This is a genomic window from Nocardia sp. NBC_01009 (genome assembly GCF_045208035.1).
Lineage (GTDB): Bacteria > Actinomycetota > Actinomycetes > Mycobacteriales > Mycobacteriaceae > Nocardia.
The window spans coordinates 5,748,850-5,864,192 of the sequence record NZ_CP108695.1 but is presented as its reverse complement, the minus strand read 5'-3'; the positions used below and the strand labels follow the sequence as shown (position 1 = coordinate 5,864,192).

Sequence of the window (115,343 nt, the reverse complement as noted above, 5' to 3'; positions counted from 1 at the left end):
AGCCGTCGGCCGACTCGAAGTAGTAGGGGCGCCCGAGAACCGGATTGAAGCGTCCCGCGGCAGTAACGCCGCCGATGGTGGGTGCGAGGGCACGCTCGAAAAGTGCCTGCGACTTCGGAGCGTGAATTAAAGACTTCACTCGGTCGGTCACGGTATTCCTCCTGAAACGTTGTGGGTTCCTGCCATAGCGATGGGGTAACGGCTCACCCATCAGGCGCGGGCGATTACTTCGGCTCTAGCGGCTGGTGCGGGGGTGAGGGCCCGTGCCGCGATGTCGAGTCGCTGAAGGGCGCGACCGAATGCGGCGGTGCGCAGATTGACGTTGCGATGTTCTGCGGCGTCCGCGACCGCAACGGCGGCCGCGGTCATCCTGGCGGTGAGTTCGGAGGTGACTCGCTCGAGACTCCAGGCTTCACCGGTCCGCCCGCTGACCCATTCGAAGTAACTGACCGTGACCCCTCCCGCGTTGGCCAGGACATCAGGGATGACCGTGATGTTGCGGTTAGCGAGTTCGAGTTCGGCAGTCGGGGTGACGGGGCCGTTGGCCAGTTCGAGGATCACGCTGGCTCGCACGTCGGCGGCGTTGCTGTCATCGATGAGGTTCTCCAGCGATGCGGGAATCAGGACATCGACATCGAGTTCGAGGAGATCTTCCTGGCCGATATCGCGAGCGCCGTCGATGCCGTCCAGACGGCCGGTAGCGTTCTTGACTCGCAGTACGTCGGCAACGTCGAGGCCCGCGCTGTTGTACACAGCGTTGCGTGAATCCGCCACGGCCACCACGAGATAACCGGCTTCGTCGAGAAGTCGGGCCGCCGTGGCGCCGGCGTTGCCGAATCCATGAATGGCAACCCTCGGCCGAGTCGGCAGCGAGAGGCGCTCTCGCATGGTTTCGAGGACGATGACGCCACCGGCTGCGGTGGCGGTGTCACGGCCGGGGATGCCTCCGAGATGAATCGGCTTGCCGGTGACCACTGCGGGAACGGAACGGCCTCGGCTGCGGCCGTACTCGTCGGCGATCCACGCCATGGTCATCGGGTCGGTGTTGACGTCGGGTGCCGGGATGTCTCGATCCGGTCCGATCGCCTCGCCGAGTTCACGGGTGAAGCTGCGGGTCAGGCGTTCACGCTCGGACGTCGAGAGCTGAATCGGGTCGACGGTGATTCCTCCCTTACCCCCGCCGAAGGGCAAATCGAGCAGCGCGCACTTGATCGTCATCCAAAAGCTGAGCGCCTCGACTTCGTCGAGGGTCACGCTGGGGTGGAATCGCAGACCCCCTTTGGTCGGCCCCAACAGATCGTTGTACCGAACCCTGTGCCCTCGGTAGATGCTCAGACTGCCGTCGTCGCGTCGCACAGGGATACTCACACTGACTGTGGTCCGCGGACGACGCAGGATCTCGAGAAGTTCTGCGCCGATGTCGAATTCGGTGGCGGCCTTCGATAAAACACTCTGCGCTTGCTCGAGCAGCGATTGCACGATGTCACTCCGATGAGTTGATGGTTGACCAGTTTGGGCACTGTCAAGAACCTGACGGGACTTGTGGCGGCAGTCGATTCGGCACGGGCAAGGTCGGGAATCAGGCGTGAACATTTCTCCCGATATGCCCCGCAGGAACCTGCGGGCCCTGACTGTCAGGTGGCTTGTGCGGCTTCTATCCGGTTGTGTCCGAGCCGGATTCACCGCGGCGACGACTGGGACCCTTGCATGAGGGCGGCGCTGAACCGACCCGGTAGGTCTCAAGGTCCATAATATGAAATTGCTCTATCAATTCTATAACTCTAGCAGTGCCGCGGGTGTCCCGTAAACCCCATTGGCGTCCGAATAGTCCGAGAACCCAGCCGGGCAACTGTCCGCCGCGTCCTGCTTTCAGCACGCGGTATCCCGCGGATTTATCACTCGAATTTCGTGCGCGGAGGCTCCTGCGCATTCACGCCGAAGAAGCTCTTCTTCGTGCAGTTGTCGCGAATGCGATGACAAACAGTCGGCGCGGTATCTAATTAGCCAAGTACTGGAGATACCTGACGGCAGGGAATCGTCGTGTCAGATTTGACGTCGAGTCATCCCTGCCTGCACCTCCAGGCGCTGGGTTGCGGAGAATCAGCAGTCGGTCTTGTAGACGAAATTCTGCGCCTCCGGCGATTCCAGATTCTTCACGTCGATAACCATCACCGGGGTCAGTGAAGACTTCGGAACCTCTTTTCCGGCAACTGCGTCTACGACATATTGGACGCCGTCTCGCCCGATCTGATACGGGCTCTGGGCGACGAGCGCGGCCACCGAGCCTTGCTTGAGCTGTTCGATCTGCTGGGGGCCGGCATCGAATCCGATCAATTTCACCCTATTGGCCACGCCAGCGTTTCTGAGGGAGGTGGCCGCTCCCTGTGTCGAGGGACTGTTTACCGAGAAGATGCCCGTGATGCCGGGCTCCGCAGTGAGGGCAGCCGACACGACCGAGGCGGCAATTGTCGCATCTTCTTTCGTGTACTGCACACCGGCGAACTCCAAGCCCGGATAGTTCGTCAGTGCCTTCTTCAGTTCGGCGACCCGCTCGTCATTGGTGCTGATCCCAGGCGCCGAGCTCAGGGCCAGTATCTTTCCCTTTCCGCCGAGAATTTCATTGAATTTCGCTGCGGCCGCTTTGCCGGCTGCCTGGTTATCGGTCGTAAGGTGTGCGGTGCTCACCGTCGTGTCCTCGAGAGCGGTATCCACCTCGACGACTTTCGCGCCGCTGGAGATCAGGTTCTTGATGGGCGGGCGCATGGCGACCGCATCCGTCGGAGCGATGAGGACGCCGTCGGGGCGCTTCGCGGTGACGGCGTTGACGACCGGGGTCTGCAGGCTGGCGTCGAACTGATCGGGTGCCGTCACGTCGAGGCGGACGCCGAGCTGTGCGGCGGCTTCTTGTGCCCCGCACGCCATCGCGGTGTAAAAGGGGTTTCCTTTGACTCCTTGGATCAACGTCACATGCGTGACGCCCGGATCGCCCGATCCTGATGAGCAACCAGTCACTGCGATGGCGAAGGCGGCGGACATCAGGGCTGCGGCGCGGGCGCTTCGATGGAATGTGGTCATGGGTTTCTCTCCTACTTTGATGTGCGCGCGCGGCGCTTGATGTCGAAATACACGGCGACGATCAGAACCACTCCGACCGCCACGGTTTGCCAGAACGGCTGAACCCCGGACACGACGAATCCGTTTTGCAGGACTGCCGGGATGAATACACCGATAACGGTGCCGACGATGGTTCCCACACCACCGAAGGGGCTGGTGCCGCCGATGACGACACCGGCTATCGCGTTCAAGTTGTCAGTGGTATGCCCGGCGATAGTTGTCGTCGCGAACCGCGCCACGTTCAAGAATCCTGCGAGTCCGCCAAGAGCACCTGTCAGGGCGTACACCTTCAGCAGGTGCGCACGCACGTCGATGCCCGAGCGCCGAGACGCCTCGATGTTGGAACCGATGGCAAAGGTGTAACGACCGAACCGCGTGTAGGACAGAACAAGTCCGGCGATCGTCACCACTACCGCCGCCACGATGACGATCCACGGTATGCCCGCCACGGTGCCGTTTCCGAGGGTGTCGTTGAGTACGGTGGGCACCTCTCGAACATCGACGCCATTGGTCAGCAGTTGTGCGCAGCCGAGCGCCATACCCAGCGTTCCCAGGGTCGCGATCAGCGGGGGGACCTTGCCGAAGGAGATAATTGCGCCGTTGACCAGCCCCCATACCAGCCCCCCGGCAACGGCAACGATGAAGCCGGCGATGATGGCCGACAGTCCCGCGTTGCTGCCTCCCATGGCCAACATGACTTTGGCGCTCACGACGCTTGCGAAGATCAAGACTGATCCGACCGAGAGGTCGATTCCCGCGGTGATCATCACGAAGGTTTGGCCACAGGCGAGGATCAGCAGGCTCGCGGCGTCCAATGCGATGTTGCGGGCATTGGCCGGGCTGGCAAAGCTGTCCGGCCTTACCAGCGAGAACATGATGATGATGGCGATGAGCGCGGTCAGGATCCACACCGTGTTGGCCGACCTCAGCGCGGTCAAGGAATAGGCAACGCGGGTCCCGATGGCGCCTCGGCGTTGTTCGTGTGTGACGGTTGCGGGTTCTCGGCTGTCTGAGCGCTCCACCGTCGACTGCTGATCAGTTGTCATCGGGTCTCTTTCTTGCTGGGTTCGCCGTCGACGGCGCCTGTCATTGCGCCGACCAACATTTCGGTCGTCGCCCCCGCTGCGGCGTAGGTCGCGACGTTTCGCCCGAGCCGCAGAACGTGGATTCGGTCGGCCACCGCGAGGACGTCGGGCATGCTGTGGCTGATGAGCACAACGCCCAATCCCTGGTCTCGGATGCGACGTAACAGATCGAGCACACGGGCGGTCTGAACGACCCCGAGTGCCGCGGTCGGCTCGTCGAAGAACACGACCTTGCGGCCCCACAGCGATGCCCTCGCAGCGGCCACGCTCTGGCGTTGTCCGCCAGAGAGAGCCGAAACCGGAGCAGCGCTGTCTTTTAGCGTGACGCCGAGACGCTGTAACTCCTCCTCGGCGCTGCGGCGCATTGCCCTTTTGTCCAATACCCCCAGACGCCCGAGCAGGCCGCCTCGAAGGATCTCTTTTCCGAGGTACAAACACGCCGCGGGATCCAGGTCCAACGGCAAGGCGAGGTCTTGGTACACCGTGCAGACGCCATTGCTTTGGGCCGACTGGGGCGAATCGAATGACACCTCTTGCCCGTCGATGTGGATAGTGCCGGAATCGGGCGGGTGCACACCCGAGAGAACTTTGATCAGAGTGCTTTTGCCGGCACCGTTGTCGCCGATCAGCGCGACGATCTCGCCAGGCCGAACATCGAATTCGACCCCGCGGAGGGCCTCGACGTGCCCGAAGCGTTTGACGATGGAACGCGCCTCCAGGGCTGCGTGTGATGACATGGAACCGTCCGTTGGCTTGGTCCGATATTTGAAATGCAAGTCTCGGAATTGAGTGTGACGCGCAGCACTCCTGCAGGTCAAGGGTTGGTGAGATATTCGGTAGTAACGTTTTACATAGTGGACTTTGACCCGTCTGTAGAGGCTGCCGCGCTGGCCGCCATCGCGCGAGCCCAACCGTTGTTCCAGCTCGTCGGCACTCGAGTTCGATCGAGAGTGCCCCTACCCGCGTGCGTGCACATGCAGACGAGACCGCGCTGACACGCGAGGTTGTGCGCGGGAGTCGGATTCGACATTCATCGGTGCCGTGGCGCAGGAGCGTCGGTGCCCACGAAGCGCTGCCTCAGATCGGCATCGCAGTCGCTTTCCTCGAGGATCTGCCACAGCTTCTCCATGAAGCGGGCTTTGGTCATTCCGAATCTGATGAATGTTTCATCGTGCGGCACACCGCCGAAGGGCGCCCACATCTGTGCGAACTTGAGCATGTGCTGTTGCTCTATGCGGTTCTTATCCGGCGGCGCAGGACGTATCCGGCTTTGCAGTTTGCGGTGGTGCTGAGCCCGATAACGTTGGATCTGTGCCTCCACAGTCATTCGGTCCGGCGCGGTCGATGAGCCTGCTTGTTCGGATTTCTCCCGAGGAGGCTTTGCGGCGTGGTTGGTCATTTGAGAAACTTCGTTTTCGAAAGGGACAACGGGACCAGCCGTGGCGGGCGTTCGAAGCGCACGCCCAGCCTCGGCACGTTCTCCGGTCAAAGCGGTGGTCGTTGGTCAGGAAAGTCGACAGGATTCGCGGTGGAATAAATGCACATCGAGACCTCTTACTTCCGAGACTAATTCGGATGTGTCGTCGACGGTTTCGGAGGCGTCGAGATCATGGTCGGCGACAGTGTTTCCCTTCTTTGTGATTGCCTGGGGGGGGGGGGCGTCGAGGCTGCGTCGTTGCGACCTGTCCGGAAGGCTGCGTCGTTGCAGCGGTCCGGACAATTCGGCGTCCTAGGTGCACTCGTCGTTGAGTGGCGCTAGTCACAGTCTGTTACGCGGATGCGCGGGGAGTAATAGGCAAGGTGAGCAGGCCGAGCGACGCCTCATGCATATGTTGCGCAGAGGGGTATCTGTCGAAGCTCTTCACTCGAATTGATGCGGCACCGGGTAACTGCCGCGCCGACTGAGAACATGACCCTAGTAAGACAGATCCCGTGATCCCCCGACTCGGGAAAACCGGACGACCATCGCCCATCGTCGTCGCGATAGACGGCGCGCGGAGAAGTAGTTTCCGACGACTGGGTCTCTGTAGCGAATGGTGTCGGCCGCAAGGAATCTTCACGATGAATACTGACCGCGCGGCCGTCGACGAAGAGTTGTGTCATCGAACACGCGGTCTGTCACTGCACAACGGTTGTGCAGTGACAGACCGGCTGGGTCAGGTCAGAGGTGCTGTTCGTTCGCGCGGTTCTGGCGGTATTCGTCGCGGCGTTCGTCCGTGATGCGGGCGATCGGGGGGAAGTCCATCCAACCCGCGACGAAGGGGCTGGCGAGGTCGCGGTCGGTCGGGATCTCGACAACCGCCGGCGCGTGGGAGTCGAAGGCGTTCTTCAGCGTGGATTCGAGGTCGGCCGGCGAGTCGACGCGGAAGGATTCCAGGCCGAACGACTTTCCCAGGTCCTTGAAGCTCGGGCTGTAGGCCGACCCGTCGGGCCGGTTGAACTCGGTGCCGATGTGCCGGTCGGTGGCGTTCTTCTGGCCGCCGCGGATGGAAATGTAGCCAGAGTTGTCCTGCACGAGGAAGACCACGGGGATGTCGTGCTGAACGGCGATGCCGATCTCTTGTGCGGTCATCAAGAAGTCACCGTCGCCGACGATGCAGGCGACCTGGCGGTCGGGGGCGGCGAGTTTGGCACCCAGCGCAGCCGGTACCGGCCACCCCATGGAGGAGAACCCGCCGGTCGTAAGGTGGGTGCGCGGCTCGTAGACAGGGAAGGTCTGCTTGACCGCACCCTGGGTGTTGCCGGATCCGACGAGGACAATTCCGTTGCGGTCCATCACCTTCCGCAGCGCACCCAGCGGTCGCTGCAACGTGAAGGGAAACCGGTCGGTGTCTCGCCTGGTGGAAAGTTGCTCTTCCCAGTGCGCTTTGCGCTCTGCAACCTCGGCCAGATACGTCTGCCGGTCGGGCACCGTCGCTGGCAGCGAGTCCACAATCGCGGCGATCGTGGGCTTGGCGTCGGCGACGATGCCGACATCGGCGGGGTAGTTCTTACCGATCTCGTGCGGATCTATGTCGATGTGAATCAACTTGGCGGGCGGGAAGGAAAACGACTTGCCTTGGGAGTAGCTCGAGGCCGACCAATCGGTGAATCGACAGCCGACGGCCACGACGACATCGGCGTTGGCCGCCAGGTAGTTGCCGTGGATCGTTCCGGTCTGCCCGACGCTGCCGATGAACAGGTCGTGATCTTCTGGGAAAGCGCTCTTGCCGTTCCAGGTGGTGACCACAGGAATGCTCCATGCTTCGGCGAGAGCGCGCACCTCGTCGGTTGCTTCCGCGCTGATCACGCCGCCACCGACCACGATGACAGGCCGCCGGGCGCCGGCCAACAGGCCCACCGCACGGTCTATTGCCTCGGGGTCGGGATATTGCCTGCCCACCGGCAAGCGCCGCTCGAGATCGTGCAGTGAGACTTCGGCTTCTTCGGCCTGCAGATCGTAGGGGATCTCGATGTGAGCAGGACCCCGGCGCCCGGTGAGCATCGTGTTGAACGCGCGATGCAGGATGAAGGGCAGCTCGTCGATCCTGTTGGCGACCCAGCTGCGTTTGGATACCGCTTCGGCGACGCGGGGGAATCCATTGTCGGTGTGGCGGTCGAGTTCCTGCAGCACTCCGTGCCCACGCATGTAGGTAGGAGGCCCGCCGGTGATGACCAGCACGCTGGTGGAGTCGCTGTAGGCCGTGGCGAGTCCGAGCACGGTGTTGGAGGCGCCGGCGCCGATCGAGGTGACCGCGACCATCGGTTTCCCCGAGACCCGGTAGTAGCCGTCGGCCAAATGCACGGCGCTCTGCTCATGATAGGTCTGAATGAAAGGAATCCTGGACTCCTCGTCGAGGAAGGCATCGGTCAAGCCCCAGATGCCGTGGCCGGGGATACCGGCCACATACGGAACCCCGTATTGCTTTAGTACTCGGGCGACTACTTGCCCACCGGTGAGCTTAGGCATTGGTGAGATTCCTTTCGAACGACGCATCTGCCGGTTGATCTGTCAGGACTGGACACCGGGGGCCTGGCAAGGGCGCTGGAGGCCCTCGAGTTGGCCTGACTCGTAAGTGTGCGCAGGATAAACGACCGCCGCTAGGATCAAGTTGTGCATGACGAACAAGTTCTGGTGCACAGTGTGGCCGATACGCTGGATGTCGGTCCCGGGATTGGGTGGAAGCACGATGATTAGTGTCGAAGCAGCGCTGCAGCTGGAAGTGTTCAGCCGGACTGCACTGAAGGTGTACGCCGGGGAACGCAATCTGTCCAGACCCATTCGGTGGGTTCACCCGACCGAGATTGCCGATATCGCCAGGTTCTTATCCGGCGGTGAGATGCTGCTGACCGCGGGCTTGGGGATAGGTCACGATCCCGATCGGCACCGGCGCTACATCGAGGAGATCGCAGCCGCTGGTGCCGCGGTCCTGGTGATCGAACTCAGCGGCCGGGTGTTCGACACCATGCCACAGAGTCTGATCGACGCCGCGAATACGCACCAGCTGCCCCTGGTCGGGTTGAACGGGGAGGTCCCGTTCGTCGAAGTGTCGGCCCAGGTGCACGAATCACTCACCGACCAGCGGGTACTCGAGTTGACCAATTACGAGCGCCTGAACGCAAGGTTCATGCATTTGCTGCTCGAGGGCCGCGACCACATACCCTTCACTGACGCGCTGGCCGAAGAGGTCAACAGCCCCGTGGTCCTCGAGGACACCACACGACAGGTCGTCGCTTACTCCGGTGCTACACCCTCCTCGGATAAAACGCTCTCGGAATGGGAGCACCATTCACGCATCGAGCACGACCAGGCCACCAATCGTTCCGGGAAGGCCGACGAGTCGACGAGTTGCACACGCCGGGCCGTTGTATTGCGCGGTGAACGGTGGGGATGGCTGCATGTCCTGCACGACGGCGGGCCGCTGATCGGCACGCACGCCTACGCGATGGACCGCGCGACCGACGTGATCGCCATTGCGCTGCTGGGTGCCCGCGAGAGCGGGGCACGCGCGGCGCAACGGCAGAACGCCCTGGTCAGTCGCCTGCTACTCGGCGACATTTCCGGGGAGATGTTCGTGACCCGTGCGCTGCGGATCGGACGAGATCTGCGGGACCGATCACTGATTGCCGTGATGGTGTGCAGAGAGTCTCCGGCGGGGGCGAGCAGCGAGGATGCCTTGGACGAACTATGCCGGACGATGCACATCCCGGCTGTCGTCGCCGATCTCGGTGAGCACACTCTCGCGATCATGGGCCTGTCTCGTCAGAGCACCGAAAAGCAGGTCATCGAGCGACTGGCCGGGCAGGGTGTCAGGGCGGGCATCAGTCGGCCGGTGATCGCGGAACAGCTGCCCTCCGCTATCGACCAAGCCCGCAGCGCCGCATCAGTTGCTGCGGCGCGACCGGAGAAAGCGGTTCATCGTTTCGACGATCTCGGGGTGCTGCGCCTGCTGGCTTCCTTGGCGCAAGGCCCTGAGCTGGCTCGCTACATCGAGGACGAGATCGGCCCGGTACTCAAGCACGACGCGAAGTCGACCAGCCCGCTTCTGCCGACCCTGCGCGCCTATCTGACATGCGACGGCAACAAATCGCTGACGGCACAGGCACTATTCGTTCAACGACGAACCTTGTACTACCGGCTCGATCGCATTGCGTCGCTGCTGGGACGCTCACTCGACGAGCCTGATGCACGACAGGCTCTCGTTTTCGCCGTCCGCGGTCACGACTTGCTACATCGACAGTGATCGCCGGCCCGGATGTGCTCGTCGCGGAAATAGGGTGAGGATCGGCTCCCTCCCCTCGATATTCGGTGTCGTAACGACGGCGTGAACTCTGTTGCACGCTGTGTGAGAATATTCGCTGAAGGCTTGCGCATTTTGCTTCTCTGGCCGGGCTGGATCGGTCAGTAGGTTCGGGTGTATTCATGTCATGGGCGATTTCATCAGCCCGGTCTGCTCTTCAGGGAGTTCACCCGTGTCCGACATTTTTGCCATCGGCCAGCCTCAGGTGGTCACCGATCCGCCCGAAACGCTGGAATGCGACATCGCGATCATCGGATCGGGGATGGGGGGCGGCAGCCTGGCCTACGCTCTGCGGGATTCCGGGGCCCGGGTACTGATCATCGAGCAGGGTGACTTCCTTCCGGTGGAGCGCGAGAACTGGTCGCCCGAAGCGGTCCACATCGAGGGCCGGTACAAGAATTCCGCCGCCTGGCACGACGCGCGCGCCGGTAAAGACTTCATACCGGGCAACTACCACTACGTCGGCGGTAGCACGAAGTTGTACGGCGCCACACTGCCGCGGTTCCGCGAGTGCGACTTCGCCGACATCGAGCACCCCGACGGTATCTCTCCTGCCTGGCCGATCACCTATGCCGATCTCGAACCGCACTACACCGAAGCCGAGCAGATGTTCTGGGTTCACGCGAACAAAGATGAAGACCCGACAGACCCGTGGCGTTCCACCGACTACCCCTTCCCCGGAATCACGCACGAAGGCGCTATGGCCCGGTTCGCCTCCAGCGCCAAGGAGCAAGGGTTACATCCCTTCGCCGCGCCGCAGGCACTCGATCGGCGACCGGGCGGAGCCTGTGTACTGTGCGCGCACTGCGATTCGTTTCCCTGTCTGGTCAGCGCCAAGGGGGACGCGGAGGTATCCGCGGTGCGACCGGCCCTGCAGTCGCCGACCGTCCGGCTGCTCACCAATGCGGAAGTGACCCGGCTGGATACCGATCCCAATGGCCGCACGGTCACCGCGGCCCGCATCAGCACCGAAGGGCGCCAGATCTCGGTTCGGGCAAAGCGATTCGTGATCAGCTGCGGCGCCGCCAACACGGCCGCGCTGTTGTTGCGTTCGGCCTCGGAATCGCACCCGGACGGCTTGGCCAACTCCTCGGATCAAGTGGGCCGCAACTACATGGCCCATGTGACCACCTTCTTCATCGCCATCGATCCACGCCAACGCAACGACGCGGTGTACCAGAAGACAATCGGCATCAACGACTGGTACTCCGCCGGGCCCGACAACCGCTATCCGCTCGGCAATGTCCAGGGTCTGGGCAAGCTGCGCGGGCCGATGATCAAACGTGCACGGCCCCTGGTCCCGCTGCCGATTCTGGACGAGATCACCCGATACACCCTGGATCTGTTCATCCAGTCCGAGGACCTTCCGCTGCCGCAGAATCGGATCACTCTCGACCGGCGAGGCGCGATCGTGGTCGATCGGCGCGAGACGAATCTGTCGTCGCACCGTGAGTTGATCAAGCGAACCAAGAAGGTCGTCCGCAAGGCCGGTTTCCCGATCGTGTTGACCCAGAGCCTCGGCGTGGAGGCGACCTCACACCAGTGCGGCACCGCCCGGATGGGTGATGACCCGTTGACCAGCGTGGTCGATGCTGATCTCAAGGCCCATGACCTGGACAACCTGTGGATCGTCGACAGTTCGCCGTTCCCGTCGTCTGCCGCGGTCAACCCGGCCCTCACCGTGGCCGCGCTCGCATTGCGGCTGGGGCATTCAAGCCAGCTCACGGCCTGACTTCGACGCCCGATGCGGTCGGCGCAGTTGTGCGCGTTCTTCGTTCGGGTTCCGGCCCGGGGTGATCCGGACCCTGTCCGCCTCGGCCGTCGAATGATCTAAGGAGAATGCGCCGCCCGGCATATCCCGACAGCACGCTCGTAGCAATCCCGACCCACTTCACGCGGGAGCCTGTGGCGCGTCCAGCCAGGATGCGCCCGCCTGCGGCATACCAGTAGGAACCCTGCGTGACCTCGCGAATCACCTGAGAAATCGGAATCCTTCTTGTGACAACATGTTTGGACGAACGATGGTCGTTGCGGCATACCCGTCTGGCGGTATTCGGAATCTTCGGCCTGCATGGATTCGCGTTCTCCACGTGGGCGGTGCAGATCCCTTCGGCGCAGGCCAGCACCGGGATGTCGACCGCGCAACTGGGCACCCTGCTGGTGGTACTGGGGGCTGCGGCGCGGGTAGGTATGCAGCTCAGCGGTCCGCTCGTCGGTAGGTACGGCTCCGCGCGCACGGCAGTTGTCGGCAATGCGGGAATCGCGGGCTCGATCAGCGTCCCGCTGCTGGCGACCAATGCCGTCACGCTGGCGGCAGGACTGGCACTGCTGGGGTTCACCTTGGGGATCAACGAGGTAGCCATGAATGCTCAGGCGGTGATCGTCGAGCAACGATATGGCCGCCCGATCATGTCGGCGTTCCACGCGGTGTATTCGGTCGGCAACGTGGTCGGCGCCGCCGCGGGCGCGACCACGTTGGCGCTCGAATGGAGCCCTGGCGCGATTGCGGTTGGAGCCAGCGGCATCTGTCTGATGACAGCCGGATCCGCGGCGAGGGTGTTATGGACCCGCCAAACCCGGGCCGAGGAATCTGCGACGACTTCTCCTCGACGATCTCGATCCGAGACGCCGTCGAGCGCGCAAAGACATCGCCGCATAGTGACCTTGGGTGTTCTCGCGTTCCTGTTTCTGCTGGCCGAAGGAGTCGCGGCGGACTGGAGCATCGTGCATTCCGCTGAACATCTCGGTATCTCGGGATGGTATGCCGCGCTGACCTATGCATCCTTCGTCGTGTCGATGACCTTCGGCAGGTTTGTTGCGGATCGTGCGACTGCCCGACACGGTCCGGTGCGGGTTGTTCGAATGGGATGTGTGGTGGCTGCGGTCGGGATCGCTGTTGTCATCGGGTCACCGATGCTTGTGCTGACCATCATCGGATGGGGTCTGTTCGGCCTCGGGCTGGCCGGCACTGTCCCCCAAGTCTTTTCGGCGGCGGGCAATACTGCCGGCTCGACGGCGACAGATCTGTCGAGAGTGGTCGGGATGGGATACACAGGCATACTCGCCGGGCCGACGATCATCGGGTGGTTGACCGAGTTCGTCCCCCTCAACGCCACCCTTCTCGTTCCACTGGCGGCCGTCGCGGTGTGCCTACTGGCCGCTGGCAATGTCGGCCGATAACAGCGCCCGTCATTGACCGCCGACGTCTCCACCAGGTTGTCCTCCTTGCGACACGCGCTGTGACTGCGAAGGGTTCTCCCGACATGTTGCACATCGTGGGTCTGTGAGACGGGGCGCCCGCCATCGAGACTGAATTTACGTCACGTGGCAGCTCCGTTTCGCCACCGTCGGGCAATCACCAGTGCACCAATGAGAGAGGTATTCCGTGTCGGTCATCTTGAAGGCGCCAACAACCGAGGCCGGGACACCCAGCAAGAGCAATCCCCAGGTGGTCGAGACAGTCGCGAGCGTCATCGAGGACGTCCGCGCCGACGGCGACGACGCTGTCCGCCGATACTCCGAGAAATTCGATTCCTGGACCCCGGATTCCTTCCGGCTCGGTGAAGCGGAGATCGCACGGATTGTCGCCGACTTACCGACAACCGTCATCGATGACCTCACCTTCGTCCAGCGACAGGTCCGCACCTTCGCCCAGGCGCAGCGCGAGTCGCTAACTGACATCGAAGTCGAGACGTTGCCCGGTGTTCTGCTGGGGCACCGCAATGTACCCATCGCCGCCTCCGGCGCGTATGTTCCGGGAGGCCGTTACCCGCTGACAGCCTCCGCCCACATGACAATAGTGACCGCCAAGGTTGCCGGTGTGGGGCGCGTCGCGGCAACCACCCCACCGAACCAGGGAACACCCCCTCCGGTCAGCATCGCGGCTATGAATCTCGCTGGGGCCGATGAGATCTACGTGCTCGGCGGGGTGCAGGCCATCGCGGCACTGGCACTGGGAACCGAAACGATCTCCCCGGTCAACCTGCTCACCGGGCCTGGCAACGCCTATGTTGCCGAGGCCAAACGGCAGCTATTCGGTGAGGTGGGCATTGATTTGTTCGCGGGTCCCACCGAGGTCCTCATCGTCGCTGACGAGACCGCCGACCCGTTCGTCGTCGCGGCTGATCTACTCAGCCAGGCCGAGCACGGCCCCGATTCCCCGGTCGTGCTCATCACCACCTCCGAGGACGTCGGTCGCCGAACGATCGCTGAGGTCGAACGCCAGCTCGAATCACTGCCCACACGGGCAGTTGCCGAGGTGTCCTGGCGCAATCACGGCGAAGTGCACCTGGTGAACACCCTCGAGGACGCCTACCGTCTGGCGGACGCATTCGCCAGCGAGCATGTCCAAGTCCTTACTTCCGAACCCCGGCGGGCACTCGAGTCGATGCGTGACTACGGCGCATTGTTCCTGGGCGAGAAGACTTGTGTTTCCTACGGTGACAAAGCGATCGGGACCAATCATGTGCTGCCGACGTTGGGCGCGGCTCGCTACACCGGCGGCCTTTGGGTCGGGAAGTTCCTCAAGACCGTCACCTACCAAGAGATCGTCGACCCCGTAGCCAGCGCCGAACTCGGGCGCGTCACCGGGCGGGCCGCGCGGCTGGAAAACTTCGAAGGCCATGCTCGGTCGGCCGACGTGCGTGCCGCCAAGTACGGTGGCGACCGCCTCCCTTGGACCGATCACGACTTCGGCTAGGGCTCGCGCGTACACCTCCGCTACCTGCTGAAGGCCGGCCGGTCACAACGCAGGGGCCCGGCGAGCAGCCCACGCTCGGCCTCACGGGCGAATGGTCGGGAAACCGGAATCCTGTTCGTCGACCACCCTCGGTCACGAACCGGCACAGCCACAGATCCACACGAATCGAGGACACAGGGTGGCACGCAGTGGTCGTTCTTCCGGTCACTACCTGGCGTTGGGCGCGCTGGTGCTCAGCGGCATCTCTTTTCAGGTCGGCGCCGCGGTCGGTGTCCTGCTGTTTCCCGCGATCGGCTTTCTGGCAGTGGTTGGCCTGCGCTTGGTGTTCGGAGCTCCGATTCTGTGGATGGTTGGGCGACCACAACTGGGGTCGCTGACCCGATCAGATCTGATGACCGCGGCAACATTCGGAATCGTATCCGGTGCAATGAGTTTGAGCCTGTTCGCCGCGGTCGAACGGATCGGACTCGGCGTGGCCGTCACGATCGAGTTCACCGGGCCCCTCGCTGTGTCCCTGCTGACATCACGACGATGGCTGAACGGCTGCTGCGCGGTCATCGCGGCCGCAGCTGTCTGTGCACTCACCGGTCTGAGCGGGAAGGCGGATCCAATGGGTTGCGCACTAGGAGTCGTGGCCGCGGGTCTGTGGGCTTCGTCGATCCTGCTCAGCTCGCGGATGGGCTCGACCATCCCCGGCCGGCAAGGACCTGCCGTCGCTGTCGCTGCGGCAGCAGTCTGCTTCGCGCCAGTAGCACTGATTCATGCCGGTCGCGGCCTCGCGGACCCCGGAATTCTACTGCTCGGCTTCTGCGTGGCGATACTTGCCACTGTCGTTCCACAGATGCTCGAACTATTCGCGATTCGTCGGCTCAGCCGGGGTGAATACGGAAACCTGATGGCCCTCTACCCAGCGATCGCCGGCATCGTCGGTGTCCTAGTTCTGCGGGAAGGTCTGAGCCCGTTGCAATGGACAGCGATCGCAACGATCAGTGCGGTCAGCTGCATCGTGACTATCTCCGCAGACCGGCGAGCACGCATGCCGCGCCGCATGGAGTCGGCCGACAGCCGAACCGCACCGTTGGCAGCTGTTTCGGAATAGACGGACACGAGAGGCATCCAGGTGCAACGCGCTGCGTGCAGAACCAGCCGACAAGACTGCACGTATTGGGTCTGGGGCCGGTTGGCGATCCGGTCATATCGTCACTATTGCCAGTTGCTGCTCGCTGGCGGATCGCCTGTTCGGTGCGCCCCGCCGTTTGGCGAGGGAATAATCGCACATTCTTGGTTTCGAGCATCATTCGACGGGACTTGGTCCCGGCCGTCGAACCGATCTCGGGCCAGCCTTTTGATTGGAGTTCGTCAGTTGTGAATCATCTGAACCGGCCGCGAGTTCCCACGCTGAGGTCCGTGGATCACATCGCGTTAACCGTCCCCGATCTGGAGCATGCGGTGGCGTTCTTTGTCGATCATTTCGGCGGCGAGTGCGTGTTCAGCGATATCGGCGGGCATCATCTGGCGTTCTATGTCGATCACATCGACGCCGCTTTCGACTGTGTCACCGCTATTCCGGATGTGGTTGTTATGGAGGGCCCCAACGGCGTCGCGGCCGACGTCCTGGTGGCAGGGCAACGATGGTTCTACTTCCCCACGCCGCGGGGCATGCAATTGGAATTGACCAGCTGTACCGGTGACGGGTTCTATCAGGGCCTTCCAGCGGCTCAGGTGGCAGCGTCCAGCGATGAATGGAGGTAGTGCCGTGCTACCGCGAACCCCTTACGTTTCGATCGTTTCGAACGGTGTTCCGACCCGTTGTGAATACGATTCGCTGGGTACCCGGGAGATACCTGCGACCGCCTACTACGGAATCCACACCGTGCGTGCGGTGAAGAATTTCCCGATCAGTGGTATCCCGTTGTCGGCCTACCCGGACCTTATCGCCGCGCTCGCGGTGGTGAAACAAGCCGCCGCAGAAGCGAACCATCGGCTCGGGTTGCTGGATACGCAACGCTGCCAGGCGATCGTGGATGCTTGCAAGGAGATCCGCAAAGGGCAACTGCACGACAACTTCCTCGTGGATGTCATCCAGGGAGGCGCGGGCACGTCCACGAATATGAACGCCAACGAGGTTATCGCGAACCGGGCGTTGGAAATGTTGGGTCGCCACCCCGGCGACTACGACCACCTGGATCCCCTCGAGCATGTCAATCTCGGTCAGAGCACTAACGACGCTTATCCGACGGCAATCAAAATCGCTCTGCAGGTGCAGATCTCACGCTTGTATGGAACATTGCTGGACCTCGAAAAGGCATTCAGCAAGAAGTCCGAGGAGTTCAAGGGCCTCCTGAAGATGGGGCGGACCCAACTGCAGGACGCCGTACCGATGACCCTCGGCCAAGAGTTCGGAACATACGCGGTGATGGTCTCCGAGGATGCTGAACGGTTGATCGAGGCATCGGCGCTGGTCGCCGAGATCAATCTGGGTGGCACCGCGATCGGCACCGGGCTCAACAGTCATCCGCTCTATGCGCCGATGGTCTGCGAGGTTCTGGCCGAACTCACGAGACTGCCCTTGACCAGCGCCGACGATCTGGTGGAAGCGACTCAGGACGTGGGAGCGTTCGTCCAGTTGTCGGGAGTGCTCAAACGAACAGCGCTCAAGCTCTCCAAGATCTGCAACGATCTGCGATTGCTGTCCTCGGGCCCGCGGTCGGGATTCAACGAGATCAATCTTCCCCCTGTGCAGGCGGGCTCGAGCATTATGCCCGGCAAGGTCAATCCCGTCATCCCCGAGGTGGTCAACCAGGTCGCGTTCGAAGTCGTCGGCAATGATATGACCATCTCGATGGCCGCCGAAGGTGGGCAGCTTCAATTGAATGCTTTCGAACCGGTCATTGCCTACAGTCTCTTCAACTCGTTGACGCATCTGGATGCCGCATGCCGAACCTTGATCGACAACTGCATTGTCGGGATCACTGCTAACCCGGAGCAACTCTCGAGATCCGTGACGAACTCGATCGGGGTGATCACTGCCCTGAGTCCCTATCTTGGCTACACCACCTCGGCCAGAATCGCGAAGCGGGCGCTTCAGACCGGGCGTAGCATCCTTGACCTGATCGTGGAGGAGGGACTGCTGTCCGCTGCGCAGGTGTCGGAGCTATTGCGGCCCGAACGACTGATCACCCCGACAGACCGCGCCGATATTGTCCCGCGATTCGACGTCGCACCAGTGAAGGAGACCGAACGTTGACGAAAGTGCTCTACCTCTACGGCGGCTGGCCGGGCCATCTTCCGTACGACATTGCCGAGTGGACCAGGGATCTGCTCGCAGAACTCGGCTATGACGTGGAGGAAACGCAGGATATCTTCAGCCTCGACCAGGATCTCACTGGCTACGACCTGATCATCCTCGGTTGGAACAATGCGTTGACCACCGAGGACCTGTCGGATTCCCAGGAATCGCACCTGCTGGACGCGGTTGCCGCGGGCACCGGGGTTGCCGCCTGGCATGGCGCCGCCGCGGCGTTCCGTTCCAGCCTCCGCTACCACCTGCTGCTCGGCGGAGACTTTATCGACCATCCCGCTGGCGAGGGCTATCCGCAGCACTACCTGGTCACGGTCACCGACACCGATCACGAGGTCACCCGTGGGGTGCGTGACTTCCGGGTGGCCTCGGAGCAGTACTACATGCATGTCGACCCGAACAACATCGTTCTGGCCGAAACAACGTTCTCCGGTGAGCATTTCGCATGGCTGGAGGGACTGAGAAGCCCAGTGGCGTGGGTACGGCAATGGGGTGAGGGGCGAGTCTTCTACCACTCGATCGGTCACACCCCGCTGGATTTGGCCGGCGACGACGTCCGCCGTCTCACCAAGCAGGGCATCGTCTGGGCAACCCGGAAGCAGTAGCGGGCTTGCTCAACCTTGCGGGCGAGGATGCCTGAGCCCAAAAGCGTTTAGGGATGCGACCAGCTTGACGGGCCAGGTATCCGGCGCGCACCGCGTTGGCCATGGCGGCAGCCATGAGTTCGGGGTGACGGGCCCGTGTCACCGCGGTGGCGAGCAGGACGGCCGAGCAGCCGAGTTCCATGGCGAGGGCGGCGTCGCTCGCGGTGCCGATGCCCGCGTCGAGGATGACGGGAACCCCAGCCCCGGCCACGATCATTTCGATGTTGTGCGGGTTGCCGATGCCGAGGCCGGTGCCGATCGGGGCGCCGAGCGGCATGACCGCGGCGCAGCCCGCGTCTTCCAGCCTGCGGGCCAGGATGGGGTCGTCGGTGGTGTAGGGCAGCACCACGAAACCCGCATCGACCAGTTGTTCTGCGGCGGTGAGCAATTCGATGGGGTCGGGAAGCAGGGTTCGCTCGTCGGCGATCACCTCCAGCTTGACCCAGTTGGTGTCGAGCGCCTCGGCGGCCAGCTGTGCGGTGAGCACTGCTTCGGCGGCGGTGCGACAGCCCGCCGTATTGGGCAGCGCCGTAATGTCCAGGCGCTTCAGCAAATCGAGCACCCCCGTGCCGCCGACGGCGTCCACGCGGCGCATCGCGACCGTGGTGAGTTCGGTACCAGAGGCGAGCAATGCCTCCTCGAGCACGGCGAGGTTGTCCGCGCCGCCGGTGCCCATGATCAGCCGGGAGCCGAACTGCTTGCCCGCGATCTCCAATGCGTGATCGGTCATCGGGGTGTCGGCGCGTCTTTGCGTAGCAGCCCGGCCCCGCGCAAGTCTGCCCACAACTGCGGGTCGATACTGGCTTCGAACAGATCGGCGTTCTTCTGCTGCTGACCTCGGTTGCGGGCGCCGATGCAAATGCTAGAAACGGCGGGGTGGGCGAAGGCGAACTGCAGCGCCGCCGCCGGCAGCGCGACGTTGTGCCGATCGCAGATACGTTGAATCTCCGCAGTTTTCGCCTTCACCGACTCGGGGGCGGACGCGTAGTTGAACCTTGCCGTCTCGATAGGTCCGGTTGCCAGGATCCCGCTGTTGTAGACGCCCCCGAGCACGATGCCGACGCCTCTGTCCTGACACGCTGGGAGAAGGTCGTCGAGAGGGTCCTGCTCGAGCAGAGTGTAGCGGCCTGCCAGCAGGAAGCAGTCGGCGTCGGTGTTCTGCAGAGCGCGGTAGCAGATATCGGCTTCGTTGACACCGAATCCGATCGCTTTGACCACACCTTGATCACGCAACGTCTCGAGGGCTGGATAGGCAGAGTTCAACGCTTGCTTGAAAACCTCCGGCTGATCCTCACCATGGGTGCGGCGGTCGCAGTCGTGGATGAGCAGGATGTCGAAGTTGTCGGTGAGCATCCGCTGCATGCTCTGCTCGACGCTGCGCATCACACCGTCGTAGCTGTAGTCGTACTCGGCTTCGAACGGTGGTGTGTCGACGTAAGAATCGTTGGAGGCCGTGCCATTGGCGCTGCGGCCCACGACCCGGCCCACCTTGGTTGCGATCGCGTAGTCGGTGCGCGGATACGCACGCAGCGCATACCCGAGCCGGTATTCGCTCAGTCCGTGCCCGTATAGGGGTGCCGTATCGAAGAAGCGCGCACCCAATTCCCATGCCTGCGATACCATCTCGGCGGAATCACCGTCGCTGGAGGGCTCGCGATAGTTCCCGATCGGTGCTCCGCCGAATCCCATGGCAGTCAACTGCACGCCCGAGCGGCCCAACTGCGTCGTTTTGCTGATCTTCATGACGCATTCCCCTTTTGTCAATGTGGCACCAGCCGGCGCGCAGCACGGTTACACACCGACCGTTCCGTGATCTCGGCCCCGCTGTTCACGGACACCAGCCCATGGACCTGCATTTCGCCGCCTGGTCGACACCACGTTAAGTGCTCGGAATCCCTCTGCCACCGCCCAGAGTGAGCATCACATCCGAATTTGGATGCACATATCGCACGAGAGCAGGAATGCGGTTCGGGGAGCGTGGGATTCACGATGCCGCACCGGATTCCGCACCGCCTGACAAACCTAGGATTCCGGTAACTGATCAGGTGGTTGCGTCCGGTTGACTGGCGTGTCGTCTTGGCTGCCGGTTGATTGGCGAATGATGTCGGGTGCATGGTGATTCGCGTCCGTAGTATGAGGAGCTCGCTGCTCTGGTGGAGCGGCAGGCGGATCGGCTCGGGAGGCAGGCTGGTCTGCTGAAGCGTCAGGCTGCGTTATCGAGCGGCAGGCGGGTGTGATCGAGGGGCTCAGGGCCGAGTTGGCGGAGCTGTAACGACAGGTGGGGCGAAACTGGTCGCCTCGGCCGAGGCCGGCAGGATTGACGCCGACGCGCTGGCTGCGCAGATCCACCTCTATCGCAGCGCCACGCACCTCGGCATGGTCGAAACCGTCACCTGTGCAACCGCGGTGATGAAGTCACCGAACCGTTGGCGCGCAGGCTGCTCGACCGCCAAGACGACTACCTGCGGTTCGCCACGAACCTGGCGGTCCCGCCGGACAACAACGGCTCTGAACGTGACATCCGCATGATCAAACTTCGCCAATCGGCACACTCCCGGTGCACGACAGTTCTGCACGATACGAAGCTAGTTATCCACCACGGCCAAGCACGGCCAGCGAACCTTCGAAAACCCTCGTCATGTTCGCCGAGGGGCGACCAGGGCTGCCCGCATAACCTGACCAGTTACGAATTCCGATTGTGTTCGATGGTTCACAAGCACATACTTCACCGGCCGACTACGGTCGATAACATGGCCGAAACCTTCTGGCCAGACGGTGAAATTGACTCCGGCAATCCTGCACACGATGTGTCTTCGCTCGGGTTTGCCGGAAGATCACACTCATCCTGTGGCAACAGTCACAGTAGGGCAGTCGGTGGCGGGACAGTACCCGGTTCCAGCCTCCGACGGCTTCGGATTCCAAGGCTCGTGAATGATCTACTCCTTCTCTTCAACGGGTGGGACACGTAGCGCATCGAGGTCACCGAGGCGTGTGAGGACATCACGCGCGGTCGGTAGTCGGGCGTTCGCTCATGGTCTTGCAACTCGATCTGCGATCCACTGTTGAAAGAGAAGGATGTCAATTATGAATGACGACCCGGGCAAACAGCTTTCCGCTGACGATGCTCATCTGCGTGTGCTCGGCTACGAGGAGAGCTTCGATCGCAAGATCAATATGTGGGCGAATTTCGCGCTGGGCTTTTTGTACCTGTCGCCCATGGTGGGGATCTTGTCGATGTTCGCCCAGGCGCTGACGACGGCTGGCCCCCCGTCGATCCTGTGGCTGGTCATCGCCGCGTTCGGGCAGCTGCTGGTGGCGATGGTATTCGGTGAGATCGTGTCGCAGTTCCCGATCGCGGGTGGCCTGTATCAATGGGCGCGCCGATTGTGGAATGGCCGCTACGCGTGGATCATGTCCTGGATCTACATTGTGGGAGTGTTTGTTGGCGTGACGACCACCGCGATGTTCTCCGCCGACTTCGTGCTCGGCCTGTTTCGCTCCGACGCCAACCTTGCCTCCACCCCTGGCGAGAAGCTGGTCGTGGCCATCGTGGTCACGGTGCTGTCGCTGCTATTGAACATTACCGGTAGTAAGACCCTTGCCACTATTGCCCGGATCGGCCTGGCCGCCGAACTCGCCGGCATCATCGCGGTCGGACTGTATCTGCTGGTCTTTCACCGCAAGAACTCCATCTCGGTGCTGTTCGACACCATGGGTACCGGGCATGGGGACTACCTGAGTGCTTTCGTCACCGCGGCGGTCATCGGCCTGGTTCTGTTCTACGGATTCGAAGCATGCGGAGAAGTCGCTGAAGAAACACCCGACCCCAGCCGCACGATCCCGCGATCGATGATGCTGACCGTAATTCTCGGCGGCGCCGCTGCACTGTTCGGCTTCGTCGGATACATCCTCGCCGCCCCGAACCTGCAGGAAATCGTCGACGGTGAAGTGGCCAACCCCGTGATGGCCATCCTGACCGACACCTTCGGGACTGTCGGCACCAAGATCTTCCTGCTGATCGCCTTGACGTCCTTCCTGGCCTGCGTCATGGGTCAGCAGGCAGCAGGCAGCCGGTTGGTCTTCTCCTTCGCCCGCGACGACATGTTCCCCGGAAGCCACATCTTCAAGCAGATTTCCGCACGCAAGGTCCCAGTCAACGCGCTGATCGCCTTCACCGTGCTGCCGATCGCACTGTTCGTGTTGCTGTACTTCCTGCCCGATGCACTGTTTCGGGTCGCCTCCTTCCAGATCCTCGCGGGCTACTTCGCCTTCCAGATGGTCGTGTTCGCTTCCCTGCGTGCGCGATTCAAGGGCTGGAAACCAGCGGGCCGGTGGTCGCTGGGCAGGTGGGGCTGGCCGGTCGGAATCGGCGCCCTGATCTACGGCGTGGCGTCGATGATTGTGCTGGCACGCCCCAACGGAGACACCAGCCTGGCGTTCTACGACAGATGGATCGCGCTCATCGGATTCCTCATCGTGGCCGCGGTTGGGTTGATCTACATGGTCGTCGCCAAGCCCTACACGAAGTCCATCGCACCCGAAGGCGATGCCATCGAAATCGCCGAGGTGCTGCGGGCCCACCACAGCCAGCGCGACCTCCAGGACATCGCTGACCGCACTCCAGCAGCCTCCTCCGACTAGTCCTTTGGAAAACCCGCCTGTCCGGCACGAAGGTCGCCTCGGACGCCGGACCGGCGGGGTATCCGCCACGGTCAGCAACTCTCAGGAGACAGCAATGGGAACACTGGACGGCAAGGTCGCGTTACTCACCGGAATCGCGCGTGGGGCAGGGCCGCAACCACGCCCTGACTCTGGCCCGTGAAGGCGCCGCCGTCATCGGCTTGGATCTCGACGATTCTCCCGCATGACTGTCGTGGTCAGTCCACGCGACAGGACGGAGAAATGGCTTGCTGTTCATCGGCGACGACTGGGCGGAAGACCACCGCGACATCGCGGTGATGGACCCTGACGGGCGGACCAGGACACGGGCCAAGCTGCCAGAAGGCGCGGCTGGAATCGCCAAGTTCCACAAGATCGTTGCCGATTTTCATGGCGAGGGCGCCGAGCCGTCGGAGGTGCCGATCGGGATCGAGACCGACCGAGGGCCGGCGCAGCTGCTCGACGCGGATCTCGCCGGCGGCGAGACCGTGGTAGGGCCCACCATGCTCCGGCGTCAGTGACAGCCCGACCAGCGTGGTCACCGGCCTCTCAGCGCATAACACCGCATCGGTCAGCTCGACCAGCGCATCCGGACGCACCGCGAGGCTGTCGTAGAACGAACAACGAAACCCCGCAAGGCAATCCGGCACCGACGACTGTGTTCGCTCGCCCGAACCAGCCGCCTCGGGCTCAATCTGAGTCACGGCCACCGTCTTCATCTTCAGGATCTGTGGTAGGAACCCGAGGATCATGGAACGGTGGCCATCCCATGTCACGACGACACGCCAGTCACCATCACCGGAATATGCGCAGCAGCAACAATTTTGACGATCGCAGAGGGTTAGAGGTTAACGACAAGCTCAGTCGGTGCGCGGCAGTTACCCGGTGCCGCATCAATTCGACTGAAGAGCTTCGACAGATACCCCTCTGCGCAACATATGCATGAGGCGTCGCTTGGCCTGCTCACCTTGCCTATTACTCCCCGCGCATCCGCGTAACAGACTGTGACTAGCGCCACTCAACGACGAGTGCACCTAGGACGCCGAATTGTCCGGACCGCTGCAACGACGCGGCCTTCCGGACAGGTCGCAACGACGCGGCTTCGACGCCCCCCAACGCAATGACAGCCTGGCGATGAGGTCACGAACCGCAACTGCGGGCCTCGATAGAGATCCCAGTGTTCCACGGCGATCGGAATGATCGCAGAACGCGTCGCCGTCAAGGAGACGACCTGTTTAGGCGGTGAGTGATGTATCTGAACGGATACACATCAACAAGAGAGCAGTCGGTCGGCGAATCCTCGTCGACGAGGGCGATGCCGTTATTGGAGCCCGCACACCTACTTCAAGCGATCTCGGGTCGCTGTACCAGTACCGTACCCCTCGTTCGGTGGGCGCGAGAACTCAGCGATATGCACGCGGAGTTAATTCCGTTCCGGATCGACCAGGCGCCGCAGCTCGCCTGCGAGCCGGTTCGTGCAGAAATTGATCGAGTTGTGGGTGAGATCGATGCGTGGGCGGCCCGCCATGTGCCGCGCACGAAAGGCGCGCGCAAACACACGCACTCGCTAGGGGAGGTGATCAGCCACATCGCTAAAACCTACGCCGAGGCGTGGTGGATAGTGCTGCACTCGGCAGACACCGAAACGCGGCATCATGCCTGGTTCCACCTGGCTGAGGCACGTGAAGGTTACGCAGAAATGGTGAACGAAATACGGACTCGGCACCTCCAACTGCCGTTGGGATCGAGCGGAATTTGGAGCGCAGCTGGTGACATCGGGTATGAACGGAAGCGGAACGTCATGTCGAATACGTGACTGAGTTACAAGCGGTCGCCGACGTGATAGACCGATCGGCGCGATATGCAACACGCCGAGCCGGCCATCTGAAGAACACATCAAGAGGTTCGAATAGATAGATAGATATCAAGGAGATAGAAATGTATCGGAAAGTCGACTACGAGCTGCATCAGGATTTCAAGCGCTGGACTGAACTGATCGACCGCGCCGCACACGCCGAAAACGAAGTCGAAAGGGAGAAACCCGCATTGCAAGCGGCAGCGCTGGAAGAGAAGTGGAGCTGTACTGCCGCCGAATTCTGGAGAATAATGCGCGACCTGCATGAGCGACGGTACGAGAACATAGCTTTGGTGCGGGCGAGAGCAAGGGCTGAAATGCGCACCGATATTGATGATCCCAGGAGCCGGCCGTGCGCATGAACTGTCAGATGCAAACCGGCGCACTACGGCACCGTAGCCCTCGAGTTGGCGCGCATCAGCGGGCGCCACACCGACTCCGGCCGTCACGGCAGCCGTTCGACACCAGCCACCTAGAGCCCGTATGCGAGCATCTCGCAAGCATCTAGGCGGCCACCAGCAACCGCCGAGCACGGAGTGTCACTGGTGGCCGAAGGCAAGCTCACATGCTCATGATGCCAGCGGGCTGGCGTACCACTGGGCGAGGCGTTCTCTCAGCCGAGCGGGGGTGGTGAAGAGGTGGCCGTGCATACCGATTGCCTCGGCGCCGCGAATGTTATCTTGACGGTCGTCGACGAACAGGATGCGAGCGGGGTCGTCGCGCAGGGCGTTCTGGCACCACAGGTAGGCGTCCGGCTCGGGTTTAGCGTGGCCGATGCGGCAGGAGAAGGCGTGTAAGTGGAAGTGCCGGAACCAGCTGTGATTTTCCTCGTAATGGGCAGCCAATTCCTCGGGGATGTTGGATAGCAGCGCGATCCGGCGATCGGCTACCGCGAGTTCGCCGAGCAAGGCGATCATGGTGTCGTCGACTCCGCTCCAGCTGGCAACGTCTGCCGCGATGAGTTCCGCGATCCGACGGTCATCGAAACGGGTGCCGAGATGGTCGGCCACCTGACGCCAGTAGCCGGGGCCGGTCACCTCTCCCCGGTCATACGGCGGGCGCAGCGTCCAGTAGGCGTCCCAGAAGGCCGGGCCGGTCGCGCCGGCCGTATGGGCCAATCGGTTCTTCCCTTCGAGAGACTGGTGGTGTGCAATGACACCGAATAGGTCGAAGAGCACGGTGCCGGTCATAGAGTCACCTTCCGTACGACGACGCCGGCTTCCGCCAGTGCGTCGATGTGATCGTCCTCGGCGGTCTCGTCGGTGACCACGGCATGTATAGCGGATGCGGGCGCGACGAAGGCCAGGGCGGTGCGAGAGAGCTTGGCGGCCTCCGTGACAGCGATGACACGGCGGGCCGAGGCGATCGCGGCGCGCTTGACCGCGGCATCGTCCAGGTCGTAGGCGGTCAGGCCGTCTGCCGCGGTCAGCCCACAGCATCCGATAACCGCGGTGTCGAACCGTAGCGCCGCCAGTGACGCGACGGTCAGCGGGCCGGTCAGGGCCAGCTCGCCTGGCCGCGGCTTACCTCCAGGTACCAGCAGCGTTAACAGAGGTAACCCGGTCAGCGCGTTCACCGCGTGCAACGACAGCGGCATCACGGTCAGGCGACGGTGCTCGAGCGCGCGGGCCACCTCCAGACAGGTGGTGCCGCTGTCGAGGACGACGGACTCGCCCTCGGCGATCAGCCCGGCGACCTCGGCGGCGATGCGCTGCTTAACGTTCAGCCCTTCCTGTGCACGCAGGGCGAAAGGGGGTTCGTCGCCGTGTAACAGCAGGCTTTTCGCCCCACCGCGATAGCGCTCGAGGACACCTTGACCGGCCAAAGTCTCGAGGTCGCGGCGGATGGTCATCTCTGACGCGCCGGTGAGTCCGGCCAGCTCCGCGACCCCGATTTGGCCTGCCGTGCGCACGGCTTCAGTGATCTGCCTCAGTCGATTGGTACTCGCCACACCTTCGATAGAACATCAATTGTGTTCGAAAATCAATCTTACGAAAGTAGAGTCTGTTCGATAGGATCGGTCACATCGAGATACCGCAGCGGGCTGGGTGGCAACTGTCGCCCCGCTTCGCGTTGAATGGGAAGAGGTCGATCGTGACTGAGTTCGAGCGTGACGCGCACGCTGTCCTGCTACCGGTAGTGTCAGATTTCGAGGTTGATCCCTGGCTGCGGCGCCTGTTGGAGCAGGGGACGCGTTCGGTTCTGGTGGGCGAGAGTCGCGATGAGTATGTGGCCCGCGCGATGTCAGCCGATCGGCACGACGGCGAATCGGTCGAAACCTTCACTGCATTCGCCGCGGACGTCGAACGTAGCACTGACGGACTGCCGCTTCTCGCGGTCGATCAGGAGCCGTGGGGGATCGCACGACTGCACGGTCTAGTACCTGTGTTCCCGGACAAGGACGAGCTCGCGAACCTCTCGGATGAGGAGATCTCCGCAGCGGCGGCGGCCGTGGGCGCCGCCGCGCGTCGGCTGGGCGTGAACGTGTTCCTTTCGCCGGTCCTCGATGTGCTCAGCGGTGCCAATCCGTGGCTGCAAGGGCGAACCCTTGACTACGGGCACGAACAGGTGGGGCGTATCGCCGCCGCGTTCGTCACCGGTGTGCAGGGCGCGGGCGTCATGGCGGTCGCGAAACACTTTCCCGGCCACCCCGAACTCGCCGACGACCCCGCCCTGCGCGATACAGTGCTGGACAACCAGCACACGGTCGATGCCGACCTACTGCCATTCGGCAAGGTCATCGCGGCCGGAGTTCGTGCAATTATGACTGGGCCGGTCGTCGTGAACGCGATCGATCCGGATGAACCTGCGTCGACGTCCGCCAAGACCGTCGGAATACTTCGCCGCGACCTTGGTTTCCAAGGTCTCATCGTGACCGACGACCTCGACACTCCCAGCACAACCCGCGGGCGCTCGCTTCGCGACACAGTGCTGGCAAGCCTCGAAGCTGGGGCAGACCTACTACTTCTGCCCGGCGGACCCGAACTCATCGAGATCGCTCACGACATTGCTCGGCAAGCCCAACTCGATCCGGCGTTCGGCATCCGGTTGGCCGAGGCGGCCGAACGCGTACGGCACACCGCCGACTTGGCCGGCTCCGGCCGAAACTGATGCGCCACACACCGTCTGTAAGGGGACACGGTGCTCGCGGCGCCAGCCCTGCCGCGAGCTGCGCGCCCCTTTGGATGGTGCTTGGCGCCTCCCGTGAGGACCAGCACCTCCCGGCACGGGGTCTTCGCCTGATGAGCGATTGCTCCTCGACAACCAGCCGAAGGATGTCAGGGTGTGGTGATCGGACCGAGCCGGACGCGGCTGATCACAATGTCGAGCCAGATGGCTTGGTTTCTCGAAAACTGCTACTCTGCAGCCAGATCCGGCGCTGGGCATGTTGAGTTCCCCAGTTGTGGCCGACCGATCCCAGCCATCCGGCCAGGTCCACCGAGAACTCGCCGGTGGAGAATGAGCCGCTCAGCCGTAGCGCGGGGATCGCGCTGGTGGATTTGGGTGCGCGGCAACCTCGTGGTGTGCATCCAGTCCGAAGGGAAGTGGTGCATCGTCGGCTCGTGGTCGTGGAAGCGCAGATCCCATGTGGTCGTGATGGTGTCGACGTCGAAGCCACCGGAGGTGCCATCTATGCCGATCCGCCCGGCGGTGCTCATAACCAGCGATCCGGTGTGGTACACGGACACGTCATCGGTCGTGTCAGATAATGGCGTATTAACAGGCGATCCGATGAATTGGGCAGTGGCCCAGCTCTATTTGGTGCAGTCAGTGACATCGGTCAGCGTTCGTGCACGGATGGCGGTTCGTATCGGCGGCTTGCCGAGGGTGTTCCAGGACGCGCCTCCTTCACGTAATTCCGGCACAACGGTGTGGTGTTGGCGTGGGAGACCACTCGACGCCTGCAACAAGCCGGTTTCATCGATGCCTACCGATCGATGTATCCGGACCCGGCCACCCATCCCGGACTCACCTGGCCCTCGGACAACGTCGATGTGGAGGTCTCCGAGCTCGCCTGGGCTCCTGAGGCCGACGAACGCGACCGCGTTGACTACATCTTCGCTCATGGTGCCGCGCTGTGCCTGTCTGCCGTGGGCATGATCGGCCCGCGCGGGTCCATCGTGCGTGGTACCCGACCGCAAGAACCAACCCAGGACAATTTCCTCGCCTCGCCAGCGCAGTGGGGCAGCGACCACAAAGGCATCTTCGCGACATACCAACTCACCGACTGACAGAGGATGGGGTGCGCGCCTCTGCTGAGAGGTCGTGGCGCGTTAAGTGGGCTATATGTCAAACTTCGGAGTGAAATGACGCGGAAACTTCGCCTGAACTGCGTCTTTGTGCTTCTGGGGCGACGTTGCTCATTGCACTCCTTTCCGGGGTTCTCCTGGCTGGAACAGGGACGCCAAATCAATGTCAGTGTGCAGGTGTTGAATGCGGTGGCTCGTACGCTGTCGCTGGATGCCGCGGAGAAGGCGCATCTGTACCGGCTCGCTGATGTGCCGACGGTGCCGACCGCGCATGCGGGAACCGCTCTGCCGGAAGAGCTTCAGGTGATTTTGGATCATTTGGAGCCGTTGCCCGGTGTGGTGCTGAGCCCGCGCTATGACGTGCTGGCTCACAATAGGTCCTATGAGGTGTTGTGCCCGGGTTTCCTTCTGGGAGAGCGGAATGTGGCGCGTCGGGTGTTTCTGACTCCGGAGTGCTGCAATACGCATCATCATAATTGGGGTGATTTGCGGCGCATGGGACTGCTGCACGATCAGGTGACAGTTTGACCTGCCCCACCCCTTGGGTTCCAGTTCCAGTGGCTAACTGACAGCCTTTACGAAAGGCTGAACGCCGTGCCCCGCTCCTACCCTCCCGAGTTCCGTGCGCGAGCAGTCGCGCTGGTACGCGCAGGCAGACAAGCCAAGCAGACAGCCGTCGAGCTAGGCATTCATCCAGTGACGCTGTCGAAATGGGTCCGTCAAGACGAGATCGACCGCGGACTGCGACCCGGTACTGACCGGTCCCCGATGATGCGACCACCCGGGAATAGAGTCCGGGGTGTTCGATCCGTTTCAGTTGATGTCGCAGGCCAGTGGGTGGTGGATGTGGCCGCAGCGGGCAGCGTACTCGGCCGGGGTCAGATAACCCAGCGCCGAATGCCGGTGCCTCCGGTTGTGGTCGGTTTTGAAATCACCGATCACGACGCGGGCTTCGAGCAGGCTGTTCCAGTGGTTTCGGTTGAGGCATTCATGGCGCAGCCGCCGGTTGAACGACTCGATATAGCCGTTGTTCCACGGTGTTCCGGGAGGGATGTAGACGATCCCGACCCGGTCAGCGCAGAACTGTTGCAGCGCATGGGAAATCATCTCCGGTCCGTTGTCCATCCGCAGCACCTTCGGTGGCGCGGCCGGTGGTGGCGAACACCCGCTCCAGTTCGGCGACCAGGCGCTGCGCGGTGATCGAGCGTTCGGTCAGGTGCAGCAAGGATTCGCGGGTGTGTTCATCGACCATCGATGCGATCTTCACCGCCCGTCCGTCGACTGTGGAGTCGAACTGGAAATCCAATGCCCACACCACTTTTGGTGCGTCCGCGCCGATCAGCGGCACCGACGATTGCCCGGCCCGCTTCCGTGGCGAGTGGGCGCGGACCTGTGACCCTTCTTCGCGCCAGAGCCGATGGACCCGTTTCTTGTTCACGTCGCTGCCCTCGTCGAACCGCAACGCCGCCCACGCCCGCCGGAATCCGTGACACGGGTGCTTCGTGGCATAGGAACGCAGCCAGGCCCGCAAACCGGCATCCGGATCGTCTGGGGTCTGCGCGGCCGGCAGCCGCCGATAGGTGGATCTATTGAGCCCAACTACCTTGCAGGCGAACCGTTCCGACATGCACTTCACCTGCTGGAGCATGTCGACGGCCTGTCGCTTGGCCGCTGGGCTCAGAATTTTCCCCGAGCGATTTCCCGCAGCGCGTCTTTCTCCAACTCCGCATCGGCCTAGAGCCGCTTCAACCGGGCGTTCTGCTCCCGCAGCTCTTTGAGCTCTTTCGCAGCGTCGGTGTCCACGCCCCCGTATTGACGGCGCCAGTTATACAACGTGGCCGCCGATACTCCGAGATCAGCGGCGATCTGCTCGCCTGTCTGACCGGCCGCGGCCAGCTCGTCGGCACGGCGCAGCTTCTCCCACGATGTCCTCTGCGGAATGCCGCTTACGTCCTGCCATGTCCTTCAGTGTCCCTTCCAGCCCTGACCAGGGCCAACAAAGGACTCTAAAACCAGACGGCCTCATTCACTGGGGACAGGCCATCACCTATCCGTGCAGCAGTCCCGTCTTCTCAAAGGTTGTCGAGGTTTCAGCCTCGGTTCGCGGTGAGAATTCATCAACGGCGAACTGCTTATAATGCGGTAAGCCACCGTGATTGATAGGAAAACCGCATGGACCTGCGCGATCTGGATCTGCGCGACATCGAGATCTTTCTGATGTTGTCCGCCGAGTTGCATTTCGGCCGGACCGCCGAGGGGTTGCACCTCTCACCAGCCCGGGTCAGTCAGGTGATCGCGAAACTGGAACGTCGCATCGGCGGCAAACTCTTCGAAAGATCCAGTCGCACAGTGACATTGACACCGATCGGACGACAGCTGCGTGACGACTTGCAGACCAACTATCGTGACCTGCGGGCCAGCCTGGGCCGGGCGGCCCGCTCAGCCCGCTACGGCGACGCAGGCATACTGCGGCTGGGAATCACCAGTAGCAACCTCGGCAACGTCCGCCCCCTGTTGAACACCTTCCAATCCCAGCATCCCCACTGCACCTTGCACATCGAGCACGTCCACTTCGGCAACCCCTTCGGCGCTCTGCGTGGCGACGACATCGATGCACTGGTGAGCTGGCTTCCCATCGAGGAGCCCGATCTGGTGGTGGGCCCGACTCTCTATGAGGAACCGTTCATGCTACTCGTTGGTGCGGATCACCCACTGGCACAACGTGAATCGGCCTCATACGAGGATCTGGCCGACTACGGCGTCTTCGGAGTGCCCCCATCCGACCCGGTCAACCTGCCCCCCGACTACTGGACCGCCGCCGCCGTTCCCTACTTCACCCCCAGCGGCCGCCCCATCCTCCGCACCGCCCACGCCGCCAACTTCCAAGACCTGATATTGCTCGTAGCGGCGGGCAAGGCCATCACCCCGGTGCACGCCCACGCCGCCCGCTACTACTCCAGACCCGACGTCACCTACATCCCCATGCCCGATGTACCACCCGCCCGTTGGGCCCTGATCTGGCGCCGATCCGCCGAAACCGACCTCATCAAAGACCTGGCCACAGCCGCCATCCTCACTGGCTGTCATTTGCAGATTCCAGATGCGGAGGACGAAGCAGCAGACCATTCGGTCGCATCGGCCGGATCCCGCGGCAGCAACTCATGAAGCCCGAGTTTCAGCCCATGAGTTCGGGTCGGTCGAGAAGCTGGGCGTCGAACATCGTACGGGATAAGCACCTACGATGACCAGGCGTTTTCCGGTTGCCCATGTTTTGCGTGCCCTGCCGAGGGCACAAACCTGCCACCGCGTTTCCACAGCCCAGGGCGGTTTTTTGGCGTCGCAGGTTCGAATCCTCAGGGACACCATTCGCCGTTCATCCGCGATTTCGCGCACACTGAAAATGCTCAGGTCAAACAGCGCACCGGCGCCTAGCTCTCCGCGAGGAATTCCGCGGCAATCGGTGCGAACTGCTCGTGGTATTGGAAGATGCCGCCGTGGCCGGAGTTGGGGTAGATGATCAGTTCCGATCCCGCGATGCGCCGATGCAGGTCTTCGGACAGCACAGAGGGCACCATGCGGTCGTGGTCGCCGTTGGCGATAAGCGTGGGTTGGGTGATCTTCGACAGATCCGATGGCGTTGACCGACCGAAGGCCTTGATCGCCGCGAGTTGGGATCGGAAGGCACTGATCTTGATGTCTTTGTCGCGATCGGTGGTGCGTTCCTCGAGGCGGCGCACGAACTCCTTACCAGCACGCTTACCCACTGCGTCGCGGTTGAAGAACAGGAACTCCTTGGGATCCGAACGGGTCACCGTGGCCCGCAACATGTCCCAGTAGGTGACGCCGGCGACCTTGTCCATATCCTTGCCGCCACGCGGACCGGTCCCGGTCAGGACGAGCTTGCGCACCAGCCCGGGATGCTCGAGCGTCAGATCCTGGGCGATCATGGCGCCCATCGAGAACGCGAACACATCGATCTTGTCGAACCCCAACGCTGTGATGAACGTGTAGGCATCATCGGCGGCCTCCTCGATGGTGGCGGGCACCTTGCCGGTGGACGCTCCCACCCCCTTGTTGTCGAAGGCGATCACGTGACGGGTCTTGGCGATCGGGTCGATTATTCGCGGATCCCAATTATCCAGGGTCGCCGCGAGGTGCACGAAGAACACCACCGGGATACTGCCCTTGGGGCCCAGCTCACGATAGGCGTACGTGGTGCCATCGGCGATCACGGTACGAGTCGGCGCCTCGGCGTAGGACGTGATGATGGGGTCGTCGCTGGTAGTGCTCATGATGTCCTCGTTTCTTCGAAGTCGGTGCGGGGGAAAAGATTCGATACCGCCGAGCAGTAGCTCAGTCGGCGAGGAACCGAAGTGCGTCGGGAACGAAGGTCGAGTGATGCTGAAATATCCCGCCGTGTCCGGATCGCGGGTAGATTTTCAGTTCCGCGTTGGGGAGTCGGCGCGCCATGTCCGCCGACAGGCTGCTCGCCACCATGAGGTCGTCGTCGCCGTTGGCGACCAGGACGGGCACCGTGATCTGTGACAGATCGTCGGGTGCGGCCTTGCCGCCGTTGACGATCGCCTCGAGCTGGGCCAGCCCGGCCTGCGTCGAGATCTTCTTGTCGCGGTCGAAGGTTCGCTCCTGGAGTCGGGCGAGGTAGGCGGATGCGGCTTGCTTGCCTTCGGCTGTGCGGGGGAAGAACAGAAACTCTCGTGGGTCCTTGCGCGACAGGAACGCCTTGGTATAGGCGATGGCGACGATCGTGCGCATCTTGCCGATACCGCCGCCACCGCGTGGTCCGGTACCGGCCAAGATCATTCGCCGGACCAGATCCGGCGCTTGAAGCGCAACCAACTGGGCGACGCCACCGCCGAGGGAGAATCCGACCAGGTCCACCTTCTCCAACCCGAGCGCGCGGATGAACGCGATCGCGTCGTCGGCCATCCGTTCGATGGTATCCGGGACGGCAGATCCGGAGGCTCCGACACCACGGTTGTCGAAGGTGATCACGCGGTGATGTGCCGCGATACCGTCGATCACCCGGGGATCCCAGTCGTCGAGCACGGCAGTGAGATGGTGCAGGAACACGACGGGCACGTCGGACTCGACACCGAGTTCTCGGTACGCGAACGGCACTGAGTCGACGTCGATCGTCTTGGTCGGCGTGTCTTTCCAGGTGAGCATGGTGGGCCTTTCCGCGCTGGTATGTGGTTCGGGGTTCATCGCGTCATCGGATTCCGCGTGTTGGGCGCAGCGTCGTCGTCCCGTTGCGTTTGAGCATTGCCAGGGTGGTGACAAGGCGACCGCGGTCCGGGTCGGGATCGAGTCCGGCGCCGAGGCGGTGTAGCTGATCGGTGTTCCAGCTGATGTTGAGCACGCCGTCGAGAGCTTTGACATCGACGAATCTGCTTATCAGGCTGCGCATTCCGGTCCTGAGTTCGTGTGTCGGAAGCACGCCGATCCGACCGGACAGGATGGCATCCGCAGCGTCGGGCATGGTCACCGTCGGGCGAGCCAGCCCCACCACATCGCAGTCTCCCGACTTGACTGCTTGCGCCATGGCCTCCTGGGACCGGAACCCACCGGTCACCGCCAGCGGTACCTGTCCCGCGGCCTTGCGCACGCTGCGTGCGTAGTCGAGAAAGTAGGCTTCGCGGGCACGGGTACTGGCCGCAGCCGATCCCGACATGGCCGGCGACTCGTAGTTCCCGCCGCTGATCTCGATCAAGTCGACGGCCTCGCCTGCCAGGGCACGCACGATCTCGCGTGAGTCGTCCTCGCTGAATCCGCCTCGCTGAAAATCGGCCGAGTTCACGCTCACCGCGAACCCCGGCGAGACACGGGCCCGGATGCGGCGGATCACTTCGAGCAGGAAACGCATCCTGCGCCGACTGTCGCCACCCCATTCGTCCTCGCGCAGGTTGGTCAACGGCGAGAGGAACTGGGTGACGAGATAGCCGTGCGCACCGTGGATCTGAACGCCGTCGAATCCCGCCGCTTCGCAGACCGCTGCTGCGGTCGCGAATCGCTCGATGATGCTCTCGATCTCGGTACCGGTCAGGGCGCGCGGCGTGGGCGAGCCCGGCAGGCTAATGGGCACCGCACTGGGTGCAACCGGAGTATGGCCGATGGCCGATGGCCCCGGGTTTGACTGCCGCCCAGGATGATTGAGCTGCGCCCAGATCGGCACGCCCGCATCGTGAGTGGACTTGACCCACCGGGACAACGGCGCCAGGTTCCGGTCATCTTCGATCACGACGTTTCCCCTAACTGTGCGCGGTCGACCATGACATTGCCGGTGATGAGCAACCCGTAGCCGCCATGACTCCAACGGTCGTATAGCCGCACCAAACGTTCGTCGGGGGCGTGGCGCGCATCTGCCAGCGCCTCACTCATCGCGGCCTTCATGATCCGGTTGGGCAGCACCAGGCCACCGGGCAACTCGATCGGTTCATGCAGGGCGTTCATTCCAGCCTCCCAACTCGGCCCCCTTGAAATTACGATCATACTATTATGACTGTACTACAATCGTCGAGGACGGGCAGACGAGACAGGTGGAGGTGAGTTCCATGGCCAGATACGGCGTGGAGCACAAGGCCGAGACGCGTCGGCGCATTATCGAGGCGGCCGGTCGGCGACTCAAGCAGCACGGTATCGACGGCTCGGGAATCGCCGCGGTGATGTCAGATGCGGACCTCACCAATGGCGCGTTCTACGCGCACTTCGGTTCCAAGAGCGACCTGGTCGCGAATGTCGTCACCGATCAGCTCGAACGGCAGCGTGCCAGTATCGGCGCGTTACCGGCCGATCGGGAATCGCTGGAGGACTACATCCGTGGCTATCTGTCTACCGAACACCGAGACGACCACACGGGCGGCTGCCCGACCGCGGCGCTGCTGAGTGAAATCGGTCGGTGCGACGCCACAGTCAGGGACGCCTATTCCGAGGGCGCACAGTCGATCGTCCAGGAGATAGCCGCGCATCTACCCCCCGGACGATCGGACACGAACCGACTCCAGACGGCATTGGGCCTGTTCAGCATCCTGGTCACGTCCCTGCAACTCGCCCGAGCCATCAGCGATCCCGCACTGTCCGACCAGGTACTCGACACCGGAATTCACAATGCCCTTCGCATCCTCGACGACCCCGCCTGACCCCGCCGCAAGCTCAGACAGTGCCCGGGACCCTCAACACTCAATGCTTGACGACGATCTTCCCCTTGGCGTGCCCCTGCTCAACGTAGGCCATGGCCTCGAGAGTCTGATCGAACGGGAATGTGCGGTCGAGAACCGGTCGCAAGGTTCCATTGTCATAGAGTGCGGCCAGTTCCGCGAGGCGTGCGCCATTGGCCTCCATAAAGAAGAAGGCGTATCGCACTTTCAGCTTCTTCGCCTTCCAGCGAATCTCGAGGCTCAACAGCGCCATAACAGGGGCAAGGATGGGTCGGCCGAGTTGTCTTGCGAAGGACGAGTCGGGCGGGCCGACCACGCTGATTGCGAGCCCGCCGCTCCTGAGCACCGTTAAGGACTTCTCCAGTTTGGCACCCCCGAGAGAGTCGAGGACGACGTCATATCCCGCCAGGATCTCAGCGAAATCCTGTTTGGTGTAATCGATCACCTCATCCGCGCCCAAGAGGCGCGCCTTCTCGACATCGCCGGTGCTCACAGTAGTGGCCACATACGCGCCCAGATACTTGGCGACCTGGATAACGGTCGAGCCGAGGCCGCCCGCACCGGCATGGACGAGGACTTTTTGACCCGGCTCGACGTGTGCGAGATCGACTAGCAGCTGCCAGGAGGCCAGAGCAACCAGCGGGACCGCAGCGGCCTCTTCGAACGAAAGCGATCGCGGTTTGAGCGCTACATCGTCTTCGTCGATCGCGATAAATTCGGCGAAGGTGCCGATCCTGAGATCCCTCGGCCGAGAATAGACTTCATCGCCCATCTGGAATCCACGAACGTCCGCGCCGACTTCCTTCACAACACCGGAGACATCATGCCCCAGAATGAACGGAAGCCTGTACTTCAGCAGCTGCTTGAACTCGCCGTTACGAACCATCTTGTCCAGCGGGTTGATACTGGCGCCGCGAACCTGGACCAGAACATCACGCGGACCTACCGTTGGCTCAGGAACGTCTGCCGCCCGTAGTCCACCCTTACCGTAGGACTCGACAAGGAACGCCTTCATGTCAGACTGCCCTCTCTCGAACAATGCGAGTGTGATGGCCGAGGAACAGCTTTGCCACTGTTGATGACGCCACGCTGAGGTGCCGCCCGAAGGTTCGATGAACCACGGCCAAGAAATCAACCAGCAGCTCTTCGACCCGGACGCGACAACGCTTCAGCCTAACCTCTTCCATCTGACCCGACGGGGCTGATCGTCAAGCCGCGCGTGCCGGTGGGCGTCCCGTGCCGCCCGTCGGCAACCGACGCGCAGCACGGGCTGATCAGTCCTACCGCTCAGGCGATAACTCGAATTCGGCTTCAACAATCAGCTGTCCGGCCCAAACCTGCTGGTCACGACCGTTCCTATCTGTAACGTGCCCCGCCCGAGGGCTCCATTGAAACGGTAACGGCGGGCTACCAACGCACCGTCATCCGCTACCCGCCCCAGATTCCCGCACTGGAATGAGATCGAGAGAACTCTGGGCGACGCTCAATGCGGGCATAACCGAGAAGACAACGGTGAAGACAACCAGCTCAGCAAACGGGATCGGCGCACCTCGCAAACAACTCCCCATCCGATCATGCAACCATGTACGCGGTCCTAGCCGCATTCGTGCGTACCCAGGCACCCGTAACTGCCTGCGACACAAAACCGCTCGCACTACCAGTCGACGTCCAGGCCGCTTTGACGGCGATCGGCTGTCGAGACATCTCGAGGGAACAGCTGGCAACGCACCTGCCAGATCTCGCCCCGACTTGCCTGCCCACGACTGACCTGAGCAACACAAACCCGACCGGCGCGGACCTGAAGCGGCACCTCGGTTTCGGCAGCGCCCGCGGAGTCCGGTCAAGACTTCTTCTGCTTCTCGAACTCGCTTTTGTTGGATTCGGCCCAGTCGTCGGTCTCTTTGCCCGTGATCCTGGTGATCCGTTCTGCGAGCAGGGTCGACCGGCTGCCCTCAGCGTAGGGGCCAGCTTCGGTTATATAGAGAAATTTCTCCGTTTTCAATGCCTCGGCTGTGGATCGGCAGCGTAGCCACGTGCTGTGCCACTGGAACAGTTGCTGGATACCTTCGGCCACCACAGGGACCGCCGCTACCGCCGCGGTCACCCAGCCTGTCACGCCCGAGGCCGCAAGGACCGGGACTGCCGCCCCGATCACGATCTGCACCAGTTTCACCCTCAGGTAGGCTGTTTTTGCTGTACGGCTTCGAGATCGGTAGTAGTTCAGCTGGTCTTCCAGCCGTTCCCGCACCAGATCCTCGATCGACCGGGCTCGCGTAGTTGCCTCCACATGCTAGGGATAGCACGGTCGGCAGTGCGGCGCCGAGGCGGAACCTCTCGTCCTCCGTCGTCAGGTCCCCCTCCCAACGTATTACGTCCCAAGGTATTACGTCATTCTCGTTGTTTCGCGCGACTACTATCGGCACTCCGGCAGGTAGGAGGCTGCATCCACGCGCACCATCGCGATGCATCCAACAGCCCCAGCGACGGCAGGGCAGGCGGTGACATGCGGTTTCCAGCTCGCCCGAACAGTTCTCGGGTGCAATCGGATCTACGGTCCCTCCTAATCTTCGTGTCCAGCTCACGATCTCTGCCACACGAACGGTTCGACGGCATCGGACACGGTGGGTCCGGTTGGTACGAACAGTTTCTCGGTCAGGGTTCGGCGCGGGCGGCAGGGCGCGGGCGTGGGGGTAGCGCCGAGCGAGGGGCCGATCGTCGTGTCGCGGGTGTTCATCAGCCATTCCGATCGTGAAAGCGGGTGGGCGATCTCGGTGCAGCAGTGGCTGGTTGAACAGCAGCCGGACCTGGCCGGGAGATCTTATTCCTGGACATCGATCCCGAGACCGGGATCTGGGCCGGGCAACGTTGGAAAGACGCGCTGCGCGCGGCCAACGAACGTTGCGAGGCCATTGTGTGCCTGGTGTCGCGAAACTGGCTGGGCCCGCAGGCGAATCAGTGTCTCGGTCCCACCGATCGCAGCATCGAACAGGCACCGCTGGTAGCGACTGTGCACCCGAACCGACCAGCCAGTGCATGCCGGACGGGGCGATCAGGCGCGGTGACGCTGGCATCGATCCGTAAGGTCGCCCGGCGCCGAGTGACCTGCTCGATGCTCAGGTCGACCAGATGCGAAAGCCGAACTCTCAGATCAAGTTCAGCACACCGGAACCGTGATCGACTAATACCCGCCAAACTCCCAATCCTCAGGGCGCCAATAACTTCCGCGACAGAGCCATCATTCGCCGTCCGCTGGCAGGTAGCGTTGGCAGCGCGAGATAGTCTCTCCAACAAGGAAGGTACGATGATGCGACTGTTCTTGAGTCATTCGAGTCGGAACAGTGTGCAGGCTGTAGCACTCATGCGATGGCTGGTCGACCAGCGGCCCGCATTGGCGAACAACATCTTCCTGGATCTGGACAGGAATTCCGGGATCGGCCAGGGCGTGCGGTGGCGGGATGCCCTGCGTCGAGCCTTGGCGCGCTGCGACGCGGTGATCTGCCTTACGTCACGGGACTGGCACACCTCAACCGAGTGCGTTGCCGAATACCTGACGGCGGTGAATCTGGGCAAGCGAATTTTTGTTGCTCGACTGGAACCGATTACCGATCCGGATCCGACTCGTGAATGGCAACGGTGCGACCTGTTCGGCGAAGATCCGGTCACCGAGGTCCCGGTCGATGGGGTCAGCGAGCCGATGCGATGGCAGACCGAGGGTTTGTACAGGTTGTTGGATGGCTTGGGCGATGCAGGGATTGGCGCTGAAAACTATCCGTGGCCGCCCGCGGAGGATCCGGATCGCTCTCCGTACCGGGGTTGGCGTCCTTTCGACGCCGTGGACGCCGCCGTATATTTCGGGCGCGATGTTCAGATCAAGGCGGGTCTGGAAGCTGTCCGGCGGATGCGGTCGATCAGCGGCGAGGCGATGTTCGTGGTGCTGGGCGCGTCCGGGACGGGGAAATCGTCGTTCCTGCGCGCGGGATTGTTACCGCGGCTGGCTCGGGAGGATCGACACTTCCTCGTGCTGGACATCATGCGTCCCGAACGTCGTGCGCTCACCGGTGCGCACGGCCTGGCCGCGGTCCTGCACTCCACTCGCACTCGTCTCGGACTGACAACCCCGACACTCGGGGAGATCAAATCCGCGCTGCCCGATGTCGATCGCGTACGTGAATTGCTCGTCCAGATCCAGCACGCCGCGCGAGAGAGGTGGCCGTCCGACGAACCCGACACACCCGCGCCGACATTGTTGCTCCCCATCGATCAGGCCGAAGAGCTGTTCGTCGCCGACGCCGGGGCACAGGGCGAGCAATTCCTGACGCTGCTCGGGTTGCTGGTCGCCGAGCCGGAAGACGCGGGCGCGCAGCACGTCTCGATCAAAGTGGCGGTCACCATCCGCACCGATTGCTACGAGCAACTTCAGAATGCCGAGCAGCTGAAGGCTGTGCCGCGCTTCGTTTTCGATGCGCTCGAGCCGTTGCCGCGGACCCAGTTCAAGGAGATCATCACTGCCCCCGCAGCCCGTGCCGACAACAGTGCGCAGCTGCGCATCGAACCGGAACTGGTGGATCGACTCCTGACCGACGGCGATCACGGCGCCGACACCCTGCCGCTGCTGGCATTGACGCTATCGCGACTCTACGACGACTACGCCACGAGCGGAGTACTCACCGTCGAGAACTACAGCGCGATGGGCGGTATCGACCGGGTGGTTCACACCGAGATCGAATCGCTGCTGGCCGCCGATCCGCATATCCGGCTGCGTCAGCTGAAGGTGCTGCGTTCGGCGTTCATCCCGGCGTTGGCGACCGTCGATCCCGACACCGATCAGCCGATGCGCCGCATCGCCCGCTGGGACGAGCTCCCCGAAGAGGCCCATCAACTGATCGATGGGCTCGTGGACAAGCGACTGTTGGTCAAGGACCGCCGCGACGGCGAAGTGGTCGTCGAGGTGGCATTGGAAAGTCTGCTGCGGCAGTGGGACTCGCTGGCCGCATGGCTCCGCGAGCAATCGGACGACCTCAAGGCAGCCGACCGGCTCGAGCGTGCCGCCGACAGCTGGGAGCGCAACGGTCGCGACGAGTCCTGGCTGTTGGAAGGATCTCGACTGGCCGAAGCCGAAACCCTCGCGGCGAAAACGGCATATCGGCGACGCCTCCAGCCCGTCCGGGAATTCCTGCACGCGTCCCGTCATCGCCAACAGGACCGCCTCACGGCATTGCGTCGCCGAGCTCAGGCGCTGACGGCATTGCTGGTCGTCGCCGTCGTGGTGGCAGGGCTGGCCGGAGTCGGGTTCTGGCAGGCCGGCACCGCGAGCAATCAGGCGAAGGCCGCGAGTGTTCAGGCCGAGGCCCGCACCCGCGAGGCGGTCGGGCGGCAATTGGTCGCCGAAGCTCAGGCCATGCTCGAGCAGCGCCGATCCGGTGGGGACATTCGAGCACTACAAGAGATTCTCGCAGCACGAACTCTGGCACCGAGCCCCGAGACAGCGGGCGCGCTCATCGGAGCCTTGTATGGGCGGCGACAGACAGCCAAGATCGTAAACACCGGTTCGGAAGTCTGGGATGTGACGTTCAGTCCAGATGGGCGTCGGGTCGTGACCAGCGACCTGGGTGTGAAGTTGGGGATCTGGGATGTCGAGTCCGGCAAACTAGTCGAGCAGCCGCGGATTACCAGCACCGACAGGTTCCTGCAAGGGCGCCAGTTCAAACGGTTGAGCCCGGATGGGCATCGAGCCGTCACGGTCGATGGGCTGGGCGGGCCGCTGCGGGTGTGGGATGTGGCATCCGGACAACCGATCGGCCAGCCGTTGAATGTCGATATCGGCCTTCAGGGCGCTGTGGCCATCAGCCCGGACGGTCGGCGGATCGTCACCGGCGGTGAGGACAAGACAGTGCGGTTGTGGGATGCCGAAACCGGACAACCGATCGGCCGGCCGCTGATCGGCCACACCAGCGCCGTAGACAGTGTGGCGTTCACTCCGGACGGTCGGCGTGTCGTCTCCGGTAGTTTCGACGCGACGGTGCGGTTGTGGGATGCCGAAACCGGGCAGCCGATGGGCCAGCCGCTCATCGGCCACACCTCCATCGTGCGGCGTGTGGCGTTCAGTCCGGACGGCCGGCGTGTCGTCTCGGGCAGCTCCGACAGGACGGCCCGGTTGTGGGATACCGAAACCGGCCGGCCCATCGGTGACCCGTTGACGGGTCACACCGACTACGTGTCGAGTGTGGCGTTCAGTCCCGATGGGCGGTCGGTCGTCACCGGCGACTGGGGCGGGATCCTACGACTGTGGGATACCGAGTCGGGGCGATTGCTCGGAGAGCCACTGATCGGCCACACAGCCGGCGTGCTGAACGTGGCCTTCAGTCCGGACGGCAAGCGGTTGGTCTCCGGCAGCGTCGACGGAACCGTGCGGTTATGGGATACGGGGCGGGGGTATCTTTTCGGGCAGCCACTGACCGGCCACGACGATATCGTCGCAAGTGCGGTGTTCAGCCCGGACGGCAAGCGTATCGCCTCCGGCAGCTCAGACGGGACGGTGCGGTTGTGGGATGCCGGGTCGGGGCAACCGATAGGGGATCCGCTGGTCGGCCACACCAAAGCTGTGAAACATGTGACCTTCAGCCCCGACGGCAGGAAAGTCGTCTCCGTCTCCTACGACGGGACGATGCGGTTGTGGGATATCGACACCGGCCAGCCGATCGGGGCACCGATTATCGGTCTCGGCAACGATACGCCGAACGCGGTGTTCAGTTCGGACGGTAAGCGTGTCGTCGCCAGTTCCGACACGAAGTTGCTGTTCTGGGACGCCGAATCCGGCCGAAGAGTCAGGGAACTGGCGACCGGAGACAAGGTCGATGTGGAAAGTACGGTCTTCAGTTCGGACGGCAAGCGGGTCGCGACCGTCGGCCTCGACAAAACGGTGCGGTTGCGGGATGTCGAATCCGGGCAAACGGTTGTACCGCTGGATAACGACGGTCAGTTTGCGACCAGCATGGCATTCAGTCCCGACGGGAAGCGATTCGTCATCGGCAGGGGTGACAACACACTGCGGGCGTGGGATGTCGAGTCCGGACGACCGCTCGGCGAGCCCATGGTCGGACACGGCGGCGCAGTGGGAAGTGTTGCTTTCAGTCCGGACGGGAAGCGGCTCGTGTCCGGTAGCCACGACAAGACCGTGCGGTTGTGGGACGTCGAGTCCGGACAGCAACTCGGCGAGCCGATGACCGGCCACACCAACGTGATAGTGAGCGTGGCGTTCAGCCCGGACGGAATGCTGGCCGCCTCCGGAAGCTGGGATACCACCGTGCGAGTGTGGCCTGTCTTCGAGGCCGACCCGAAGAAACTGTGCGCCAAACTCACATCCAATATGAGCCATCGGGATTGGGCTGAATGGATACGTATACCGAACCAGCCCTACGTCGAGCTTTGTCCCGGTCTGCCGATCAGCCCCGATTGATCGAGTCTGTCGCCGACGCGTGACACCGTTATCCCGATGAGGATCAGTACCCGGAAGCAGAACTCTCAGATCAAGATCAGCACACCCAAGCCATGATCGACTGCGACCCACAAGCTCCAAATCCTCGGGGCGCCACCAACTTTGCGACAAGCCACATCCCGACATCCGTTGACAGCGCCCGGCTGGACAAGCTGACTGGAGCCCTTTGAGCAGGTCCAGCTGATCTGGCCCCCGCTCCGGGATCCGCAGTTTCGAGAGTTGAGGCAGACTGACCGCAGGAGGTCACGATGCCGAAATCCTTTCCGCCGTCTGTGCGCCGGCAGGTGTGTGCTCGGCTGCGAGCCCGCGAGCCCGTCGCCCGGATAGCGGAGGAGACAGGGATCTCGCCGGCCACACTGTTCCGCTGGAAGGCGCAGGTGCTCGTCGATGCAGGAGTCCGAGAAGGCGTTCCGAGCGTGGAGGCCGACGAGCTGGCCTCAACGAAGAAGCGGATTGCCGCTCTGGAAGCCGAATTGAAACTCACCCGCGACGCCTGCGAATTGTTCGATGCGCAGGCGGTGGCGTCCCCAAAAGGCGGATCGCGGTCGTCGAAGGGCTGATCGCGCTCGGATATTCGGGACGGTCGGCCTGCCGGGTTTCCGGTGTGAACCGATCCACCTTCTTACGGCACCAGCGACAACCGTTGTCCACTCGGAAGATTCGTAGAATCGTGGTGGCCGACGAGATCTCCCGGATTCATGCCCAGTCGCGCGGAACCTACGGCAAGCGTCGGATCAAGGCCGCGCTGCTGGCCGAGTGCGAGATGATCGTCAACCACAAACTCGTGGCCTCGATCATGGCCGAGCGCGGCATCTTCGGCCTGCCCAGACGCAAACGTCGCGGCCACCCGATGCTCGGAGTGAGCACTCCCGCGGACCTGGTGAACCGCGCCTTCAGCGCCGCTCGCCCCAATGAGCTGTGGTGCACCGACATCACCGAACATCCCGCGAGAGACGGAAAAGTCTATTGCTGCGCTGTGCTGGATTGTTTCAGCAAGAAGATCGTCGGACGAGCATTCTCCACCATCGCCGATACCGTCCTGGTCAACAACGCAGTCAACATGGCGATGACAGAACGCACCACTACCACAGGCTTGATCCTGCATGCCGATCACGGAACGCAATTCACCTCGTGGTCGTTCGGTGAAAATCTTCGACGGCATCGGCTACTGCCATCCTTCGGAACTATCGGCGATTGCTTCGATAACGCAGCGATGGAGTCGTTTTGGGGACGGATGCAAACCGAACTTCTCAACACCAGGAAATGGTCGACAACGCTCGAGTTGACGATCGCGATGGCCGACTGGATCGACAACTTCTACAACACCGAACGCCGCCACTCCTACCTCGGCCACCTCAGCCCCAGCGAGTATGAGACGCTGTGGCTCGACACCCAACCAACCCCTCAACTCTCGTAAGAGCGGACCGACCAGCGGGGGCCAGATCATTTGGCTTCGTTGATCGGGACTGCCCCGAGTTCGGTTGAACTCCGCCGGCGCGAGCATCTTCATCCAGCGATAGATGTGAGCGGAGGAAGCGAATCCGTCACGACTGGCATGGACATGCAACCCGACGTTGGTGTCGGTCTCACACCCCAACTCGTCGAGCTCACCCAGCAGCCGCCACGGGACTCCTCGATGGCATGGTGACACGGCATGGGGTGGGTAACGATCTCGAATTCGTTGGGCTGGATCGAGGAATCGCGCTCGAGGTATCGCCGAGGCGGTCGCCTGCGAGGGAGAAGCATTGGCGGTAATGGCATTCGGGGACAACGGGTTCCAGTTCCACGCCCAGACGCAGTGGGTCTTCGCTGTGGAAGCGTGAGGCGATGCCGAGACTAGAACAGCGAGACCCCTTCGGCAGTGGGTTTGCCAAACTGTTACCAAAATTGTCCGAATTGCCGAATTCTCGTGTCAGGTAGGCGTTTTCCTGTTTGCGGTGAACGCGCTTATGGAACTGTGTAGCGCATGGATTCGACGAACGCCGCCGCGCGGTTGCTCGCAGAGGTCCTCGCGGCCGGATTCACTGTCGATGGGTTCATCCGCGCTCTACGCGCCGACCCGAACGCCGACACCATCGTCCTACCGCCGCTTTCGGAGCTACGGCGCATACCACCACCCGGACACAGCTACCGATCTGCCCCACCCGCGCGACACCATGGTCGACGTCCCGAGCGGCTGTAGACCTGGCGCATCGAGCGGGCCTACTCTGACCATGCGCGACCCCGTCTGGACCCCGCAGGCCGCAACTGCGCTGTAGCCGATCCGCCGTCACGGTGGCACTTAAGCGGCGGCTCATGCCTCTTAATCGTATGAGCGTCCTCGGACTCGTCAGCTCGGCATTCGCTGCGGCGGCCATCGGATCGGCCCCGATTGCGCTCGCGCATCCCGCGCGCGCGGTCGCGGTCGAGGCGGCGGCCTGCGGAACAGTGCTTTCCTCGGCTGAACTGGACACCATCGTTCGGTCGTCCGATACCGCAGCGTTGGCCGGAGATTCACTACAGCGGTTGGAGACCGCAGTGCGGCGCCATCGTGAGATCACCCGGATCCTGGTTGCGCACGGTGATCGGCGTGGCGTGTTCTCGCTGGGGCTCGATGCGGTAGAGGAGTCCGCAGCCGGGTGCTGATGGACGCAGCGACATCAAGGGCACGGATTGCCGGGATGTGTCAGCAGTGTCGGTCCATGCGTGGTGTTTGCGCGACGAGCGGTTGGAAACGGTGCGTCCGGCGATTCTGTACGACGTCGACTCCCGCGCATCGAGGTGGATCGTGGCTGGGGTGCACCGATCCCGAGGGAAACGCCGCGGCCAACCGCGCGCACCCACCGACCCGACCGCCGCTACGGTGGGATGTCATGGACACCGTTGCGGCCGCCCCGCCGGAGTCCGAGCACGGCCCGCGACCGGCATCGGCGGCGGCGAAGCTTCGATTCTCGGCCACGCTTCGGGATGCACGGCCGGTAGTCGTCGTAGCCGGATGCCTCATCATGCTGCAACTGCTATTGCGCTGGTGGGTAGTCAGCCGCGGTTACTTCTACTGGGACGATCTCATCCTGGTCGGGCGGGCGGACAGATACCCGCTGTGGTCCACGGATCTGCTGCTGTACAACCATGATGGGCATTTCATGCCATTGGCATTCGCCACGGCGTGGGTGGTGACCGCGGTGGCGCCGCTGGCATGGGCCGGACCGGTGGTTTCGCTGCTGATCCTGCAACTCGCGGCATCGGTAGCTGTACTGCGCATGCTGATCGTGTTAGTGGGCGCGCGGTGGACGATCCTGGTCCCGCTGCTCTTCTACCTCTTCTGTCCGTTGACGCTTCCGGCGTTCGCGTGGTGGGCGGCTGCCTTGAACGCGCTGCCGCTGCAATTCGCACTCGCCTGGGTGATCGGCGACGCGGTGCTACTGGTCCGCAGTGGTCGGCATCGATACGCGATATCGGCGATCGTGGCGTTTGCGGTGGCCCTGCTGTACTTCGAGAAGTCGGCGATCGTCCCGTTCGTCGCGTTCGCCGTTGCTGCACTTGCTCAATACGTCGACGGGCGCGCGGCCACGATTCGGGTGGTGGCGCGACGTGGTGCGGCGCTGTGGACCGGATCCGGCCTGGTGCTGGCGTGTTGGTTCATGGGTTATCTCACGGTGGTCGACGTTTCCGCCCTGCACAACAGCTTGGACGAACTACGGAATCTGCTGCCGAGGGCGACATCACTGGGCATCGTGCCGACACTGCTCGGCGGGCCATGGATCTGGGAGCGATGGCTGCCGTCGACACCGTGGGCGGATCCGCCGGGCTGGGCAGTGGTGTCGGCCTGGGGCACGCTCGGTGTCGTGGTGGTGCTGTCGATGCTTGCCCGGCTCAGGGTGGTGCCGGTCTGGCTGACGGCAGCGGCGTACATTCTGGTGGCCCAGCTACCGGTGGCGCTGGCCCGCAGCGGACCGAATACCGCAGCGGAAATCATGCAGTCCCTGCGTTACTTCGCCGACATGGCAGTGGTGCTGGCGGCGGTGGGGGCGCTGGTGCTTCGTGCCCGGCCGCGACCATCGCGCGGCCGGCTGCGCACTCTGCTTCCAGGCCCTCGTGCGGCGGGCGCAGTGCTGGTGGTGTTCCTCGTCAGCAGTCTCTGGTCCACGCACACATTCGTGCGATCGTGGCGCGCCGGCCCGACTAGAACCTACGTTACGAACGTGAAGTCGGCGCTGGACGAGCTGGATAACGCGCCCCTGCTCGAGCAGGAGGTGCCATGGAATGTCCTGAATCCGCTGGCATATCCCCAGAATCTGGCCAGTCGGGTGCTGGCGCCCGTCGCGTCTCCCGGCACATTCGCTGCCTCGACGCCACATCTGCGGATGATCACCGACACCGGCGAGATCGTCGAAGCGGCGGTCTGGTGGAATCGAAGCATTCGCCCAGGACCAGAGGCGAACTGTGGTTACCGAATCCATGGCACCGCGCCGGTCGAACTGCTGCTCGACGGCCCGATGCTCGAGCACGAGTGGACCGCGCAGCTCAACTATCTAGCGAACCGGGATGGGCGGATCACGGTTGCCTTCGAACACGGCGAATCTGTCGCGGCTCCGGTTCGGAAAGGCCTGAACGCGGTGTTCGTCCGGATCGTCGGCGGCGGATCTGTAGTTCGGATCGCTTCTCGCACAACAGGACTCGACCTATGTATCGGGTCAGGTCCGGTCGGCGTCGCGTCCTACGACAACTGAACAGAGATCACAGCAGGCAATGTCCGCACTTGCCGATTGCCGGATGTTCTGGGGCAATCGAAATGCTGTTCCATGTGCCCGATCGCCTGCCGGCACTGAACAGCAGATCAGGCAATTGTGAGTTGTTCGATACGATTTCCGTCGAGGGTGAACTGGTAGCGCAGGTCTGTGGTCCCGCCGGGGAAGTCGCCTTCGAGGTGCTGGGTGACCACGTAGTGGGTGGCGTCTATGGCCCGTGCGCCGGTGGGCTCGATTGTGTAGGTGTACTCGGTGGCCGAGTGGCTGAGCCATTGCTGGATGGCGGCGAAGCCGTGGTAGGCGTGGCCGTCGTCGACGACTGTGGCTTCGCTGGTGAACGCAGTGAGCGCGGTGGCGGTGTCGTGAGCGCGGTGTGCGCTCAGGTAGCGGGTGATCACCTGGGGTAGCAGTTCCAGGGTGATGGTGTGGGTTTGGTTGTTGTGCATGGTTTTCCCGGCGGTGTGATGGATCAGGCGGTAGGGGTCGTGCCCCCATCGATGACGTACTCTGCGCCGACGATGGAGGCGGCACGGTCGGAGACGAGGAAGGCGACTAGTTCGGCGACCTCTTCGGGGCGGTTGGGTCGCCCGAGGGGGATGCCGCCGAGGGAGTCCATGAGCTTTCCGAGGGCGGCGTCGCGGCTGATGCCTGCCTCGTCGGCGATGCGGTCGATCAGGTTGTCGGCGGCGGTGGTCTGGGTGAATCCAGGGGAGACGGCGGTGACCCGGATGCCTTGCGGGGCAACCTCGTTGGCCAAGCCCTTGCTGTAGGTCGCAAGGGCGGCCTTGGCGGCGGCGTAGGCGAGGGTGCCGTTCCACAGCGGCATGCGGCGCTGGATCGAGGTGACGTGCACGATCACGCCGCTGCCCGCCTCGATCATTCCCGGTAGCAGTCCACGGTCCAGGCGGACGGCAGCCATCAGGTTCGTGTTCAGCTCACGGGCCCAGTCTTCTTCGCCGAGTGCGGCGAATCCCCCGGCAGGTGCTTCGGATCCGCCCAGGGTATTGACGAGGATGTCTATGCCACCCAAGCGGTCGGTCGCCTCGATGACGACGGCTTCGGCGCCTTCGGCGGTGCTCAGATCGGCGGCGATGAACGTCTTCTCCTCGACGTCCTCGGGGCGGCTGCGGGCGGAGACGAGCACGGCCGCGCCCGCTTCACGCAAGCGCGCGGCGATTGCCGCACCGGTGCCCTTGGTGCCTCCGGACACCAACGCGCGACGGCCGTCGAGGGAGTCGCTGATGGGCTCGGTCATGTGCATAGTCCTTTCCCGGGCGCGGCACAGTGACTCGCCCACGTAGTGACTACTAGAATAGAAGTTATTAACTTCGAAATTAGCAGGGACTCGGGAGGTTGTCATCTTGGCCAGCCGCATCAGGGCAGGAGATTGGGAGTGCCCGCTGTCGACGACGGTGGAGCAGGTGGGCGAGTGGTGGACTCTGCTGATCCTGCACGACGCATTCGACGGCTACACCCGGTTCGACCAGTTCCAGGACAACCTGGGCATCTCCTCGAGCATGCTCACAGCACGTTTGAAAGCCTTGGTCGCGGACGGGCTGCTGGAGCGACGCCCCTACCAGACCAATCCGGTGCGCTACGAATACGTGCTCACCGATCGGGGGCGCTCACTGCGCCCGGTGCTCGTGGCCTTGGCCGCGTGGGGCAATGCGCGCTTGGCGCCCGAGGAACGGAGCATGGTTCTTGTGGCCGCCGATACCGGCGAAGAGGTCGAACCCGTCGTCGTCGACGCCAGGACGGGTCGCCGCCTCGATGACAGTGACGCCTACGTCTTCGCCGCTGGTCCTGCTGCCAGTGCCGATATGCTCAGCCGGTACGCGGGCCGCGTCCCCCTCCGCGTGAAGGGGGCCTGACCAAAGCGATGCCGCGCGGGGACATCGGGGCGTAGGGCCTGAAGCTGCTCGAGCCCCTCGCGGGAGAGCTCGCTGCGCCGCGCTGTCGCGGCCAGATCTATTGCGCCCGAAGCGAATCGGTGTCGTAATGCGGAAGTAGGTCTTCCGCATCCTGTTGGACCAGCATGCGAACCGGCCGTCGCCCCATCGCTCTGACCAGGCTGAATGAGGCAGCAACCCGGTTCAGGATAGCCACCGAAGCAAGACCGGGCCGGCGTCGCCGATGGACAGATCCGGGAAGCGCACTCGAAGAGAGGCAAAGCGATCCACGAGTCACACCGGTTGTAGCGACGACACCGATCCTGTCAGCCAGCACTGGGCCGGCCAGCTCCAACACTTTCAGGCGATTCAATATCGAGCGCCCCACTGGGACAGGCGATGTCGAGGATCTGGGCATGTCGTAGGCCATGATGAGAATCCGCCGCGAGCTGTCCATAGCGCCGGATCTCAGCATGCCCGGCGCGAAGGCGCCCAGCTGGGCTGTCATATCGGGCCCAGGGGCTCTTCCTACCACCCTCGTTATTCGTCGCCGACCACTTCGTACCCGGCCGGATGCAAGCGCTAGACCAGGCCGAGCGCGCTCGGCCTGGTCTAGTAGTTCCAACGCCCCGAATCACCGAAATTCACGACGAAGGCGGCAGAACAGCGCCTCGAAACTTGCGCTGAAAACGAGCTCGGATGCTACGGCAAGATCAGGTCCGGGCTGTAGATGCGAGCAATCCCTTGGCCGTCTTTGGTGACCTCGGTGAAACTGCGATAGCGATGCCCAGGCTTCGCCAGTGTCGTGTCCACAGTCAACGGCGGGGAGGGATACCTCCCGTTCATGCAATGAAACGGGCCACTGGTTGCGACCTCTTCGTTCGCCCCGGTCTCATATGCGTTGTAATCCACAATCTTCACAACCATGGTGCAATCAGTTTCGGGCGTGATGGCCCCATTTTTGATCGTGAGGCCGCCAAATGCCCTGGGCACCCCATTCTCGGCGTAAATACATGACTCTACATCCGCGGAGCCATCGCTCGACAGAAATGAGCCCGAGCAGCTGTAAGGGCTATCCGGGGCTGCAAGAGCGGCCGGTGCGATCAAGAGCAGTGGTGCTGCACTGGCAAAAACGCAAGACAGGACACGTGATAACGAACCGATGGGCATGTCAGACCTTTCGATATCAGATTTATCAGATTCCCAGCGAGTGACCTTGGCATTCTACGTGTGCCACCGGCGGGCCACATGGCAGTAGTAAGTGGGGCACCCGCTACGAAAGCGTGTGCCCCACTAGGGGTTTTCGCAACATCAGCGTACTGCACCGCCAGCTCGCCTTCCCTCATGCGGGAATGCCCAACCTGGCTGAGGCATCGGATATTTGGCCTGGTCCGACAGCCCGAGGAGCGCCCGCGACAGCTCGCCCATCTCGGCTTGCGGATCTTGCCGGTGACGGTCATCGGGAACTCCTCGACCGCGTGCACATAGCGCGGAATCTTGAAGTGCCCAGCTTGCCCGCACAGAACTCGCGACCGGCGATGGCGCCCAACGGTGTTGCGCCGTCGCGCATCCGGACCCAGGCCATCAGCTCCTCGCCGTATTTCCGGTCGGGCACGCCGATCACCTGGGCGTCCAGGATATCGGGATGGGTGTAGAGGAATTCCTCGATCTCGCGCGGGTAGACGTTCTCGCCACCGCGGATGACCACGTCTTAGGTCCAGCCGGAACGGCCATCCAAGGAATAGCGAAGGGTATCAGCTTCTTCACCCACGTCGGCTCGGCCGAGTTCTCGACAGTGGTGATGGTCAGCACGAGTTGCTGACCATCACCCGCCTTGGCGCCCCGCCATCGAGACCGGCGGCGGGGACAGCGGAAAATGTCTCAGCCGAGGCTGGTCAATAGCTCCGCGAATACCTGCGGCCGGCTGAAGTAGCCGACGTGCGAAGTGTCCAGGGTGTGCACCTCGAAGGGGTTGTGCGGGGTCAGCGCGTCCGCTTTGCGGATCATGTAATCCTGGACGGCCGGGGTGATGCTACGGTCCTCGCAAAGACGGACGTATGTGTGCGGGACGCATCCCCATTCGTCCGCTTGGACCAACGCCGCCGGCTCCAGCACCAAGTAGCTCTCATCCGGGTCCAGGGAGTCCAGCAGCAGCCGGAACTGATGGTCCGTGGAGTCGGCCATGATGGCGGCCTTCAACTCGGCGAACAGTGCTGGGTCGGCATGGGCACTGCGCCAGTTCAGCCGGGCGACACCAGGATCGGGCACATCCGGCACAGCGATCCGCGCTGACACGGCGTCCAGCAGGTTGTCGTCGACCACGTCCCACGGCTCCGTGAGCATCTCCGGATCGCTGAGGCAGAACGCGGACAGGTAGACCACGCGGTCGATCAGTTCCGGGACGGCGTTGGCGACGGCACTGATCGTCAAACCGCCGAGACTGTTACCGACCAGAACAACCGGACCCCACTCGACGAGCCGACGCAGGGTGTCCGCCACATGCTGCACGTTGTCGTGCAACGTGACACCGCGCAGCGGAGAAGGAGCGGCGGCCAATTCGGTGAGGTCCTGGGGTTGCCGGTAATAGGCGGCGGGGCTATCGGCGCAGTCACCGTGGCCGGGCAGGTCGACCGCATGTGAACGGTATCCGAGCAGGGCCAGTTCGTTCTGCAACGGGCCCCAGGCCCGGGCGTTGCTGGAGCCGCCATGAACAAATACGAAAGTGGTGTGCAAGTTTGCACGCACAATAAGATCCTCGTCATCTCGAGGCGAACAGTGGGCGCGTTGACCCGATGTCGACGAGGGTCGACACCAGGTCAGAACGTTGACCGCGTGCGGATCGCCTGCCAGTTGTAGATGACGGAACACATGATCATGATCATGACACAGGATGACGTTCTTGGGCGGCCGGGGGTCTACGACTACGACCCGGACGCCACCGAGGGGTGGCTGTTCCGCAACAGCGAACGCCGGACCCGCGTCCCCGGACTGCTCGCCGCCTACACTCAGCTCCGCCTTGCCCGCAGCCTCACCGCAGACCGACGTCGCCCCTGGGAGAAACCCGCTGCCCCGCAACGACTTACGACTGCACGTGTCCGGCGCGGGTTTGGCACCTGCGCACACAAGCAGCCTGCACCGCCAGCGCACCGAAACCTCCCGGCCAGGACCTGGACGACAGGCCGGTCGCCCAACAGCACCCGGCACCACGATACGACGTGCACATCAAGACCCCCAGCAACCAGAATGAACCGCCCCTTCGGCCGCTTCCTTCTCTGTGACGGATGTGGGCCATGCCCAAGCGTTATCCGATCGAGCAGCGTGAGCGTGTGGTGAAGATGGTGCTGGACCGACTCGATGGGTATCCGTCGGCGTATGCCGCCTGCCAGGCACTCGCCCCGAAGCTCGGCGTCCACGCCGGGACGCTGCGTGTCTGGGGTGAAGCGGTCGACGACCTCGGCGGGCCGCCATGGCAGTTGTCGAGTGGTTCGCCACCGCGAGATGAAGGGCGCTCATGGGGTGAGTGCCTCACAGCCGGGCGTTGCTCCACAACTAACCGTGTGCGCAGTGTGTGTCCGAAGGGGGTATCGACCAGTACGCCAACCTCCTGCAACACCGAAAACTGCTGGTCATCGGCCAATAGCGGTGACGTGACAGTGCTGGTCCGGTTGCCGCAGGTTCGTGCCCTCGGCGGGGAGTTTCGGATCCACCTACGGACAACGGGCACCTGGAGGCCGCACGATACCAACCAGTTCGTTCCACTCATCAGGCGTCAGATGGTCACCGGCCCGTAAACCCCACGCTGATGCACTGTGCGGTTCTGCGCCTGCCGTAGACCGGCCCAAGGATCACCGTGAGTCGACCCTCGGACTGTTGCTACCGATAGATCGCGGCGGCTGGGTGGCTCGTACACCTTTGTGCGCGGTGTTCGAGCCATCCAGCCGGTAGCAGGATCATCCGTATTGAGCGGGGTCCCAGGTACGGGTCGGCTTGTTGGTGATGATGAACCGCAATGCCTTGATCATGGTGTCACCTCCTTCCTGGGGCTCTGTCGAGCATGGGCAGGGTTTGTAGGGGTGTGGCGAAGTGCGAACGGCCTGGGGATCGCGGCGTTGGTCACGATCGGGCGTGTATCACCGCCGCCGATCACGCGCAGACAGGTGTTCTCGATGAGGGTGGTGGCGGCATCGGTGATCAGATCGTGGGCGACCGCGGCGCCGGCGCAGGTGAAGGGGCCGGAACTGAAGGGCACGTATGGGCCGTGTGCGCTCGGTCGAGTCCAGCGGTTAGGTTGAAATGCCCCTGGCCTGGTCCAGTGCTGTTCATCATGATGGAGCAGGTAGGGGCTTACGGACAGCAGGTCGCCGGTCTGGAAGGCGATCCCCCCGAACTCGATGGGATGGGGGACGGGACGGCTGACCATCCAGGAGACCGGCCGGTGCCGCGATGCCTCACGCACGACCCAGTCGACGGGCCAAGGCCACGGTGAGCCCGGGGAGTGGAGACTGCCCAGGAGCACCGACCACGCGAGCGAGTAGCCCAGCGGTCCCACGATGGACCGGAACATCAGCACATACAGCTGCGCGACCGTTGTATCGGCGACCTCGTCGGGGCAGGCACCGATCACGGCATCGAGCAGATCCCGTGGTTCGGCTTCTGCAGCGTGGCCGATATCGCTGCGCCGGTCCCGGATCTGCTCGGTCAGCGTGGTGGACAACTTGGTGCGCAGCAGCTGCGCCCGCGCCCGCTGCGCCATTCGGGCCGGGCGAAGTGCACCCACGCGTGTATTTCGCTCCAGTAACTGCCGCAACTCGGGAGAACCATCGGGGTGCAGCAACACGTCCGCGGTGCACCGATACACCAGCTCGACCCCAGCCGAAGGCCAGCGGGTGACGGAGGGCATTTCGGTCACCGCCGCGGCCAGAGACTCGCGATACTCGGGCGTATGTGTCCGCAGAATCGCGCGCGCAGCGCGGCCGAAGCCGATCTGGGCAGGCCGTGAGGGCAGCATAGAACCGAAGAACCCGGACATCCCCGCATTGAAAGCACGGTCATTCAACACCGTCAGCGCCAGACCCGTATCGCCGACACACCACCCGCCCCACGGCAGCCCGAACACCTCTACCGGGCTGGTCCGGCGCAGATTCTCGAGGAAACCGTACGGATCACGCCGGAACCGGCGCATCTCTGCAAAACCCATCGGACGGTCCTCTCATGGAGAGGGTGAGCGATTCATCAGATGTTTTTCGAGCCGGATCTATCCACTGGCGTGCGTACAAACGCAGATCAAGCATAGTCTCGAATATTTTACGAGCGAGGCCGTGGAGGCCGACCACGAGGCGAGTACCCCGGCACGGCCGGGGCCTATCGAACACTGTGCCAGCAGTGATATCGGTTCACGATCGCCAGCGACCGCCGGCAACCGGTCCGATGCGCCGTGACACACGCACGAACTCCGAACAACCATAAAGGTCTAACCTGTGCAAACCCGATCCGCCTCGGCGAGGGTTCCCGTTGCCAGGCGCGCGTACATGAACATGTCGCGGCGTCGATTGCCGACCTTCTGCCACGATCTGAGGAGCCCTTCGCATTCGAAACCGGCTCTCTCCGCAGTGCGGATCGACGCGCGGTTCCAAGGTTCCACATAGAGTTGGAGCCGTGGGATATGCAGCTCTTCCAGTGCCCAGGTAGCCATTGCCGCCAGAGCATGCGCGGCGACGCCATGGCCGCGGGCAGAGCGGACCACCCAGTAGCCGAGCGATGCGCGGCCTTCGTCGATGTCCTTCAACCACAGGTCGATACTTCCCAGTGGTGTGTTGTCCCGTCGCCGGACGATCACCATCGGGTATCCGGTTCGATCGGTCGCTCGTTGCCACTGGCGTTCGACAAACTGCGTTGCGGCCTCGCGCGAGAAGGTCGCCGGCACCGTGGTTATAGGAATCAGGTCGTCGGCAGAGGCTTCCCTAACAAGCTCGAGGTCTGCCGCAGACAACGACCACGGGCGGAGTTCCAAGTCTGCGGTGGCTCTCAGATGCGGTATTTGCAGAGCATCGTCCATGGTCAGCCTCCCCACAATATGCACAGGATATCGGCCCGGTGTCACCATTACCACTTCCATTTCCGAGTACCGCAGGCACACGCCGACCCCAGCAATTCGATCGCGCCCGGCAGGCATCGGCCGGTTCACCGCGCGATAGAGGACCGAGCCGGGCCGGAAAGCTGGGCAGGCCGGCGACTACTCGCGCGAGCCGACACCGTGATCCTCGAGGGAGATCTCAACTACCGGCGCCTCGTGGGCGACTTCCACTGGCACGCCACTACCAGCTCACAAAACTGACCGAGTACTTTCCCCGCTCACGTCATCGCACTGCGAACGCTTAAATCCGACGTCGCCGTCGGCATCGACGCCCGCGTACTCGCCAAACTCGAGGCCGACGAACCCGACCGGCGGACCAACAGAGCACACGGAGCTGCTGGTCAACAACCGCACCGGATACCGCGTCAGCCTTCTCGAGCCATACAAGCCCGAGCTGCATCAGCGCTGGAACGAGGGTTGCACCAACGCGACCGAGTTGTTCGCCGAGATCAGGACGCGCGGATATCAGGGCAGCGCGAAGTTGGTGCGCAACTCCTGCAGCCCGTCCGCGCCCTCACTCACGTCCCGGTCGAGCCTCCCAAACCGCCGACCGACCGCAAGGTCGTGGCCTGGATCATGACCAACCCCTCCACCCTCGCTCCCGAGGACCAGGCAAGCCTCGATCGGGTCCTAACTGCCAGCCCGGAACTTGCCGCCCTGACCCGGCATGTCCGCGCGTTCGCCGAGATCATGACCGAGCGGCGCGGTCGAGACCTCGAACGGTGGATGGCCGCCGTCGACGCCGACGATCAACCGGCGCTGCACTCATTCGTTCGAGGGCTCCGCCGCGACCAGGACGCGGTCACCGCCGGCCTGACCCTGCGTTGGAGCAGCGGAACGGGTCGAAGGGCACGTCAACCGAATCAAGATGCTCAAACGCCAGATGTTCGGCCGCGCAAAGACCAACCTCCTGCGGAAGCGAATGCTGTTGAGCAAGTGGGCAACCCGCTCGGACGAATCGCTGAGTAGGCCCGGGGCGCGGTGGCGGGATTGCTCCTGCTCCGTTTCCCTGGACCTCTCGCCGAACCCGCCGTGCGCCTCTCGACGCAACGGGCTCTCCACGGTTTCTGTCGTCAGGCTGATTGAAGGGTCGCCCATCGGTTCGGGATCTTGTTGCCCCGCCAGCGATAACGACTGACTGTCACGCTGTTCAGGTCGAACAACTCGGTCCCGTCCACCGCCGCAATTGGTCGCCATCGCCCAACAGGTGTGACGAACCGGCGGCGGATGTCCGTCCAGCTCCAGCGGTGCCGGGTCTGCAACATCACGATCAACCGTCTCCATACGAACTTCTGGAGCACGGCGAACCGCTGTTTTGCCACGGCATGTTTGAAGTAGCTGGACCAGCCGCGCATAATCTGGTTGAGCCGCGTGATCACGTATTCCAGACTTTGCTGTGACTGCCGATGGGTCAGGGCACGGACTTTGGCCTTCAGCGACCGGATGGGCCGGTCACCGATGAAGGTGTAAACGAACTGTTTGTCCGAGCCCCGCTTGCGACGCCACTGGATGTGGAATCCCAAGAAATCGACCCCGTCCGACAGATGTCGCACCTGGGTCTTCTCCGGCGAAAGCCGAAGCCCCAGAGGCGAAAGCATCTGCTCGACCTGTTCTCGCATCGCCTCGGTGTCCTCCTTGGTCCCATGGACCAGGACGAGGAAGTCGTCGGCGTAGCGGACCAGCCGCCATGTCGGCGCTCCTTTTCGGCGACGGTATGCCCGCTTGTACTCGCTGGCCATCGTTCCGCCCGGCTTCCATGGCGCCATCAGCTGCTCATCGAGCACGCTCAACGCGATGTTGGCCAACAGCGGCGAGAGGATGCCCCCTTGAGGCGTACCGGTCATCGTGTCCTGATGCTCACCGAGTTCGGTGAGGATCCCGGCTTTCAGGAACGCTTTGACCAGCGCAAGCACGCGTTTGTCCTTGACCCGCAATCGAACTCGGTCCATCAGGGCCGTGTGATCGATCCGGTCGAAACACGCCTCGATGTCCGCGTCCAGCACCCAGCGGTAGCCGCGGGTGCCGTAATAGTGGATCTCGGCGATCGCGTCCTGCGCCCTTCGGTCGGGCCGGAAACCGTAGGAGACCGGTGAGAAATCGGTCTCGAAAATCGGTTCCAGCACCAGCTTGAGCGCAGCCTGAACGACCCGGTCGGTCACCGTCGGAATCCCGAGACGGCGCACCTTCCCGGAACCGCCCGGTTTTGGGATCTTGCGTTCCTGCACCGGCAACGGACGAAACGTCCCGTCTTTCAACGAGTCCCGCAGATCGTTCAGGAACCCCGGAACCCCGACGCGCTCCTCGACGTCCGTGACGGTCATGCCGTCGACGCCAGGAGAGCGGGCCCCGTGGTTGCCCGCGACCCGGTCGAACGCCACGATCAGCGTCGCCGGGTCGTGCACAAAATTGAACAGGTCGTCGAACCGGCGGCCGGGATCGGCCGCCGCCCAACGGTGAAGCTTGGCCTGCATCTCCGATACCCGCCGGCGCGGCCCCGCGAGGTCCTCCGGTGTGGCGTCACCATTCGGTGGCGCATCTTTCGGCATTACAGTCTCCGCCCTTTCTCGAAACCGCTGCCGCCCTTCGCCATGTGACCGGCTCTCCCGGCCTCGGACTACTACGGCGGCTCCGCCCCACCCGACCCGTTCGACGGTCGATGCGTCTATCCCCCAGCGGCGCAACCGGATTGCCCGCCACTCAGGGAGTCTGACCGGGTGGTTCCCGTGTTCACTGTGATTCGCTCGACGAAGTAGGAGCCCAACTGTGTCCCTGCGGCATCGCCACGAGTACGCCGTAGACCTTCCTCGTGGCCTCCCGACCGGCTTTCGTAAACCGACCCAGAAGTTCCCAGTCGAAATCAACTGGTGCGCACCGCTTCCTGCCCATATCCGCCAGGTTCGAGCAGGTGGCACATTGAGGGACGTAACAACGCTGGTTCCTCGCGTACTCCTCTTCATCCCGCTTGCCGGACCCGCACCATCTGGCAGTTCTGGCCACGTCCCGGCTTTGTCAGGGCTGCTCCCACCCTCCCCGGCACCACCCGGATCAGGCTGCCCTCAGCTCCGCTGACCTGCTACGACAGGCCAGCGACGAAGGTCTCTCACCTCCACTCGAAACACAGCGCCTCACGGCGCAAACCAAATTTGTGCCAGATCCCGAATCGTGACCACTTCTCGGCGGCCGAATTTTGACCCCTCTCCGGTCGGGTTGGGTTGATGGTTTCAGTGTTCAGTTGTGCCGGCGGTGGGGACGCGGCCGAGGTCGCGGTCCTCGAGCCGGTAGCTGTCGCCCTTGAGGGCGATGACCTCGGCGTGGTGGACGAGGCGGTCGATCATCGCGGCGGCGAGAGTGATCGTCATATGCGCTCCTGTAATTCGGTTGAGGAGAGGAAGTTTCAGCGGCGATCGGGGATGCGCCCCCGCGATTCCCATCCGTCGTGGAAAGCCGGGTACCGACTACGCCGACGGTGGGCAGAATGGTTCCCCTCGACACGTCGGCGAGCGAAACCCGCTGCATCATAGGGAACTGGGTTGGATTGCCGGACTGCCGAACCAACGGCCGGCGGCCCGCTCGAACGCTTCGCGATCAGGGTCGCGATCACCTGCCCAGGCGACGATGCCGTCAGGTCGGATCAGCACGGCACCCAATCCGAGGGTGTTTCTCGCCGACCCGGCCGAATACCGGATCCGGTTCTCCCAGCCCATCGCTGAATCGCGCAGGCGTCGGTTGGTGCTGAAATCGAGCGCGACGCCTCGTCCGTCTTGCGTCAGGTCGCCGAGGCGAGTGCCGTCCGCGAACCGAAGTTCCGGGGCGCTATGGCCGACCAGCGCGTGCTCGCTGCCGAGGTCGTAGCGGATCGACGATCCCGAGATTTTCTTGAACCCGTAGGTCGTTCCGTCACGGGTCCCGAGCAGGTCCCGGACCACTCCTCGGATCGCCTGGGAATGCGGGTCCGGCCGCATTACCGCCACCTGGGCGCGCGACCAGTCGAGCACCCGGGCACCGATCGGATGGCGCTCGCGGGTGTAGGTGTCGAGCAGCCCCTCCGGCGCGTACCCGTGCACGGTCGCCGCGAGCTTCCATCCCAGGTTCATGGCGTCGCCGATGCCGAGATTGAGTCCCTGTCCGCCAAGGGGAGAGTGGATGTGCGCGGCGTCGCCGGCTAGCAGGACGCGCCCTTGCCGGTAGGTGGTCGTCTGCATCGCCCGATCGGTGAAACTCGAGGCGAGACGGACATCGCTCAGCGTGACGCTGGTGCCCGAGACCCGGCGCAGCACCGCTTGGAGATGGTCGCGAGTCAGCTGCTGCGTGCGATCGAACGCGCCGCCGTCGAAGTCCATCATGCCGATGTGCCCTTCCGCGCGCATCCGGAGGTACGCGCCCGTCGGCGTCAGGTTGATGATCTCGGGGCTCAGCGTCTCCGGATCGGCGATGGCGGCGAGCAGGACGTAGCCGGTGAACTCTGGTTCGGTGCCGACGAACTCGAAACCCGCGAGCCTGCGCACCGCGCTGCGTCCACCGTCGCAGCCCACGACCCAGCGCGCCGCGTACTCATGCTCGCCGGCCTGCACGACCACGCTGTCATGGTCGTGCGCGATGGCGGAGACAGCGGCGCCGCGCCATATCTCCACGCCGAGCTCGGCCGCCCGCTCGGACAGCACCGACTCGACTGCGTCGAGGTTCGTCATCACGCCGTCCATTGCCGGGCTGGGCAGCCGGAACGGCAGTGCGGCAATGTCGACCTCGGCCGGATCGAGCGCTATCCCGGCGAAGTGGCCCACGCTCCGCGGGGGCGACGGCTCGTCCGCGTCGAGATTCGCGTCGGGATCGTCGTGGACGCCCGAAGCCTTCAACAGCGGGTGCAGCATCCCGCGCCGGTAGAACGCCTCGACCGATGTGGCGGACAGACCCCGCGTCCCGAGCGGGTCCGCCCGCCACGGGGAGCCGGGCTCCGGCTCCCGCTCGAGCACCAGGACAGCACAGCCCGCGAGACCGAGCTCGCAGGCAAGGAAGAGACCAACCGGGCCGGCGCCCACGATCACCACGTCGAATTCGTCCATGAATCAATGCTTTTCGAGAACTCTTGCACTGCCCTGGCGCGATGCTTGCGGCGCGCTTGCACGGTCACCCGGAGATGGTGAGAATTACTGCGCGTCAACGAGTTCGCAGGGCGGGTGACGTGTCGTTACTGTCTGTGTCCGGAGGGGGACTCGACCACTACGCCCACGCCCTTAGTCAGCAGAAACTGCTGGTCTTGGACTGAAAGACCGTCGCGACATAGCGGCTGGCGACGGGCCGAGTCTTAGATGAGGTTCAGCGCAACGGCGATGGTGCCGAACGTCGCCAGGATCGCGTCCACGCCGACGTGCATCCCGATCGCCGGCCGGATGTCCTTCTTCCGCCAGGTCAACCAGAACCCCGGGAACGTGAAGATCACCCGCGACACGAACACCCACGGCGACCAGAAGTGGTACAGCGAGAACAAGACCGTGCTGACCACCGGTGCCCATCCGTCGAGGTGGGCGATGCGGGGCAGCAGGAAACCGCGGAAGTACAGCTCCTCGATGAGCGGGAGGGAGATTCCGGTCAGCGGCAGGCATATCACCATCGTGGTGAGCAGGATCGAGTACGAGTATCCGTCGAGGAATGCGGTGGCGCTGCCGCCCTCGTCCGCGTACGGGAGCCATGTGAAGAAGTCTTTGAAGAAGTTGTTCATCGGTGCCAGCGCAAACCCCACCACCGTCATCCACACGATGAGCGGGATGACCATCGCCACCAGCTTCCCGCGCGGGACGGGTCTGTCGGTGTAGTGCAGCACGCCGCGTAGCGAGATGTGGCCGTTGTGCTTGCGTCCCAGCCACAGCAGCCCCAGCAGGATCGGTATGAGAACCAGGCACAGGGCGATCGCCCAGCCCATGAGGACCGGATATCCGATGGCGTTGACGAATGGTTCGCCGATGAGCAGGTAGGCGGCGACGATCAGGGCGCCGGGGACAAGATGCAACACGATCGACAGCGGCAGGGAGTGGCGGTCGCCGAGCAGCCGCTGGACTATTCGGTTCGGCCGAGTGTCTTCGAAGGCGCGCATGACAAGAGTTCCTCGTTCGTGAATGGGTGCGTGAAATGAATCGGAAAGTGCCCAGCGGGCAGAACTCGGCTGCCGACCGTCTCGGGTGTTGAAGGCCCGAGCCCAGCCGCTGAGCGGTGTCCGTGGACAGGCCCCCGGGGTTACTGCCGCTGGTGCGGACAGGCCCCAGGGGTTGCTGCCGCTGGTGCTGGTGTGTGGAGCCGGGGTGTGTCAGGCGGCAGTGGCGTGGCGAATGATGATGTTGCCCGTCGGCTGAGCCGGTTCGGCCTCGTCAGCCCGCGGTTTGCCCGCCGCAGAACCCCTCGTTGGTGAGCCTCTGTAGCGCATTCAGCTGCGCTTCCACCGGGGCGTGCTGTTGATCAGCGTCCACGTAGGTCAGCGAGGCCTCCAGGGTCCTACTGCCATCGGCCGTGCTGCGCAACAGCGTCCCGTAGCCCTGGACGCCGCCGTCGGAGGACAGGACGGTGCCGCCGCAGTCCACGGTCCGCACTTCCAGCCCGAGGCCATAGCTCATCTTCGGGTCGGGCGTCGGGTGCCCCTTGCTCATCTCGGCCAGCAGCGCGGCCGGGAGGAGTTTCCCGCCCAGCAGCCCGGAGAAGAACGTGTGGAGATCCTCGGTGGTCGAGATCATGTCACCGCCGGCGGAGATCCAGGAGGGGTTCTGACGGGTGACGTCGATCGTCTTCCACTGCCCGGCGTCTTCGTACTTGTAGTAGCCGTGCGCGTGCGGCTCGGCGATCTCCGGCGAGGCGCCCGGCACCACAGTGTCCGACAGCTCGAGCGGCCGCAGGATCCGCCGCTGTATCTCCTCGGCGTGCGAGCTGCCGGTGACCTTTTCGATCAGCAGTCTGGCCAGCGCGTAGTTGGTGTTGGAATAGCTCCAGTCCGTCCCCGGCTCGAACCGCGTCGGCTTGGACAACGCCAGCCGCACCAGCTCCTCGGGTGGATAGTTGTGGAACCGGTTGTCCACCCACTCCTTGCCCTGCCAGGGGATCCCCGCCGCGACCGTCCCGTCGGGGTAGTACTCGCCGGTGTAGTTGAACAACCCGCTGGTGTGCTGCAACAGCATCCGCACCGTGATCCGCCGGTCCAGCCCGAACTCGGGAAGGTAGTCGGCTGCCGGGGCGTCCAGCCCGATCTTGCCCTCGGCCACCAGTTGCAGCACCACGGTCGAGTAGAAGGTCTTGGTGGCGCTGCCGATCCGGAACCGCCCATCCGTCGGCGGCTTCGCGGCCTGGCCCAGCTCGCGCACCCCGGCGCTGCCGACCCACTCGCCTCGCTGATCGTGTATGCGCAGCTGCACCCCGGTGATACCGGCATCGACGATCTCCTGGATGGCCTGCTGCAACTCCGGGCGATCCTGCCCGGCTGGGGCATCCGGCACTGCTGGGTTGTCCGCGGTGGCCAGCCCAAGTGCGGCTGCGCCGGTCAGCAGCGTGGCCGCCAGCGCCGTGACCGCCACTCGCCGGAAGACCCGCGGTATCCGGGCGCTGTTGTCTTTGGTGCCCCTGGTTGTTTCTGGAACCTCGTGCTCGGCCTTGCCGGGGATGACCGGGAGCTGGTGCACGCCGTCGATGCGCGTCCTGGTCGCCGTGATCGATAGTGGGGATTGGGTTTTCATGGTTCCTCGTCTCTGGTGTGGCGTTCAACGAGAACCACAATCGCCCCCCGTCCTGACACCGGACCGTCACCGTGCTGACACGCCTCTGACTCCGTGTCACCTCGAGCCGAAACGACAGTTCACGGGCATGGTGGCAGCCGTCCGGCCCGGCCACCACCTCACCGAAGAACCCTTGACCCCAGCCCGGCTCGCTGCCGCCCAACACGTCGCGGTCAGCCGCCGTGGCCGGTTCACCGGCCCACTCGACACCGCGCTGGCCCAGCACAACCTCCAACGGCGGGTCAGCGTCGTCCTCCCCAACCACCTGGCCGCCATGACCCTCACCGCCCGCAGCGACATCGTCTGCCTCGTACCTGCCGCACTCCCCGGTGCCGACCCATCGCCCCTCACCGACGACGCGACCACCCTCGGACTGCACCTCCTCGACATCCCCCTGGCACTGCCGCCACAGACCATCAGCATGGCCTGGCACCCCCGACACACAGCCGACGGAGCCCACCACTGGCTCCGCAACGCCATCCGCCGGACCCTTCGCACGCCCAGAAGCCCAACCACACCATCCGACTGAGGCACCCGCAGATGCGTACTGGTGGGCTCGGAGCAGTCGCGAGAAGAGTCACGCTAAGGGCGTCGGTGGGCGCGGTGAAGAGCGGTTCTTCACATTGTGGCGCAACGCATTCCAGTCCATCGCGTGTGGCCAGCCGGAGGGTGTTACGGCTCAAACAGCACTCTCCGCGCTGAATCTCGTTCAGCGCGTTGGGCCGGAAACAACCTTGATCCACAGTGCCGATGGGAATGCAGGGGTACAGTCGAATTCCCTTGCGTAACAGCCAATCTTAGGGGCGTGTCCATGCGGACGTGGCGACGTTGTCTGGATGCAGCAGGGGTACGGGCCGACACGGCGCGTGCCGATTTTTCGGCTGCAGCGCGGTTTCTCCTGCCCAGGCATTTCGAGGGCTGGGGGCCGCTGTGGGTCTTGGCTCCGCCGGAGAGCCTGCCGCACATAGCCGCGGCAGTGGCGTTGGCGCGCTACACCGATGACCTCTGCGACAGTGGCCCTGCCGGGGGGCGAACACAGCGGTTCGAGGAATGGGCAGACCATGTGGGTACGGCGCTGGATACCGGCAGTTCGGAGCATCGGCTGGTACGTGCGTATCTGTACTCCGCCGATCTGCTGAACCTGTCCCGCACGTGGATAGACTCGTATATAGCGGGCACTCGCGCCGACTTGGAGTTCCCTGGATTCGCTCAGGAAGCGGACTACCAGCGTTACGTCGATACGGTTTCGATGCCGTCTTTCATGCTTGGTATCGAGGTTGTGCCGCGCCTGGTCCCGGAGCAATCCTTCATAGCCTCGGTCCGCTTGCTCTCGGAAGGGTCGCAGCGGGCGGACCACCTCACCGACGTGTTCGAGGACCTGCGTGACGGACGGCTGTACCTTCCGGTTTCCGACCTCGACCGGCACAGGGTGACGCGTGCGGACCTGGAGCAGGGACTGGGCACCGCTGGGGTGCGAGCATTGCTATCGGCCACGGCGTGTTCCGCGCGTGCCTCCCTCGTGGAGGGTGAACGGATCCTCGGTGAAGTCGCCCCTGAATACCGCCCGGTGTTTCGTTTTGTGATCGGCGTGTTCCACAAGCGTCTGGACGACGTCGAGACTCGGGGGGTCGCCATCATCCGGCGCCCTTACCACGACGGGAAGGTGGCGTGCCTGCGCCTGCTGGCCCGTTCTCGTCGTATGGGTGCATCACCGAAAGCCCTACCTGGTTATGCGGGATTGGGCACCCCGGCAGTGCGGCCGTCTCGAGCTGCCGGTAACCGCGGCTGCTGCGTCACTCGGGTTGAAGAGAAGGGGCCGCTGCGGCCGGGGCTGTTTCGGAGAACGGCCGGTGGCGTCCGCGGCTGGCGTCGGAAGCATACGACCCGCCCCATCTCCGCTCAGTTAGCGGCTTGGATCGGGTGTCAAGCCGGATGTGTTGAGAGAGTTGACGTGTGCGTTCGCGCCGGGTCATCGATCGAAACCCACCAGCTGGAGCTGAAATCCGGCATCCTGGGCGGCCGGCCGCACTGCCGGCGGCGTGCGTGCCGCGAATTGGCCGTCCTGGCATGGATTTTCGTTGTTTGTTGGTAGCATTCGGACGGTTGCCGGGCTCCTAAATCGGTGGCAGGTAAGGGGCGTTGATGGAAGTGGAGGACGTCCACCATTCATATGGCAGGCGGTCGGTGTTGCGTGGTATCGACCTCGTGTTGCCAGCCGGAATGTTGGTGGGGATCGTTGGGGAGAACGGGGCGGGCAAGTCGACGTTGTTGAAGGTCCTCTCCGGGGGGCTGCGACCGGATCGTGGGGTGGTCCGGCATCGTGGGCGGTTCGGTTACTGTCCGCAGCAGGTGGTGTTGAACGATGCGTTCACGGTTCGTCAGCACCTGGACTTCTTCGCCGCGGCCTATGCGATCCCGGACTTGCGGCGGGCCGAAAAGACCATGGAGATCTTGCGCTTCTCCGACTATGCCGGTGAGCGGGTCGCGACGTTGAGCGGCGGCACGCGGCAGAAGCTGAACTTGACGCTGGCGGTGATGCATGATCCGCAGGTTTTGCTGCTCGATGAGCCGTATCAGGGTTTCGATTGGGAGACGTATCTGCGTTTCTGGGATCTGGTCGCCGAGTTCCGTGACACCGGCCGGTCGGTTCTGATCGTCTCGCATCTGGCCCACGACACCGACAAGCTGGATCAGGTGTGGTCGTTGCACGAGGGTGTCCTACACAGCAGACAGGAGAAGGCCGGATGAGCGAGGGTGTGCGGCTGTTTCTGATCGCCACGCGCTACGGCCTCATCGAGCATGCTCGTAACCGGTTCGCCATGCTGCTGGTTGCTGCCTTCATCCCCACCTCGATCACTCTGGTGCGCGTGGCCGTCACCGATATCGAGGTGCCGTTCCGGCTTCGCGGCACCGGTCTGGTGTTGCGTGCCAACGGCAATGAGCTCGCTCAGATCAGTGGTGCGCTGACCGCGGTCTGCTTGATCATCGGGTTCATGATGTTCGCGGCAACGTTCAGCAGCGGAGCATTCGACCGGCGTCTGTCGATGGCCGGGTATCCCCGGGTTGCGTTGGGGCTGGCGAAGATTGCCTGCCTGGTGGTGGCCTCGGTGGTGGTCTGCGCGTACGCCACCGCGGTGATCTGCTGCTACTGGTCGCCTCGCCAGCCCGTCCTGCTCGCTGCGGCGCTTTTCGGCGCGGCGATGACCTACGGGGCGCTGGGTGTCGGTCTCGGGGCGCTGCTGCGCCGCGAGGTGGAGGGGATGTTCGCCATCGCGATGATCACCTGCTTCGACCTGGCGGTGCAGAACCCCATCGCCAGCGCTGGGGCGGACAGCGACTTCGTGCGCTGGCTGCCCTCCTACGGGGCGATGCAGGCTTCGACCGCGGCCGGTTTCTCCGACACCACGCTATTCGCGGGTTTCGCCGTGCAACTGGTCTGGTTCACCGCGAGCGCCTTGCTCGGGCTGGTCGCTTTCCACCTGCGCACCCGCTCGTCTCTTCGACCCACGATGTGGATCCGCCTCCCCGGACCGACGAAGTCCGGACAGCCGACGAAGCACTGAGAGGGCGTCCCGCGCGACCACCACGGTGGAGCGCGCGGGACACCCTTGCCGACTGCGGGGGCTTACGGCGCGATAGGGGCCGGTTGGGCGGCCGGGTAGTAGATCTCACGGCGCAAGCGTTCCAAGTCCGGCGCCGCGGAAGACGAGGTTTGCTCGTACCGATCGCTCTCACGCGCCCAGAGCCCCACGTTCGTCATGTTCCTGTATATCTCCGCGTAGTCCTTCCCCTGGCCCGACAGGCCGGGAAGCACGCGCAGGAGTGCGGGGACGTAGCGGATCAGTGCCTCGAGCTGGGCACGCTGATCCGCCACCTGGCGCTGCAGCTGCTCGACGGCTTCGCGGCGGGTGCAGCCGGTCTCGCGACGGACCGCCCGCACCAGGTTGTAGGGGACTTGGTCGGCCTCGTCCTGATCCAACCCCACCAGGTCGTTCTCCACGAAGGTCACCCAGAAGGCGAGTTCCTCGAGACGGCGGATCACGGGGTGGTTGCGCAGCTTCGGCGGCAGTTCCCGGCCCTGGTGCACCTCCATGCAGGCGAGGGCGGTTTCGATCCCACTGGTCGACATCCGCAGCGGCAGGTAGTCGGCCGTGGGCGGGATGTAGCCGTTGATGCGATGGTGCGCTTCGCGTTCGCAGGCTTCGCACCACTCCTCGAGGCCGTCGAGGAACCGCTCCTGCCAGCGGGTGCTGCGGCCCTCGCGCAGGCGCGGCCACAAACTCGCCCACGACGTCGGGATCGCGCCGGGCCTCCACGGCTTCTCCGGGTCCTGGCGCAGTGTTGCCACCATGCCACGCCTCAGCGCGGTCACGGCTTCCGGGTCGGTCAGCTGCGGATCCTCGAACAGATCGTCCCACGCAAGGAGCAGCACGGCCATGCGGTAGGCGGTCTGTTCAACGGCCGGGTCCACTGCTGGGGCCCAGTGTCGCGGGATCCGGATCGCTCCTGTCCACCGGTGGTAGTCGGCCTCGCCCGGGGAGACGACAAGGCCGGTGTCCACCATCCAGCTCCTCAACCGTTGCGCGACCTGCGGCGGGAGCGCATCGCTGTGAGCCCCGGGTGGCTGTGTCGACTGCCGGTGGACCGCGGGGCCAGGAGTTCGCCGGTCGAGTATGGACCGGGCGTAGGCGGTCATTGCGTGGCGGGCGCTCGGTGCAACGGGCAGGGCGGCGAGCTGGCCGGCGGCATGGTCCATGAATTCATCGGCCCTTGCTTGTGCTTCGTCCACGGCGCCGGAGGCGATGACGAGCTCGTGGGCATGTGTGGCTTGCTCACGCGTCATTGTTCTGCGCAGCATGTTGGCAAGGTCCTGGTCGCGGGCAGCGGCGCGGATCACAGGCAGTGTGTAGATGCCTTCGGGCAGATCCGCGTTGACGGGCTTGCCCGTTTCTTCGGCGGTCGAGGTCAGGTCGAGGATGTCGTCATACAGCTGGTAGGCCAGCCCAAAGTGTCGACCGAACAGGGCCAACGCCTCTTCTTCATCCTCGTGGCGGCCGGCCTGCATCGCGCCCACCCGGCATGCCAGCGACAGCACCGCCGCGGTCTTGCCGTCGATCGCATCCAGGTAGGACTGCTCGCTGCGGGAGGCTACGTAGAGGTCGGCGGCCTCGATCACCATGCCCGCGCACATCTGCTCACCCGCGATCGCCCCCGCGAGAACTTCGCGCTGGCCGAGTTCGGCCAGCATGCGCACGCTCGTGAGTATCACGGAGTCTCCACCCAATACGGCCATATGCGAACCCCACACCGCGTTGGTGCTGGGACGGCCTCGACGCTCGTACGCGTGATCGACGACGTCGTCGTGGTAAAGCGAACCCACATGCAGCAACTCGACGGCAGCAGCGGCGCGCACCACCCGGTCCTCGGCCGGGACCGCGGGATCGGTCAGCAGGTAGTACGACAACAAGGTCAAAGTAGGGCGGACCAGGCGGCGAGAGGTGTCGGGCGCTTCGTCGGTGAGTGCTGCCAGTTCGGGCCTGCCCTCCAATTGCACGGGGCCGAGAACGTCACGGACGCGGTCCAAGTCCGCATCCAGATGCGGGAAGACAGCCGAATCGATTGCACGTGGCACGCGGGTACTCCTGACTGGTTACATCGAACAAAGCCGATCAATGGCAATTTGACACCACACTGGCGTGGAAGATGTTGGTATCAGCCAATTTTGATGCCTCGGTAACTTGGGTGATGTCGGTTGGTGAGTGCCGTTGGGGGCGAGTATCTCCCCGATCGACGTTGCCGTGGACAAGCCAGGGCTCTAGGGTCCGAGGGAGCCAAGGGGTCACCGCGCCAGACCTGAACGATCGGCCTCCGGCTCCAGCGTCATGTCTTCGGGAAGGCCTCGTAAACCCAAGGAAGGGGTAGGTGTCTAGACCGGCGGATCGGACCGTTCACAGATAAGTAGGGGAGCCATTACCGTGCGTTCGCGGATGATCGGCGTCAGTCTGTAGCCCATGCGGGCAGGGGCTCACGCGCCGACAACCACTGTTCCGGTATTCCGTGTATCGTGCCTCGACTTCCGATCCCGGTGTGTGCTGCCACGATTCCACCGACGATCGCGGCCGTCGTGTCCACATCCCCACCGGCCTCGACGCACGCGGTGACGGCGGCCGGATAGTCACTGAGAAAGGTGGCGGCTGCCCACAGCGTGAACGGCACCGTGTCCTGGGCGCTGACCTGTGCGCCGTTGCCGAGCTCGTAAGCTGCTTCGGCTACCGATCGGCCGAGTAACTTTCGGGCTCGACGGACACCGCCCGCGGTCCGACCATGGACCAGATACGGCTCGACCACGTGCAGTAATTCACTTGGTACACAGTCTGTTCCGCGAGTCGCCGCAGCGTGGCTCGCCGCAGTGGCGACCGCCATGGCACCCACGATCGCTTCCGGGTGCCGATGGGTGACCTCGGCCGACAGCGCGGCCTGCGCTGCCGCTCGCCGCAGATCTCCAGCGAAGTACGCCCCGAGCGGGGCGACCCGCATCGCAGCTCCGTTTCCCCACGATCCGCGCCCGTCGAAAGCAGCTCCTGCCGCTTCCTCCCAGGGGCGGCCGTCGCGAATCTCGTGCAGCACAACGACTGTGCCGCCGCCGTAGCCACGGTACGGTTCGCAGCGATCGGCGAACGCGGCCGCGAGCGCGTCCCGGTCGACGCAGCCGCGGCCGCGGACTTCCGAGTACACCGAACAGGCCATCTCGGTGTCGTCGGTCCACTGCCACGGAGCCGCTGGCGGCCGCCCGGCGAGCAGTTCAGCTATGGAGCGGCCGGGCACGAAGAACTGAGCACCCAGTGCATCACCTACAGACAAACCCTCGAGGCTGTCATGCGCGGAATCGGAAACCAATGGCATACGGTGACCAATAATGCCAACCGCAACCAGCTGCCGCAACACTCGGCAAGAGCAAGCGGCAGAATGGTCCACAGCCGCATTCCGTCCTATGACCGCCGCGGTCGACTCGCGTGCCGGCAGCCGAAACCAACTGCCGCCGATCACGCCTCGGAAGCGCCAGGTATCCCGCACGCCGGTTGCCGACTCTGCAGTGATACCGAACAGCATGTCCTGAGGCGCTACTACAATCCCCGCGTGACGCTCACCCTCGCCGACCTCGTCGGCTACACCGATCGCGACCTCGACGCCGATCTGGCGCGTTGGTTCGCCGATGCCGTGCCCGTCCACGTCCCGGAGCAAACCCGGCCGGTGGCACCGTTTCTTGCGCACCTGGCTCCCGCGGACGCGGCGGCGCTGGCCGCGTTCGACCGACGGGTGCGCTCGGGCCGGCTGCCGCAGTTCCTGGACATCTTCTCCTGGTCGTACGGCTTCGATTTCGCCGTAAATGATTGCGGCATACGCGATTCGGATTACTCGACCGAGATCACCGACGACGATGTCTACTCGATCGGCGCGGACGGCGGCGGCAATCTGTATGTCGTGCTCACCAATGGCCAAGTGGCCGTGTGGTTCCACGAGGAGGAGGTACTCGAAGGCGGCACCCGCTTCGACAACATCGATGTCTTTCTCTGGTCGTACGTGCGCTACCGCGCGGTGCGCGCGGGGAAACTTGCACGCTCGGCCGTAGAGGCAGACTTCCTGGCGCTCGGTCAGGACGGCGCGCTCGAACCGCACCTCGGCCTGCTGAGGGTCATGAAGTAGGTACCCACCTGCGCCCCCGTTCCCACCGCGTCACACGGACGCGCTCGTCGAATACGTCCTTTGTCAGACAGGCGACTCGGCATGAATCCACATCGCTGCTGTCGACGGGGCTTATACGGCCTGTGTCAGTTTCAGCTGCGACGACATCCGCTCCACAGTCGAGATCGCGCGTTCAGTCGCCTCAACCTCACGTTGCGGTACAGGGCGCTTGTCGCGCCGCTCCGGCATCGACTACGTCGTGGTAGGTGGATGGCAGCCAGACACCATCGGACGCCAGCGCCCAGCGGCCTCGCCAGTGCGAGACAGGCCGCTATGCCCGCGCCGACCATCCACGTTGTCGCACCTACGTCCGCCAACGCGACAATGGTGCGAGAGTCTGGATTGCGGCACACTGCTGCGTGGACAGCGCCGGGAGACCGAGCCGTCGGGCAGCCAGGTCTGAGTCGGCGAATCTCGTAGTTTCGCTGGGCATTACGTCACATCCTCAGATCACGCCGTGCTCGCGCACAGCCCTACTGTCAGGTGTAGCTGCGGCATCCGATGAAAAGATGGACACCGAATCAGGACGTTGCGGCTTCGGATGCGAACGAGCCCGGACGGACAAATCCGGATCGACACGGACAACGACGGATAATGAACCGGTATCGTCCAAAGCTCGATGAGCATGACAGCGCGTTCTCTTGGCGACAGGGCCGGGCAGTCTGGACGAACCACGAGCCGCCGCGCACACTGACGCAATGCCGACCGCATACAAGAATCCGCGTGGCGAGAGCGAGGTGCGGCAGTGGTGTTCGCAAGCCTTGGCATGGGCGGACTTTCCACTCACCGCCGCGACCGTGAACACCAGCGTCGGCCAGGTTAGACTCACCTCAGCGGGAACCGGACTTCCAGCCATCGTGATGGTGCCCGGCACGGGCTTCAACGCCGCGGCGACTTTGCCATGGCTGCGGGCGCTATCGCCCGCTGGGCGACAACCGTGTTGGATCTACTCGGTCAACCCGGACTCAGCGACCCACGCCAACCGCGCCGAGCCAGGCCGACTTGTACGGCCGGGTACTGGATGAAGTCCTCGCGGCAACCGATCTGGACAACGTTGTGCTGGTAGGCAATTCGCTGGGAATGGACAGACCCTCAGCAGTGACCGCCATGCCCCTGAGAGCACTGGGATCGTTCTAGTCGCTGACGAACCATTCTCGTATGCGGCCGAATCCAAGTCCAGACTTCCGGCGCCGTTGCGCACGGACCGTGGAAACCCAGCTGGGCAACGGTTCTCGGGTGGCGACCCATGCCTCCGGCACCCCGATCCGGCCCGGGCGGCTACCGCAGCCGGTGTGGGCGGCGACAATACCGCCGACGATCGCGCTGGTGGTATCGATATCCCCGTCCGCCGCGAGACACGTGGCGATGGCAGCCGGGTAGTCGTCCAGATGTGTGGACGCCACCCACAACGTGAACGGCACCGTGTCCTGCGCGGTCACTCGAGATCCGTTACCGAGCACCTGTGCGGCTTCGTGTGCGTGCGCTCCGAGTAGGGCGCGGGCATGGCGCACCCGTTGGCTCATCTCGCCGTCCCCGAGGCGATCGATGACAGCGGAGATGAATTCCCGTGGTACAAGCGGAGTTCCGGTCACGCGGGCGTGAGCCGCCTGCCCTGCCGCCAACGCTACCGCAACCGCCCCGGCGACCCCTTCTGGGTGCAGGTGTGTCACCTGTGCCGACCGAACTGCTTCAGCGACAGCCTTTTCCGGATCACTGGCGTAATACGCGCCCAGCGGAGCGACCCGCATCGCCGCACCATTGCCACAGGAACCCTGACCACCGAACGCGGCGGTAGCCGCCACCCGCCAATGCACGCCATCCCGGATCTGACGTAGAGTCCCCACCGTTGCGAAGCCATAGTCTCGACGCGGCTCCCACCGAGCAGCGAACCTGGCAGCCAGTCGATCCTGATCGATCCCACCGTGCCGACCGAGCTCGGCAACCAGGCTGCACGCCATTTCGGTGTCGTCGGTCCACTCCCATTGCGCGGCTGGGAGATTGCCTGCCAAAATTTCCGGAATTGACCGGCCCATAACAGGGAATCGCTGGCCTAACGCGTCCCCCACGGACAGCCCATCCAGCGAATCGAGCATCAGGTCGGCATGCATCGCATCAGATAGTAGCGCCCTTCGCACAGGAAAGATCTTCTATGCGCCGGGTGAGGACACCGGCCGCCCGGAAATCAGCGAAGAGGAGTACCGCAGTTCTCGCCCGGTTGGATGCGTGGAACGCCGAGAAATCCAGTCGTCCGCCGAACGCTCCCGATCGATGGACCGAGGCGAATCGCAGGTTTTGGGACGACTTGACGGGCACCAAGTACTCTGCGGGCCCGCTGGCCGGGCGAGAAGTTATATCTGATCTGCGACAACTACTCGGTCCACAAACGCCGCGAGGTCGGCGATGGTGCGCCGGCAACGACGTCGAGCTGAAGTTCCTGCCCACGTATTCATCCTGGCTGAACCGCATAGAGTGTGAGTTCGCCGCCAACGACCCCACAAGGGCGCCGTCATCGACCTGTAGCCCGGAATCAAAATCCACGACATACTGACCCCAGGCGGCAGGCCTCCTGACAGGCCTGGGCTGCGGTGTCGATGCAGGCCCGCATCGTCCACGCTCGGTCCGCAATCCGCGCGGCGAGCGCCTCTCTTTTCCCGGTCGTTCCCTAACGCCGGACGCTTCGTCTCTCTCCTGAGATCGATCGCTGCATCGCCGCCTTGTGCCATTCATCCTGACCGATACATACCGCACGGCCTCAACCACCCAACAAGGAATGGAGTGAAAGCCCATGAGTACCAACCCAATTACCAACGGTACCGAGCGAGCGATCATCGAGAACATGCTCGACCACAACCGCGAAGCACTCATCGAGACCGCACGCGGCCTGTCCGACGCCGAGGCCCGCCGACGACTCGTCGCGTCGCTGACGACACCGATCTCATTGATCAAGCATGCCGCTGCCGCGGAACGGATCTGGTTCCAACGATTCTGGGCGGGACTCGACGAATCCGAATGCGACGGATACCCCAACCGCGACGAGGGCACATTCGCCGTCGCCGACGACGAGTCGCTGACCGACGTCATCGCCGAGTTCGAGCGCGCAAGCCAACGATCACGAGTGATCGCGTCCCGCTTCGACCTCGACGACACCAAGGACAATCCCCGCGAGGGAAACGTCAGCATGCGATGGACACTGCTCGCCATGATCCAAGAGTTCGCCAGGCACGCAGGTCACGGCGACATCCTCCGCGAACAGATCGACAAGGCCACACTCCGACAGCCGAACCCGTGAAACTTCGGCCACCCAGCACATGGTCACCCGAACAAGTGCGCTTCGCCGAACTGCAGGTTGGAGGTGACGATGCTCGAGTGCCGGGCCCTGTGAACTGCGCCCATGAAGTGTCCGAAGGGGATACGACCAGTACGCACACCTTTCGAACCGATAGGCGTTTCTGGCCATGGATTGACAGAATCCTTCGTCAACGGTGGGTGCGCACGCTGGTTTCGAACCCGGCAGGTCCACTATCGAATTTCTCCCACGCCTATGGCGGCGTCCGTCAATAGTCGAGGGCGTGTTCCGGTTGACAGACATGCATGGGAGACGGCAGATACCGGACGATGGCGTCCAGGAGCGGGGCGGTGTCACTCCATGGCCCCGCATCGCACAGGACGGGCGCAGCGTCGCCGATTCGCGTGAGGCAGCGGACCCGCTCATGCAACTGTTCGGGTGGGATCTCTCGCAGGCCGAGGATGTCATCCGAATCTGCGGCGTCCTGTTCCATCACCGTGTCCACGAGGTTGCGGTACCACTCCTCGGCGACTTTCCAATGGCTCCCGTAGAATTCGACGGCCATCGGTTCGAGCGCCCACATCGGGACCAGATCGATGACACCTTCGAACTCGGTGCCGATGCCGTGAGGAATCTGCAGCGTCAACGGCACTGCCCCGTGCGTGTCGGCGATCGTGCGGACGCAGCGGTCGAAGTCGGCGGCGGGATGATCGAGTCCGGTCACCAGACACAGCCGTGCGATCTGGTGGTCGTCGGCAACCCGCAGTATCGTCTCGAGTCGCGGGGCGCTCTTCTCAGCAGCGTTCACGACCGCGATTACCCCATCGGCTAGCCGGATGGACCGCTCCAGGGACGCGATGGGCGCTCGGCTCGATAGCTCGGCGATACGAATCGTGTGATCGACGTGGCCCGTCACCCAATGGGCCGTGGCCGCCGTGCCGGACCCGGTCTTGGCGAAACGGCGGAACAGGCCGTGGACAATTCGTGTTGTCTCATCAGGGTCCCCGATGATCGTGACGTTGCGGATCGACTGCGGTTCAATGGCTTTGGTGCCCATCGCGTTGTGGTACTCCAGATCGACTCGAGGATGTCATCGCATCCTCAATCCGGTCTCACCGTACCTCCGCCCGTGCACCGGTGGAGCAGATTTCCGCCCCAAAGTAGAACGTGTTCCTATACCGTCGGGTTCGTGCAGAAAGAACAACGCCCCGCCGTGGCTGACTGGTTCACTGCGGACGACGGCACGGTGCGTCTGAAGGGAAGTGGTTGTACTGCCTGCGGCACGCCGTATTTCCCGCGGAACACGTTGGCCTGTCGGAACCCGCAGTGCGCAGGTCCGAAAGACGGCTCCGAGCTCGTCGAGTACCTGTTTTCCACACGTGGCCGGATCTGGTCGTATGCGGACGCCCGGTACAAGCCGCCCCCGCCCTATGTCTCGCCCGATCCGTTCGAGCCGTATGTCGTTGCGGCGGTGGAGCTCGAGGTCGAGCAGATGGTGATTCTCGGGCAGGTGGTGCGCGGCCTCACGGTGGATGACCTGGCCGTCGGCATGCCGGTCGAACTGACCCTCGGTGTGCTGTACGAAGACGAGGAAGCGGAGCACACGGTGTGGATGTGGAGGCCGGTTGATGACTGACACGAATGATCGCGATGTCGCCGTCCTCGGTGCGGGCATGCACCAGTGGGGCAAGTGGGGGCGCAATTTCGTCGCATACGGGCTGGTCGCGGCGCGCGCGGCGCTGGTCGATGCCGGGGTGGACCACCGCGACGTCGGCTATATCGCTGGCGCGGACACGATCCGCAACGGATACCCCGGTTTCATCTCGGGCGCGACGTTCGCCCAGGCGCTGGGCTGGTCGGGTGCGCGGATCTCGAGCAGCTACGCCGCCTGCGCCTCCGGTGCCCAGGCCATCGCCAACGCGCGCGCCCAGATTCTGGCCGGGTTGTGTGACGTGGCGCTGGTGGTCGGCGCGGATGTCACCCCGAAGGGCTTCTTCCAGCCGGTCGGCGGTGAACGCTGCGACGATCCGGACTGGTTGCGTTTCCATCTGCTCGGCGCTACAAACCCCATCTATTTCGCGCTGTATGCCCGCCGGCGGATGGCGCTGCACGGTGCCACGCTCGACGATTTCGCCGCGGTCAAGGTGAAGAACGCCAGGCACGGCCTGAACAACCCGTATGCCCGCTATCGCAAGGAGGTTTCGGTCGAGGAGGTTGCCGCTTCGGCGGTCGTCTCGGACCCGCTGCGGCTGCTGGACATCTGCGCGACCAGTGACGGCGGTGCCGCATTGGTGCTGACATCGATGGAGTACGCGAGTCGCCGCGGCGTCACCGATCCGGTCCGCATCCGGGCGCTGTCGACGGTCACGCCGACATTCCCGAAAACCGTGCTCGATCTGCCGGATTTCGCGACGGACTCCGCCGTGGCCGTCGAGGCTCCGCCGCGCGCGTTCCGTTCCGCCGTCGCGTACGCCGCGTACGAAGAGGCCGGGCTCGGGGCCGCCGACCTGTCCTTCGCGGAAGTTTATGACCTCTCCACCGCGCTGGAGTTGGACTGGTACGAAGACATCGGGCTCTGCGAGACAGGCGGCGCGGAGGCACTATTGCGCAGCGGCGCAACGACATTGGGCGGACGTGTGCCGGTGAACCCCAGTGGTGGTCTGGCCTGTTTCGGTGAGGCGATACCCGCGCAGGCAATCGCGCAGGTCTGCGAGCTCACGTGGCAGTTGCGCGGCCAGGCCGATGGCCGCCAAGTGGACAACGCCCGCGCAGGTATTGCGGTGAATCAAGGCCTCTTCGGTCACGGCTCGGCAATCATCGCCACCCGCTGAACCTGGGGCCCACCCAGGTTCACTCTCCGAAAACCCGGGCCATGTCCGGGTTTTCGTGTATCGACCGCGATGAAGCACTACTGACCCGCCGTTGCGGAGCCCTCGAGGCCGAGGTCGTTGGGGTGGAGTGTGACCCGCAGGTCACACTCCGGCGCCAGCTTCTCTCGGCGAAGCTTGGTCAAATTCGGAGTCGGCGAAGACGTCGAGGCCCGGGTTGCCGCGTCGGAGTTGCTGCAGGTGATTGAGGAGCATGCCCTCGCGCTGTTGAGGCGGCGGGTGTAAATCTGACGCGGGCTGAGGTCGGCGAAGAGGCCGAGATCAGCGACATCGCAGCGGGAAGTGTCCACAGCGTGCGGTCCTCGAGTGGCGTGGGGCAACCCGTCCTAGTCGCCGAAACGCGCGGCGCTCACCGAATCGGCTTCGGGTCAACCCAGACGATATGTCCACGGACCCACCGACACAGCTAGGGGCAGATCCTGGTGACGGCTCCGGTCGCCGTCGGCGCGGCCATCCAGTATTTCACCACGATCAATTCGCCCTTCCCGCGGAAGTGATCTGACCTGGTAAGACGCTGAGCGGGCAGCTGTCAGTGGGTTGTGGCGTGTGCTCGGTGGCGGCGGTGCGGGACGCTGCAGGTCACCGAGGTAACAGTGCGCAGCACGACGATATTCGGTGCGATGTGCCCATCGCAGGCTGTCGCTTCGCGATGAATGAGGCTGATCGTTACAGATGTTCGACGCCGAGAAGCCGGGGAAGGCGCGGAAACTGGTTGGCAGTCGATGGTTACCGTGCATGTCGCGAATGAAATGCCGTTGTCGGCGATGGGCGTCAACGAGCGTGATTGTCCGAATGTGGTGAGGGTGAGATGCGACTAAAATTCCGGTGATGGAGCGACGCAGCGAGGCCGCACGAAGCCGTGGCGGAGGTGATCGCCGGTCGCCGTTTGACCGGTTCGTCGAGCAGGCCGAGCTGCGAGTGAGTCAGGCTCCGTTCTTCTTCGTCTGTGCAGGGATCGTCGTGGCGTGGCTGATCAGCGTGCCATGGTGGACGGACTTCAAGACCTGGCAAGTTGCCATTCACACCGTTGCGAGCGTTTTCACGCTGCTGTTGGTGGTGCTGCTCGAGAACGCCAGCCGCCGCGCAAGCGAGGCCTCGCAAGAGAAACTCAATGTCATCGCCGAGGCGCTGGCCGCGCTGCTGGCGTCATCCGCATTCAACGATCCCGAGCTTCGAACGGCCGCGGATCGGCTGCGGGAAGCTGTTGGACTCGAAGAGCGCCACTGAGATGTGGTTGTACGGGGATTCGTGAGCGGCCAAATCCCGCCGCCCAGTGACCGGGCCCGATAGGCGGGGACTGGATCCGCTCTCACCGGCCACCTACATCTTCGATGTAGCGGCCATGGGAAGGCCGTGTGCGCGCGCACGCGCGAGCCCGGGCCCGCACTCTGTCGCCGGGCGGATTCTGAAGCCTCTCCACGGAATTCGTCGAGCATGCGGAGGAACGATTTCGGTTCGTCGAGTTGAGGGAAGTGACCTGCGCGGGGAATGATCTCGCCACGGCTGTGGGTACGACGCGGCGGAGGTTGTCTGCGTACGAGGCGGGAATCACTCGGTCTCTGCCACCCACACCAGCAGCGACGGAAGCGATTCGAATCTCGAGAAATGCTGCTTGGCGCTGAGCGTCCGGTCGGCCGCCGCCTGCGCGGCTGCGGCTGCGGCCGTAGGGGTTGATGTTGGACCAGAACAACGGCGACATCGCCCGACGCTCGGTGTCGCCAACCCGATCGTGGAACTCGGGATCCTCGAAACCGCTTGTAGCAGCGGGGTATTTATGCGTACCAGCGCCGATTGCAGCAGGTGCCGCGGCAGCATCGACTCCTCGGCGTACTCTCGGTCGGCGCCGGTGAGCTGAGAGTCCTTGGCGTAGAAGACGACTGTGTGGAGTTCCAGTTCTCCACCACCTGCAACCAACTGTTGATCTCGCGCCTGAGATCTTCCGACGCCTGATATTCGCAGCCAAAGATCGTGCGGACCGCCCGGCCCAGTCCCTCGAGGGCGGCGTAGGTGAGTCCGCTGTCGTCCGGCGAGATGCCCGCAAGCTTTCCGCCAGTTGAGTTCACCCCCACTGTTCCGATGACCGTCACCGACCCCGCCACCCGGACCACCCGCGCCCGTCCTCCTCGGCCACCGACGCTGGGGACCGTGCTGCCGTCCATCGCGGTCCGGTCAGTCTCGTTGTCCGTGCATTTGGCAAGTCCCGCCGCTCCAGTCTTCGCTCGGATGGGTAGCGGCACATCATGGGGGCGAAGTGAGTTCCCGGTGGTGCAGTGGCGATTGGCCTCGACGCCGTATTGCATCTCGGACCGGTGCGAGCACGATTGCGGCGCCGGTCACGGCCATCCAGGTCGGGAGTGGGTAGAAGACGAGCCGTTCGGTGATGCCGACCTGCAGGCCGATTGTCAGCAGAACCGTGCCGGTGAGTCCGGTCGATGCGCAGAAGGCCGACCAGATCGCGACGAGGCGGCGTTGTTTCCACAACCAGATCGCCAGCAGGATCAGCACGATATGGCGGGATACGAACGCGGGCATCACGGCCAGACCGTGTACGACGATGCCGTCATTGGATGGGAACACCCCGGTTGCGGCGGTGCTCAGGCCGATGATGACAGCGAGGGCGACGATGGACCACTGGCGCGGGCCGTGGGGAATGTAGTCGCGGAATCCGATGGCTCCCAAGATTGTCAGTAAGCCGAGTGCGACGAACGTCGCGTTCATGACCAGATGCAGCGGTGAGCACGCGCTGGGTGTGCAGGTGGTGATGCCGAGGTCGCTGATCGTGTCGTGGCGGAAGCTGTAGGCCGTTTTCCATGCGGTGGCCGTCACGAGCTCGGCGAGCAGATAGGCGAACACCAGGGTCCACGCGACTCCCGCCGCGATATGTCGAAGATTGCCGCCGACCGAGTCAGGTACCGGCGCGTCGATGATGAGCACCAGGATGCGGATTCGTTGGTGGAGTGGGGTTCGGCTCGTCGTCAGCTGGTATGGGCCGACAATGCGAGGGTTTCGACGGCGAGGTCTCCGTCCTCGGTGAGGGACGCGCCGTAGGTGACGCGTCGTTCGTCCGGGTTGTTGCGCATGTCGGTGTTGTGCACGGTCAGGCAGGGCAGGGCACTGAAATTCACCAGCAGATAACGATTTTCGACCGTGTCGGAGTCATCGGTGAGTGCAACGGTGGAGATCTGCCCGCGCGAGATCCAGTCGCGTGCGGCGGCGGCCACCGCGGGGGATTCGGTCGAGGAAAAGTGCAGGGTGAAGGGCAGGCTGAGAGAGTCCAAGAAGGTCCCCATGGCGGTCCACATCCGATCGTTCGATATTTGTCGTGCTTCGGTGAGCGGCCGACCGGCCCCTTTCCGTCGGACGAACCGCTGTAGTTCGCCAGTGTAGACCTACAGCGTTGACAATTCGTTCCGTGCGGCGTCTACTGAAAAGATCAATAGATCCGAGCGAAGGCTTCGAGGATCGCCATGGTCATCACCATCGGGCCGAGCTGAGCATGCTGCTCGCAGGCTCGAGCAGCGCCCGCCGCGGAGCGAAGGCGCGTCGCCATCTCAACCTGGCCCGCCAGGACCCGACCCAACTCGGCCCGGTCCGCGGCCGGCGATGTGGGGGCCACACACCTTCGACATCCAAGGTGCCTCTGCTCACTCCCGCCATACGGGCAATGCCGCCGCGGCCGATGCATCCCGGTAATGCCGCCGGGCAGGGATCCGAAAAGCCGCCCACGCCCTGCGGAGGCGAGTCCGGGCCAGCTGTTCGGAGTTGGGTCGGCCGGTCCCGGGCCGGTCGACACACCACGGGGCGATCAACGCCGCTACTCGCGCCCATCGGCACTGACCGGGTCCCGGCGCGGCTGGGCGAAGGTCCGGTGGCGTCTGGATTCGTCGACGCGACAACTGATTCAGAGGAAAAACATGATGTGGCGATCCACTATCGGCAATCGGATCGAAACACCCTCGATCCACGGGAAACGAATTCGACGCGGCATTCAGGGAATTCACGCCCCTGGCAGGCCGGAATCCAATGGAGGTGCGTGATGGCCCGCTTATTGCTGTTGCTGGTGCTCGTATGGCTGATCATCGGCGCGGTCGCTGCCGGTCAACGAGGTTACTTCACCGACCGTGACCAGAACTGCGCAAGCTTGGGAACCATCGCGGTGACCATGGTCGCGGGACCGCTGAACTACGCAGGCGTCAACCCCAAGGTGAACAACTGCGAACTGCCCCAACCCAGCCCATAACAAGACGCCACGGTAGATGTCGAGTTCTGCTCGACGGCAGCAACCGAGACCGCGCTGGTCCGAGCAAGCTTCGGCCCACGCATCGTGGCGACCCTCACTCAACTCGATCGACAATGGCCCCGAACCCCCTACGACACTGCGGTGTCCGGGTTGCGGCGGTTGTCGATGTCATCTGGACCTGATCCGAGGCAGCACCGATGAGCAATCAGCCGACCCTGACTTCCCCTGAACGAACACGACGCACGCGCCACGGCGCCGAAAGCTACGACAACGTCGAACCATTGCTCGTCCAGCTCGCGGAACTGGACGCGGCCGATCCTCGTCGAATTGCTGTGCGGGAGGATCTGATCCGACGCTGTCTACCATTGGCCGAGCACATCGCTCGCAAGTTCGCCGGACGCGGCGAGAACTTCGACGATCTGCTGCTGATCGCTCGAATGGGGATGGTCGGCGCGGTCGACCGGTTCGACCCCGATCACGGCGCGCCGTTCCTCGCTTTCGCGATACCGACGATCATGGGCGAGGTGCGTCGACATTTCCGCGACTACACATGGTCGGTGCGAGTACCGCGGCGCCTCAAGGAAATCCAGCAGAAGCTCCCCCCCGCGATCGACACGTTGTCCCAGCGGTTGGGGCGTATGCCCAAAGCCGCGGAGATCGCCGAGGAACTCGATGTCGATCTGGTCGAGGTCACCCAGGCACTGATCGCCCGCAACGGCTACCGGACCTCCTCGATCGACGCCTACACCGGCGGCGACAACGACTACGCGCCGACGTCGCTGCTGGACACTCTCGGCGCCGAGCAATCGGAGTACTGCACCGTCGAGGACTGCCTTGTCGTGAAACCGTTGATTGCCGCGCTGCCCGAGCGGGATCGTCAAGTGCTGATCATGCGGTTCTATGAATACCAGCCGCAAATCCAGATCGCCGAATCTCTCGGCGTCTCGCAGATGCAGGTCTCGCGGATTCTGGCCAGACTGCTGAGCTCGTTGCGCGAACAGGCATTACGCGACTGAACAACCAGCCGGATGGGTGGCGTTCAGGGCCGAGGTGCAATCGGCTGACGTCTTCTCACTGTGTCTCGCGGTCTTTCGGCGGTGTCTCGGGTGTTCGCGAGTCCGGATCGATCCTGTCGGCGCGCTCGAACTCCTGGTTCAGCTCGTCGCGGGAGGTGCCCGCTTCGCTGCGATGCGCGGCCGCTTGTTGTTGCAGGCCCGCCGCCTGGGCCGACTTGACGTCGGCTTCGGCCGCCGCGGCCCTGGCCTTGGCCGCAGTCTCGTCGGCCAGCGCTTCACGCCGCCCAACCTTGTGTGCCTGTTGGGCTGCCCTGTCGCGGATGTCGTGAGCTTCGGCGCGGCGGCGTTCCTTACGTTTGTTCACCGCCACCCAGGTCAACGCGGCGGCGATCAGAACTGCCACGACCGCGACAACAACGATCACGATGATAGTGCTGGTAGCCATTTCGGCTCCTCACCTCGAAGGTGGTTCATGGATTGGCTCGCGATCACGGTCACCGGAACGATCCCCGGCGAGTGCGCCGGAGGTGGCGCCGCCATTGTCGGGGCAGTTCTGCTGGTGCCGTGCGACAACCCTGCACGGTGCGGCGTCAGTAGTAGTGGCGTCGCCCGCCGACGGCGCGGCCCATCGACCCCAATGCCAGTAGCACCAGGCCGATGATGAGGACCACGATCCCGATGGTCCAGAGGATTTGGATTTTGAGTAGGAATCCGGCGATCAGGAGGACGATTCCGAGGATGATCATGGTAGCTACCTGGTTTCGGTGCTGGAACTGGGTGACGGGTGTGTGATGCAGGCCCGCAAGGGGCCCTCTCGACGGATGTGCGGGATCAGTGTTTGAAGGCATCCTTCATCTTTGCTCCGGCCTGCTTGGTGTTGCCGGTGGCCTGATCGACGCGGCCCTCGGTCCGTGGGCGAGTGTTTCCGGTGACTCGGCCGAGCAGTTTCTTGGCCGTGCCCTTGGCAGCTTCGGCCTTGTGCGCGATCTTCTTACCAATGCTCATCGTGTGGTCCTTTCGTGAGTGATCGAGGGGCGAACATGCAAAAGCCAGGCCACTATTCGGGATGCTGATGTCGGTCGGCGCGGTCGCTTGGGGCTCGGAAACGCCGTTTCGCGACAGGACCCGAACATCATGACGTCGTTGGTCGACGGGTGGGCGATGACCGCGTTGCTGAGTCCGCCTACCACCGCGAGAAGAACAGTTAATCCGATAACAACAACCATGACGATCAGCCCGGAACTCCACGTTCTAGACCTCCAGTAGACGCCTCTCGATTGGCGATGTCACGTGAATCCACGGAGGTCAGGTGCTGAACCGGCCGGACGCAACTCTGTGTCCCCATCCGGCGTCGGGCATTCATGATGCCGGGTGAGGCCGGCGGCGAAAAGTCGGCGGCGCAGGTGGGAATTACGTCAGATCCGTCAGAAACTGCGCCAGCGCATCGCTGGCCTCGCGCGGTAGCAGGCCGATGGTCCACTGGGCTATACACTGTAGTTAAAAGATGTAGACCTACGCTGTTGACACCACGTGGCCGGAGCTGTGTACTTGAAGAACCAACAGATCCGAGGCTCGACATGATCGTCATCATCGCCCTGATCATCGGCATAGTCATCGGCGCCGTCGGAATGGCCGTGCTCAGCCAACTATCGCCAGATGTCCAGCGCCCCGCCCTCGGCAGCGCCGCACGACGCCTTCTCGGCCGATCGGGTCCTGAAGACACCGCGCTCAGTCGCGACATCAACGAACACGCCGGCGGCTCGCGGCATATCCGCACCAACCCGAGTTGGCGGGACCGACTCGAGTAACCAGACGACCCCTCGGCTTCGCCGTCGGCCCGACGCCCGCCCAATGTCGACATCGGGATATCGCAGGGTCCGGAGTATGTGTCGAATGGTGCTCCGGATCCCGAAATCTGCATCAGCAGTATGGCATTCGACTAAATGGAGATAAGAAAATGAGAGATACATACGCAAACGACACCAGGAGAATGCGCGGAGGTCGCCGTTCGAGAATGGCCAGCGTCCTCATAGTTCTGGTGTTCGTGTGGCTGTACTCGGCGCGATCGCTGCTGGGCAACGGCACTACTTCGGGAGCGTACCGGAGAACTGTGCGAGTACCGGAACTATCGCGGCAACTGTCGTCGCCGGGCCGCTCAACTATCTCGGCATGAACCCGAAAGTCGATAACTGCCACGTCGATGTGCCGCAACCTAGTCCGTGATCGCCGTATGGTCGGCAGCCGCCCGTTCCATACTTATTCCATGTTCGCCCGGCGCTCTGAAACGCTTGATAGTTGGTGCTTTGGCTCGATCTGACCGCGCGCGCAGAGCAACCTCGAGCAGGCCGACGTCAAGGTCAAGGATGCCTTTGAACACTAGATCCCGGCGCCCGCGTCGATTGCGCCGTGCGCGGCACCACCCGCGTGAAGGAAGGCACCATGGCTGATATCAACCGTTCCAAGGCGTCCTCCACCGATTCGTCGTCGGCGTCTTATGACAACTCGTCGTCCACCGCAGGCCGGGTTGCCCAGAACAGCGTCTTCGAGCGATTCGCCCGCGCAGGCTTCGTCGTCAGCGGCATTGTCCACCTGATCATCGGCTACATCGCCATCCGAATCGCCCTCGGCGGCGCAGGCGGCACCGCCGACCAATCCGGCGCCATGACCGAACTGGCCGCCCAGCCGGGCGGCATCGTCGCCCTGTGGGTTGGTGTCGTCGCGTTCGGGCTGATGGCGCTGTGGCGGCTCGCAGAAGCGGCACTGGGCAGCTCGTCCAAACCTGACGCCGACAGCAAGACATCCGAAGCGATCAATCGCGTCAAGGCGTTCTCCCTGGCGGTGGTCTATTTCGCATTCGCCTTCTCCGCGTTCGGATTCGCCCGCGGCCGCGGCAAATCCAGCAGCGACGAGACGGCTGGACTGACTGCACGTCTGATGCAAACCACCGCAGGCACGATCGCCCTCGTCGCGGGCGGGCTGATCATCATCGCGATCGGCGGCTACCACATCTACAAAGGAGCCAGACAGAACTTCCTCGACGACCTCGAGGGCGCCACCAGCGATCTGGTGCGACGGCTGGGCATCATCGGATACATCGCGAAAGGACTGGCCATCACCGCAATCGGGTTGCTGGTGATCCTCGCCGCGACCCAATCCGAGCCGAACAAGGCTGCCGGACTCGACGGCGCCTTCAAAACCCTCGGAGCGCAACCTTACGGCGTAGCACTGCTTGTTGTGGCAGGCCTGGGCATCGTCACCTACGGCCTCTACAGCTTCGCCATGGCCCGATACGCCAGGATGTAGCACTCACCGTTTCACCCTGCGAGCGCGTGTGATCCCTACATCTCTGCGTGCGCAGCTTGATGGAACTGCCACGCGTCGGCGATGATGTCGACCCCGCCGCGGAGCTGCTACGTTGCCTGGACGACGAACGCGCACACCTCGACCGGGTGGTGATCGTCGACGCGATCGACGAATCGGCGGCGCCGGTCGGCGTTCCGGCGATCGGTCGGTCCGGTGACTCCCGGCGCTGACTGCATGTGCTTGCCGACACGGTTCGCGTGCTGTCGCCATTCGTGCCACACCACATCTTCGGAATAGTTCGTAGCGATGACCGCGGCCCGACGGTCCGCATCGGACTCATAGAAGACTTCGAGCAAGTTGCTTCGCATGAGCTCGGCGGGGGAGCTTGTCATGACGAGTCACCCACCCACCCACCGACCGCATCGACCTCTACGACGACGACACCTACGTGCTACCCGCCATCGCCCGCAACGTCGCCCGCTTCGACCGGAGCCTGTGATGCGGTTTCGACTGCTCGGCCGAACCGGACTGCGTGTATCCGAGTTATTCCGCCGCCGTCGTCAGCTTCCGGACATCATCGCGGCGATGTCGCGGCGCGAGCCGACGCCGAGTTTGGCGAGGATGTTGGAGACGTGGGACTGAATAGTCCTGCGGGACAGGAACATCTGGGCGGCGATATCGGAGTTGGAGAAGCCTTCGGCCACTAGGGCGGCTACCTTGCGTTCGGTGTCGGTCAGGGCAGCGCGGCCGGTTTTGGGACGGTTGCGCGGGCCGCGCACGCCGCGGCGAATTCCGTATGGGCGCATGCGCGCGACCGCGCGGGCGGTATCCCAGGATGCGCCCAGGCCGGTGTAGAGCTCGACCGCGGCATCAAGGGCGCTGCGGGCCTCCGAACCACGCCCATCCGCGGCGAACAATACGGCCGCATTCTCGTGTGCCTGCGCCTCATAAAGCGGTCGTCCCGCCTGTCGGAAGTCGGCGGCGGCCGTGCGCAGGACACCGGGGTCGCGCTCGGCGATGCCGCGACACAGCAGGGCGGTGCCGGTGCGAGCGGCCGTCGGCTGGCGTCGAGCCTGCTCTGCGGAGGCCGCCACCACCGAACGCACCGCGTCGTCGTCACCGACATCGGCGGCGAGGCGGGCGATATCAGGGAAGATGTAATACAGCGTGGGCGCGGTCAAACCGTCGGCGAGGCGCTGGTGGGCGTCGACGAGCAGATCCAGTGCGCCGCGCGGATCGCCGCGGGTCACGAGAATCAGGGCCTTGACCCACGGATAGAACTGGCCGTAACCACTGCTGCCCAGTTGGTCGTTCGGTGCGGGGATGCTGTCTGGATCCGGCAGGAAGGTGCCGCGGTGGACGCCGATCAGCGCGGACAGGCTGTGCAGGATCGGGGTGTATCCGAAGGCGTCGGGCACCGACTGGCCCGAAATGCATTCGACGATCGCATCGTCCCAGCGTCCGTCCAAGACATACAGCCGCGCCTTGGCGACCAGACACGCGCCCAGATAGACACCATGGATCCGGCGACTGTGCCCGATCGCCTTGTGCAGCACCGCTTCCGCGTCGGCGAGCCGATCGAGCTCGATCAAGCAGTGTGCGTAGAGCACATAGGGATCGAACTGGTCGGAACCGAATCCGTTCTCGAAGACGGCCAGGATTCGACTGCTCAGTTCCAGTGCCTCGTCGAGATAGCCGTGGGTGTAGCGCACCGCCCCAACGGTCAATAGTCCGTATCCGCTCGCGAGTGGATTCTCGGTGGCATCCCCGATCGCCAGCGCCTGCGCACCCGCCGCCTCCGCCGCGTCGAACCGACCGAGGAAGAAATTGTTCAACCCGCTCATCCCGTGGAATCGGCCCGCTTCTTCGACTGCGAGATTCGGTGTGCCCAGGGCTTTTTCGGCAACGGCAACCACCTCGCGTAGATCGCCGCGCGCATGGCACGCCTGCATCAGCAGCCACCGGAGCTCGATATCATCGTTCGGTCGGTTCAGCAGCGCCGTGCGCACCAGGGCTTCGGCCTCGGCCGCGCGGCCGTTCCAGAGCAGCGCTTGGGCGTGCAGCCGCACCAGTATCGGACGTATGCCGAGGTCCGCGGTACCCGCCGCGCGCGCCAACAGCTGCACCGCGAGCTCGGGTGCGCGCACGATCAACTTGTCGGCCACCGTGACCAGCCAGTCGAGAGTGGGTTTGTCGAGCTCATCCTCCCCGGCCAACAGGTAGTACGCGATCCGCTCGATGGGGGCATCTGTGGGCAGCAGGATCTGTCCAGCCCGGCGCAGCAACCCCGCACGCAACGAATCGGGCAGCTGATCGGCGAGCACCTGCCGGATCAGATCGTGCCGGAAGACCACTTCGGAGTCGGCACGGGTGAGTAGTCCACCGTCCGTCGCCTCGGTGACGACATTCCAGATTTCCAGAATCGGACTGTCCAGCACCGCGGCCAGCTCCGCGACGTACACCGTCGGCCCCAGTGCGGCGGCCATCAAAAGCACTTGCCGAGCCGACCGTGACAGGAATTCCAGCCGCTGCGCAATCGCCCCCGCCAGTGTCGCGGAGGGACGTTCATCCTCGCCCAGTTCGGTCGGATCGGCGGTATCCGCGACCACCGTGATCGCCTCGTCGCGCAACAGCGAGGACACCAATTCCGTGATGTAGAGCGGATTTCCGCCCGCCCCTAGCACCTGACGCATCAGGCCCGGCCCCGGAATCGCACCGACCATCTGCCTGACCAGTTCCGCCGCGGCCGATTCGGACAGCGCACCGAGCCGAAGCATCGGCGCACGACGTTCCACGAGTTCGGCCACCAACGCGGCGAATCCGGTGTCTCTCGGCAGCGGGCGCGCCGCGAGCATCAGCAGCAGCGGCAGCTCGTTCACCACGCCGCTGAGGCGGTGCAACACCGCCAGACTCTGCCAATCCGCCCAATGCACATCGTCGATGACCAACGCGACCGGACCGGCGGCACACCAGGTATCAACCAGATCGAGGATCGCCTCGGTAATCGCGAACTCGTGCGTCGCCGCACCGTCGCCGACCCGATCCCCGCCACGCAGCAGCGCACGGACCGGATCGGATCCGCGATTGCTGCCCAGCCAGGAGCACACGGCCGCGAACGGCACCTGCCGCTGCAATTCCTTCGCGGCTCCTCGGCGCACACTCAAACCATCGGCCGCGTGCCGGGCGACGGCCGCGTCGAGTAGCGCGGTCTTGCCGATACCGGGCTCCCCCTCGACGAGCACCACCGCCCCTTCCCCCGCGGCGGCGCGCCGACCTAACGACGCCACCCGCTCGACCTCGGCATCGCGACCGACGAAAACAGAGGTGAGGGAGTCCTGCACGAAGGGGATCCTATGCGCCCACACGACGTCATGCACAACGCACAACGCCCGGTCAACACGATATCCGACCCGACAGATGCGGATATTCCGGCCCGCTATGACGGATGTTCCCGCCGCGCGGCTGCCATAGGGTCTCCGATGACGGCGGCTCGCCACCCGGAACCGACCCGGGTGCAGCGCATCCGCTATGCCGCCGAGCAGAGGAGAACCGTTGCAGTCCGAGACATCCACCCGGCACCCCACACTGGCGGTGGTGCGCGCAATCACCCGCATCGGTGGTCGGATCGCGCGGGAAGCGATCACCCGTCCACTGGTCAATCGTGTGGCCGATGTGCCGGTGACCGGTCGAGAATTGACCACCGATTGGCTGACCGCGGTGTTGTGCTACGAGCATCCGGGTGCGGTGGTCGAGGCGTTCGACATCGGGGCTAAGAGCAGCGGCACCTCGACCAGGTGGAAATTGGCCGTCACCTACAACGAGATCGGTCAGGTCGCGGGCCTACCGGAAAACCTCTTTGCGAAGACGACCGCGGACTTCAAACAGCGGCTCACCCTCGACCTGGCCGGAATACTGCACGGTGAACCCGGCTTCTTCAAACACCTACGCCCCAACCTCGATATCGAGGCCCCGCGTGGCTATCACAGCGCGGTCGACAGCCGGTCGGGGCGCTCCATCTCACTGCTCGAGGACATCGTCAGCACCAAGGGCGCCAGCTTCTGCACGCCGGGCACCCCGATCGGACGCGCGCAGATCGAGGATCTGCTGCGCACCATGGCAACCTGGCACGCCCGATACTGGGACGACGACGGGCTCCCGCTGCACCGGTGGCTCAAGCCGCCGCGGGCGCATTTCGCCAATCTCGACCGGTTGATCGGCATGTCCAAACGGGCGCGGGTCGGGGCCCGCCGCGCAGCCTCGGTCCTGCCCGAAGTACTTCCCGCCCAACATGATCGGCTGTACCACGCGCTGGAACGCTCGCTCGAGATCGCCAGCACCGGACCACAGACCTTCCTGCACGGCGACAGTCATATCGGCAATACCTACGTCACCGCGGCAGGCCGGATGGGTTTCACCGATTGGCAGGTCGTGCTGCGCGGCAGCTGGGCCTACGACTTCGCCTATGTGGTCGGCTCCGGCCTGGCGGTGGCCGACCGCCGAGCTTGGGAACGCGACCTGCTCACCGTCTACCTCGAACGACTCACGGCCTGCGGCGCTCCGGCACCCGACTACGACACGGCCTGGCTGGCCTACCGCCAGCAGGCGTTGTATCCGTACTTCATCTGGCTGTCGACCATCGGCCACAGCGCCATTCAGCCGAAGTATCAGCCCGATGAGGTCTGTCTCGGCATCATCGAGCGCACCGCGACGGCCGTACTCGACCTCGATGCCGCCGGAGCCGTCGAGGCGGCCGGATGAGCCCGTCCGGAGGTGGCTGATGCGCATTGTCGGTAATAGATGCCGCAGCTTCGAATACACCGTCACCACCGCAAGTCCGGCCGCCGTCGATCTCGAATCGGTGGCTATCCGGGGTGCCCAACTCGTTCTCCGACTGTCTACTATGCACTCCACGTCGAGCAACCGGCGGGGGACAGATAAACCGGTGCGCTCCGGAAGCCGGGGGGATTCAGCCAGAGATCCCTCGGTATCGAATCTGATGATCGTGTTGCATGAAAAGTGTTGATTACTAACAGCATTCGACAGTAGTGTTGCGCTTTCGCCGGTTTCAGCATGTCTTCCGGACGTAGCCGGGATCACGCGGAGTGGAGACATCGACGTCCCTGAGCACGATGCTCAGCCTGCTTGCGTAGCCTTCGCACGCCGCCGACAGGCCTGGTTCGGTGTATTCGATATCGATGACGTGGTTGTCGTATGCCGTCGCGTAGTCACCACACTCCGCAGTGTCATCGCATTCTTCGGACACCGCGAAATCCAGTCCGGCAGCGGTCCTTTTGTCCACGAGTTCGGCGCCGTTCTTCTGGCCGATGGCCAGGCCGCGGTCGTGCGAGTGCTTGGCGAGCATGGTGATGAAGGTGACGGCCTGGTCGGTGGTCAGCAGTTCCTTCGATCGGCTGTAGCTGTCATAGTTCGACCTCGACGGCATTGAAACGCTTGTTCGCGCATTCGTCGATCCACTGGTTGACTTTGTCCGCGATACGGGTGCGCTTGTCGGCTGTGCGGATATCCAGCAGTGCCTCCTTCCACCTCGTGTCGTAGACGACCTTGCCGTCCTTGTCGCGCAGCAATAGGTCCGCCGGCCACTCGTTCTCCCGACCCGGCTGGACCTGAACGCCGTTCACGTAGCAGATGTTGTACAACCCATCGGCCCGCTCGGCGCTGTGATCGCGACTGACGACCGTGACTCCGGCCGGCGGATCGTAAGGATTGGTGATCTAGTAGTCGAACCCGGCATGTATAGGAGGCAGGGTTATCGCCGGTGCAGCGCTCGCGGTACCGGCCTGCTGCGCAACGATGCTGGTGGCCGCGGCGACGAGCGCTAGTGCGGTCGCCAGGCGGCGATGAATGCGTGCGGTGGAAGTGGTGATCACAAGACTCTTTTCGTTCCTTTGACGGCTTCGGCCCGAAGGGCCGCACCGGCCACTGCCCCACGACGCACCGTGCCGGAAACCCTTCAGGCACAGGCAGATACAACCATCACCGGCCAGCTCCGTCAAAGTCCCCGAGATCGGCGGCACTCGACCGCTATGCGGGTGACTTTGTAGCCGGAGTGGGAGCAGGACCAGGAAACGACGGTGTCACCAACGTCATGACCCGCAACAGCTAGCTGTTGCGGGTCGTGACAACAGCCTCTGACGGTCGCGGCTGTTGTTGCGCGAAAAGGTTTCTCGGGAGGCCTGCGCCGATGGCAGAAGCTCGCGGCTGACCTCGGTAAATACCTACGCTGGTTCCGACATTACTGACGAAGACCATGACCTCAACGCTGTCGTGCGGCAAGCTGACGACATGCCCGCTCTTCGCCCCGAGTGAGTTCCTCAGACGCCTGTATTGGTCGGCCAGTGCTCCATGGCGTCGACCCGCAGGAGCCTAGTCGATGCGGCCTTGGCAGACGTCAACTGCTCCCTGCGCCGGCTGTTCCTGGAGGAGCCGGTGCCGCGCGCACCCAAGAGCCGCTGCCGGACCTGTGTGCATCGGGCAAGGCTACCTTCGCGCGGTGTTTCAATCAATGATTGAAATAATGATTGAGACGTGATTCGCTGGGCGCATGGCACAGAAGGTTTCGGTGGGCACGCGTGCTCGCCTGCTGGCCGCCGCCGAGCGGTTGTTGCTGACCGAGCGCTACGACGAGGTGTCGGTGCGTGCGATCTGCGCGGAGGCGGGCGCGAATCCGGCCGCGGTGCATTACCACTTCGGCTCGAAGGATGAACTCGTCGCGTCGCTGCTCGAGGACCGTCTCGGGCCGCTGTGGGCCGAGCGACTGTCGGCGGTGACGGCCACGCGAGTCTCGGTGGCGGAGGTGGTGGACGCGGTGCTCGGACCATTCGTCGCACTGGCCGATGATCCGTTGGGGCGCTTGCATTTACGTCTGCTGGCCCAGTTCGTGCTCGGGCGGCATACGACGTTATGGCGGCAGCCTTGGTTCCGGATGGATGCCTGGGTCGGGCTGTTGCCAGAGGTGGGGGAGCAGGAGAGTCGTCGCCGCTGGGCGCTGGCCTTCGACCTGATCATTATGCGGTTCGGGGGCGCGGGAACCGAGGGGCGGGAAATGTCGGAGGCAGCGGTGGCCGCGCTGCGTGACTTCGTGGTGGCCGGATTGACTGCACCGTCGGGAGAGCAGGAATGACAGAGGTATTCACACCGGCTCAATTGGGGCCTGTCACATTGCGCAACAAAGTGATCAAGGCCGCAACCTTCGAGGGCTGCACCCCCGAGGCATTGGTGACCGACGAGCTGATCGCCTTCCACCGTGAGGTGGCCGCTGGCGGGGTCGGGATGACCACGGTCGCCTACTGCGCCGTCGCGCCGGGCGGCCGCACCGACCGGCATCAGATCTGGATGCGCCCGGAGGCCGTGCCTGGTCTGCGCAAGCTTACCGACGCCGTGCACGCCGAAGGCGCGGCGGCCAGTGCGCAGATCGGGCATGCAGGCCCGGTGGCCAACGCGGCCTCCAACCAATTGCCCGCCCTCGCGCCGAGTCGCATGTTCAGCCCGCTCGGTATGCGCCCGATGAAGGTGCCCGGCGAGAGCGAGATCCGCGAACTGATCGCCGCGCACGCGAATGCCGCACGATTGGCCGAAAAGTCCGGATTCGACGCGATCGAAATCCACTTCGGCCACAACTATTTGACGAGTTCGTTCCTGAGCCCACTCCTCAACCGGCGCACCGACCGCTACGGCGGTTCCGCTGAGAACAGAGCACGTCTGGCGCGCGAGATAGCTTGTGCAGTCCGGGAAGCGGTGGGGGACCGGCTCGCGGTGACTGCCAAACTGAATATGGAAGACGGTGTGCGCGGCGGACTCACCGTGCCGGATTCGCTGCGGGCGGCGTCCTGGTTGCAGGACGACGGAGCCCTGGACGCGCTGGAACTGACCGCGGGCAGTTCGCTGTTGAACCCGATGCTGCTGTTCCACGGCGACGCGCCCCGCCGCGAGTTCGCAAAAGTTCTTCCACCCCCAGCACGTTGGGGTTTCCGCCTGGCGGGTCGCTCCTTCTTGAAGGAGTACCCGTATCGGGAGGCGTACCTCCTGGAACGGGCCCGCCAGTTCCGCCGCGAACTGTCCATGCCGTTGATCCTGTTGGGCGGCATCACGAATCTCGACACCATGAATCGCGCCATGGCCGAGGGCTTCGAATTCGTGGCCATGGGCCGGGCCCTGTTGCGTGAACCGAACCTGTTGCGGCGCATCCAATCCGACGCCACCACCCGATCCGCTTGCATCCACTGCAATGAATGCATGCCCACCATCTACACCGGAACCAGATGCCTCTACCGGCTGAACAAACCCGTCGTCGAGTCGTCCTCCGCACAACTGGAGGTGCGGGCATAAGCGAGTGAGTAGCGGGCAAGTCGCCCTTGTCAGCGGCGGAGCACGAGGTATGGGCGCGGCGCGTGCACGAGCCCTGGTCGAGCACGGGGCCACGTGTGAGATAACCGGTGGTTGCCGACCGGTAATGGCGGTGCCCGTCCGCCGTCACGGTGGCACTTAAGCTGCGGCTCATGCCTCTTAATCGTATGAGCGTCCTCGGACTCGTCAGCTCGGCCTTCGCCGCGGCGGCCATCGGATCGGCCCCGATTGCGCTCGCGCATCCCGCGCGTCCGGTCGCGGTCAAGGCGGCGGCCTGCGGAACAGCGCTTTCCTCGGCTGAACTGGACACCATCGTTCGGTCGTCCGATACCGCAACGTTGGCCGGAGATTCGCTACAGCGGTTGGAGAACGCTGTGTGGCGCCATCGTGAGATCACCCGGATCCTGGTTGCGCACGGAGATCGGCGTGGCGTGTTCTCGCTGGGGCTGGATGCAGTAGAGGAGTCCGCGGTTATGCCGCTGCAGCGCGATCCGAGTGCGTTCCTCGACCGGGACTACGCGCATGCGATCAGCCTCGAACTGCTGAGCCGCTATCTCGACAACGTGCATGCCGCCTTCGGTGGCGGGGTCGTCGAACCGCAGTGGGCGAATTACTTCGAGATGGCGCAACGCTGCGATGTCTCCGCGGCGCGACTTGCCATGGCGGGCTACAACGCTCACCTCGCCGTCGATCTGTCGTATTCGGTGGCTGCGGTATGCAGTGCGCCGCGAAACGCCCGCGACTACTTCAAGATCGTCGATGCCATCGCCACTGCGGGACACGTGATCGTGGATCGCACCGAGCAGGTCTACCACGGTGACCTCGGTCCGCTGTGGCGGTTCTACTTCGTCGGCGAAGGCATGGACCTGCTGTTGGGTCGCGGCGTGGCGACCGGCCCGCTGCTACGGCTGGCGGACCTCGGTGCCAATGTGGTGATTTTCGGTAACGGTCTGGCATTGCGGGATTCGGCGCTGCACGATCCGACGACCACGGAAATCCATTTGCTGACCGACACCGCCGAAGTCGCCTTCGATGTCCTCGTGCAGCTTCGCGGTCTATGACCCTGGTATGGCGCATCTTGTTGCGGACACGGCTCGCCAACCCAAGTGCCCACCCCCGGAGAATGAGTCCGGCCCACACTTGGTTTTCGCGTGAAAACCCCTGAGTTCCACCGAACTCCGGCAAGTTGGACGCGGGCATACAACCGATTCGGTTTCGTCGACGGCGATTTTGATGTCCAGGCGAGCTTCTGGGCCGAGGGGCCGGCCCGACAATGAACGTGCCAAGAATGTGCCAAGCGTTGGCGGACTTGAACACCGCCTACCGCAACTTCTTTCAGTCCGTTACCAGGAAGCGGAAGGGCGCGAGGATCGGGCCGCCGAGGTTCCGGTCGCGCCGCGACAATCGTCAGTCGATTCGGTTCACTCGCAACGCCCGCTTCTCTGTGACCGAGGGTGGCAAGCTGCGGTTGCCCAAGATCGGGGATGTGAGGGTGGCGTGGTGGCGGGAGTTGCCGTGCGAGCCGTCGAGCGTGACGGTGATCAAGGACAGTGCGGGAGTGCCGTTCGGCGCTGGTAGGGATCCCCGGCCTTTAGACCGGGGGAGGATGTCCATCATCGATCTGGCTGATCTTCCGAAATGAGGCGGTCTGCGGCTATGACAGGACACTTCGGCCGGGCGCGAGGTGCGATCGCCGGATGGCAGCCCGTTGAAACGGTCGGATTGTCGTGTGGTGTTAGGCCCGATCACAGGCGGCCGTGGCGTCCCGCGCGAATCCGTCCAGGTCCGCCACTGGCTGCGGTTCTCGGGCCAGCCATGCCGGTGTGCACGCTGTCGACAGCAGGTCGCGGCACAGGCTGCACGGAATGTTCGGACCGGCGCCTACTCGTGCGGAGCTTCGCGTGCGGACATCGGCAGGTGCTGGGCGCACACCGCTTCGACGAATTCGCCGATGGTCTGTTCGGGCAGCCGCCGCGCCAGGTCGGCCTCGGTGATGATGCCGACGAGCTTGCCGTGTTCAGTCACCGGGAGTCGCCGGATCTGATGCTGTTCCATGAGGGCCAGCGCGTCGTCGATATCGGCGCCGACGTCCACGGTGTGCAAATGATCATCTCCTTGGGCCAATTCGCCCGCGGTCGTCGACTTCGGATTCTCTCCGATACCGACGACCTTGATGATGATGTCGCGGTCGGTCACGATACCGACCGGGTGGCCTTCGCCGTCGCAGATCGGCAGCGCGCCGACGTCCAGTTGGCGCATGCGCCGCGCTGCGGTGTCCATGGTGTCCCGTACCCCGATGCATGCCACATCAGGATGCATGATTGTCTGCGCTGTGGTCATGATAAATCTCCATGTCGTGGTCGTTCGCTGGCACGATTATCATTCGTCGAGTCGCACCGTGCGCCCAGAGGCGAAGGTCCTCCCAGAGCAGGAATCTTCTCCGTTGACAGGGCCGCAGGGACACCACGACTTCGGTCGTTGATATGGCCACTTGGGTCCTGGTCGAGGCGGTCGGTCGGGCGCAGTCTCGTGAAGAACACGTCAAACCTCAGCGAGGAGATCGACGACGATGCAATGCGAGCCGGGCCGGATGTTGCACATGATGATGATGCTTTTGCGCCAGTGGGGGCTCCTGCCGACGATGACGATGTGACAGGGCTGGACCGAGATGCATGGCGGACCCCGAGACAGGATCACGAGGCCGGTGAGGAGATCTGTGGCTGCGGTGGTGATCGTGACCCAACGGTTGCGGGCGGCGATCGATTACCAGGGCAGTCGATCGGACATTCGCGCCGTCAGCGCGCAGACACAGCTGCCCTTGGCGCCGGTAGCGGGTTCGGAATCGTTCTACGTGGATCTGGCACTGCAGCACAGCTGAGCGATCGGGCGAAGGCACGAATAGGGTCGTAGGTCCCTCAGGCGGTGGAGAACGAGGACGCCGCAGTCCCGGCCTCGATCACTGTCCGATGGCCCGTGATCCGGTGACCTTCGGCCGTCACCGTCGCTGAACGATCGCGCAATGCTGAACACAGACCAGCGAGCCGCGAGCCAAAGGGAGCAATCGTGACCGGGTTTCTGTGTAGAAGCGCGATCGCCACTGTCGGCGCACGGGGATCGGCGCAGCTGTGGTCACCACGCTGGCGAAGGATCACATCGGTGTCGTCATCGCTGATCTGCTCGAACACGACGAAGCCGCGCCGGCCGAATCGCTCGGCGCGAAGACGATGTTCCGCCAGCTCGACGTGATCAAGACGAATCCTGTTGGCACCGAACAAATGTGAAAGAAGAGAGCGATGTCGCACTCGTACCCCGACCAGGACACTATGCGGGCGGCGCTGGCGCTGGCCGTACGTGCACCATCGGTGCACAACACCCAGCCGTGGCGGTGGCGGGTCGGTGACACCACCGTGCATCTGTATACCGATGACACCCGGCAACTGCCGCACGCCGACCCCGATGGCCGCGATCTGCTGCTGAGCTGTGGCGCGGCACTACATCATCTGCAGGTAGCCGCGCTCGGACTGGGCTGGGACACCGAAGTGCACCGGCTGCCGAATCCGACCGATCCGCAGCATCTGGCGGCCGTCGAATTCCATCCGGCGACCCCGACCCCCGAGGCGGAACGACTGGCGCGGGCCATCGGGCAGCGCCACACGGACCGGCGCCGGTTCACCTCCTGGGAGGTCCCGTCGACCTATGTCGATGCTGTGGTGGCGGCCAGCGCCGCGACAGGTGTGGTCGTCCGTGACATCGACTCCGCTCGAGACCGCGCGACTCTACTGCGATTCTTCGAACGGGCTGCACTCGAACACGCCGCCGACTCGTCCTATGGTGCCGAGCTTGCACGCTGGAGCGGACGCCATGCCGCGGCGGAGGGTGTTCCGGCTCGCAACGCGGTGGTCGCCGACGATCCGACGACGCGTGTGTTCGCGAGTCCCACGCTGCCGGAGGCCGTGATCCACGACATCGACGACACGGCCCGGATGTTGTTGCTGTGCACCAGCTCTGACGATCGGCTGTCCCGGCTGCGCGCCGGTGAGGCCACCAGTGCCGTCCTGTTGACCGCGACGACGCGGGGGCTGGCGACATGCCCTCTGACCGAACCGCTCGAGCTGCCCGATATCCGGGCCGGCATCCGCAGCGATATCCTGGCCGACTTCGGGTACCCCCAGGTTATTGTCCGTATGGGTTGGGCGGCAACAAGCGCAGACGAGGTTCCGGCGACGCCGCGGCGCCCGCTGGATGATGTCGTCCAGCCACTGTGATTCCGGTTAGGGGATGACCTTGGTCTCTGCTGTCGGTTCGCGTCGCACCGGATGCTCGAAACATCGAATCGAACACGGTGCGCGCTGCGGTGACGGTAAGACGGCAGTACCCCGACTGCGTTCTGGTGCTGCCGCGGTCGACAGGACCTGTGCAGGTCTAGCACTGCTGGTCGGAATCTGGGTCGGTGTGCCGGTGCTGGTCTGGTGCAGGGCCGACTGCTGCGCACCAGTTGTCACACCGGTCGGGACAGGGAATGGCGACAGATCAATCGTTCGATCGGAAATGGGTTCCGATGATTCAGCGAGGAGGACACCGTGGCCGAGCGCATTGCGCCACCGTCGGAGCCGATCGTGGTCGCCGTCGACGGTTCGGCGACCGCAGGTCACGCGGCGGTGTGGGCAGCGGTGGATGCCGGGCTGCACCGCTGCCAACTGCTAATCGTCACCTCCGTATCCATCCCGAAGGAATACGGTCCTGGGGTGGTGCTGACCGATGCCGATACGGAGTGGCTGCGCGAAGACGCAGAACGCGTCCTGACCGAGGCGACAGGGGTTGCGCGGGCAGCCTGCGGCGAGGCACTGGACATCAAAACCAAGCTGATCTTCGATCCGATCATCCCGTACCTGATCGACCGATCGCGCCGAGCCCGGATGGTCGTCGTCGGCAGCCGTGGGCGGGGTGCGATCCGGCGCGGGCTCCTCGGCTCGGTGAGCACGGCCGTCGCCCGGCACTCGCAGTGTCCTGTCGCCGTGGTGCATTCGACGTCGGCGACCGATGTGCTGTCGTCGGTCAAACCGGTGCTGGTCGGGGTCGACGGCACCACGAACAGCATGCCTGCACTCGAACTCGCCTTCGAAGAGGCCTCGCGGCGCAAGGTTTCGCTGATGGCCCTGCACGCGTGGAGTGACCAGACGAGCAGGCTCGATATTGCCGTTTCCAGCTGGGATGCCATCCGCGAGTCCGAGGACGCGGTACTGGCCGAAAGCCTCGCCGGGTTTGCGGAGCGCTACCCGGATGTGTCGATGACACGGGTTCTTTTGCGTGACAGGCCCGTTCGCTGTCTGTTCGACGAGTCGGAGCGTGCGCAGCTGGTGGTCGTGGGCAGTCACGGGCGCGGCGGATTCGCCGGGATGCTGCTCGGCTCCACGAGCAACGCGCTGTTGCACTCGGTGCAGTGCCCGATCATCGTGGTACGTCAGCGCTGAATCACGCTCGACAAGGCCGGACTTCGCTCCCGCCCGCGATACTCAGCGCGGGCACCGGCGACGGATGATCCGGACGTGGTAGAGGACATCGCGCTGGGCCGAGGATCCGCCGCGCAGAGGGGCGGCCGCTGCCCTCGTCGAGTGCCGTCGGGCCGGCATCCGGGTCGCCATGATCGCCGGTGACCACCCGGAGGCCGCCCGGGAGATGGCCTGGGCGGTCTCGGTGCGTCCGTTCTCGCCGGTGATGAACTGCCCAGTGCACCAGCGGAATTGGGTGAGTTGCTGGACCGCGACGCTGTCGTGGTCGCCCGGGTGACACCGGAGGACAAACTCCGCATTGCCCAAGCCCTGCAGGCGCGCGGACACGTAGTCGCGATGACCGGCGACGGCGTCAACGACGCACCCGCACTGCGCGAAGCGGACATAGGTGCCGCCATGGGCAAGTCCGGCACCGATGTGGCGCGCGAAGTGTCGGACCTGGTGTTGCTTGACGACGATTTCGGCACCATCGTGGCCGCCGTCGAGCAGGGAGAGCGACGTTCGCCAACATACGCAGGTTCCTCACCTACTATCTCACCGACAACGTCGCCGAACTGGCCCCGTTCGTCGTTTGGGCATTGTCCGGGGGGACATTTCCACTCGCCATCGGCGTGCTGCAGGTGCTCGCTCTCGATATCGGCACCGATGTGCTGCCCGCGCTTGCGCTCGGCGCCGAACCGCCGGCACCGCATGTGCTCAACCGGCCACCGGCGCGCGGCCATCTGCTCGACCGGAAGCTGTTCACGCGGGCGTTCGGCGTCCTCGGCCCAGCCGAAGCCGCGATCAGCCTGACCGTGTTCGTCGTCTCGTTCCTGGCCGCCGGCTGGCGCCCGGGCGAGTCGTTCCCCACCGGGCCTGCGCTGGCAGCAGCCTCCGGCGCCACATTCACCGCAATCGTATTCGGCCAGGTGGCAAACGCTTTCGCCTGCCGCAGCACCGTCCGGCCGGCATGGCGGATGTCGCTACGCACCAACCGGCTGCTGCTGTGGGCGGTCATCGCCGAACTCGGCATGCTCGCCGGATTTCTCTATATCCCACCGTTCGCCCACCTGCTCGACCAGGCAGGCCCGACCGGAACCGGCGCGCTCGCAGCGTTGTCCGCCGTACCCGCCGTCCTATTGGCCGATACCCTCCAGGAGCACTTCTCACGAGCAGCCGGTGCTCGCATCGGTTCTCCGGCACCGTGATTCGAGATCAGGAGAGTCCATCTATACGGCCGAAATGCATTGAGGCTATGGGGATGTCGAATCCAGCGAGGAATTCGTTATCCCAGTCCAGCTGCCGTCGGTGGCGATATTCGGTTCCGAGCCGTGTGGCACCGCTGACAATCGCGCCGATACACGCTGGAGCGCGGTCGGTCGGCCACGAACCCGGCCGAGGCGGCCGACAGTATTGGCCGCGATCACGTCACGACGATCGTGGTGACTGCGAGGTATATCAGGATCGAGAGCAGGTCCTGGACGACGGTTGCCAATGGTCCCGCGCCGAATGCCGGGTCGATCTTCAGTTTCGACATCGTCCAAGGCAGGCCCATCGCTACGACCGCCGCGATCGAGCAGGCGGCCAGCAATGAGACCGCGACGGCCAGCGCCACGTCCTGTTCACCCCAGAACGTCAGGGTGAGCGGATACGACACGAGGGCGATCAGCAGTCCGATCAGCAGGCCGGTCACGGATTCGCGGTAGACGATGCGGCGGATGCCGACACCGACCGCCAGGCCGCGGATCACCAGCGCCTCGGTCTGCGTGCCGACCGCGTCCGCGAGATAGACCACGCCGGGGATGAAGAAGGCGATCAGGACTTCGCGCTCCAGCACGGCGTGGAAGGAGTCCACGATACCCGCGGCGAGCATCGCGCCGATGAGACCGACCAGCAGCCATGGCAAGCGGTGCCACAGGCGGCGGGAGATCGGTTCCACCGTCGCTGTCCGGGCACCGGCAGTGGATTTCAGATAGCCGGATAGCCGGGCGACGTCCTCGTCGTGCTCCTGCAGGAGCACCGACAGCAGCCGATGCGGCGGAATGAGCCCGAGCCATCGGCCATCGGTATCGACCACCGCAAGTCCTGGTTCGTCATGCCGCAATGCCTCCCACACTGCCGCCTCTTGGTCCTGGTGTCCTGCGACCGTCGGCGGATCGGTATCCATCACTTCACCGATCGCCGCACCCGTGGGTGCGGCGAGCAGATTCTCGATCGTGATCAGCCCGGCAAGCCGGCGGCCGTCACACACCGCGACCACGGCCGCGCTGGCGAATCGGCAGCCGCGGATACGGGCCAGGACATCGTCGACTCTTTCCCCAGGATTGGCGATCGGCACGTCACGGGTGGCATGGGCCGCCGCCGTTTCGAGCATCTCGGCGCTGCGCACAGTCGGTTCCACGGGCGCACGCTAGCCCGGCAAACCGGGATACGCCAGTACTGGGAGCGTGGTTCACGTCGCGCGTCATCTCGTCCTTGTCGGCGACAGCGTGGGGTCCCCGCTAGGAGTCGCTCTCGGTGATGGTTTCCGCGTCGGTGTGCATGATGTTTCGGGCCGTGGTTATCACGGTCCTTCCTTCCTTCCTTCGCACGATCGTGGGTTCGACCGTCATAGGCCGGTTCCGGCAGTGCAGCGAGTCTCGTGACGACCAAAACACCTCGACGCAGCGACCAACGGCCCTACCGCTGATCCGATGCCCGTCGCGACGATGGATTCGACCAGAAACAAGGAGGTCGGCGTCATGCAAGCGAAGACAGGGGACTGGCTGATCGTCGAGGGCCGAAGTGTCGGCGGCACAGTCCGGCACGGTCTCATCGAAGAGGTGCACGGGAGGGACGGGACACCCCCCTACCTGGTGCACTGGACCGACACGGAACACCGGGTACTCACCTACCCTGGTCCGGACGCACACGTGATCACCAGCGAGCAGCTGCGCGCGCAGGAAGACATCGCGGCGGCCCACTTCTCCTCGAAGCACTACCGGCCGAGCCAGCGCTCCAGCGAGTCCGCCGGAGGCTGAACTCCCGGATCAGTCCGCGGCGGGACGCTGGTCCATCGAAACCTCTTCCGGCGCACAGTGATCCGATCGACTGCCGCGCGGTGGCACGCTTCGCGAACCGGGCCTCGGTGAGTGGCTCACCATGCTTCGCAGCCCAGTACCCCGACGATGTCCGCCGGATTCGGCATCGGTGTGCCTCGCCGCGCGACCGGCGCGCCCCAGCACCTGACGGCTGCCGAGCGAAACACAGGGATTTTCACGCCCGCCGACCAGGCCTGGCATCCGCATATTGGCAGCCGCCGGCGACACGCCGATGCCGCCGTCGCGAAACCGTCAAGCTCCCCACGGACGCACACGTCGAGGTTGGGGCTCGACATCTTCCCTAGCGGCGATGGCATCGGGGCTGGTAACTGGTTCGCGGATCACGTTGGTGATGAGTTCGCCGAAGGCGTGGGGGTCGTCCATGAGCCAGGTGTGCCCGCCGGGCACGGTGATGGTGCGCGGGTCACCGAGGGCTGTCTGCAGCGACATCGAGGTGGATTCGGGGATGACCGTGTCCCGCTTGCTCCACACAACGAAGACGGGGAGCCGGCGTTCGGCAAGCGCAGCGAGTTCGGGAGCCAGATTGGCGGTTCGGGCGAGGTGGGCGACTTCCCACACCGCGGTCGGGTTGCGCAGCATGTTCGGCACCGCATCGCGCAAGATCACCGGCAGGACCCGGGTCAGTTGGCGACCGGGGAGCAGGTCGGCCTGCAGGTGCAGGCCCCAGTCCCATAGCGGGCGTTCGCGCAGTGCGCGGACCACGCCTCGGCCGTCGGTCCACGCCGAGCCGCCGATGGAGTTCACGAGTACGAGCCGTTCGGCGAGGTCGGGGAGGTCGTGGGCGGTTTTGATCGCGACGCCGCCGCCGAAGGAGTGCCCGACCATGGTGACCGGTCGGGGTAGGCCGATCGCGTCGGCGAAGTGGCCGACCCACCGGGCGTATCCGGCGAGGGTTCGGTGCTCGGCAGGCAGGCTGGCGGTGCCGCCGAACCCGGGAAGCGCGGGGATGTAGACGCGCATTCCCCTGCGGATGAGCTGTTCGAGCGGGCGGGCATAGGCTTGTCCGCCGAGTCCCCAGCCGTGCAGGAAGAGCACGCGAGGGCCGAGCCCGCCGACCGCGTAGCGGGCGGTGTGGCCCTCGACCACGATCGAGCGCCACCGCAGTCGAGGAGAGCGGAGTTGTGGTGACCGTTTCGCATTCATGGCTTGCATCCCACCGCGATCGCACCAGGGTAAAGAGGGTCCCCGGACCTCGAGCAGCGGCGCCAGTTCGGCTGCGGCGTCGGCGATTCGACCAGCAGACACATTCGCAGCCGCCGCGCCGGAAGTTCCGGCAGGCGGCGCAAGCGCTGGAGAAAGTCTCGCCACTGCGGCATCCGAACTCCTGACGTCGTCTCGACTGTGTGGCTGTCAGGGCCGCAGAGCCACGGACGGTTCCGCATTTCCGGCCACCAGTGAAAGCGAGCTGGTCTATATCGAGAATCGCCGATAGCGCTATCTAGTCGGAAGGGCGCAACGTCCGGCATGTCCGGGTCGCCGGTCTCTCGATCTCGGGACTTTCGGCGCCGACCGACCTGGTCGCTGTGCTCCACGCCGCTCCCGCTCCAACACAGAGTTCGCGAATATCATCGGAAGAAAATTTTTGGCGCCGTTGATATCCGGTGTGTTCCGTCGGGTCTGAGTCCGGTGGTGGTCGATGGGTGATGCATGACTCACTGTGCGTGCCGTGGTCGGGCCGAGGGTGAACCGCTGCCGCGGTTCGCGACCGGTTGCGGTCGGCGCGGTGGCGGTCGGCCGCGCGCGCGGGCCAGCAGCACCGCGATCTCGGTCGCGACGCCTGAGGCGACCGTTTCGATGTCGGGGGTGGTGTCGTAGTCGCCGGTAATGCCGAAGATCAATTGGTCGAGGTAGCTGAGGATCGCGATCGTGGTGCGCACCCGCAGCGCGATCGGAATACACGGCCACAACTCGACCACTTCCTGGTCGCCGATTGTCAGCCGGCGGCCGGGCCCGGGGATATTGGTCGCCAGGGCGCCCACGCCGCGCTGGGGGAACCACAATGCCAGCCGGAACACCTCGGCCACGATCCCGAACGGTAGCCGCTGCGACAATGAGAGCAACGATTTCTCGGCGTCGACTTCACCTCGGGACCGATGCCGCCGGATCTGCTGGTGAACGGTCATCAGGCGCTCGACCGGGTCGTCGATCTCGATCGGCAAATGCGAGATCATCGCCGAAACCCGGTTGTCCAGAACGGATTTCGCCTCGGTCGTTCGCGTCGACACCGGTACCACGATGCGCAGCGTGGTGGGGGCGGGATGTTCGCCGCGGCCCAGCAACAACCGACGGTAGGCGGCGGCGATGGCGGCGACGGCGACATCGTTGACCGTCACACCGAAAGCCGAACATATCTCCCGCACCTGCGGCAGCATGGTTCGCGCCACCGTGTAGCGGCGCTGCCGCCCGATGGGCCCGTTCAGCGAGGACTCGCCGGCCGGCGCGATCGCCGCGTACAGCACCGGCGCCAGGGTACGCACCGTTCCGATGGCCAAGCGCGGTATGGTTACGGGCGCCTGGATCATTTCAAACATTCGTTTCAGAAGACTTGTGCGCGAACGTCTTCCGGTCGCCGGACCGTGCTCGCCCGCGTCGTCAGCGACCGGGTCGCAAAAGCTTTCGAGCAGCGTGATCTCGGAGATTCCGTCGACCATGGTGTGGTGAGCCTTGAGGATCATCGCCCAGCGGTCCTGCGCCAGGTGGTCGACCACGACCACCTCCCACAGCGGGTGATCACGATCCAGCCGCTCGGTCAATTCAGTGGCGACAACCTCTCGCAGCTCCGTCTCGCCACCCGGGTCGGGCAACGCGGTCCACCGGATGTGGTGCCCCAGATCGAAATTCGGGTCGTCCTCCCACACCGGCGCTTTCAGGTCCAAAGGCGCACGACGGACCCGCTGCCGCAGCCGCCTGTGCCGTTCCAGCCCGCGATCGAGGTACGCGCGCAGCTGGTCACGTGCCGGCGCTGGTCCGTCGATGATCGCCACCGTCCCGATGCCGAGGCTGACCCGGGGGGTCGGTGTCTTCTATTTCCATGAAACCCGTGTCCAGCGGGCCCAATTCCGTCATTGCGCACCTGTCCTGGCAGCGGCCGCGGGCTGCTGCCCATGGCTGAAACTGCCACTGCTGCCGGAAGAATCTTCGCGCAAACCAGACATCGGGCGTGAGATGCCAAGGTAACCGGTACCAGTGACGTTCGGCCCACGCTTAACCGCCGGCTGACAGAGGTGCCATCGGATCTGGCGCGTGCCGCGTTCATCGGTGTAGGCGGTGCATCAGCCGCTAGATTCCGTGAGCTGTCAGGTCAGGTTCCTACAGGCAGGTGGGATAGGTCTGCGGAGTGGCTCCTGCTATCGAGTGTTCGCCCTGGTCCAGTGGCTCGGTACTGCCGGGCAGGGACACGCGGACATCTGGTCGCCGCCGCGAGCACCCGATCAGCATGATCGAAGCGATCACCGCTGCCCGGACGGCCAGACCCGGCGGATCCTGGGTGGTGCACTATCGCGCCGGCGCTCGGCGCTCGGCGCTCGGCGCTCGACGGTGGAGCGGTGTGCCATGACACACAGCCTGTTGCAGCGACCGGATCGGAACGAGAGCAGAGATACGCCCAGGCGTGGGACCGAATCCGGTCAGTGCGCCTGCTCGGTTGATTCCGGGCATGTCGAGGATCTCGGCCAACGGCCGGCGCGGTGTAGCTGGATCATTGCCCGCAGATTCGGGTCTGGTGCCGACACGGACCATGGCCTGGGGCAGTTGGGTGCGGCCGATCAGGCCGCGGATGACAGCGCAGCTGCGCAGCACTTCGGTCAAATGGGTCAGGGGACACGTCGCGAACCCGGCAAGTGTGCATCCGAGCAGGACCGTGGACAGCACCTCGCCGCAGCGCACCAACTCGTCTGGGGTGTCACCGTCGGTGGACAGCACAAGAACTGAAATCGCTCGGGGTGCTATCGTTTCCGATCCTCTACCGAGGCCACGGTCTTACCGTGCGCGTCAGCGGCGACAGTGTCGAGATCGGCTCGGATCTCGGTACGTCGCCGCCGATCGAGATCGACTGCCGAGGCCAGATCGCACGGCTCTCGGCTGGGGACATGGTTCGCCTGCCGATGAACTCGACACCCCGACCAGGAGAGTGACGACGGCCGATGCGCTGATTCGCGTCCTCGCCGACCTGGCGATGATGAGCGGCACCTGAGCTCCCGTGCAGCACGGCTCGGCCGACCGAGCCGAGGGTCATTCCGGCCAAGCCGGGGTCGCCGTAGTATCCACGCAGCAAACAACGAAGATCGCGTAGATGCAGGTGAGGCTGTTATCGGCGGTTGTGATCGGGCCGAGTCGACCGGTGATGCCGCGCATGGCCGCTGGTGAGTGTTCGAAGTAGCTGATCAGAAAGGGCATTCCCGTGTTACAGCTCGACACCTGGCAGGCCCGGCTGACCGCGACCACCGCCCCGGCCTCAGTGATCCTGATCCGTCTCTATGTCGGTGTGGTGTTCCTGTTCGAGGGGATCCAGAAGTTCCTCTATCCGGACGCCCTGGGCACCGGACGGTTCGACAAGGCCGGTATCCCCGCCCCGGGTTTCTTCGGACCACTGGACGGGATCTTCGAAATCGCCTGCGGCGCACTCATCCTCGCCGGCCTGTTCACCCGCCTTGCCGCCCTTCCGATGATCGTCGACATGGTAGGTGCGCTGCTGATCACCAAACTGCCGATCCTGTGGGGTGACGCCCCCTTGTTCACCGGCAAATCCGGTTGGTGGAACTTCATCCACGAATCCCGAACCGATCTCGCACAACTGTGTGGAAGCCTGTTCCTGCTCGTCGTCGGTGCAGGCGCCTGGTCTCTCGACGCCCGCCTTCACCGCGCACCCTCACAACGCACAGCTCAGACCGAGGAGGCGTGACATGACCATTCGCACCGCCCACCGGCACCGCCGGGCAGCAACGACCGTGACCTTCGCCGCCGTCCTGGGGCTGCTCACCGCTGGTTGCACGTCATCGGAGCCCGAGCAATCTCCCGGCGTGAATTGGGATGCGGTGAACCAAGCACTGGGAATGCCGCTGCACATCGAAGACGGAGGGGTGCACGCGATCGAGTGGCTGCGGACTGATCTGCACGTGGTCAACGCCGGCGTCACCCTGGATCCTGGAATGGAACTCGTCGCCGAGGCCGACTTCCGCGAGACCACGCCGGGCAACGTCGTCATGATCGGGGAAGCCGCTCTCACCACCGAGGAACTGAACGCGGTGGGACCGCGGCTGGAACAAGGCGGCATCGAGATTACCGCGATCCACAAGCACCTCCAAGACGAAACACCCCGCCTGTTCGCCCTGCACTACGCCGCCTACGGCGACCCCGCGCCCATCGCCCGGACTTTGCGTGAGGCCCTGGCACGGACCGGCATCCCCCTAGACCAGTCACCTGAGGTCGAAGAGGACCAGCCGCCGATCGATCTGGACACCACCGCGATCGACACTGTTCTCGGTGCCACCGGCGAGGTCGAGCACGGCACCTACCATGTGCGCGTTCCGGTGGCGCAAAAGGTGACCGAAACCCGGGCGGATGTGACACTCCCGCCTCAGATGGAGGCGTCCACGCTGTTGATGTTCCAGCCGCTGGGCGGCGGAAAGGTCGCGATCAACGGAGACTTCGCGATGACCGCCGACCAGGTCAACCCCGTCATCGCGGCGATGCGCTCCCACGACATCCAAGTTATCGAGCTGCACAACCACATGCTTCACGAATCCCCCCGACTGTTCTACCTGCACTTCTGGGCCACCGGAGACGCCGCCATCCTCGCACAAGGATTGCGCGCCGGCCTCGATCAAGTGCGCGCGCCCAGGCGTTGAGAACCTCTATGCGACAGGGGCGTTTCAGGCTGCGGGGCGGTCGCCGAAGACTTCGCGGGCCAGTTCCGGCAGTGCCCTGCGGTCCTCGGCCAGCGCCTGCTTCCCGGCCTCGGTCGCTCGAAGACCCGGTAGCGCGATAGCTCTGTGTCAGATATTGGTATGGTCGCGTATGGCGTCGAGTTGGGTCGGTGTGCCGAGGACGATCAGGATCGTGTCGGCGACAAGCTGGGTTTCACCGGTCGGGTTAGCGATGAACTTGCCGGTCGGCGTCCGGATCGCCAGCACCAGCGCGCCGGTCCGCTGGCGCAACGCCGATTCTTTCAGGGAGCGGCCGATCAATGGTGACTCCGACGCGATCTGGACTTCCTCGATCCGGTACTCCAGAGTGTCGTCGTGCATGACTACGTCGAGGAATTCGGCCACGTTGGGTTGCAGAGCAAATGCCGCCATCCGGCGACCCCCGATCAACTGGGGGTTCACCGCCCTGTTCGCTCCGGCGCGAAGGAGTTTCGATTTGGAACCTTCGGTCCGCGCTCGTGCGATGATCACCAGATCGTGGCGTAGCGCTCTGCTGGACAGCGTCACGTAGACGTTGTCGGCGTCGCTGTCGAGTGCGGCGATCAATGCGCGGGCGCGCCCGATTCCGGCGGCCTCGAGGACGCTGTCGTCGGTGACGTCGCCGAGGACGTTCGGGTATTCGAGGTCTTGCAGGCGTGCCGGATCGCGATCGATTACCACGATCTGTTTGCCGAGCCCACTGAGGTACTGCGCGGTCGAGCAGCCGACACGTCCCCAGCCGCACACGATGATGTGGCCGGACATCCGGAGTATCTGGCGGTCCATTCGACGTCTCTCCATGTGTTGGCGTAGATGTCCTTCGATGAGTGCCTCGAGCAGCACACCGAACATGTACAGGGCGGTGCCCGCGCCGACCAGGATGAGCACCATGGTGAACACCTGGCCTGCCGGGCCGAGCGGATGGATCTCGCGAAAGCCGACAGTGGTGATCGTCGTCACCGTCTGGTAGAGCGCGTCGAGCACCCCGAATCCGAGGATCAGGTAGCCGACGGTACCGCCCAGCACCACCAGCAAGAACGCCAGCAATACGCGGCTGATACGACGCAACGGGTACACGCGAGGATTGTGCACCAATATCGACCATCAGCACCGGACAACGCCACGTCCTGCCGCCTGACGACCTGCCCTCCCCACCGATTGTCGGTGGCCGTGGTTCGAGGCAAGGCGGATTCCGCGCTCACTCGGGGCGCATGACCGGACAAGGATCGGTGAACAAGCCGATTGCGGGCAGAGCGGACCTCCAGCGAGCTGCGGACTCAGCCGCCATGGAAGCGCTCGGCAGCTGTGACGGGTCAGGCACCGCGGTGGTCTCGGGTACCGTACCTTGCTGCTGCCCGAGCACGTCATCGCTGACGTCGCGGTGCGGTCGGTCGCCATGGCCGACAGGCGGATATGGTCCTTTGGCCCCAAAACGGGTGACGATATCCAACAGCGGCTTCGTGGACTTCGTCCATACCGTAACGACTATGTCGTATCGTGATGATCCCTTTGCCCACGCCGAGCACACCGCACACGTCTGGTTGCGCTGGACTACCGACGACCTGGCTACCCGGGACCGCGCCTTCGCCTACCGGGTGGCCCGCGCCTGGTTGCACAGTGTCCGCGACCGGCTCGAGGTCACCGCAGCCGCGCGTCTGAGCGCGCAATTGCCCCTATTGCTTCGTGGCGTCTTCTTCGAAGGGTGGGAGCCTGCGAAAGTGCCTGTCTCGCATCGAACCTCGGTGTTCATCACCGAGTTCGCCGAAGCGGCCGGGGTGACCGAGGACGAGGCGGCCGACTTGGCGTGGCTGGTCACCGACGGGCTACGGGAGCAGTTCTCTCCTGGCGCGCTGGAGCAGGTGTTCGCTGTGCTGCCGATCGATCTTCGCGCTCTCTTGCTCGGTATGTCCACGGGTCCATCGGGCGAAGCAATCGTCGCCGTGTAAGCGCTCGAGTCTGTGGTGGGTATCGCCGGGGCCGCCTGCGGCGCAACCGGGGTTATGGTCCGGTCTGGACCAATGTCCTCGGGTGCGGGCCTTTCGGCACTGTAGTGACGCGCCGTCGGCGCGGGAATCTGAATGTGCCCACCTGTTCGAGGAGGACTCGATGCCTGTGCTTCCAACGATCTTGACAGTAACGCTGAACCCGACCGTCGACATCTCCCTCGAAGTGGACCGCCTGATCGGTGAAGGCAAGAACCGCGCTCGGGTGCGGTCGGTGCAAGGGGGCGGTGGCGGGATCAATGTCGCGCGTTGCGTGCGCACGCTCGGCGGTTCGGCGGTCGCGCTGCACACGTGTGGGCTCGAGGTCGGTCGGCGACTGGATCGGCTGCTCGATGAGGAGGGTTTGGCGCATCGCGGTATCGAGATCGGTTCCGACACCCGAGAGGCAGTTGTTGTCGCAGAGGCGCACTCGGGACACAGCTACCACATCGTGCCACCGGGCGCTGAACTGACCATTCCCGAGTGGCAACGGTGCGCGGAGGCGATTGTCACTGCCGCGCAACGGTTTCCGTATCTGGTACTGACCGGTAGCGTGCCTCCGGGGCTACCCGACGACTTCTGCGCCGAGATCCTGCGCCGCATCGACCCGGCCGAGACTCGGACCGTACTCGATATCGCCGGCGCCCAATTACGTGCGGTGCTCGAGAAAACCGCTTTCGCGATCCGGCTCGACCGCCGCGAGGCCGCGGGACTACTCGGTAGACCGATCGAGCGATTCGCCGACGCCCAAGACGCCAACGAACTCGTGCTCGGCAAAGGCTCGGTTGCCAACGCGATCACCACGGTCGGCGCCCTGGGCGCGGTCTGCTCGAATTCCATTTCGCACCACAGACTTTCCGCGCCACGGCTGCCGCACCTGCCGTGCAGCAGCGACGCATGCGCGGGCGACAGTCTGGTCGGTGCGTTCACCTATCAGCTCGCTGCGGGAGCAGATTGCCTGCATGCATGCGAGTACGGCGTTGCCGCGGCCGCGGCAACCGTCATGAGACCGGGCACCGACATATTCGAACGCTCGACCGTGGAGACGCTGTTGTGTGAGGTGCGCACCCACACCGTCGATCGCACCGTCACTCCGGCGGCCGCGTCGGCTGACAGTTTCCAGCAGAACTGATCGTGCTCGCGCTCTGAGAGGGAGTCATCATGTATGCCGTGGTCTTCACGGGCCGGGCGTGAGTTCGTGGGAGCAGGTACCCGACCTGGTGCTCCTGGAAAGCGCCGATGCGATCGTGCGCGTGGACACGGTCACGATCTGCGGCACGGACCTGTACATCCGCAAAGGTGACGTGCCCGAGGTGGCTCCTGGTCGAATACTCGGGCACGAAGCGGTCGGTATCGATCATGACCACCGCACAGCGATGGTCATAACCGAGCGCATCAGCTTTGTGGTCGGACGACGATGACCGGGCAGTCCGCGCTGTGGATGACGGCTTGGCTGACCGAGCCGAGGGTCATGCCGGCGAAGCCGCCACGGCCGTGGCTGCCCACGACAATGAGCTGGGCCGTTTCGGCTTCCGCGAGCAGTCGCTTGGCGGGCCGGTCCTCGGCGACGATCCGCTGCACCTCCACGTCGGGGTACTTCTCCGCGCGGCCTGCCAGGCTTTCCGACAGTAGTTCCTCGGCCTCCTTCTGCATGTCGGCGCGGGGGATGTAGCGGTTGAATTCCGACCAGGTGAGTACTGCGCGCACGGCGACGTCACGACGGCAGGCTTCGTCGAAGGCGATATCGATGGCACGGGTGCTGCTCGGCGAGCCGTCGACGCCGACGAGAACGGGACCGAGCACCCGACGCGGATCGAATTTCGGGGGCTCGGGGACGACGGCAACCGGGCAGTGCGCGTGCCGGGCTACGGCGGTGCTCACCGAGCCGAGCAGGCCCCGGCGGAATGCGCCCATGCCGCGCGTGCCGACAACCAGCATGCGGGCGTCCTTCGAGCGATCGAGCAGTACCGGGATCGGTGGTGCTTCGACGACGAAGGTGGCGATCTCGAGGTCATCGAGGGGTGCTGCGGCGGCCGTGGCGAATTCACTGGCCGCGGCGACGGCCTTTGCCCCGGCCTCTCGGTAGGCGTCGTAGTCGATTTGATTGAAAGCGATCCCCGGGCCGAAGTCGGCAGGGGCTCCGATGCCGTACACGATATGCAAGGGCGCATGGTGACGGACGGCGTCGACGGCTGCCCAGCGCAAGGCTTCGGTGGCGGCGGAGGAGCCGTCGATACCGACGATGACGGGTGGATTGGCGGCGTTGGCGGACATGTGATCTCGTCCCCTTCTGTGACTGGGCGTTAGTTGGGGTGGACGACCATGACCGGGCAGTGAGCACGTTGGACCAGGAAATTGCTGGTGGAGCCCAACAGTAACCCGCGGAATCCACCCCGCCCCCGGCTGCCGACAACGACGAGCTGGGCCGACTGCGACAACTCGAGCAGCGGCTGCCGCGGCCCTGTCAGGTACACCCTGCGGATGACCTCGACGTTCGGATATTTCTCCTGCCAGCCGGCAAGCTGTTCGGCGATGATCGCCTCTCCGGCAGCCTCCGCGTCGCGGTCCGGGATGGTGTAGGGGACCCCGGCGACGCGGTCGAGATACAGATCGTTCCAGGCGTGGACGGCGACGAGTTGGGTACCGCGTTCGCTCGACTCGGCGAACGCGGCCGCCGCGGCGGCGTCGGAGACCTGGCTGCCATCGACGCCGAGCACGACCGGACCCGTTCGTCGGGTCTGCTGCTCGGTACCGGTATCGCGGACTACCACGACAGCGCCGTGGCCGTGTGCGACCACCGCAAGCAGGGTGGAACCGAGATGGCTGAGTGTGCCGCCCTCGCCCGCCGCGCCGATCGCGAGGAGATGCGCCGTCCTGGACCGGTCGATCAGCAGCCTGGCCGGGTTGGCTTCGGAGACTTCGGTTTCCACGTCCAGATTCGGATCGACCTCGAGGGCGAGCCTGCGAGCCGCGCTCACGCGGTCGGCGCCGAGTCGGCGAATCGCATCGATCACGGAGGGCTCGATGACGTCGTACGCGCCGAAGACGGACGCGGCCGCGGTGAGGTCGACGCCTTCTACTATGTGCAGTCGGCGGTGTCGCTGCGACGCCGTTTCGGCGGCCCAGCGGACGGCCAGGTCGGCGGCTTCCGAGCCGTCGACGCCGACCACGACCGCGGCCGATGCCAGTCGGTGCGGGTCATCGTTGTGCTGTGCGGTCATGAGCGGCGTCCCTTCAGGTTCCGATATTTCGGTTACCCGTAGGTTAGGAATTCGAGGGGGTCCGGCACGCCTATCGTTGGTCATGAACCGCAGGGCCCAAAGACCGCTCATGTGCTCGGCGATATTGCCTAGGGCAGCGGCACCGACCAGCGCACCACGGTGCCCCCTTCTTGGCCCTTCGCCACACTGAAGCTGCCACCCGACAGCTCGGCTCGTTTCGCCAGGTTCACCAACCCACTCATCTGCGTGAGGT

Annotated in this window: 101 protein-coding genes and 10 pseudogenes (2 of these 111 only partly in view); 55 read left to right on the top strand and 56 right to left on the bottom strand. The window is 64.1% G+C overall.

Features of this window, described 5'->3' with window-relative positions; translation table 11 throughout:
* The 7 genes from OHA42_RS26255 to OHA42_RS26225 all read right to left on the bottom strand — a co-directional run.
* Window positions 1–151, bottom strand: the start of a protein-coding gene (locus OHA42_RS26255; protein WP_406230497.1) for an aspartate aminotransferase family protein. The gene continues 1,193 nt to the left of window position 1, outside the view; only the first 151 of its 1,344 coding nucleotides appear in the window; its start codon is at window positions 149–151; its stop codon lies off the left edge, out of view.
* 59 nt (window positions 152–210) lie between these two features.
* Entirely contained in the window at window positions 211–1,479 is a 1,269-nt protein-coding gene (locus tag OHA42_RS26250) for a Glu/Leu/Phe/Val dehydrogenase (protein ID WP_406230496.1), read from the bottom strand.
* Between the two features lie 621 nt (window positions 1,480–2,100).
* Window positions 2,101–3,075 (bottom strand): ABC transporter substrate-binding protein, encoded by a 975-nt coding sequence (locus OHA42_RS26245; protein ID WP_406230495.1) that lies wholly within the window; start codon window positions 3,073–3,075, stop codon window positions 2,101–2,103.
* Between the two features lie 11 nt (window positions 3,076–3,086).
* On the bottom strand, window positions 3,087–4,160 hold the full coding sequence (locus OHA42_RS26240; RefSeq protein ID WP_406230494.1) for an ABC transporter permease: 1,074 nt from the start codon (window positions 4,158–4,160) through the stop codon (window positions 3,087–3,089).
* A complete protein-coding gene (locus tag OHA42_RS26235; RefSeq protein ID WP_406239614.1) occupies window positions 4,157–4,936 on the bottom strand; it encodes an ATP-binding cassette domain-containing protein in 780 nt (259 codons plus the stop codon). Before OHA42_RS26235 ends, OHA42_RS26240 begins: the two co-directional genes overlap by 4 nt.
* Window positions 4,937–5,229: 293 nt before the next feature.
* Window positions 5,230–5,688, bottom strand: coding sequence for a hypothetical protein (locus OHA42_RS26230; RefSeq protein ID WP_406230493.1), 459 nt, complete (start codon window positions 5,686–5,688; stop codon window positions 5,230–5,232).
* Window positions 5,689–6,360: 672 nt separating this feature from the next.
* Window positions 6,361–8,148 carry a thiamine pyrophosphate-binding protein gene (locus OHA42_RS26225; protein ID WP_406230492.1) on the bottom strand — a complete coding sequence of 596 codons (1,788 nt, stop codon included), beginning with the start codon at window positions 8,146–8,148 and terminating at the stop codon, window positions 6,361–6,363.
* 220 nt (window positions 8,149–8,368) lie between these two features.
* Here OHA42_RS26225 and OHA42_RS26220 point away from each other — a divergent pair, with 220 nt between their 5' ends.
* From OHA42_RS26220 to OHA42_RS26185, 8 genes are all read left to right on the top strand, one after another.
* On the top strand, window positions 8,369–9,922 hold the full coding sequence (locus OHA42_RS26220; protein WP_406230491.1) for a PucR family transcriptional regulator: 1,554 nt from the start codon (window positions 8,369–8,371) through the stop codon (window positions 9,920–9,922).
* Between the two features lie 229 nt (window positions 9,923–10,151).
* Complete coding sequence (locus OHA42_RS26215; protein WP_406230490.1) at window positions 10,152–11,711, top strand: FAD-dependent oxidoreductase; 1,560 nt, start codon at window positions 10,152–10,154, stop codon at window positions 11,709–11,711.
* 296 nt (window positions 11,712–12,007) lie between these two features.
* Window positions 12,008–13,159 (top strand): MFS transporter, encoded by a 1,152-nt coding sequence (locus OHA42_RS26210; protein WP_406230489.1) that lies wholly within the window; start codon window positions 12,008–12,010, stop codon window positions 13,157–13,159.
* 205 nt (window positions 13,160–13,364) lie between these two features.
* Entirely contained in the window at window positions 13,365–14,678 is a 1,314-nt protein-coding gene (gene hisD / locus OHA42_RS26205; protein ID WP_406230488.1) for a histidinol dehydrogenase, read from the top strand.
* Window positions 14,679–14,856: 178 nt separating this feature from the next.
* On the top strand, window positions 14,857–15,777 hold the full coding sequence (locus OHA42_RS26200; protein WP_406230487.1) for an EamA family transporter: 921 nt from the start codon (window positions 14,857–14,859) through the stop codon (window positions 15,775–15,777).
* A 308-nt stretch (window positions 15,778–16,085) separates the two neighbouring features.
* Window positions 16,086–16,430 carry a hypothetical protein gene (locus tag OHA42_RS26195; protein ID WP_406230486.1) on the top strand — a complete coding sequence of 115 codons (345 nt, stop codon included), beginning with the start codon at window positions 16,086–16,088 and terminating at the stop codon, window positions 16,428–16,430.
* 31 nt (window positions 16,431–16,461) lie between these two features.
* On the top strand, window positions 16,462–17,925 hold the full coding sequence (locus OHA42_RS26190; RefSeq protein ID WP_406239612.1) for an aspartate ammonia-lyase: 1,464 nt from the start codon (window positions 16,462–16,464) through the stop codon (window positions 17,923–17,925).
* 5 nt (window positions 17,926–17,930) lie between these two features.
* A complete protein-coding gene (locus tag OHA42_RS26185; protein ID WP_406239610.1) occupies window positions 17,931–18,584 on the top strand; it encodes a ThuA domain-containing protein in 654 nt (217 codons plus the stop codon).
* On the opposite strand, the gene OHA42_RS26180 is transcribed toward OHA42_RS26185, so the two are convergent.
* The gene (locus OHA42_RS26180; protein WP_406230485.1) at window positions 18,544–19,353 is read right to left on the bottom strand and encodes a thiazole synthase; all 810 of its coding nucleotides are present in this window, start codon (window positions 19,351–19,353) and stop codon (window positions 18,544–18,546) included. The two genes, OHA42_RS26185 and OHA42_RS26180, sit on opposite strands and share 41 nt — an antisense overlap.
* The gene (locus tag OHA42_RS26175; RefSeq protein WP_406230484.1) at window positions 19,350–20,366 is read right to left on the bottom strand and encodes an aldo/keto reductase; all 1,017 of its coding nucleotides are present in this window, start codon (window positions 20,364–20,366) and stop codon (window positions 19,350–19,352) included. The genes OHA42_RS26180 and OHA42_RS26175 overlap by 4 nt, the downstream gene beginning before the upstream one ends.
* A 683-nt stretch (window positions 20,367–21,049) precedes the next feature.
* Here OHA42_RS26175 and OHA42_RS26170 point away from each other — a divergent pair.
* The 3 genes and pseudogenes from OHA42_RS26170 to OHA42_RS26160 all read left to right on the top strand — a co-directional run.
* Window positions 21,050–21,592, top strand: coding sequence for a transposase (locus OHA42_RS26170; protein WP_406230483.1), 543 nt, complete (start codon window positions 21,050–21,052; stop codon window positions 21,590–21,592).
* A gap of 115 nt (window positions 21,593–21,707) precedes the next feature.
* The gene (locus tag OHA42_RS26165; protein WP_406230482.1) at window positions 21,708–23,264 is read left to right on the top strand and encodes an APC family permease; all 1,557 of its coding nucleotides are present in this window, start codon (window positions 21,708–21,710) and stop codon (window positions 23,262–23,264) included.
* Between the two features lie 94 nt (window positions 23,265–23,358).
* Window positions 23,359–23,473: pseudogene (locus OHA42_RS26160) on the top strand (SDR family mycofactocin-dependent oxidoreductase); the annotation flags it as partial.
* A 27-nt stretch (window positions 23,474–23,500) separates the two neighbouring features.
* Here the strand turns inward: OHA42_RS26160 and OHA42_RS26155 are convergent.
* Window positions 23,501–24,058 carry a hypothetical protein gene (locus tag OHA42_RS26155; protein WP_406230481.1) on the bottom strand — a complete coding sequence of 186 codons (558 nt, stop codon included), beginning with the start codon at window positions 24,056–24,058 and terminating at the stop codon, window positions 23,501–23,503.
* Between the two features lie 635 nt (window positions 24,059–24,693).
* Between OHA42_RS26155 and OHA42_RS26150 the strand changes: the two genes are divergently transcribed.
* Window positions 24,694–25,098, top strand: a complete 405-nt coding sequence (locus OHA42_RS26150) for a hypothetical protein (RefSeq protein WP_406230480.1) — start codon at window positions 24,694–24,696, stop codon at window positions 25,096–25,098.
* A 122-nt stretch (window positions 25,099–25,220) separates the two neighbouring features.
* Window positions 25,221–25,499, top strand: a complete 279-nt coding sequence (locus OHA42_RS26145; RefSeq protein ID WP_406230479.1) for a hypothetical protein — start codon at window positions 25,221–25,223, stop codon at window positions 25,497–25,499.
* Window positions 25,500–25,706: 207 nt separating this feature from the next.
* On the opposite strand, the gene OHA42_RS26140 is transcribed toward OHA42_RS26145, so the two are convergent.
* A complete protein-coding gene (locus OHA42_RS26140) occupies window positions 25,707–26,327 on the bottom strand; it encodes an HAD family hydrolase (protein ID WP_406230478.1) in 621 nt (206 codons plus the stop codon).
* A complete protein-coding gene (locus tag OHA42_RS26135) occupies window positions 26,324–27,088 on the bottom strand; it encodes a DeoR/GlpR family DNA-binding transcription regulator (RefSeq protein ID WP_406230477.1) in 765 nt (254 codons plus the stop codon). Before OHA42_RS26135 ends, OHA42_RS26140 begins: the two co-directional genes overlap by 4 nt.
* A gap of 143 nt (window positions 27,089–27,231) precedes the next feature.
* Here OHA42_RS26135 and OHA42_RS26130 point away from each other — a divergent pair, with 143 nt between their 5' ends.
* The 4 genes and pseudogenes from OHA42_RS26130 to OHA42_RS26115 form a co-directional block, all read left to right on the top strand.
* The gene (locus OHA42_RS26130) at window positions 27,232–28,248 is read left to right on the top strand and encodes a glycoside hydrolase family 3 N-terminal domain-containing protein (RefSeq protein ID WP_406230476.1); all 1,017 of its coding nucleotides are present in this window, start codon (window positions 27,232–27,234) and stop codon (window positions 28,246–28,248) included.
* 767 nt (window positions 28,249–29,015) lie between these two features.
* Window positions 29,016–29,369 carry a hypothetical protein gene (locus OHA42_RS26125; RefSeq protein WP_406230475.1) on the top strand — a complete coding sequence of 118 codons (354 nt, stop codon included), beginning with the start codon at window positions 29,016–29,018 and terminating at the stop codon, window positions 29,367–29,369.
* A gap of 75 nt (window positions 29,370–29,444) precedes the next feature.
* The gene (locus OHA42_RS26120; protein WP_406230474.1) at window positions 29,445–29,915 is read left to right on the top strand and encodes a hypothetical protein; all 471 of its coding nucleotides are present in this window, start codon (window positions 29,445–29,447) and stop codon (window positions 29,913–29,915) included.
* A 66-nt stretch (window positions 29,916–29,981) separates the two neighbouring features.
* Window positions 29,982–30,185: pseudogene (locus OHA42_RS26115) on the top strand (transposase); the annotation flags it as partial.
* Window positions 30,186–30,200: 15 nt separating this feature from the next.
* Here the strand turns inward: OHA42_RS26115 and OHA42_RS26110 are convergent.
* Window positions 30,201–31,347: pseudogene (locus OHA42_RS26110) on the bottom strand (IS3 family transposase).
* A 212-nt stretch (window positions 31,348–31,559) separates the two neighbouring features.
* Here OHA42_RS26110 and OHA42_RS26105 point away from each other — a divergent pair.
* On the top strand, window positions 31,560–32,552 hold the full coding sequence (locus OHA42_RS26105) for a LysR family transcriptional regulator (protein WP_406230473.1): 993 nt from the start codon (window positions 31,560–31,562) through the stop codon (window positions 32,550–32,552).
* Window positions 32,553–32,815: 263 nt separating this feature from the next.
* Here OHA42_RS26105 and OHA42_RS26100 read toward each other — a convergent pair whose 3' ends face one another.
* The 3 genes and pseudogenes from OHA42_RS26100 to OHA42_RS26090 form a co-directional block, all read right to left on the bottom strand.
* A complete protein-coding gene (locus tag OHA42_RS26100; RefSeq protein WP_406230472.1) occupies window positions 32,816–33,679 on the bottom strand; it encodes an alpha/beta fold hydrolase in 864 nt (287 codons plus the stop codon).
* A gap of 61 nt (window positions 33,680–33,740) precedes the next feature.
* Entirely contained in the window at window positions 33,741–34,574 is an 834-nt protein-coding gene (locus tag OHA42_RS26095; RefSeq protein WP_406239609.1) for an alpha/beta fold hydrolase, read from the bottom strand.
* A gap of 43 nt (window positions 34,575–34,617) precedes the next feature.
* A pseudogene (locus OHA42_RS26090) lies at window positions 34,618–35,858 on the bottom strand (NADH:flavin oxidoreductase/NADH oxidase family protein).
* 101 nt (window positions 35,859–35,959) lie between these two features.
* Here OHA42_RS26090 and OHA42_RS26085 point away from each other — a divergent pair.
* Window positions 35,960–36,544 (top strand): TetR/AcrR family transcriptional regulator, encoded by a 585-nt coding sequence (locus OHA42_RS26085; RefSeq protein ID WP_406230471.1) that lies wholly within the window; start codon window positions 35,960–35,962, stop codon window positions 36,542–36,544.
* A gap of 40 nt (window positions 36,545–36,584) precedes the next feature.
* Here the strand turns inward: OHA42_RS26085 and OHA42_RS26080 are convergent, their stop codons facing one another.
* Window positions 36,585–37,577, bottom strand: coding sequence for an NADP-dependent oxidoreductase (locus tag OHA42_RS26080; protein WP_406230470.1), 993 nt, complete (start codon window positions 37,575–37,577; stop codon window positions 36,585–36,587).
* A gap of 825 nt (window positions 37,578–38,402) precedes the next feature.
* Window positions 38,403–38,810: a DUF4231 domain-containing protein gene (locus OHA42_RS26075; RefSeq protein ID WP_406230469.1), complete on the bottom strand. Its 408-nt coding sequence runs from the start codon at window positions 38,808–38,810 to the stop codon at window positions 38,403–38,405.
* Window positions 38,811–39,920: 1,110 nt separating this feature from the next.
* On the opposite strand from OHA42_RS26075, the gene OHA42_RS26070 reads away from it, so the two are divergent.
* From OHA42_RS26070 to OHA42_RS26045, 6 genes are all read left to right on the top strand, one after another.
* Entirely contained in the window at window positions 39,921–44,018 is a 4,098-nt protein-coding gene (locus OHA42_RS26070) for a TIR domain-containing protein (protein WP_406230468.1), read from the top strand.
* Between the two features lie 287 nt (window positions 44,019–44,305).
* Window positions 44,306–44,617 carry a transposase gene (locus OHA42_RS26065; protein ID WP_406230467.1) on the top strand — a complete coding sequence of 104 codons (312 nt, stop codon included), beginning with the start codon at window positions 44,306–44,308 and terminating at the stop codon, window positions 44,615–44,617.
* Complete coding sequence (locus OHA42_RS26060) at window positions 44,530–45,474, top strand: IS3 family transposase (RefSeq protein ID WP_406239607.1); 945 nt, start codon at window positions 44,530–44,532, stop codon at window positions 45,472–45,474. Before OHA42_RS26065 ends, OHA42_RS26060 begins: the two co-directional genes overlap by 88 nt.
* 549 nt (window positions 45,475–46,023) lie before the next feature.
* Window positions 46,024–46,239: a hypothetical protein gene (locus tag OHA42_RS26055; protein WP_406230466.1), complete on the top strand. Its 216-nt coding sequence runs from the start codon at window positions 46,024–46,026 to the stop codon at window positions 46,237–46,239.
* Window positions 46,240–46,352: 113 nt separating this feature from the next.
* Window positions 46,353–46,682, top strand: a complete 330-nt coding sequence (locus OHA42_RS26050; RefSeq protein ID WP_406230465.1) for a hypothetical protein — start codon at window positions 46,353–46,355, stop codon at window positions 46,680–46,682.
* Window positions 46,683–46,909: 227 nt separating this feature from the next.
* A complete protein-coding gene (locus OHA42_RS26045) occupies window positions 46,910–48,766 on the top strand; it encodes a hypothetical protein (protein ID WP_406230464.1) in 1,857 nt (618 codons plus the stop codon).
* Window positions 48,767–48,873: 107 nt separating this feature from the next.
* Here the strand turns inward: OHA42_RS26045 and OHA42_RS26040 are convergent, their stop codons facing one another.
* The gene (locus OHA42_RS26040) at window positions 48,874–49,230 is read right to left on the bottom strand and encodes a nuclear transport factor 2 family protein (RefSeq protein ID WP_406230463.1); all 357 of its coding nucleotides are present in this window, start codon (window positions 49,228–49,230) and stop codon (window positions 48,874–48,876) included.
* Between the two features lie 23 nt (window positions 49,231–49,253).
* The gene (locus OHA42_RS26035; RefSeq protein WP_406230462.1) at window positions 49,254–50,039 is read right to left on the bottom strand and encodes an SDR family oxidoreductase; all 786 of its coding nucleotides are present in this window, start codon (window positions 50,037–50,039) and stop codon (window positions 49,254–49,256) included.
* Window positions 50,040–50,145: 106 nt separating this feature from the next.
* Between OHA42_RS26035 and OHA42_RS26030 the strand changes: the two genes are divergently transcribed.
* Window positions 50,146–50,655, top strand: coding sequence for a winged helix-turn-helix transcriptional regulator (locus tag OHA42_RS26030; RefSeq protein ID WP_406230461.1), 510 nt, complete (start codon window positions 50,146–50,148; stop codon window positions 50,653–50,655).
* Window positions 50,656–51,375: 720 nt separating this feature from the next.
* Here the strand turns inward: OHA42_RS26030 and OHA42_RS26025 are convergent.
* The 10 genes and pseudogenes from OHA42_RS26025 to OHA42_RS25980 form a co-directional block, all read right to left on the bottom strand.
* Window positions 51,376–51,843 carry a hypothetical protein gene (locus OHA42_RS26025; RefSeq protein WP_406230460.1) on the bottom strand — a complete coding sequence of 156 codons (468 nt, stop codon included), beginning with the start codon at window positions 51,841–51,843 and terminating at the stop codon, window positions 51,376–51,378.
* A gap of 231 nt (window positions 51,844–52,074) precedes the next feature.
* Window positions 52,075–52,384, bottom strand: a pseudogene (locus tag OHA42_RS26020) (AMP-binding enzyme); the annotation flags it as partial.
* A gap of 170 nt (window positions 52,385–52,554) precedes the next feature.
* Entirely contained in the window at window positions 52,555–53,418 is an 864-nt protein-coding gene (locus OHA42_RS26015) for an alpha/beta hydrolase (protein ID WP_406230459.1), read from the bottom strand.
* Window positions 53,419–54,691: 1,273 nt separating this feature from the next.
* On the bottom strand, window positions 54,692–55,870 hold the full coding sequence (locus OHA42_RS26010; protein ID WP_406230458.1) for a cytochrome P450: 1,179 nt from the start codon (window positions 55,868–55,870) through the stop codon (window positions 54,692–54,694).
* 273 nt (window positions 55,871–56,143) lie between these two features.
* Window positions 56,144–56,728, bottom strand: coding sequence for a GNAT family N-acetyltransferase (locus OHA42_RS26005; RefSeq protein WP_406230457.1), 585 nt, complete (start codon window positions 56,726–56,728; stop codon window positions 56,144–56,146).
* Window positions 56,729–57,879: 1,151 nt separating this feature from the next.
* Window positions 57,880–59,352, bottom strand: coding sequence for a group II intron reverse transcriptase/maturase (gene ltrA, locus OHA42_RS26000; protein ID WP_406230456.1), 1,473 nt, complete (start codon window positions 59,350–59,352; stop codon window positions 57,880–57,882).
* Window positions 59,353–60,027: 675 nt separating this feature from the next.
* Window positions 60,028–60,153: pseudogene (locus OHA42_RS25995) on the bottom strand (ATP-binding protein); the annotation flags it as partial.
* 168 nt (window positions 60,154–60,321) lie between these two features.
* Complete coding sequence (locus tag OHA42_RS25990) at window positions 60,322–61,866, bottom strand: FAD-dependent oxidoreductase (protein ID WP_406230455.1); 1,545 nt, start codon at window positions 61,864–61,866, stop codon at window positions 60,322–60,324.
* A gap of 242 nt (window positions 61,867–62,108) precedes the next feature.
* On the bottom strand, window positions 62,109–62,894 hold the full coding sequence (locus OHA42_RS25985) for a CPBP family intramembrane glutamic endopeptidase (RefSeq protein WP_406230454.1): 786 nt from the start codon (window positions 62,892–62,894) through the stop codon (window positions 62,109–62,111).
* 271 nt (window positions 62,895–63,165) lie between these two features.
* Complete coding sequence (locus tag OHA42_RS25980) at window positions 63,166–64,515, bottom strand: serine hydrolase domain-containing protein (RefSeq protein ID WP_406230453.1); 1,350 nt, start codon at window positions 64,513–64,515, stop codon at window positions 63,166–63,168.
* Between the two features lie 127 nt (window positions 64,516–64,642).
* On the opposite strand from OHA42_RS25980, the gene OHA42_RS25975 reads away from it, so the two are divergent.
* The 4 genes from OHA42_RS25975 to OHA42_RS25960 all read left to right on the top strand — a co-directional run bounded on the left by OHA42_RS25975 (window position 64,643) and on the right by OHA42_RS25960 (window position 68,117).
* Window positions 64,643–65,083, top strand: a complete 441-nt coding sequence (locus OHA42_RS25975; protein ID WP_406230452.1) for a LysR substrate-binding domain-containing protein — start codon at window positions 64,643–64,645, stop codon at window positions 65,081–65,083.
* Between the two features lie 282 nt (window positions 65,084–65,365).
* Complete coding sequence (locus OHA42_RS25970; RefSeq protein WP_406239605.1) at window positions 65,366–66,646, top strand: squalene/phytoene synthase family protein; 1,281 nt, start codon at window positions 65,366–65,368, stop codon at window positions 66,644–66,646.
* A gap of 50 nt (window positions 66,647–66,696) precedes the next feature.
* On the top strand, window positions 66,697–67,302 hold the full coding sequence (locus tag OHA42_RS25965; protein WP_406230451.1) for an ABC transporter ATP-binding protein: 606 nt from the start codon (window positions 66,697–66,699) through the stop codon (window positions 67,300–67,302).
* The gene (locus tag OHA42_RS25960; protein ID WP_406230450.1) at window positions 67,299–68,117 is read left to right on the top strand and encodes a hypothetical protein; all 819 of its coding nucleotides are present in this window, start codon (window positions 67,299–67,301) and stop codon (window positions 68,115–68,117) included. The genes OHA42_RS25965 and OHA42_RS25960 overlap by 4 nt, the downstream gene beginning before the upstream one ends.
* A gap of 62 nt (window positions 68,118–68,179) precedes the next feature.
* Here OHA42_RS25960 and OHA42_RS25955 read toward each other — a convergent pair whose 3' ends face one another.
* Window positions 68,180–70,186 (bottom strand): polyprenyl synthetase family protein, encoded by a 2,007-nt coding sequence (locus OHA42_RS25955; protein ID WP_406230449.1) that lies wholly within the window; start codon window positions 70,184–70,186, stop codon window positions 68,180–68,182.
* Between the two features lie 365 nt (window positions 70,187–70,551).
* Window positions 70,552–71,415, bottom strand: coding sequence for an ADP-ribosylglycohydrolase family protein (locus OHA42_RS25950; RefSeq protein WP_406230448.1), 864 nt, complete (start codon window positions 71,413–71,415; stop codon window positions 70,552–70,554).
* Window positions 71,416–71,691: 276 nt separating this feature from the next.
* Between OHA42_RS25950 and OHA42_RS25945 the strand changes: the two genes are divergently transcribed.
* The gene (locus OHA42_RS25945) at window positions 71,692–72,258 is read left to right on the top strand and encodes a hypothetical protein (RefSeq protein WP_406230447.1); all 567 of its coding nucleotides are present in this window, start codon (window positions 71,692–71,694) and stop codon (window positions 72,256–72,258) included.
* Between the two features lie 1,172 nt (window positions 72,259–73,430).
* On the opposite strand, the gene OHA42_RS25940 is transcribed toward OHA42_RS25945, so the two are convergent.
* On the bottom strand, window positions 73,431–74,405 hold the full coding sequence (locus OHA42_RS25940; RefSeq protein ID WP_406230446.1) for an ADP-ribosylglycohydrolase family protein: 975 nt from the start codon (window positions 74,403–74,405) through the stop codon (window positions 73,431–73,433).
* Window positions 74,406–75,082: 677 nt separating this feature from the next.
* On the opposite strand from OHA42_RS25940, the gene OHA42_RS25935 reads away from it, so the two are divergent.
* A complete protein-coding gene (locus OHA42_RS25935; protein WP_406230445.1) occupies window positions 75,083–75,586 on the top strand; it encodes a DinB family protein in 504 nt (167 codons plus the stop codon).
* Window positions 75,587–75,851: 265 nt separating this feature from the next.
* On the opposite strand, the gene OHA42_RS25930 is transcribed toward OHA42_RS25935, so the two are convergent.
* Window positions 75,852–76,640, bottom strand: coding sequence for a GTP-binding protein (locus OHA42_RS25930; RefSeq protein ID WP_406230444.1), 789 nt, complete (start codon window positions 76,638–76,640; stop codon window positions 75,852–75,854).
* Between the two features lie 156 nt (window positions 76,641–76,796).
* Here OHA42_RS25930 and OHA42_RS25925 point away from each other — a divergent pair, with 156 nt between their 5' ends.
* The 3 genes from OHA42_RS25925 to OHA42_RS25915 all read left to right on the top strand — a co-directional run bounded on the left by OHA42_RS25925 (window position 76,797) and on the right by OHA42_RS25915 (window position 79,698).
* A complete protein-coding gene (locus OHA42_RS25925; RefSeq protein ID WP_406239603.1) occupies window positions 76,797–77,219 on the top strand; it encodes a Zn-ribbon domain-containing OB-fold protein in 423 nt (140 codons plus the stop codon).
* Entirely contained in the window at window positions 77,212–78,414 is a 1,203-nt protein-coding gene (locus OHA42_RS25920) for a lipid-transfer protein (protein ID WP_406230443.1), read from the top strand. Before OHA42_RS25925 ends, OHA42_RS25920 begins: the two co-directional genes overlap by 8 nt.
* An 885-nt stretch (window positions 78,415–79,299) precedes the next feature.
* Complete coding sequence (locus OHA42_RS25915; protein ID WP_406230442.1) at window positions 79,300–79,698, top strand: low affinity iron permease family protein; 399 nt, start codon at window positions 79,300–79,302, stop codon at window positions 79,696–79,698.
* 167 nt (window positions 79,699–79,865) lie between these two features.
* Here OHA42_RS25915 and OHA42_RS25910 read toward each other — a convergent pair.
* From OHA42_RS25910 to OHA42_RS25895, 4 genes and pseudogenes are all read right to left on the bottom strand, one after another.
* Window positions 79,866–80,097: pseudogene (locus OHA42_RS25910) on the bottom strand (alpha/beta fold hydrolase); the annotation flags it as partial.
* A gap of 146 nt (window positions 80,098–80,243) precedes the next feature.
* Complete coding sequence (locus OHA42_RS25905) at window positions 80,244–80,630, bottom strand: Tn3 family transposase (RefSeq protein ID WP_406230441.1); 387 nt, start codon at window positions 80,628–80,630, stop codon at window positions 80,244–80,246.
* A gap of 79 nt (window positions 80,631–80,709) precedes the next feature.
* A complete protein-coding gene (locus tag OHA42_RS25900) occupies window positions 80,710–81,405 on the bottom strand; it encodes a DUF998 domain-containing protein (protein ID WP_406230440.1) in 696 nt (231 codons plus the stop codon).
* Window positions 81,406–81,446: 41 nt separating this feature from the next.
* Window positions 81,447–81,761 carry a hypothetical protein gene (locus tag OHA42_RS25895; protein ID WP_406230439.1) on the bottom strand — a complete coding sequence of 105 codons (315 nt, stop codon included), beginning with the start codon at window positions 81,759–81,761 and terminating at the stop codon, window positions 81,447–81,449.
* 746 nt (window positions 81,762–82,507) lie between these two features.
* Between OHA42_RS25895 and OHA42_RS25890 the strand changes: the two genes are divergently transcribed.
* Window positions 82,508–82,711: a hypothetical protein gene (locus OHA42_RS25890; protein ID WP_406230438.1), complete on the top strand. Its 204-nt coding sequence runs from the start codon at window positions 82,508–82,510 to the stop codon at window positions 82,709–82,711.
* 197 nt (window positions 82,712–82,908) lie between these two features.
* Window positions 82,909–83,727: an RNA polymerase sigma factor SigF gene (locus tag OHA42_RS25885; RefSeq protein ID WP_406230437.1), complete on the top strand. Its 819-nt coding sequence runs from the start codon at window positions 82,909–82,911 to the stop codon at window positions 83,725–83,727.
* Between the two features lie 55 nt (window positions 83,728–83,782).
* Here the strand turns inward: OHA42_RS25885 and OHA42_RS25880 are convergent, their stop codons facing one another.
* From OHA42_RS25880 to OHA42_RS25870, 3 genes are all read right to left on the bottom strand, one after another.
* On the bottom strand, window positions 83,783–84,172 hold the full coding sequence (locus OHA42_RS25880; RefSeq protein ID WP_406230436.1) for a hypothetical protein: 390 nt from the start codon (window positions 84,170–84,172) through the stop codon (window positions 83,783–83,785).
* Between the two features lie 145 nt (window positions 84,173–84,317).
* Window positions 84,318–84,473 carry a DUF6131 family protein gene (locus OHA42_RS25875; RefSeq protein ID WP_406230435.1) on the bottom strand — a complete coding sequence of 52 codons (156 nt, stop codon included), beginning with the start codon at window positions 84,471–84,473 and terminating at the stop codon, window positions 84,318–84,320.
* 85 nt (window positions 84,474–84,558) lie between these two features.
* Window positions 84,559–84,732, bottom strand: a complete 174-nt coding sequence (locus tag OHA42_RS25870; protein ID WP_406230434.1) for a CsbD family protein — start codon at window positions 84,730–84,732, stop codon at window positions 84,559–84,561.
* Window positions 84,733–85,304: 572 nt separating this feature from the next.
* Between OHA42_RS25870 and OHA42_RS25865 the strand changes: the two genes are divergently transcribed.
* The 3 genes from OHA42_RS25865 to OHA42_RS25855 all read left to right on the top strand — a co-directional run bounded on the left by OHA42_RS25865 (window position 85,305) and on the right by OHA42_RS25855 (window position 87,260).
* Entirely contained in the window at window positions 85,305–85,535 is a 231-nt protein-coding gene (locus tag OHA42_RS25865) for a hypothetical protein (protein ID WP_406230433.1), read from the top strand.
* 631 nt (window positions 85,536–86,166) lie between these two features.
* The gene (locus tag OHA42_RS25860; protein WP_406230432.1) at window positions 86,167–87,030 is read left to right on the top strand and encodes a DUF1206 domain-containing protein; all 864 of its coding nucleotides are present in this window, start codon (window positions 86,167–86,169) and stop codon (window positions 87,028–87,030) included.
* Window positions 87,031–87,077: 47 nt separating this feature from the next.
* Entirely contained in the window at window positions 87,078–87,260 is a 183-nt protein-coding gene (locus OHA42_RS25855; RefSeq protein ID WP_406230431.1) for a hypothetical protein, read from the top strand.
* A 330-nt stretch (window positions 87,261–87,590) separates the two neighbouring features.
* Here the strand turns inward: OHA42_RS25855 and OHA42_RS25850 are convergent, their stop codons facing one another.
* Window positions 87,591–90,371, bottom strand: coding sequence for an AAA family ATPase (locus OHA42_RS25850; RefSeq protein WP_406230430.1), 2,781 nt, complete (start codon window positions 90,369–90,371; stop codon window positions 87,591–87,593).
* A gap of 211 nt (window positions 90,372–90,582) precedes the next feature.
* On the opposite strand from OHA42_RS25850, the gene OHA42_RS25845 reads away from it, so the two are divergent.
* On the top strand, window positions 90,583–91,788 hold the full coding sequence (locus tag OHA42_RS25845; RefSeq protein WP_406230429.1) for a phosphotransferase: 1,206 nt from the start codon (window positions 90,583–90,585) through the stop codon (window positions 91,786–91,788).
* A gap of 307 nt (window positions 91,789–92,095) precedes the next feature.
* On the opposite strand, the gene OHA42_RS25840 is transcribed toward OHA42_RS25845, so the two are convergent.
* From OHA42_RS25840 to OHA42_RS25830, 3 genes are read right to left on the bottom strand one after another with little or no spacing between them, the layout of a single operon-like run.
* Window positions 92,096–92,473, bottom strand: coding sequence for an endo alpha-1,4 polygalactosaminidase (locus OHA42_RS25840; RefSeq protein WP_406230428.1), 378 nt, complete (start codon window positions 92,471–92,473; stop codon window positions 92,096–92,098).
* Window positions 92,451–92,762, bottom strand: coding sequence for an endo alpha-1,4 polygalactosaminidase (locus OHA42_RS25835; RefSeq protein ID WP_406239602.1), 312 nt, complete (start codon window positions 92,760–92,762; stop codon window positions 92,451–92,453). The genes OHA42_RS25840 and OHA42_RS25835 overlap by 23 nt, the downstream gene beginning before the upstream one ends.
* Window positions 92,763–92,918: a hypothetical protein gene (locus OHA42_RS25830; protein ID WP_406230427.1), complete on the bottom strand. Its 156-nt coding sequence runs from the start codon at window positions 92,916–92,918 to the stop codon at window positions 92,763–92,765.
* A gap of 674 nt (window positions 92,919–93,592) precedes the next feature.
* Between OHA42_RS25830 and OHA42_RS25825 the strand changes: the two genes are divergently transcribed.
* The 3 genes from OHA42_RS25825 to OHA42_RS25815 all read left to right on the top strand — a co-directional run bounded on the left by OHA42_RS25825 (window position 93,593) and on the right by OHA42_RS25815 (window position 96,455).
* Window positions 93,593–94,171 (top strand): TetR family transcriptional regulator, encoded by a 579-nt coding sequence (locus OHA42_RS25825; RefSeq protein ID WP_406230426.1) that lies wholly within the window; start codon window positions 93,593–93,595, stop codon window positions 94,169–94,171.
* Entirely contained in the window at window positions 94,168–95,376 is a 1,209-nt protein-coding gene (locus OHA42_RS25820) for an NADH:flavin oxidoreductase (protein ID WP_406230425.1), read from the top strand. The genes OHA42_RS25825 and OHA42_RS25820 overlap by 4 nt, the downstream gene beginning before the upstream one ends.
* Before the next feature lie 170 nt (window positions 95,377–95,546).
* On the top strand, window positions 95,547–96,455 hold the full coding sequence (locus tag OHA42_RS25815; protein ID WP_406230424.1) for a DUF5995 family protein: 909 nt from the start codon (window positions 95,547–95,549) through the stop codon (window positions 96,453–96,455).
* Between the two features lie 820 nt (window positions 96,456–97,275).
* Here the strand turns inward: OHA42_RS25815 and OHA42_RS25810 are convergent.
* Window positions 97,276–97,734 (bottom strand): CBS domain-containing protein, encoded by a 459-nt coding sequence (locus tag OHA42_RS25810; protein ID WP_328401675.1) that lies wholly within the window; start codon window positions 97,732–97,734, stop codon window positions 97,276–97,278.
* Window positions 97,735–98,098: 364 nt separating this feature from the next.
* Here OHA42_RS25810 and OHA42_RS25805 point away from each other — a divergent pair, with 364 nt between their 5' ends.
* Window positions 98,099–98,272, top strand: coding sequence for a hypothetical protein (locus tag OHA42_RS25805; RefSeq protein ID WP_406230423.1), 174 nt, complete (start codon window positions 98,099–98,101; stop codon window positions 98,270–98,272).
* Between the two features lie 37 nt (window positions 98,273–98,309).
* Here OHA42_RS25805 and OHA42_RS25800 read toward each other — a convergent pair whose 3' ends face one another.
* Window positions 98,310–98,669 carry a hypothetical protein gene (locus tag OHA42_RS25800; RefSeq protein WP_406230422.1) on the bottom strand — a complete coding sequence of 120 codons (360 nt, stop codon included), beginning with the start codon at window positions 98,667–98,669 and terminating at the stop codon, window positions 98,310–98,312.
* Window positions 98,670–98,687: 18 nt separating this feature from the next.
* On the opposite strand from OHA42_RS25800, the gene OHA42_RS25795 reads away from it, so the two are divergent.
* From OHA42_RS25795 to OHA42_RS25785, 3 genes and pseudogenes are all read left to right on the top strand, one after another.
* A complete protein-coding gene (locus tag OHA42_RS25795; RefSeq protein WP_406230421.1) occupies window positions 98,688–99,659 on the top strand; it encodes an Acg family FMN-binding oxidoreductase in 972 nt (323 codons plus the stop codon).
* Between the two features lie 315 nt (window positions 99,660–99,974).
* Window positions 99,975–100,865: a universal stress protein gene (locus tag OHA42_RS25790; protein ID WP_406230420.1), complete on the top strand. Its 891-nt coding sequence runs from the start codon at window positions 99,975–99,977 to the stop codon at window positions 100,863–100,865.
* A 100-nt stretch (window positions 100,866–100,965) separates the two neighbouring features.
* Window positions 100,966–102,091 (top strand): annotated as a pseudogene (locus OHA42_RS25785) (HAD-IC family P-type ATPase); the annotation flags it as partial.
* Window positions 102,092–102,306: 215 nt separating this feature from the next.
* On the opposite strand, the gene OHA42_RS25780 reads toward OHA42_RS25785, so the two are convergent.
* Complete coding sequence (locus OHA42_RS25780; protein WP_406239600.1) at window positions 102,307–103,257, bottom strand: magnesium transporter; 951 nt, start codon at window positions 103,255–103,257, stop codon at window positions 102,307–102,309.
* Window positions 103,258–103,624: 367 nt separating this feature from the next.
* Between OHA42_RS25780 and OHA42_RS25775 the strand changes: the two genes are divergently transcribed.
* The gene (locus tag OHA42_RS25775) at window positions 103,625–103,903 is read left to right on the top strand and encodes a DUF1918 domain-containing protein (RefSeq protein ID WP_406230419.1); all 279 of its coding nucleotides are present in this window, start codon (window positions 103,625–103,627) and stop codon (window positions 103,901–103,903) included.
* 312 nt (window positions 103,904–104,215) lie between these two features.
* On the opposite strand, the gene OHA42_RS25770 is transcribed toward OHA42_RS25775, so the two are convergent.
* The 3 genes from OHA42_RS25770 to OHA42_RS25760 form a co-directional block, all read right to left on the bottom strand.
* Window positions 104,216–105,127 (bottom strand): alpha/beta fold hydrolase, encoded by a 912-nt coding sequence (locus OHA42_RS25770; RefSeq protein ID WP_406230418.1) that lies wholly within the window; start codon window positions 105,125–105,127, stop codon window positions 104,216–104,218.
* Window positions 105,128–105,636: 509 nt separating this feature from the next.
* Entirely contained in the window at window positions 105,637–106,968 is a 1,332-nt protein-coding gene (locus OHA42_RS25765) for a wax ester/triacylglycerol synthase family O-acyltransferase (RefSeq protein WP_406230417.1), read from the bottom strand.
* Between the two features lie 511 nt (window positions 106,969–107,479).
* Entirely contained in the window at window positions 107,480–107,905 is a 426-nt protein-coding gene (locus OHA42_RS25760; protein WP_406239915.1) for a hypothetical protein, read from the bottom strand.
* On the opposite strand from OHA42_RS25760, the gene OHA42_RS25755 reads away from it, so the two are divergent.
* The 3 genes from OHA42_RS25755 to OHA42_RS25745 all read left to right on the top strand — a co-directional run bounded on the left by OHA42_RS25755 (window position 107,824) and on the right by OHA42_RS25745 (window position 109,830).
* Complete coding sequence (locus OHA42_RS25755) at window positions 107,824–108,117, top strand: glycosyl hydrolase family 65 protein (protein WP_406230416.1); 294 nt, start codon at window positions 107,824–107,826, stop codon at window positions 108,115–108,117. The genes OHA42_RS25760 and OHA42_RS25755 overlap by 82 nt on opposite strands.
* Before the next feature lie 266 nt (window positions 108,118–108,383).
* Entirely contained in the window at window positions 108,384–108,884 is a 501-nt protein-coding gene (locus OHA42_RS25750) for a DoxX family protein (protein WP_406230415.1), read from the top strand.
* 1 nt (window position 108,885) lies between these two features.
* A complete protein-coding gene (locus tag OHA42_RS25745) occupies window positions 108,886–109,830 on the top strand; it encodes a DUF1259 domain-containing protein (RefSeq protein WP_406230414.1) in 945 nt (314 codons plus the stop codon).
* 24 nt (window positions 109,831–109,854) lie between these two features.
* On the opposite strand, the pseudogene OHA42_RS25740 reads toward OHA42_RS25745, so the two are convergent.
* Both OHA42_RS25740 and OHA42_RS25735 read right to left on the bottom strand, forming a co-directional pair.
* Window positions 109,855–109,950, bottom strand: a pseudogene (locus tag OHA42_RS25740) (PadR family transcriptional regulator); the annotation flags it as partial.
* Window positions 109,951–109,977: 27 nt separating this feature from the next.
* On the bottom strand, window positions 109,978–110,964 hold the full coding sequence (locus OHA42_RS25735) for a potassium channel family protein (RefSeq protein ID WP_406230413.1): 987 nt from the start codon (window positions 110,962–110,964) through the stop codon (window positions 109,978–109,980).
* 410 nt (window positions 110,965–111,374) lie between these two features.
* On the opposite strand from OHA42_RS25735, the gene OHA42_RS25730 reads away from it, so the two are divergent.
* The 3 genes and pseudogenes from OHA42_RS25730 to OHA42_RS25720 form a co-directional block, all read left to right on the top strand.
* The gene (locus OHA42_RS25730) at window positions 111,375–111,833 is read left to right on the top strand and encodes a DUF2267 domain-containing protein (protein ID WP_406230412.1); all 459 of its coding nucleotides are present in this window, start codon (window positions 111,375–111,377) and stop codon (window positions 111,831–111,833) included.
* A 160-nt stretch (window positions 111,834–111,993) separates the two neighbouring features.
* The gene (locus OHA42_RS25725) at window positions 111,994–113,001 is read left to right on the top strand and encodes a 1-phosphofructokinase family hexose kinase (RefSeq protein WP_406230411.1); all 1,008 of its coding nucleotides are present in this window, start codon (window positions 111,994–111,996) and stop codon (window positions 112,999–113,001) included.
* Window positions 113,002–113,014: 13 nt separating this feature from the next.
* A pseudogene (locus OHA42_RS25720) lies at window positions 113,015–113,221 on the top strand (alcohol dehydrogenase catalytic domain-containing protein); the annotation flags it as partial.
* Between the two features lie 43 nt (window positions 113,222–113,264).
* Here OHA42_RS25720 and OHA42_RS25715 read toward each other — a convergent pair.
* From OHA42_RS25715 to OHA42_RS25705, 3 genes are all read right to left on the bottom strand, one after another.
* The gene (locus OHA42_RS25715) at window positions 113,265–114,143 is read right to left on the bottom strand and encodes a universal stress protein (RefSeq protein ID WP_406230410.1); all 879 of its coding nucleotides are present in this window, start codon (window positions 114,141–114,143) and stop codon (window positions 113,265–113,267) included.
* 29 nt (window positions 114,144–114,172) lie between these two features.
* A complete protein-coding gene (locus tag OHA42_RS25710) occupies window positions 114,173–115,090 on the bottom strand; it encodes a universal stress protein (protein ID WP_406230409.1) in 918 nt (305 codons plus the stop codon).
* Between the two features lie 128 nt (window positions 115,091–115,218).
* Window positions 115,219–115,343: the 3' portion of a GAF domain-containing protein gene (locus OHA42_RS25705; protein WP_406230408.1), read on the bottom strand. Its footprint extends 1,621 nt past the window's final position; the window shows 125 of its 1,746 coding nt (coding positions 1,622–1,746); its start codon lies off the right edge, out of view; its stop codon occupies window positions 115,219–115,221.

Excerpts from the sequence above, each read along its gene's own strand:
- OHA42_RS26065 (WP_406230467.1), top strand. The coding sequence starts at position 44,306 with ATGCCGAAATCCTTTCCGCCGTCTGTGCGCCGGCAGGTGTGTGCTCGG.
- OHA42_RS26220 (WP_406230491.1), top strand. The coding sequence starts at position 8,369 with ATGATTAGTGTCGAAGCAGCGCTGCAGCTGGAAGTGTTCAGCCGGACT.
- OHA42_RS25810 (WP_328401675.1), bottom strand. The coding sequence starts at position 97,734 with ATGACCACAGCGCAGACAATCATGCATCCTGATGTGGCATGCATCGGG.
- ltrA (WP_406230456.1), bottom strand. The coding sequence starts at position 59,352 with ATGCCGAAAGATGCGCCACCGAATGGTGACGCCACACCGGAGGACCTC.
- OHA42_RS25715 (WP_406230410.1), bottom strand. The coding sequence starts at position 114,143 with ATGTCCGCCAACGCCGCCAATCCACCCGTCATCGTCGGTATCGACGGC.
- OHA42_RS25780 (WP_406239600.1), bottom strand. The coding sequence starts at position 103,257 with ATGCTCGAAACGGCGGCGGCCCATGCCACCCGTGACGTGCCGATCGCC.
- OHA42_RS25745 (WP_406230414.1), top strand. The coding sequence starts at position 108,886 with ATGACCATTCGCACCGCCCACCGGCACCGCCGGGCAGCAACGACCGTG.
- OHA42_RS26040 (WP_406230463.1), bottom strand. The coding sequence starts at position 49,230 with ATGCACAACAACCAAACCCACACCATCACCCTGGAACTGCTACCCCAG.
- OHA42_RS26080 (WP_406230470.1), bottom strand. The coding sequence starts at position 37,577 with ATGAAGGCGTTCCTTGTCGAGTCCTACGGTAAGGGTGGACTACGGGCG.
- OHA42_RS25990 (WP_406230455.1), bottom strand. The coding sequence starts at position 61,866 with ATGGACGAATTCGACGTGGTGATCGTGGGCGCCGGCCCGGTTGGTCTC.
- OHA42_RS25880 (WP_406230436.1), bottom strand. The coding sequence starts at position 84,172 with ATGGCTACCAGCACTATCATCGTGATCGTTGTTGTCGCGGTCGTGGCA.
- OHA42_RS26225 (WP_406230492.1), bottom strand. The coding sequence starts at position 8,148 with ATGCCTAAGCTCACCGGTGGGCAAGTAGTCGCCCGAGTACTAAAGCAA.
- OHA42_RS25825 (WP_406230426.1), top strand. The coding sequence starts at position 93,593 with ATGGCACAGAAGGTTTCGGTGGGCACGCGTGCTCGCCTGCTGGCCGCC.
- OHA42_RS25770 (WP_406230418.1), bottom strand. The coding sequence starts at position 105,127 with ATGAATGCGAAACGGTCACCACAACTCCGCTCTCCTCGACTGCGGTGG.
- OHA42_RS26070 (WP_406230468.1), top strand. The coding sequence starts at position 39,921 with ATGCGATGGCTGGTCGACCAGCGGCCCGCATTGGCGAACAACATCTTC.
- OHA42_RS26035 (WP_406230462.1), bottom strand. The coding sequence starts at position 50,039 with ATGACCGAGCCCATCAGCGACTCCCTCGACGGCCGTCGCGCGTTGGTG.
- OHA42_RS26025 (WP_406230460.1), bottom strand. The coding sequence starts at position 51,843 with ATGCCCATCGGTTCGTTATCACGTGTCCTGTCTTGCGTTTTTGCCAGT.
- OHA42_RS25795 (WP_406230421.1), top strand. The coding sequence starts at position 98,688 with ATGTCGCACTCGTACCCCGACCAGGACACTATGCGGGCGGCGCTGGCG.
- OHA42_RS25985 (WP_406230454.1), bottom strand. The coding sequence starts at position 62,894 with ATGCGCGCCTTCGAAGACACTCGGCCGAACCGAATAGTCCAGCGGCTG.
- OHA42_RS25730 (WP_406230412.1), top strand. The coding sequence starts at position 111,375 with ATGTCGTATCGTGATGATCCCTTTGCCCACGCCGAGCACACCGCACAC.
- OHA42_RS25915 (WP_406230442.1), top strand. The coding sequence starts at position 79,300 with ATGGAGCGACGCAGCGAGGCCGCACGAAGCCGTGGCGGAGGTGATCGC.
- OHA42_RS25895 (WP_406230439.1), bottom strand. The coding sequence starts at position 81,761 with ATGGGGACCTTCTTGGACTCTCTCAGCCTGCCCTTCACCCTGCACTTT.
- OHA42_RS26050 (WP_406230465.1), top strand. The coding sequence starts at position 46,353 with ATGCCTCTTAATCGTATGAGCGTCCTCGGACTCGTCAGCTCGGCATTC.
- OHA42_RS25885 (WP_406230437.1), top strand. The coding sequence starts at position 82,909 with ATGAGCAATCAGCCGACCCTGACTTCCCCTGAACGAACACGACGCACG.
- OHA42_RS26100 (WP_406230472.1), bottom strand. The coding sequence starts at position 33,679 with ATGAGCACTACCAGCGACGACCCCATCATCACGTCCTACGCCGAGGCG.
- OHA42_RS26165 (WP_406230482.1), top strand. The coding sequence starts at position 21,708 with ATGAATGACGACCCGGGCAAACAGCTTTCCGCTGACGATGCTCATCTG.
- OHA42_RS26055 (WP_406230466.1), top strand. The coding sequence starts at position 46,024 with ATGGATTCGACGAACGCCGCCGCGCGGTTGCTCGCAGAGGTCCTCGCG.
- OHA42_RS26150 (WP_406230480.1), top strand. The coding sequence starts at position 24,694 with ATGCACGCGGAGTTAATTCCGTTCCGGATCGACCAGGCGCCGCAGCTC.
- OHA42_RS25930 (WP_406230444.1), bottom strand. The coding sequence starts at position 76,640 with ATGGGCACCAAAGCCATTGAACCGCAGTCGATCCGCAACGTCACGATC.
- OHA42_RS26245 (WP_406230495.1), bottom strand. The coding sequence starts at position 3,075 with ATGACCACATTCCATCGAAGCGCCCGCGCCGCAGCCCTGATGTCCGCC.
- OHA42_RS25775 (WP_406230419.1), top strand. The coding sequence starts at position 103,625 with ATGCAAGCGAAGACAGGGGACTGGCTGATCGTCGAGGGCCGAAGTGTC.
- OHA42_RS26235 (WP_406239614.1), bottom strand. The coding sequence starts at position 4,936 with ATGTCATCACACGCAGCCCTGGAGGCGCGTTCCATCGTCAAACGCTTC.
- OHA42_RS25960 (WP_406230450.1), top strand. The coding sequence starts at position 67,299 with ATGAGCGAGGGTGTGCGGCTGTTTCTGATCGCCACGCGCTACGGCCTC.
- OHA42_RS26145 (WP_406230479.1), top strand. The coding sequence starts at position 25,221 with ATGTATCGGAAAGTCGACTACGAGCTGCATCAGGATTTCAAGCGCTGG.
- OHA42_RS25965 (WP_406230451.1), top strand. The coding sequence starts at position 66,697 with ATGGAAGTGGAGGACGTCCACCATTCATATGGCAGGCGGTCGGTGTTG.
- OHA42_RS25840 (WP_406230428.1), bottom strand. The coding sequence starts at position 92,473 with ATGCCGTCGAGGTCGAACTATGACAGCTACAGCCGATCGAAGGAACTG.
- OHA42_RS25860 (WP_406230432.1), top strand. The coding sequence starts at position 86,167 with ATGGCTGATATCAACCGTTCCAAGGCGTCCTCCACCGATTCGTCGTCG.
- OHA42_RS26180 (WP_406230485.1), bottom strand. The coding sequence starts at position 19,353 with ATGACCGATCACGCATTGGAGATCGCGGGCAAGCAGTTCGGCTCCCGG.
- OHA42_RS26240 (WP_406230494.1), bottom strand. The coding sequence starts at position 4,160 with ATGACAACTGATCAGCAGTCGACGGTGGAGCGCTCAGACAGCCGAGAA.
- OHA42_RS25865 (WP_406230433.1), top strand. The coding sequence starts at position 85,305 with ATGATCGTCATCATCGCCCTGATCATCGGCATAGTCATCGGCGCCGTC.
- OHA42_RS25820 (WP_406230425.1), top strand. The coding sequence starts at position 94,168 with ATGACAGAGGTATTCACACCGGCTCAATTGGGGCCTGTCACATTGCGC.
- OHA42_RS25725 (WP_406230411.1), top strand. The coding sequence starts at position 111,994 with ATGCCTGTGCTTCCAACGATCTTGACAGTAACGCTGAACCCGACCGTC.
- OHA42_RS25940 (WP_406230446.1), bottom strand. The coding sequence starts at position 74,405 with ATGCATGCCGACCTGATGCTCGATTCGCTGGATGGGCTGTCCGTGGGG.
- OHA42_RS25905 (WP_406230441.1), bottom strand. The coding sequence starts at position 80,630 with ATGGACGGCAGCACGGTCCCCAGCGTCGGTGGCCGAGGAGGACGGGCG.
- OHA42_RS25970 (WP_406239605.1), top strand. The coding sequence starts at position 65,366 with ATGCGGACGTGGCGACGTTGTCTGGATGCAGCAGGGGTACGGGCCGAC.
- OHA42_RS25935 (WP_406230445.1), top strand. The coding sequence starts at position 75,083 with ATGAGTACCAACCCAATTACCAACGGTACCGAGCGAGCGATCATCGAG.
- OHA42_RS25870 (WP_406230434.1), bottom strand. The coding sequence starts at position 84,732 with ATGAGCATTGGTAAGAAGATCGCGCACAAGGCCGAAGCTGCCAAGGGC.
- OHA42_RS25975 (WP_406230452.1), top strand. The coding sequence starts at position 64,643 with ATGGTGGCAGCCGTCCGGCCCGGCCACCACCTCACCGAAGAACCCTTG.
- OHA42_RS26175 (WP_406230484.1), bottom strand. The coding sequence starts at position 20,366 with ATGAAGATCAGCAAAACGACGCAGTTGGGCCGCTCGGGCGTGCAGTTG.
- OHA42_RS26140 (WP_406230478.1), bottom strand. The coding sequence starts at position 26,327 with ATGACCGGCACCGTGCTCTTCGACCTATTCGGTGTCATTGCACACCAC.
- OHA42_RS26045 (WP_406230464.1), top strand. The coding sequence starts at position 46,910 with ATGGACACCGTTGCGGCCGCCCCGCCGGAGTCCGAGCACGGCCCGCGA.
- OHA42_RS25875 (WP_406230435.1), bottom strand. The coding sequence starts at position 84,473 with ATGATCATCCTCGGAATCGTCCTCCTGATCGCCGGATTCCTACTCAAA.
- OHA42_RS26010 (WP_406230458.1), bottom strand. The coding sequence starts at position 55,870 with ATGGGTTTTGCAGAGATGCGCCGGTTCCGGCGTGATCCGTACGGTTTC.
- OHA42_RS26120 (WP_406230474.1), top strand. The coding sequence starts at position 29,445 with ATGACGCGGAAACTTCGCCTGAACTGCGTCTTTGTGCTTCTGGGGCGA.
- OHA42_RS25815 (WP_406230424.1), top strand. The coding sequence starts at position 95,547 with ATGCCTCTTAATCGTATGAGCGTCCTCGGACTCGTCAGCTCGGCCTTC.
- OHA42_RS26085 (WP_406230471.1), top strand. The coding sequence starts at position 35,960 with ATGGCCAGATACGGCGTGGAGCACAAGGCCGAGACGCGTCGGCGCATT.
- OHA42_RS25890 (WP_406230438.1), top strand. The coding sequence starts at position 82,508 with ATGGCCCGCTTATTGCTGTTGCTGGTGCTCGTATGGCTGATCATCGGC.
- OHA42_RS25920 (WP_406230443.1), top strand. The coding sequence starts at position 77,212 with ATGACTGACACGAATGATCGCGATGTCGCCGTCCTCGGTGCGGGCATG.
- OHA42_RS25710 (WP_406230409.1), bottom strand. The coding sequence starts at position 115,090 with ATGACCGCACAGCACAACGATGACCCGCACCGACTGGCATCGGCCGCG.
- OHA42_RS25980 (WP_406230453.1), bottom strand. The coding sequence starts at position 64,515 with ATGAAAACCCAATCCCCACTATCGATCACGGCGACCAGGACGCGCATC.
- OHA42_RS26005 (WP_406230457.1), bottom strand. The coding sequence starts at position 56,728 with ATGGACGATGCTCTGCAAATACCGCATCTGAGAGCCACCGCAGACTTG.
- OHA42_RS26095 (WP_406239609.1), bottom strand. The coding sequence starts at position 34,574 with ATGCTCACCTGGAAAGACACGCCGACCAAGACGATCGACGTCGACTCA.
- OHA42_RS26105 (WP_406230473.1), top strand. The coding sequence starts at position 31,560 with ATGGACCTGCGCGATCTGGATCTGCGCGACATCGAGATCTTTCTGATG.